Consider the following 90,075-nt stretch of genomic DNA (forward strand, 5'->3'; position numbering starts at 1 on the left):
ACTACAACACGTTTCGGTATTACGATCCGGAGATTGGGCGGTTTATTACGCAGGATCCGATTGGGTTGAGTGGTGGGGATAATCTCTATCTGTATGCGCCTAATCCTTATGGGTGGGTTGATCCTTGGGGTCTGTGCAAGAGTGCTGCAAGTGGTGAAAAAGGACGACTTAAAGCCAAGCGTGATCTTGAGCGCAATAATTACGAGGTTCTTGCAGAAGAACTGACAATGACGGTTAACGGTAGCAGAATACGTGCGGACTTCGTGGCCAAAGATAAAAATGGTGTAATTCACGTATTTGAAGTAAAACACAGATCAGGCGGGCTCACAAAAAACCAAAAAGCAGCAGGCATATACAATATGTCCACACCTGCCAATACCACTATTCACTTAGGCGGGGGGGTGATCAAGCAATCAAAAGGAATTGCAGGGACTTTTAAAGTTGACACTAAAGGGCAGCGCGGCATTGAACTGGGCGGCAAAGGAGCAACTCACAATGCGATCTTTAGCATATTAAAATATAGGTAACTTTATGAGCTTGGAAAATAGAAAAATATTTGAAAACGAACTATTAAAAGAGCTTAAAGCCATCAGCACCTCCAAGTCAATCAGCACAGACAAGATAAAAATCTTAGCATCTAAAAACAAACTAAAGTTTAAGTTTGAAAAAGCATATGTTGCCGAGCTTTATTTGGAACACCTTACCAACGCCAATGGCTACTATCTCGGCTGGCACGTTTTCGGCGGACCTATTTACGAATGCACCGCAAATTTTATCGCCCCCTATAAAAGCAACTTACTGAACAAAGCGTGCAGCTCTTATACCACATTAAAAATAGAAGATAAGAAACTCACACTGGTGAGCGGTGGCGTATTAAAAACACCGACTCCTGAAGATGCCGTCGCTATAAGCAAGCATATCAGACAAATTATCGAAGAAGATTACATACCAAAAATCGCAGGTTGCATAATTGCAAGCGAACGCACAATTCAAGACGTAAATGACGCCCCAAGTATTTATGCATACCCTGCTATTTTTATACATTGCGCCATTATGCAAAACCCAAAAATCCCCAAAAAAGATTTACTTAAGAAAATACTCTCTAACAAGAAAATAATTAAAGACAATAATTTTGATTTAGAGCTATTAGAAAGCTATCTTAATAGCCAGCTAACTGATTAACATTACACCGTAGGTTAATTGGGGCGGCTGGCTAAGAACATTGCGCCCAAGGCGCGCTGACCTACGACTACGATCCACTCAGCAACCTGACCACGCTGACCCTTCCCACCGGCCAGCACCTGAACCATTTGTATTACGGCAGCGGTCACCTGCATCAACTAAATCTCGATGGCCAACTGATCAGCGACATGGAGCGCGACGACCTGCACCGCGAGATCTATCGCACGCAGGGCAAACTCACCAGTTGCTTCGGCTATGACGCTCTGGGGCGCAAGACCTGGCAGTACGCAACCACCCTGCCCGCGGAAAAACTGTCGCAGATCCAGAACCCGCTCATAAAGCCAGAGCGTTACGTCGAGCACGCCTACAACCCGCTCCATCGCCGCTACGAATACGACCCGGCCGGCGAACTGAGCCGCACCCTCGACAAACTGCGTGGCGAAGTCACATACGAATACGAAGCCAACGGCCGCCTGCTTGAACACAACCCCGAAAAACGTTTCGACGGCGAAGAATTCCGCTACGACGCTGCCGGCAACCGCCTCAACTTCAACACCAGCCGCTTCGACCGCGTCAAAGACAACCGCCTCAAAAAATGGAGCAACCACGAATACAAGTACGACGCGTGGGGCAACCTGATCGAGAAAATCGTCGGCATCGTGCGCTGGCAAACCTTCACCTACGACTGCGAAAACCGCCTGGTCAAAACCGAGACCATGGCTAATAGTCAGGTGGAAAGCACCAGCAGCTATCAATACGACAGCCTGGGGAGACGCGTTGGCAAACAGTGGGAGATCAAGGGTAAGACAGACCAGAAGCGCTTTCTGTGGCAGGGATTGCGGATGTTGCGTGAAGAAAGTCTTGGGCAGAGCAGCCTGTATCTGTACGAGCCCGGCAGTTATGCGCCGCTGGCCCGTGTTGATGAGAAAGAGGGCGAGGTAGAGAACAAGGTCTACTACTTCCACACCGACCAGATTGGTACGCCGCTGGAGATGACCGACGCCGAAGGGCAGATCGTCTGGCAAGCCAAATATCGACCTTGGGGCGCGGTTGAGAAGCTGGTGGTGAACGAGGTCGAGCAGAACCTGAGGTTTCAGGGACAGTATTTCGATGTCGAGACGGGGCTTCACTACAACACGTTTCGGTATTACGATCCGGAGATTGGGCGGTTTATTACGCAGGATCCGATTGGGTTGAGTGGGGGGGATAATCTCTATCTGTATGCGCCTAATCCAATTCGATGGACTGATGCTCTGGGTTGGGCTTGCGAACTGTTCCGGGGAGTGAGTGCCAACCATCCTGAGATCGGAAATGCAAGAAATGGTATAGCTAAGCCAGGTAATGCCAATAGCGATATAACGCCTGAGTTACACAATCGGGGAGGTGCCTCTAAGGATAGCCCGTATACATCTTGGACAAGAGATCCTAAGATAGCTAAATGGTGGGCGGAGAAGGAAGGCCCCGGCGGGGTTGTATTAGGCACCCCGACAGGAGCGCCCAAGCCTGGAGATAGCTGGTCGTGGGAGTTGTCTCCAGATAGGTATGGCGAGATGGAGATACTACTGAAAGGAAATCGCTCAGGACTTGAGGTATTCAATCCAAATGAATTCTAAAGACATCATAAAAAAAGTCGACTTCAAATCGTTTTTCAATTCGAACTCTTGTGACCCCATCACAAGTGAATTAATAAAAAAATCAAGGATATCTGATACTGTTTTTCCAATACCTCCGGAGATATCTGCCTATGATGATCAAAATAAAAACACTCTAAAATCCATCATAGAGTTCAGGGCCAAAAACCTAGCATCGCAAGGGCGCCTACTTAATGGCGCAGACTTATGTGCAGCCTCGCTGGAAGCCTCAAAAGATAAGGCATTGCGAAGCTGGGTACCATTAGAAATAGAAAATTTTCTCGTGATATTTATAATAAACTCTGAAAGCTTTGAAATTGATGGCTGCATGTCATTAAAAATAAAAGATTGACTGCTTATATAGCTAGCGCAATTAAACTACTTCCACACCGACCAGATCGGTACACCGCTGGAGATGACCGACGCCGAAGGGCAGATCGTCTGGCAAGCCAAATATCGGCCGTGGGGGGCGATTGAGAAGCTGGTGGTGAACGAGGTCGAGCAGAACCTGAGATTTCAGGGGCAGTACTTCGATGTGGAAACAGGGCTTCACTACAACACGTTTCGGTATTACGATCCGGAGATTGGACGGTTTATTACGCAGGATCCGATTGGGTTGTCGGGTGGGGATAATCTCTATCAATATGCGCCGAGCGCGATTGGTTGGATTGATCCATTAGGATGGTCATGTTCGACCGCCCTAAATGTCAATAAACCGAAGATTTTGAACAATCCAAGTCTATCTGTCGCTGAGCCAAGCGTTCTTGAGCGTCAATTTGCGAAAAAGCAAAATGCATTAACTAGGGCAGCTGCCAGAGGAGACCTTGTATGGTCGCCTGGCACTCATGATGTTAGAATATCCTCGCTCCAGGGATCATACAGAAAAGCGGTGACTGCACGCTTTGAGAGAATGTACGGGCAGCCTCCAAACTTATCAAAAATTAATGCTGATCACCCTATAAATTTGATAGTAGGCGGCTCCTCAACACAACGGTTGCAGATGCTTGATGAATCAATCAATAAAAATGTTGGTAGCTCTTTGAAAAACGCAGGCCGAAAAGCAGGATTAAAGCCTGATGATAAAATCATTTCAATCATTTCAATCATTTTTAATTGAGGTATACCTATATGTCAAAAGAGTTTTCTGTTTTTACAGACACTGCAACTATTTCAATATTTGACATTGATGCAATTAAGCATAGAGTCTCTGATTCTCCTGACTGGTGGAGCATTGTGGAGGATGAGATTCTTGAGACAAACAAAGGTAACATTGCCTTTCTTGGTTTAGGAGATGACGGCGACTACACTATTAAATTGTTGGATAACATCGAAAATGAAACAGGTGCATTAAATCTACATTTCCCGTCGGGCCAAGTTTTTATTGGAGCCGGAGAGGATACGTCAGGGGGAGATCTTGAGCCAGATGGATCTGATGTTATACAAGGAAAAACTTTAAAATTCGCTCCTGGCGACTACAGCATGAAGTTCGCTAGAGCAGGCAATACAATAGAGCTCTGCTTTACCCCAACACTAGAAAAATACAACTCTATAAAAGAGCCTATACGAATATAAAACTGTCAAAACACGGAGCCTAAAATATAAATAAATTCAGACTTCAGGAATAGGGAGAGAGTGAAAGCATCAAATCAAAAAGCAGCCATGGCAAAGAGATTTATTGGGGTTTTAGGCACGCGGGCTTTTACCAACCTTTTGCCCTGATAAATACCACATCAACTTAGAAAAGCAGAAACCATGATTAGCCCAAGAGAAATTTTAGGACATCTTATTTGATGCACTCTTTGACGATAGTCTTTATATCTCCCAGCGCAACGATATAGCTCCTATTATCTGCGGAATATGATCTTTAAAAATCCAATTTAGATCGAGGCAATGTTAATATTGCCCTGGCTTATTGCACAACGACAATGTTTTTTTACCCTAATAGAAAGTTCTGTCTACCTCATCGACAACCTATGCACTGCAACGTAAACCCAACGGAGAAGTGCTGCGCAAGGCCAGATCATCCCGCTGTACCGCAACGCCCGTGGCCTGCCGATCAGACGCCAGGACCCCAAGGGTTTGATCGTGGGCTACCAGTACGACAAAGCCCTGCGCCTTGCCGCGCTAATCAATGAAAACGACGCCACCTACACGTTCGCCTACGACGACTCCGACCGGTTGATCGAAGAAAAGCGCATCGACCAACTGACCCGCCGTTTCAGCTACAACCTCGGCGGTCAACTGACTCAGGTTGAGGAAATCGGCTACAGCGAAAAAGGTGAGCGACCACAACGCAGCACGCATTTCGAGCGCGACCCGATTGGCCGCTTGCTGGCCAGACTCAACGACGACGCCCGTCAGGATTTCACCTACGACGACAGCGACCGCCTGCTGTCCATTCAGCGCACACCCACCGACGGTGGCAGAAAACTCGGTGTCACGGCTGAAAAACTGGAATTTGCCTACGACATTCTGGGCCGCCTGACACAGGAATCGTCGCCTCAGGGCGCGCTGGCCTACGAGTACGATCCGCTCAGCAACCTGACCACGCTGACCCTTCCCACCGGCCAGCACCTGAACCACCTGTATTACGGTAGCGGTCACCTGCATCAACTGAACCTGGATGGCCAACTGATCAGCGACATGGAGCGCGACGACCTGCACCGCGAGATCTATCGCACCCAGGGCAAGCTCACCAGTTGCTTCGGCTATGACGCTCTGGGGCGCAAGACCTGGCAGTACGCAACCACCCTACCCGCGGAAAAACTGTCGCAGATCCAGAACCCGCTCATAAAGCCAGAGCGCTACGTCGAGCACGCCTACAACCCGCTCCATCGCCGCTACGAATACGACCCGGCCGGCGAACTGAGCCGCACCCTCGACAAACTGCGTGGCGAGGTCACCTACGAGTACGAAGCCAACGGCCGCCTGCTTGAACACAACCCCGAAAAACGTTTCGACGGTGAAGAATTCCGCTACGACGCCGCTGGCAACCGCCTGAACTTCAACACCAGCCGCTTCGACCGCGTCAAAGACAACCGCCTCAAAAAATGGAGCAACCACGAATACAAGTACGACGCGTGGGGCAACCTGGTCGAGAAAATCGTCGGCATCGTGCGTTGGCAAACCTTCACCTACGACAGCGAAAACCGCCTGGTCAAAACTGAGACCATGGCTAACAGTCAGGTGGAAAGCACCAGCAGCTACCAGTACGACAGCCTGGGCAGGCGCGTCGCCAAACAGTCCGACATTAAGGGCCAGACCGACCATCGACTATTTCTCTGGCAAGGCCTTCGCTTGCTGCGTGAAGAAAGCCCGGGGCAGAGCAGCTTGTATCTGTACGAGCCCGGCAGTTATGCGCCGCTGGCCCGTGTTGATGAGAAAGAGGGCGAGGTAGAGAACAAGGTCTACTACTTCCACACCGATCAGATCGGTACGCCGCTGGAGATGACCGACGCCGAAGGGCAGATCGTCTGGCAGGCCAAATATCGGCCTTGGGGGGCGATTGAGAAGCTGGTGGTGAACGAGGTCGAGCAGAACCTCAGGTTTCAGGGTCAGTATTTCGACGTGGAGACGGGGCTTCACTACAACACGTTTCGGTATTACGATCCGGAGATTGGGCGGTTTATTACGCAGGATCCGATTGGGTTGAGTGGTGGGGATAATCTCTATCAATATGCGCCTAATCCTAATGGGTGGGTTGATCCGTTCGGTCTATGCAAAAGCTCTTCGGGTGGTGCAAAAGGAACTGGGGCTGTTGTAGATGACACGATCAAGGCATTACCAGCCCCAAGACAAATAGATGCATCGTGGAGCGCGAGCACTTATAAAAAAGGCGGTTTGATGACAGGTATTGAGCATGTATTCTATCGCCACGGACCTGACTCAGGATTTTCGAATGTTAGTAAGTTCTCGCAAGGAACATCTGTTAAAGATGTCTCTAGTTATGTTGATAACGCACTGAGGTATGGGAAGGTAACTCCTAATGGCCCAGGTGGGCATGTTATTGAGTACAACGCAGGTAAGGTGATTGAAAGAAGCGTCTCAGGCGCTCCAACATCGACAATCAAAATAAATGTTCGGAATGGTGTGATTCAGACAGCGTTCCCGTACTAGTTAGGAATGGTTATGAGCAGTGACTGCACACTAATAGAACGATTTGTCGCCCAAGAGCTGGACGACAGCGTTCGCTCTATTTTGAAAGATGCTTTTGATGAGCGGATGTGCTCAAAAAGCGTTCTGCTCAGGGAGTTCGAGTTTAATTGCTTTGACGTTTCTTTGGACTTTGAAAAAGACATCGTCACATTGCAAGATGCTCTTTCCGCTGGAGAGAGTAGCTTTCTTGATATACCGATACGTGATTTTATCTCTGCTTGCGGTTTGAATGTCTCTTGTTAATTGTAGAAGCCTAGATGTGATCTGACACCGGCCTAGCGCCGGTGTTTTTGCACTCGGGGTGTCACAAGCGCTGAAAAAACCTTCTAAATGATCGTGTGTAACCCCCGTTGCTTCGGCGATTACACCTATGCCCTTGGCGTGTGCCGCCAACATAACCTGCATCACCCGCCTGAAGCGCATCCGTGAGAAAAATGGCCACCGGCCTGCGGGTCGATCATGGCGTGCGCTGGATCGTATGGAGTGAGTAGCTCGGGCATGGGAAATGACTCGTGTGACAGAAATTTAAAATAGCGTATGTGGGCCGTAGCGACAGTGCCTGAAACCGCGTCTGGGCGATTTTATGCAGCGACAGCACATCACCGGAACCGACCTGCGCGCAGGCCGCGCCCCGTCTGACGTCGAGCGTGTAGACAACGAAAATCGCGTCGGGTGATACTGTTGGTGCAAAAGCGAAAGGCGAAGTCGGCCCGAGTACTGTAAAGGTGTAGATGTTGTTGCTAGCCAAGGACCTAAAGAACTTCAGTTATTACATGATTTTTCAAATGGGCGAAAAGCATTTGAGCATTATGTCAAACATTCTCAAGGGGTCATATTGGGCGGAAAGGGTAAAGCAACAGCGAAGCCAGATGGTGCGGATGTACCAGAACTTACTTCGTTAGACTCTTACGTTAGTGCCGCACGATCTTTTTGGTCTCCCGCTGCTCGGGGAGGAGTACTGCAACGAACTCGAACAGATGGTTCCATGCTTAGATTTGAACCGTCGACTGAATACTTTGGTGTTATGAGAGAAGGAAAAATAAATACCTTCTTTAGGCCAAGCGGTAACGCTGCCGCGCAGCTAAAATACTTCAAGGATCAGCTATGAAAAATGAAAGTATATTTGAACTGTGTGCGAGTATTTTAACGCGCTTTGGGTTCGGTGGTGAAAGTCTGGTATCTTTAATTCAGAAGTGGAGGTTTTTTATTGAGGAGTGCAAGGATGTATATCGTTGGGATTATTCTGAATACCTTAATGATATTAGATTTAGGTCTCTGCTACAGCGCTTGCTAGAAGAGCCAAAAATTGCTAACGCAGATGAATTTAAAGAGCTTTTTGATGAGTTGGCTTGCCTTGATGATATGTTTAAAAGTCTGCTGCAGCCCGATATCTTTATAGGCACGGGTGAGAAATGGTGGGAGAGAGGTGTATTGATTCGTGCAGGAGAAGAATATTGCTTTTATATGAAAGCGGCTCACGGAATTGTGGTTGAAAATATAGGTTGTTGAACACAAAGGAACGCGGGTGCAAAAGGAGCAGACGATTGGGCAAAACTGAGTGGAAAACTCACAGAGGCCACGAAAGGGAAAGGTAATTTTGGCATTGGCTCTGGTACAAGATAACAAGCAGATGTTATGGGGAAAGCTTGGGTTGGTGATGGGTATAAAGTAGCTAGTGATAGCAAAACGTTAGCTAGTCAGAATGGCCTGAGGCAGTATAGGCCGCCTACTTACAAACCACATCAGAAGGGAACTCAGGCAAATTTTTAGCAAAGATTTCCAGGTCAGGAGACAAAGAAATGGCAGTCAAATGCTCATTTGGACATCATGGACTAAATCATAAACGCACAATTAAAGCGGGTTCATAACCCCGACATCTACAATCTTGAAAGTTACCATCCAGAATGCTCGTACGATTTCAGCTTCCTCCTGCAAGCGATGATTGGCCCTGCAGATGAGGATGGTGAGGAATCATTTGATATTGAGGTTTGCACTCCAAAGTGGATTGAAAAAAACCTAGGGGCAGATGAGGTTCTTATAGGGATGCATTATCTTATTGTCCGCGAGTACAATTATCAGAAAATTGTTCGTGCTATTGAGAAATTCTTGTTGGATTGTTCAGGTGCGAACTGGAGTGAGGTTTCAAAAAAAGTATCAAGACTAGGTTTTTGGGAATTTGAGGCCTACGAAGATGGAGGCCCGTGAGTCACCTACGAATACGAAGCCAACGGCCGCCTGCTCGAACACAACCCCGAAAAACGTTTCGACGGCGAAGAATTCCGCTACGACGCCGCCGGCAACCGCCTGAACTTCAACACCAGCCGCTTCGACCGCGTCAAAGACAACCGCCTCAAGCAATGGAGCAACCACGAATACAAGTACGACGCGTGGGGCAACCTGGTCGAGAAAATCGTCGGCATCGTGCGCTGGCAAACCTTCACCTACGACAGCGAAAACCGCCTGGTCAAAACCGAGACCATGGCTAACAGTCAGGTGGAAAGCACCAGCAGCTACCAGTACGACAGCCTGGGCAGACGCGTTGCCAAACAGTGGGAGATCAAGGGTAAGACCGACCATCGACTATTGTGAGAACATTCACGCCTCATAAAAAAAGCGCCCCAAAGGACGCTTCACTTAATCATCCCCCTCAAAGCACACTCAACGGATACTCCACAATCACCCTCACCTCATCCAGATCCGATTCGAACGCCGTGGCCCGGGTCGTTGCCTGGCGTACGCGCAGCGACAGGTCTTTCAGTGATCCGGTCTGCACAATGTATTTCGCTTCGATATCACGCTCCCAGCGTTTTTGATCGGTCAGCGGGTTGCCTTGTGCGTCGCGGCGCATGTAGGTGCTGTTGGCGTTGGAGTAGTCGGCGTCGGTGCCTTTGCCGTAGCGGGTCATGAACGACAGGCCGGGCACGCCGAAGGTGGACATGTCGAGGTTGTAGGTGACCATCCACGAGCGCTCCTTGGGTGAGTTGAAGTCGCTGTACTGGATGGAGTTGGCCAGGTAGATGGAGTCGGACTGCCTGAGGTAGTCGAAGTCATCATCACCTTCGTTGCGCTGGTGCGAAAGCGACAGGGTGTGTGCGCCGTATTGCAGGGCGAGTTTTGCGCTCCAGATGTCGTTGTCGAATTCGCCGAGCAGCTTTTTGCCCTCGTCGGTGGCGTTGTAATAGTTCAGGCTGCCGGTCAGTGCGAGGTCATCGGAAAGTGGCAGCACATAAGACGCCGAGGCGTATTTCTGATCCCAGACATCTTTCAGGCGGCTGGTATAAAGGCCGAGGCTAAGCCTGTCGGTGGCCTGGTAATCACCGCCGAAGTAGGCAACCCAAGGAGAGTCGACCGCGCCGCCGTAGAAGGTCACGAAGCCGTCGCGCAGGTTGCTGGAGACCGGCTGGCTCATGGAATGCAGGCGACCGCCTTGCAGGGTCAGGCCGCTGATGCTGTTGTTGATCGCCGTGATGCCACGAAAGCTTTCCGGCAGCAGGCGTGAATCACCGAATGCCACCACCGGCGTCGACGGGAAGACATCGCCCACGTTGACGACGGTGTCGAAGGCCCTGGCCTTCAGCGAGCCGCCGACTTTGCTGTACTCGTCGCGGGCATTGCCCTGCCCATCGACGGGCAGCACATCGAATGCGCTGCGCCCGCCGTTGCGTCCATCGCCTGTGTCGAGCTTGATGCCGATCATGGCAAAGGCATCGACCCCGACGCCGAATGTGCCTTGAGTGAAACCTGACTGGAATCGCCCGATGATGCCCTGCGCCCATGCTTCGGAGTAACCATTGCCGGTCGGGCTTGACTCGCCGTTGCGGTGGTCGCGGTTCATGTAGAAGTTACGGTTGAGTACCGTCAGCGTGCTGCCTTCGATGAAGCCTTCTTTCTGTTCTTCGGCGAGTGCGGTAATCGGCGTTACACCTGCCAGTGTCGAGCACAGGGCAAGGGACAATGTTCTGAGTTGGGTCATAGGTGCTCCGATGGATCGGCAGATTGTTTTAAACGTGTCGACCTGGCTCTTTTTATAGGTGCGAGAGCTGCCAGCGGGGCACCATCTTGAAGTGGCGAAGATAACGTCGAGGTGACAGCGGGATTACAAATATGAAAGGAAGTGAAGTACCGCCTGCGTTAGTTCAATACGGTGAAACAGGCATTGAACGGATACGTCTGTTTTTATTCTCGCCGAAGGCCGTAGGAGCAGGCCGGGCGACGTTTCGCTGGTTAGCGAAGATGGTGCATTTGCAGCGAGCATACCGGCCTCTTCGCGAACAAGTTCGCTCCTACGCCCTTCGGGCAGATGCATGAAAAACGCTTATCGCCGACGTTTTGCCGGGAATAAAAAAAGCGCCCCGAAGGACGCTTAAAGATTCGCCCCGACCAAAGGAGCAGGGAGCTGCTACAAAGGGCGAACAGGGGTGCAGCGGGTCGGGCAGTAAAGGCATCAGCCTTCGGACTTGGTCGACCGCTCAGCCTCGGCTTTCTCGTCAGCATTGACGTACCGCTCGGCTTTGCTGCTGTTCTGTTCCTTGAAGCGCATCTCCTGCGCCAGGCGCATCTTGTCGGCAGCGGGGCTTGCGTACTCGTTACCGTCGTCGGCAAAGGCTGCAGTGGCGGACAAGGCAGCTACGGCGAAGACCATCGATTTGACCAGTTTCATCATCATTACCTTTCTCGGTTGAATGTCGGACCTGCGCAGCGCTCGGCGCTCGTCAGGGATGAAACAAGCTTACGGAGGGGGAGCTAACAGGAAGGTGAGCGAACAATGACAATACTGTTAGGAAGCTGACATCTGCGAGATGACCGATTTGTAATGTTTCAGCAACCTTCCGGTTAGTGCGCATTGGTTAGGGTTAAGCCACATTCAAACGGAGACAAAAGAAAATGCGCACAGCCAAATCGTTGTTACTTGCCCTGGTCATTCTTTCGCCCATCAGTGCTTTCGCCTACACCTCTGATGAAGTCAAAGCCACTACAGTGATCAAGGAACACCAGGCCAGCGTGCAGAAGTATGCCGCCCTCCATAACAAGCCGATGCCGGAGATCAAGGAGTACACCTACGGCATGAAGCTGGACGTTGCCAAGCTGGTCCGCAAGTCTCCAGATCTGCAAACCTGTAGCGTGATGCCGAAACTGATGACCTACGAAGACTCCAAGGGCAAGCTGAACACGGTTCAGTACCAGGTCCTCGGCGGGTGCAGAAACAGCCAATGATTCTGACCCTGCCAGGACGGCCACTCAGCGTTACATCCCCCGTCAGCCCGGACCGTCATTCGGGCTGACTTTTTTGCGTCTGCAATCCCCTCCTTTTCCCGTCTCAAATCCAGCTTCGTTTGGTAATTCCGGCCTTTTTTGCAACATCACCGCCTCTGCGTGGTCAACGCAAACCCCACTGTGGCGTGTCGAGATGTGTCTGGACGTAGTTCCGGTCCATCAAACACAGGCTCGGTTACGGTGATCGAGACACTGCAATTACGGATTTGGAATGACCGATGCTTGAACTCGCTGCTGGTTTTATCTGCCTCACTGCGCTGCTGACCTACGTGAACTACCGTTTCATCGGCCTGCCGCCCACCATCGGCGTGATGGTCACCGCGCTGATGTTCTCGTTGCTGCTGCAGGGTCTGAGCTTTCTGGGCTATCCCGGCCTGGAAGATCGCGTTCAACAATTGATCGGCCAGATCGACTTCGGCGACCTGCTGATGAACTGGATGCTGTCCTTTCTGCTGTTCGCCGGGGCGCTGCACGTCAACCTGGGCGACTTGAGAAGCTACCGTTGGCCCATTGGCCTGCTGGCAACTTTCGGGGTACTGATCGCCACCACCGTGATCGGCGCACTGGCCTACTGGATCTTTGCCCTGTTCGGCTGGCACGTCAGCCCGTTGTACTGCCTGCTGTTTGGTGCGCTGATCTCGCCTACCGATCCGATTGCGGTGCTTGGTGTGTTGCGTACCGCCAACGCCTCGAAACCGCTGAAGACCACGATCGTCGGCGAAAGCCTGTTCAACGACGGCACCGCGGTGGTGGTGTTCACGGTGCTGTTGGGTATCGCGCAGTTGGGCGAGACGCCGACGGTTGGCGAAACCGCTTTGCTGTTCGTTCACGAAGCGGTGGGCGGGGTGCTGTTCGGCGGCCTGATCGGTTACGCCGTGTACCTGATGATCAAGAGCATCGAGCAGTATCAGATCGAGGTCATGCTCACGCTGGCACTGGTGATCGGCGGCTCGGCGATGGCGTCTGAACTGCATGTGTCCGGTCCTATCGCGATGGTCGTGGCCGGCTTGATCATCGGCAACCTGGGACGCAATCTGGCGATGAACGACATGACCCGTCGCTACATGGACGGTTTCTGGGAGTTGCTGGATGACATGCTCAACGCGCTGCTGTTCGCGCTGATCGGTATGGAGCTGTTGCTGTTGCCGTTCTCATGGCAGCACCTGATTGCAGCCAGCCTGCTGGCGGCGGCGATTCTGCTGTCGCGCTTCGTCACCGTCGCTCCGGCCATCCTGCTCCTGCGTCGCTGGCGCAAGGTGCCGCACGGCACGATCCGCATCCTCACCTGGGGTGGCTTGCGCGGCGGTGTCTCGGTTGCGCTGGCCCTGGCGCTGCCGACCGGGCCGGAACGCGATCTGCTGCTGAGCATCACCTACATCGTGGTGCTGCTGTCGATCCTCTTGCAGGGCCTGACCATCGGCAAGCTGGTGAATGCCGTCACCCGCGCCCCGCAGGCGAAAGACCCGGCAGAGCATTGATCAGGCGGATGCAGCGGCGCGCCGGTATTCACTGGGCGTCTGCTGCATCTCCACGCGGAAGTGTCGGTTGAAGTTGGACAGGTTGGCATAGCCGACTTCAAAGCAGATGTCCGACACCGACATCTCGCTGTGCAGCAGCAACCGGCAGGCCCGCTGGACCCGCAGTTTGCGCATCAGGTCGATAAAACAATGGCCCGTGGTGCGCTTGAAGAAGCGTGAAAAACCCGGATCGCTCATGTCCAGTCGCTGCGCGATGACGGACAGGCGAATATCGCTGGTCAATTCGGTCAACAGATAGTCGAACGCCTTGTTGATCCGTTCGGAACTGCGCGCATCCAGAGTCGGTGCATACCAGGTGCTGGCCAGCAGGCGAACCTCCTGCGCAGGCGCTTTCATCAGCGTGTTGACCAGTTGCAGGAACAGAATCAGCCGCTCCAGCCCCTGAGCCGGGCCAATCTCTTCGAGCAGGCGCGCGGCCTGCACCGCTGTCGCACCGGTGAACTCCAGGCCGCGTCGCGCCTGCTCGAACAGACGCTGCAAGTCACCCATCTCCGGCAGCGTGCCACGCAAGGCGAGCAACGCTGCACCGTCGAACTGCAGCACCACGTCCCGCCCGGGCAGATGCTCACCGGGGGCCAGATCGCCGATCCAGTCATGCGGCAGATCCGGGCCGATCAGGGCCACATGCCCTGCCGCGAACTCACCGATGTAATCACCGGCCACCAGCTTGCCGCTGCCCTGGCGGATCAGATGGATTTCGAATTCCGGATGATGGTTCCAGCGCGCCAGCGCGTAGGGATAGTCATGCTCGTACCAGCGAAAGCAGTGGTCGGGCTGCGGGAGAATAACCTCAAGCTCGGCAGGGCGCTGCTCGAGCAAGGCGGCTCGGCTGTCAGGCACGGGATGCCCCTTTTTATCGTTATGAATGCGCTGTGGACGCTTGAACATACGCCCTCGCGCCTGGCCAACGCTAGCTCGCGATCAAACCGACACTGATACTTTTTTGCTTTCGGACCGCCGGAGCGCGCTCGGTTAAAAAAGTATCAGTCGCTCATCCGCCCTGCGTTTGTTCAGCACCCTGAGGGCTGCTGTAATCGAGCCGTCCACCAGGGTGACTCAACCGTGGCCAACAACAAAAACAATGACTCCCGCCAGACAAGGCGCGGGGTGGAGAGCACTACGATGAACATTCGGAAAACGCTTTTCCTGTCCGCAGGCGTGTCCGCCGCCCTTTTCAACCTGACCGTCCAGGCTGCCGAAACCGTGACCATCGCCACGGTGAACAACGGCGACATGATCCGCATGCAGCGCCTGTCGAAAACCTTTGAACAGCAGCATCCCGACATCAAACTCAACTGGGTGGTGCTCGAAGAAAACGTCCTGCGCCAACGCCTGACCACCGATATCGCCACACAGGGTGGCCAGTTCGACGTATTGACCATCGGCACCTACGAGACCCCGTTATGGGGCGCCAAACAGTGGCTGGAGCCGATCACCGGCCTTGCGCCGGACTACGATCTGGAGGATATCTTTCCCTCGGTGCGCCAAGGCTTGTCAGTCAAGGACACGCTCTATGCCCTGCCCTTTTACGGCGAAAGCACCATTACTTATTACCGCACCGATTTGTTCAAGCAGGCTGGCTTGAGCATGCCCGAACACCCGACCTGGACGCAGCTGGGCGAATTCGCCGCGAAGCTGCATCAGCCCGACAAGGGCGTTTACGGCATGTGCCTGCGCGGCAAGGCCGGTTGGGGTGAGAACATCGCCTTGCTCAGCACCATGGCCAATGCATTCGGCGCGCGCTGGTTCGATGAGCAGTGGAAACCTGAATTGACCAGCCCGGAATGGAGCAAGGCGGCGAATTTCTACGTCAACACTCTGAAAAACTATGGCCCGCCGGGCGTATCGAGCAACGGTTTCAACGAAACACTCGCGCTGTTCAACAGCGGCAAATGCGCGTTGTGGGTGGATGCCAGCGTGGCCGGCTCGTTCACCACCGACAAGGAGCAGAGCAATGTTGTCGACAGCGTCGGCTTTGCACCTGCGCCGGTCGAAGTGACGGACAAGGGCTCGTCATGGCTCTACGCCTGGTCGCTGGCAATACCGACTACCTCGAAGCACAAGGATACAGCCAAGGCGTTCATCACCTGGGCGACGTCCAAGGCGTATATCCAGCTGGTCGCCGAGACAGACGGCATCAGCAACGTGCCACCTGGCACCCGCGCCTCCACCTACAGCGAGGCTTATCTGAAAGCTGCGCCGTTCGCCAAGGTCACACTGCAGATGATGCAACACGCCGACCCGGCGCACCCGTCGGCCAAGCCCGTGCCCTATGTCGGTATCCAGTACGTGACCATTCCCGAGTTTCAGGCCATCGGCACCTCGGTCGGCAAGCTGTTTTCTGCCGCTGTAACCGGGCAAACCACCACTGAACAGGCGCTCACAGCCGCGCAGGCGGTGACCGAACGCGAGATGAAACGTGCCGGCTACCCGAAGTAGAGCGCCAGCCCTCAACTGTATTGAACGGATGATGAACCCATGAAACGACTTGAAGGTAAAAGCGCGCTGATCACCGGATCGGCGCGAGGCATCGGGCGTGCGTTTGCGCAGGCGTACATTCACGAAGGTGCGCGCGTGGCGATTGCCGATATCGATCTGCAGCGCGCACAGGCGACAGCGACCGAACTGGGACCCAACGCTTACGCGGTGCGGATGGACGTCACGGATCAGTCGTCCATCGATCAGGCCATTGCCGCAGCGGTCGCGCAGGCCGGCAAGCTGGATATCCTGATCAACAACGCCGCGCTGTTCGACCTGGCACCGATCGTCGACATCACCCGCGGCAGCTACGAGCGGCTGTTCTCGATCAATGTCGCTGGCACGCTGTTCACCTTGCAGGCCGCAGCGAAGCAAATGATTGCCCAGGGGCACGGCGGCAAAATCATCAACATGGCCAGCCAGGCCGGGCGCCGGGGCGAGGCGCTGGTGGCGGTGTATTGCGCGACCAAGGCGGCGGTGATCAGCCTGACCCAATCGGCCGGGCTGGACCTCATCCGGCACGGCATCAATGTCAACGCCATCGCACCGGGTGTGGTCGATGGCGAACACTGGGACGGCGTCGATGCGTTGTTCGCCCGCCATGAAAACCGGCCATTGGGCGAGAAGAAAAAGCTGGTGGGCGAACAAGTGCCTTACGGGCGCATGGGCACGGCAGACGATTTGACCGGCATGGCCATTTTTCTGGCTTCAGCGGACAGCGAGTACGTGGTCGCCCAGACCTATAACGTCGACGGTGGCAACTGGATGAATTGAAGTGGGACAGAGGTAAAGATGAGCCGAACCGCGCAAAAAAGCCTGCGACCGCTTCCATTGCCGAAGCGATTGGCTAAGATGCGCGGACCGTCTGCTGCCTGAGCCGGCTCATTGATGTACAGGAGTACGAATGTCCACTGAAGAGGAGATCGCCATTTCCGGCGGTACACCTATGATCCCTGATCAGCGCCGGGAGCTGATGCTGCGTCAGTTACGCAAGCATCAGGTGCTCAGCGTGCATCAGTTGATGGAGATGTTCGATTGCTCGCACATGACCATCCGCCGCGACATCGCCCTGCTGGAGCAGGAAGGTCGCGCCTACTCGGTCACCGGCGGCGTGCGTATCGCCAGCCAGGTCCACAGCGAACCCAGCCACCAGTCCAAGGCGGTGGTGGAGTTGCCACACAAGCAGGGCATGGCGCGGCTCGCAGCGGGGCTCTTGCACCCGGACATGACGATCTATCTGGACGCAGGCACCAGCACACTCGAAATCGTCCCGCACATCATCGCGCTGTCGGGCATGACCGTGGTCACCAATGATTTCGGCGTGGTCAACGCGCTGGCCGATGCTGCGCATGTGGATGTGATTCATACCGGCGGGCTGCTCGATCATCCGAATCGTTCCAGCGTCGGCGGCCTGGCAGCGGCAACCTTGCGCCAGCTGGCGACCGATGTGGCCTTCATGTCCACCAGCTCGTGGGACCTGCAACGCGGCACCACCACACCATCGGCGCTGAAGGTCGAGGTCAAGCAGGCCGCCATGCAGTCCGCCTCGCAAACCGTGTTGATCGCCACCAGCTCCAAATACGGCACCTTCGGTATGTACAAGGTCGCCGGGCTCGAGCAGTTCGACACCATCATCACCGACGCAGCCCTGGCCGAAGCGGCTGCCGACGGGATTCGCAAGCAGCGTATCGAGTTGCTGCTGGCGCCAGTGGGCGGCCGTTCGAAGTAGCTTGCCGCCAGGCGAGCTGTGCCACAGGCCACGAATGGCAGGCATAAAAAAACCCGGTCTCGCGACCGGGTTTTTTGTGTCTAGCCGACTAACCGATTACTCAGTTGCCCGACTTCTTGGCAGCACGAGTACGCTCGCTTTCACCAAGGATTTTCTTACGCAGGCGGATCGACTTTGGCGTCACTTCGCAGAGTTCGTCTTCTTGTACGAATTCCAGCGCTTGTTCCAGAGTGAAACGGATAGGCGGAACCAGAGCGATGGTTTCGTCTTTACCGGAAGCACGCATGTTGTCGAGCTTCTTGCCTTTGGTTGGGTTGACACCCAGGTCGTTGTCGCGGCTGTTGATGCCGACGATCTGACCTTCGTACACGTCTTCGCCATGACCCAGGAACAGCTTGCCACGGGCTTGCAGTGTTTCCAGGGAGTAGGTCAGCGCCTTGCCGGTAGCAACCGAAACCAGAACGCCGTTCTGACGGCCGGACATGTCGCCAGACTTCATCACGTCGTAACGGTCGAAGATGCTGGTCAGGATGCCTGCGCCGGAAGTCAGGGTCAGGAACTCGTTACGGAAACCGATCAGGCCACGTGCCGGGATGTTGTACTCAAGGCGCACACGGCCCTTGCCATCCGGAACCATGTTGGTCAGGTCGCCTTTACGGTTACCCATTTGCTCCATGATCGCGCCCTGCGCTTCTTCAGGCAGGTCGATGGTGACGTTTTCGTACGGTTCGTGCTTGACGCCGTCAACCATGCGGATGATCACTTCAGGACGACCAACACCCATTTCGAAGCCTTCGCGACGCATGGTTTCGATCAGTACCGAGAGGTGCAGCTCACCACGGCCGGAGACCTTGAACTTGTCGGCGGTGTCGCCTTCTTCAACGCGCAGAGCAACGTTGTAGAGCAGTTCCTTGTCCAGACGTTCCTTGATGTTACGGCTGGTGACGAACTTGCCTTCCTTGCCGCAGAACGGCGAATCGTTAACCTGGAAGGTCATCGAAACGGTTGGCTCGTCAACGGTCAGCGGCTTCATCGCTTCGACGTTCAGTGGGTCGCACAGAGTGTCGGAGATGAACAGCTGGTCGAAGCCGCTGATGCAGACGATGTCGCCGGCAGCTGCTTCTTCAACGTCGATACGGTGCAGACCGTGGTGACCCATCAGCTTCAGGATACGACCGTTACGCTTCTTGCCGTTGACGTCGATGGCAACCACCGGAGTGTTCGGCTTGACGCGACCACGAGCGATACGGCCAACACCGATGACGCCCAGGAAGCTGTTGTAGTCCAGTGCGGAAATCTGCATCTGGAACGGACCGTCACGGTCAACCTTTGGCGCAGGGACGTGATCGACGATCGCCTGGTACAGCGGGGTCATGTCTTCAGCCATGGCGGTGTGTTCCAGACCGGCAATACCGTTCAGGGCCGAGGCGTAGACGACTTTGAAGTCCAGCTGTTCTTCAGTGGCACCCAGGTTGTCGAACAGGTCGAAGATCTGGTCCAGAACCCAGTCCGGACGTGCGCCTGGACGGTCAACCTTGTTGATGACCACGATCGGACGCAGGCCGGCTTCGAAGGCCTTCTTGGTCACGAAACGGGTTTGCGGCATAGGGCCGTCCTGGGCATCGACCAGCAGCAGTACGGAGTCGACCATCGACATCACGCGCTCTACTTCACCACCGAAGTCGGCGTGGCCCGGGGTGTCCACGATGTTGATGTGGTAGCCATTCCAGTTGATCGCGGTGTTCTTCGCGAGAATGGTAATACCGCGCTCTTTCTCCTGGTCGTTGGAGTCCATCACGCGTTCGTCGTTGAGCTCGCCGCGCTCCAGAGTGCCGGATTGACGCAGGAGTTTGTCTACCAGGGTGGTCTTACCATGGTCAACGTGAGCAATGATGGCGATGTTACGTAGATTTTCGATCACTTGTGTATCTCGATCAGAGGATTCGGTCTGCTGACTGGTTAAGGACAGCGATTACTATTTTGAGTCGGCAAAAGCCGTAACGGCATGACGACGGGTGTCGGGGGGCCGGTGACGCAAGCCACAGGCAAACAGCCCCGGGCACTTAGCTCGGTCGATATACGCGCACATTGGCATGTCCCTCACTGAGCAAATGGTGGGCATGCAGGCGACTCATGACGCCTTTGTCGCAATACAGCAGGTACTGGCGCGTGTCATCCAGTGCCTTGAAACGGCTGTTCAATGCGTAGAACGGCAACGTCTGTATCTCCACGCCGGGCACTTGCAGCGGTTGGTCTTCCTGGGCATCCGGGTGACGGATGTCGAGGATCACCTGACCGGCCAGCGCCTGGCTGACTTCTTCTATATCGACATTGCGGCTCAGATCGTCGATCACCCGATCGATCGAAACCAGCTTCGCGCGTTCGAGCGCCTGCTCGAGAATCGCCATGTCGAACTGTTTTTCTTCGTACTCAACGCGATTTCGCTTGGCGTTGGTCTTCGGGTTGACCGAAATCACCCCGCAATACTCTGGCATGTGCCGGGCAAAATCAGCGGTGCCGATTTCAGTCGCCAGGTCCACGATGTCCTGCTTATGGGTGGCAACCAGCGGCCGCAGGACCAGCTTGTCGGTTGCCGCGTCAATCAGCGACAGGTTGGGCAGCGTCTGGCTGGCAACCTGTGAAATCGCTTCGCCGGTGACCAGCACATCGATTTCAAGACGATCGGCCACGGCGGATGCAGCGCGTAACATCATACGCTTCAAAACTACACCCATATGACTGTTATCGACTTTCTGCAGAATTTCTCCGAGAACTTCCTCGAACGGTACGCTGACGAACAGCACCCGCTGTGAACTGCCGTACTTCTTCCAGATGAAGTGCGCGACTTCCATCACGCCCAGTTCATGGGCACGTCCGCCCAGATTGAAGAAGCAGAAGTGCGCCATCAGGCCGCGGCGCATGATCTGGTAGGCCGCAACGGTCGAATCGAAACCGCCGGACATCAATACCAGGGTCTGCTCCAGCGCGCCCAGCGGGTAACCGCCCATGCCCTGATGCTGGTCGTGAACGACAAACAACCGTTGGTCGCGAATTTCCATGCGCACGACCAGATCGGGCTTTTTCAGCTCGATTCCGGCAGCGCCGCACTGCATGCGCAGCTTGCTGCCGACGTATTTCTCGACGTCCATGGAGCTGAAGTCGTGGCGACCGGCGCGCTTGCACCGCACTGAAAACATCTTGCCGGGCAACAGGTCGGCGTAGTGCAGTTTGCACTTGGCGACGACGTCGTCGAGATCGCCCAGCGGGTACTCGGCGACCTGCAGAAAGTTGGCAATGCCGGGCATGCAGCTCAGCCGCTCCCTGATGCCCTGCAGCACTTTGGGGTCGGTCAGCCGGGTTTCGACCTCAAGGTTGTCCCATACGCCACCCACGACAATGTCCGCGTCCAATTCACGGAGCACGGTACGAATGTTCTTGCCCAGTTGCCGGATGAACTTCTTGCGCACCGGCGGGCTTTTGATGGTGATTTCTGGGAAAACTTTAACGATTAGTTTCATGGAAACGGAGCGTGAGGTGCCGACCAAAAAAGGGGGGCGCGGATTATAGCGGAAATTGCTCAAGGTTTAACCAGTTATCGTACACGCAATCAACGACGCACCAAAAAGAGTCGGCGCACCAAATTGCAGCGCCATAAAGGTGCGTGTTTTTCCCGCGTGGTGCGTTTTCGCCCCCTGAAAACCTGCGTTTGAGGCAAAAAACCCAACACGGGGCACTGGCATGCAAATTGCTCCCTTGTGAGGCAGGTTGCCTTGGCAGAGTATCTGCGCCGGCATCACCCAAATTCAAGGGACCATAACTCTATCAAGTCGGTCTCTAGCCACCCGGAGGACACCATGTCGAAGTCGGTTCAACTCATCAAAGATCATGACGTTAAGTGGATTGATCTGCGCTTCACAGACACCAAGGGCAAGCAGCAGCACGTCACCATGCCTGCGCGCGATGCACTGGAAGACGATTTCTTCGAAGTCGGCAAAATGTTCGACGGTTCCTCCATCGCTGGCTGGAAAGGCATCGAAGCGTCCGACATGATTCTTCTGCCGGATGACGAAACCGCCCTGCTCGACCCGTTCACCGAAGAGCCGACCCTGGTTCTGGTCTGCGACGTCATCGAACCTTCGACCATGCAAGGCTACGACCGCGACCCGCGCGCCATTGCCCACCGTGCCGAGGAATACCTGAAGTCGACCGGTATCGGCGACACCGTATTCGTAGGTCCGGAGCCAGAGTTCTTCATCTTCGACGAAGTGAAATTCAAGTCCGACATCTCCGGCTCCATGTTCAAGATCTTCTCCGAACAGGCTTCCTGGATGACCGACGGCGACGTCGATGGCGGCAACAAGGGCCACCGTCCGGGCGTCAAAGGTGGTTACTTCCCGCTGCCACCGGTCGACCACGACCACGAAATCCGTACCGCCATGTGCAACGCTCTGGAAGAAATGGGCCAGACCGTTGAAGTTCACCACCACGAAGTGGCGACTGCCGGCCAGAACGAAATCGGCGTGAAATTCAACACGCTGGTCAAGAAGGCTGACGAAGTTCAGACCCTCAAGTACTGCGTACACAACGTTGCCGACGCTTACGGCCGTACCGCTACTTTCATGCCCAAGCCACTGTACGGTGACAACGGCTCGGGTATGCACGTACACATGTCCATCTCCAAGGATGGCAAGAACACCTTCGCAGGCGAAGGCTATGCCGGTCTGTCCGATACCGCCCTGTACTTCATCGGCGGCATCATCAAGCACGGCAAGGCGCTGAACGGCTTCACCAACCCGTCGACCAACTCCTACAAGCGTCTGGTCCCGGGTTTCGAAGCACCGGTCATGCTGGCCTACTCGGCGCGTAACCGCTCCGCCTCGATCCGTATTCCTTACGTCAACAGCCCACGCGGCCGCCGTATCGAAGCACGCTTCCCGGATCCGGCAGCCAACCCGTACCTGGCCTTCGCGGCCCTGTTGATGGCTGGCCTGGACGGCATCCAGAACAAGATCCACCCGGGCGACGCAGCTGACAAAAACCTGTATGACCTGCCGCCTGAAGAGGCCAAAGAGATCCCACAAGTTTGCGGCAGCCTGAAAGAAGCCCTGGAAGAACTGGACAAGGGCCGCGCGTTCCTGACCAAGGGCGGCGTCTTCAGCGACGACTTCATCGATGCCTACATCGAGCTGAAAAGCGAAGAAGAAATCAAGGTTCGCACCTTCGTACACCCACTGGAATACGAGCTGTACTACAGCTGCTGATCCAGCCACGCCAGCGTTGATGGCGTAACAGGAGACCTCCTTCGGGAGGTCTTTTTTTGCCCGGATTTTACCGCGTGAACATTTGTTCACCCCGCAACACTGGCTCTGACCGGTCGCCTGGAGTTAAATCTGCATCTCCCAACCGAACCGAGATGGAACTGCCATGCGCCTTATTCTGGCCACTTCCCTGCTGACAATGACGTTCATGTCTACCTGTTTCGCCTTCACTGCCGAGCAAAAACCTTCTGCACTTGAACCTCTATTGCAAGCGATCAGCGAGCGCCTGACCATCGCCGATCAGGTTGCCCTGAGCAAATGGGACAGCGGCAAGGCCGTCGAGGACCCGCCGCGCGAGCTGCAAGTGATCAGCGCCGCTCAGGCCCGTGCTGCCGAGTTCAAACTCGACCCCGATGACGTTCAACGCCTGTTCCGCGCGCAGATCGAAGCCAATAAACAGGTGCAGAACGCCCTGCTCGCCCAATGGCACGCGGCAGGCAAGGCGCCCGACACGGTCAGGCTCAGTCTGGTCGATGACATTCGTCCGAAGCTGGATCGCCTGCAGACCCAGTTGCTTCAGGCCTACGCGGACTTCCAGCCACTGCGCAAGGCAGAAACCTGCCGGATGCAACTGGATGCGGCGCTGAAGCGTTATCAGACCGACCCGATTCACGATCAGGCACTGGTACTGGCCACAGCCGACCTTTGTCCTGCGAAACTCTGACACATCAGGCGGATAGCGCAGCATAGGGCGATGTGTTCTATGCTGACGGCCAATCTTGCCCTGCTGTCGAGAGTCTCATGCGTCAAAGTCTGATTTGCCTGCTGCTGTTGATCAGCCTGCCTGCGCTGGCGCAGATCTATAAGTACACCGATGCGAACGGCAACACCGCGTTCAGCAATCAGCCGCCCAACGGGGCCAAGACCGAAGTGGTCGAGTTACCGCCGCTAAACAGCATCGAAACGCAGACGCCTTCCAGGCCAGCCCTCAACCGCGAGCCGCAACCGGCCCCTGTGGCGCCACCCTCGCAGCCGCAAACGGCCTACGACGTGCTGGAACTGAAAGACCTGCCCACCGATGAAGCCTTACGCGCCAACAATGGCACGTTCATCATCGGTGTGAAGATCGAGCCACGCCTGCAACCGACTCACAGCCTGCAACTGCTGCTGGACGGCAACCTGTACGGGCAGCCTTCCAACCTGCCGCGCTTTCAGGTGGTCAACGCAGATCGCGGTGAACACAGTTTCGCGGTGGTCGTGAAAGACGGCGAGCGGATCATTCAGCAGAGCGAAACCATCACCCTGACCGTACAGCGCGTACACCTCGGCAAGCCATGAGCAGACACACGATGCGCCGCCTGCTGACCTGCCTGTTGTTGCTCTTGACGCTGCCCGCAGTGGCCGACGTCTACACCTATATCGACGCGCAGGGTAATCGGGTGTTTACCGACCAGCCGCGCAAGAACGCCACCCGCGTCGACATCGCCCCCAGCAACAACATGACCGGCACGCCGCCGACCCGCACCTTGAAGGCCCACCCCGCCAAACCGGCAGTACAACCGATGTTTCATTACCAGTTGCTGAGAATCCTGGTGCCCGAACCGGACGCTACCCTGGTCAATCCCAGTGGCGACCTGATCGTTACCGTCACCAGCGAACCGGTGTTACAGGCGGGCCACAGCTACCGGCTGCTGCTGGATAACGTTGCCGTCGGTCAGGCCGGCCGCAGCCCGGTGTTCCCGCTGAGCAATGTAGATCGCGGCACCCATCAACTGTCGGTAGAGATTTTCGACGAGCTTGGCCGTGTTCTGGAAAAAACCCCGAACCAGCCGTTTCACGTGCAGCGCATTTCCCTGGCGCAAAAGCGCGCGACCCACCCCTGCAAGGATGATGACTACGGCGTGCGTCCGGAGTGTCCGCTCAAGGACAAGCCCGAGCCAAAAAGCAGCATTCTGCCCTTCTTCTGATCTCGGCAAAGCACCAGCACCTTTTTGGTGCGCTCAATGCCTGCCTGCGCAACAATACAGCCCAATCTGGTTCAGGAACCCTGGCCGGGTAGCGCCGTATGCGGGCACTCTTTACAAAAACGGCCCGATTTTGCAGATAAAGCGCTTCTTTTCGGAGCCTTGGTTTGTTTTTTGCAACTTCACTGACAAAGCACCGTATTGGTGGCCTTGCTCCTGCTGGTGCAGACCAACCAGCACCCGCATTGCGCGACTGCAATGTGCCAAAAGAGGTCAACACGATTCATGACTATCAGCGATGCGCTGCACAGACTGTTACTGGATAACCTGACCACTGCCACCATTCTGCTCAACGCCGACCTGCGACTTGAGTACATGAACCCGGCGGCGGAAATGCTGCTGGCCATCAGCGGGCAGCGCAGCCATGGGCAATTCATCAGCGAGCTGTTCACCGAGTCGGCCGAAGCATTGAGTTCGCTGCGTCAGGCAGTCGAACAGGCTCATCCTTTTACCAAGCGCGAAGCGATGCTCACCGCACTGACCGGCCAGACCCTGACGGTCGACTATGCAGTGACGCCTATCCTCAGCAAGGGCGATACCCTGCTGCTGCTTGAAGTGCACCCGCGTGACCGGCTGTTGCGCATCACCAAGGAAGAGGCTCAGCTGTCCAAGCAGGAAACCACCAAGATGCTGGTGCGTGGCCTGGCTCACGAAATCAAGAATCCACTGGGCGGCATTCGCGGGGCAGCACAGTTGCTGGCCCGCGAGCTGCCTGAAGAAAGCCTCAAGGACTACACCAACGTCATTATCGAAGAGGCCGACCGCCTGCGTAATCTGGTCGACCGCATGCTCGGCTCCAACAAGCTGCCATCGCTGGCGATGACCAACGTGCACGAAGTGCTGGAGCGCGTGTGCAGCCTGGTCGAGGCCGAAAGCCAGGGTTGCATTACCTTGGTGCGCGACTACGACCCAAGCATCCCGGACGTGTTGATCGACCGCGAGCAAATGATCCAGGCCGTGCTCAATATCGTGCGCAACGCCATGCAGGCCATCAGCGGCCAGAACGAGTTGCGCCTTGGCCGGATCACCCTGCGTACCCGCGCCATGCGCCAGTTCACCATCGGCCACGTTCGCCATCGACTGGTGAGCAAGATCGAAATCATCGACAACGGCCCCGGTATTCCGGCCGAACTTCAGGAAACCATTTTCTATCCGATGGTCAGTGGCCGCCCGGATGGCACGGGACTAGGTCTTGCCATTACCCAGAACATCATCAGCCAGCACCAGGGTCTGATCGAGTGTGACAGCCATCCCGGCCACACCACATTCTCGATCTTCCTGCCGCTGGAACAAGGAGCAGCTTCGACATGAGCCGTAGTGAAACTGTCTGGATCGTAGACGACGATCGTTCTATCCGCTGGGTACTGGAAAAGGCCTTGCAACAGGAAGGCATGACCACGCAGAGCTTCGACAGCGCCGACGGGGTGATGAGCCGTCTGGCCCGTCAGCAACCGGACGTGATCATTTCCGACATCCGCATGCCGGGTGCCAGTGGCCTGGACCTGTTGGCGCGGATTCGCGAGCAGCATCCGCGTCTGCCGGTGATCATCATGACCGCCCACTCGGACCTGGACAGCGCCGTGGCGTCCTATCAAGGCGGTGCGTTCGAGTACCTGCCCAAGCCATTCGACGTCGATGAAGCCGTGTCGCTGGTCAAGCGCGCCAATCAGCACGCGCAGGAACAACAGGGCCTGGACGTCGCCCCGACGCTGACCCGCACTCCCGAGATCATTGGCGAAGCGCCAGCGATGCAGGAAGTGTTTCGCGCCATCGGCCGTCTGAGCCACTCCAACATCACGGTGTTGATCAATGGTGAGTCGGGTACTGGCAAGGAACTGGTCGCTCACGCATTGCATCGCCACAGCCCGCGTTCGGCCTCGCCATTCATTGCGCTGAACATGGCGGCGATCCCCAAGGACCTGATGGAGTCCGAGCTGTTCGGGCATGAAAAAGGCGCGTTCACCGGCGCGGCCAACCTGCGCCGCGGGCGCTTCGAACAGGCCGACGGCGGCACGCTGTTTCTCGATGAAATCGGAGACATGCCTGCCGACACCCAGACCCGTCTGTTGCGTGTCCTGGCGGACGGCGAGTTCTACCGGGTCGGCGGTCACACGCCGGTCAAGGTCGACGTGCGCATCATTGCCGCCACCCACCAGAATCTGGAAACCCTGGTGCAGGCCGGCAAGTTCCGCGAGGACTTGTTCCACCGCCTGAACGTGATCCGAATCCACATTCCGCGCATGTCGGACCGTCGCGAAGACATCCCGACCCTGGCCAAGCACTTCCTCAGCCGCGCGGCCCAGGAACTGGCGGTCGAACCCAAGCTGCTCAAGGCCGAGACCGAGGAATACCTCAAGCATCTGCCGTGGCCTGGCAACGTTCGTCAGCTGGAAAACACCTGCCGCTGGATCACGGTCATGGCTTCGGGTCGTGAAGTGCACGTCAGCGATCTGCCGCCGGAACTGCTGAGCCTGCCGCAGGACGCCGCGCCGGTCACCAACTGGGAACAGGCACTGCGCCAGTGGGCCGATCAGGCCTTGTCTCGCGGTCAGTCCAGCCTGCTGGACAGCGCCGTGCCGACCTTCGAGCGGATCATGATCGAAACCGCCCTCAAACACACCGCCGGCCGCCGCCGCGACGCCGCCGTATTGCTGGGCTGGGGCCGCAACACGCTGACCCGCAAGATCAAGGAACTGGGCATGAAGATCGATGGCGGGGACGACGACGAGGCCGATGAGGGCTGAGTGGTTATATGATGGTTGTTCATACCTACGCGGAGCGCTCAGCGTTATACAAGTCCGCTTTTGATTCTGGCCGTAGGGCGTAGGAGCGAACTTGTTCGCGAAAGGGCCGGTATGATCGCCGAAAATGCGTCGTCTGAGACACTGTCTTCGCGAACAATGCGGACGCCGCCCCGATCGCTCCTACGCCCTATGGGCAGAAGCCTGAAAGCCCTGTATTACGGACTTTCAAGGAGTTATGTATAACGATGAGCGCGGAGCGCGGGAATGACGGTCATAGGCCGCAGCGCATCACTCAGCCAGCGACGGCTTTTCCCACAGGTTGATCCCGCCTTCCACCGCAAAGCTGTCGATCTCGGTCAGCTCTTCGGGGCTGAACGCCAGGTTCTTCAGCGCGCCGACGTTTTCGATGATCTGCTCGGGACGGCTCGCACCGATCAACGCTGAAGTCACACGCGGATCGCGCAACGTCCAGGCCAGGGCCATTTGCGCCAGGCTCTGACCGCGACGCTGGGCGATTTCATTGAGCGCGCGCACGTGGGCGATGTTCTGCTCGGACAGGTGCGAAGCCTGCAGTGAACCACCACCCGGACGATTGACCCGCGCATCCTTGGGCACGCCGTTCAGGTACTTGTCCGACAGCAACCCCTGGGCCAAAGCAGTAAAGGCAATCACGCCGGCACCCAACTCTTCAGTAGCATCGAGCAAGTCTTTCTCGACCCAGCGGTTAAGCAGGTTGTAGGCCGGCTGGTGAATCAGCAGCGGCACTTTCCACTCTTTGAGCAACGCGGCGATTTCGCGGGTCTTGGCACCGGAATACGACGAGATACCGATGTACAACGCCTTGCCCTGCTGAACTGCGGTGGCCAGGGCGCTGGCGGTTTCTTCCAGCGGAGTGTCCGGGTCGAAACGGTGGGAATAGAAGATGTCGACGTAATCGAGGCCCATGCGTTGCAGGCTCTGGTCGAGGCTGGCGAGCACGTATTTACGTGAACCGCCGCCCTGCCCGTACGGCCCTGGCCACATGTCCCAGCCGGCCTTGCTGGAGATGATCAGCTCATCACGGTAGTGCTTGAAGTCTTCGCGCAGCAAACGGCCGAAGTTGATCTCGGCGCTGCCGTACGGCGGGCCATAGTTGTTGGCCAGGTCGAAATGGTTGATGCCCAGATCAAACGCCGTGCGCAGCATGGCGCGCTGGGTATCGATCGGCGTGCTGTCACCGAAGTTGTGCCACAAGCCCAAAGACAGTGCTGGAAGCACCAGCCCGCTGCGGCCGGTACGGCGATAAGGCATGTCTTCGTAACGATTTTCGGCAGCGATGTAGGTCATTGAATCCTCTCTTGTCTGGGGGATATTCGAGGCGTCTTGATTGCGTTTGCGAACAGGCGACGCCTGTTCGCAACGCCGGAATCATGGCTTTTTCCAGACCACCTGCTGAATGTCGACCCGCTTGGGTATCAAGTGGTTGTCGTAAAACAGATCAGCGGTCGCCTGCTGCGCGCGTACGATCTCCGGCGTGATCGGCAGGCTGGGTGATACAGGCCGATGGTCAAGATACTGAGTCATGACCGCTTCGGACAAGCCCATGCTGCGCGCCAGTATCTGAATACTCTCGGCACGCTGCGAGCGCGACAGCCCGTCGGCCACCGTCAGTTCGTCGAGTACCTGCTGCACGAGCGCCGCGTTTTCGTCGGCAAACGCCCGCCGTGCGGTATAGAACGGCCCGGACAATCCAAGCCCCTCGCCGTTGGCCAGCAGGCGGCTGTGGCCTTCGCTCATGGCGATGGAATAGTAAGGGTCCCAGATCGCCCAGGCATCGACACTGCCGTTTTCAAAGGCCGCGCGGGCATCGGCGGGGGTCAGGTAAATCGGCTGAATATCCTTGAAGGTCAGGCCGGCTTTGTTGAGCAAACGCAGCACCACATTGTGCGAGCTGGAGCCTTTCTGCAGCGCGACCTTGCGGCCTTTCAATTCCGCGACGCTGTGCACCGGGCTTTCGTTGCGCACCAACAGGGTTTCCGCCTGCGGCTTGGCCGGCTCGGTACCGATGTAGACCAGATCGGCACCTGCAACCTGGGCAAAGATCGGCGGGATGTCTCCGGTGGAGGCGATGTCCAGGCTGCCAATGTTCAGCGCCTCCAGCATCTGCGGCCCGGCCGGAAACTCGATCCATTTGATTTTTTTCTCGGGAAACCGCTTTTCCAGCAGGCCGTTTTCCTTGGCCAGCACCAGCGTGATCGAGCCCTTCTGATAGCCGATGCGAAGAGTGTCGGGCTCGTCGGCAGAAGCTGTACCGAACAGACCGCTGAAGGCCAGAATGGCGGCGATAAACGTGAGTGGTTTCATGGGTGATCCTTTCTCGGTCGACTCTCGTGCCAATGCTCCGCGTTGGCATGCATCCTGTGACGCTCCGCGTCACCTCTCTGCAGCCAGGCTTGGTATCTGGTACGGGAAATTATCAAAATCTGTAAGCAGGCCGTTGCAAGCCCAGGTTCTCGCGCAAGGTCGTGCCTTCATACTCGGTGCGAAACAGCCCGCGCCGCTGTAACTCCGGCACCAGCAACTGCGCGACATCTTCCAGGCCGCCCGGCAGGTGTGGCACCAGCACGTTGAAGCCATCCGCCGCACCTTGCTCGAACCAGCGTTGCAACTCATCAGCAATCTGCTCTGGCGTACCGATCAGGCTGTAGTGCCCTCGCCCACCGGCAATCCGCCGTCCCAGTTGCGCCAGGGTCAGGTTTTCATGATCAGCCAGTTCGGTGAGCAGTTTCTGCCGGCTGCGCTGGCCGCTGTCGGTCAATGGCAACTCTGGCAGCGGGCCGTCCAGCGGGTAGCCCGACAGGTCGAAATTGCCCAGCATGCGGCCCAGCAGAGCGACCCCGACCTGAGGCTCGACCAGTTCCTGAAACGACTCGAATTTGGCTTTGGCCAAGGCTTCGGTTTCGGCCACGACGATGAACACGCCGGGCATGATTTTCAGTGAGTCTGCGTCACGCCCAAAGGCGCGTAACCGGCCTTTGATATCCGCATAAAACGCTTGCGCACTGGCCAGCGAGGTCTGCGCGGTGAACACCACTTCCGCCGTCTGCGCCGCCAGATCACGTCCGACTTCCGAGGAGCCGGCCTGCACCACCACTGGCTGCCCCTGCGGCGAACGCGCCACGTTCAGCGGACCCTTGACGCGGAAATGCTCGCCCTGATGATCGAGCACATGCATTTTGGCCGGATCGTAATACTCGCCACTGGCCTTGTCGCGGGTGAAGGCATCGTCTGCCCAACTGTCCCACAGGCCGGTCACCACCTGATGAAACTCTCGTGCGCGGCTGTAGCGCTCGGCATGCCCCACATGCTCGGCGCGACCGAAGTTCTGCGCTTCGGCGGCAGCATCCGACGTCACCAGATTCCAGCCCGCTCGCCCACCGGAGAGATGATCCAGCGAGGCGAACTTGCGGGCTACGTGATACGGCTCGTTGTAGGTGGTGGTCGCTGTCGCGATCAGACCAATATGCTCGGTCACCGCGCTGAGTGCCGAGAGCAGGGTCAGCGGCTCGAAATGATCGGAGCGCGCCATGCGGCTGGCGATATCACCGGTCGCGGCAGCCACACTGTCAGCGACGAACAGCGCATCGAATTTTGCCGCCTCCGCGACCCTGGCCACATGCCGGTAATGCTTGAAATCCAGCCCTGCATCCGCAGGCACATCCGGGTGCCGCCAGGCGGCGACATGGTGCCCGGTGGCCATCAGGAAAGCGCCCAGCTTCATCTGTCGGGCAGTGGTGCTCATACCTCACTCCTTACGTGTTGCCTGGGGTCTCGGCTCAAAAATCCTTGCGCAACTGCACGCCGAAATAACGTTCATCATCACGCGGCACTGATCGATAAACGTAGTTGCCCCCGGTCGCCAGCATTGGCGAGTAGGACTTGTCCGCCAGGTTCTTGCCCAGCAATGCAACGCGCCAGCCACTGTTGTAATCGGCCAGTGCCACGCTGGCGTTCCAGATGCCGTAAGCACCCTGTCTGGTGTCCGGGTTCTGGCTGATGTCGTACTGCACTTCGCTCTGCCAGCTGTAATCGGTGCCCAGTTCGATATCCAGGCCGTTGTCCAGCGGGATGGTGTAATCGGCACGAACGTAGCTTTTCCAGTCCGGGATGTACGGCAGGGTCTTGCCGTCGACATTGCAGGACGCCGCCGCACCGGCCGGGCAGGCGAAGCTGTCGATGCGTGCTTTGGTGTAGGACAGCGCACCGGAGAATTTCAGGTTTCGGGTGGCTTGCAGGGCGTAATCCAGCTCGACGCCTTCGGTGCTGACGCTGCCGGCGTTGATCAGGCGCGTCACGACCTGCCCGGCAACACTGTCGAAGAAATTCGCCTGATAGTTGTCGTACTCGCTGTGGAACACCGCCAGGTTGGTGGTCAGGCGATTGTTCCAGGTGGTGGCCTTGAGGCCGACCTCCCAGGTGTTCGAGGTTTCCGGCTTGAGCGCCTCGGTGTCACGCGGCTGCATGTTGAAGAACACGTTGTAGGCCGGGCCTTTGTAGCCGCGCGAGTAGGTGATGTAGGTCATCACACTGTCGCTCAGGTCGTACTGCAAACCGAGGCGTCCGGACTTGCCGTCTTCGTCCACCGACCCGGAGCTGCTGGTTGCTGGCTGAATGCCGCTGACGGTGGTAGCCGATGTCGATACGCGGCGATGATCGTATTCCAGGTCGTCGTGGGTCCAGCGTGCCCCGGCAATCGCACGCAAGTCCGGGGTGAAGTTGAACGTGGTTTCACCGAACACCGAATAACTGTCAGTGGTGGTGCTGTAATCGGCGATGCCGCGATCCTGAGTCGTCGGTGTGATCAGCGTGCGCTGATAGGTCTCGTCGCTCTTGCCGTGCATGTAGAACAGACCGCCGACGTACTCGACAAACCGGCCTTTCGGCGACGCCAGACGCAACTCTTGGGAATACTGGTTGAACGCCAGATCGCCCTTGTCTTCGGTGCCGGGGAACGCCGCGGTGACAGTGCCAAGCCGGTCGCCGTCCTGATACTGGGTGTTGTCCCAACCACGCCAGGCGGTAATCGAGGTCAGGGTGTAGTCGCCCAGTTGCCAGTCGAGCTGGCCGGACAGGCCTTTGTTGACGTCCTCGACATGGCTGCGGTAATCGCTGACGACATTGCGGTTATCGCTGTCGGCACGTACCGGCGCCAGGGCACTGGCGAAGGACGGGGTCAGCGCCTTGGTTACGACACCGTTGGGTGCATCGTCATGGGACTGCATGTAGTCCGCTGCAAGGGTGAAGGTGATGTCGTCATTGGGTGTGAATTCCAGCTTGCCGCGGGCACCCTTGCGGTTGTAACCGTTGACTTCCTGACCATTGAGCTTGTTGTCGACATTGCCGTCATAGCTGCCGAACAACGTCGTGATCGAGCCTTTGAGGGTCTGCGGAATCAGGCTGCCGCCAATGCCGAAACGGGTGCGGCTTTCGTTGCCGCTGTAATAGGACTGATCGATGTAACCGTGAGTCGCTTCGGTCGGTGCCTTGGTGGTGACGTTGAGCACGCCCGCCGAAGCATTCTTGCCGAACAGCGTGCCTTGCGGGCCGCGCAGTACTTCGATGCGTTCCAGGTCGAGCAAGTCCAGCGTGGCCTGACCCGGCCGCGCATACACCACGCCATCGATCACCGTGGCCACGGTCGGTTCGACGCCTGGCGAGGTGGAAATGGTGCCGACACCGCGAACGAACAGCGAAGTGTCCTTGTTGGAAGCCCCGGTGCGGAAATTCAACGACGGCACCTGCTGCACGATGCTGGCCACGCCATTACGGTTATCGCGCTCCAGTTGTTCGCCCTCGATCACGGACACGGCGACCGGTACTTTTTGCAGCGACTCTTCGCGGCGTGTGGCGGTCACGGTCACCGATTCCAGCGCTACCGTTTCTGTGTTCTGCCCTGCCGCTGTCTCCGCCATGGCCGGAACACACGGCAATGCCGTCAGCCCCATCAGCAACCACCCACAACGACGCCCCCGCGCGGTATGAGCCTGATCGATCGCCTGCGCCAGAAGCGTGTGTCTGACGCCATCCCCACCTGTTGTGTGCATCTGCGTGCCTACCTGAAATATGCCCTAATCCGACAGTACGATGCGCACTGTCGCCTGTGCGTGCTGACTAAACCGGGTCCGGGCATTCGCGGTGGCGAGTAGCAGAAAAACCATCTTTGTTAGCGCTAACATCACCAGTATCGGAAAACGACTTATAGATCGTCCAATACTGAAAAATTAGTTTTATATTCCTTTTACTTTTATGCGAAGTGATCGAGCATGGCCGACGAAAAGCCTCTGACACGCAAACGCCGCGGCGCAGATGTGTGACGCGGAGCGTCACGAAAGGCATTCCCACGCTGGAGCGTGAGGAACGAGAGTCGTCAGGAAGATCGCGGAACGGCTAGCGCGCGAGGTGTCCGGGCAAACACCATCGTGCCCATGCTCCGCGTGGGTATGCCGTTCTGGACGCTCCGCGTCCTCTCCTGAACATGCGGCGAGGCGCAGATGTGTGACGCGGAGCGTCACGAAGGGCATTCCCACCGGAGCGTGAGGAACGATAGTCGTCAGGAAGATCGCGGAACGGCTAGCGCGCGAGGTGTCCGGGCAAACACCATCGTACCCATGCTCCGCGTGGGTATGCCGTTCTGGACGCTCCGCGTCCTCTCCTGAACATGCGGCGCGGCGCAGATGTGTGACGCGGAGCGTCACGAAGGGCATTCCCACGCCGGAGCGTGAGGAACGATAGTCGTCAGGGAGATCGCGGCAAGGGTAGCGCGCGAGGTGTCCGGGCAAACACCATCGTACCCATGCTCCGCGTGGGTATGCCGTTCTGGACGCTCCGCGTCCTCTCCTGAACATGCGCCGAGGCGCAGATGTGTGACGCGGAGCGTCACGAAGGGCATTCCCACGCTGGAGCGTGAGGAACGATAATCGTCAGGGAGATCGCGGCAAGGGTAGCGCGCGAGGTGTCCGGGCAAACACTATCGTGCCCATGCTCCGCGTGGGTATGCCGTTCTGGACGCTCCGCGTCCTGGCCTGAACACGAGGTGAGGCGCAGAGCGTGAGGAACGATAGTCGTAACCGCCCCCCACCCCTCGATCAACGCACCAGGTGCAGGAACTGCATATGCCGTTCGTACTGATCGAGCACGTCGTTGATGACTTGTTCCTTGGTGTAACCCACCAGGTCGTAGTCCTGACTGCCCTCGCTCAAGTGAACCTCGGCGCGGTAGTAGCGGCGGTTGTTCAATTGCTTGGAGCCCATGCCGCCACGGGCGAACGACGGGGTGAAGAAGCCTTTCATCTGCACCTGGTAGATGAACGGACGCTCTTCGCCGTGACCGATTTCCAGGGTCACCGAGTCGTTGGACGGATCGGGGACGTTGACCACGTTCAAGCCCTTCTCGACGAACACCGCTGTCACTTCTTCAATCGCCGGACGCACGGTCTGATCAAGGAAGCGGTACACCTCGTCTCGCGACGGGTAATGCACCGCCTGGCTCAGACGCTGGCGCCAACCGCCGCGTCGTGAACCGGATACCGGCGCCAGCGAGTACAACTGCGCGATCTTGCGCTGCGACTCCATGACGAACGCCTTGTGCAGGCCCCACATCATCAGCAACAGAATCAGCGAGAACGGCAACGACGTCAGCACTACAGCCGATTTCAGCGCATCGATGCTGCCCGAGAACAACAGGCCACTGGTGATCAGCGCCGTGGCCACACCCCAGAACACCCGCAGCCATTTCGGACCGTCTTCGTCAGGGTTGCCACCTTTGGCTGACAGCGTCGACAGCACCACCGTGCCCGAGTCGGCCGAGGTGACGAAGAACACGAAGCTGATGAACACCGTGACGGCAATCACCGTCTTGCTCCACGGATAGGTTTCCAGCAGCAGGTACAGGGTCATCGACGGATCGTCGATAGCCGACTGACCCAGCGCCGTCATGCCATGGTTGAGCACTTGATCGATCGCGCTGTTACCGAAGATCGACATCCACGCCAGGGTAAAGCCCAGCGGGATCAGCAAGACACCGAAGACAAACTCACGGATGGTCCGGCCACGGGAAATACGCGCAATGAACAGGCCCACAAACGGCGCCCAGGCAATCCACCAGGCCCAATAGAACACCGTCCAGCCGCCCAGCCAGTCACTCGGCTCGTTATAGGCATACACGTCGAAACTCTTGCTCGGCAGTGCGCCCAGGTAGTCACCGATATTCTGCACCAGCGTGTTGAGCAAGTGCTGAGTCGGGCCGGCAAACAGCACGAACAGCAGCAGCGCGCAGGCCAGCAACATATTGATGTCGGACATGACGCGCACGCCCTTGTCGACACCGGCGATCGCCACCAGAATCGCCGCGCCCATCATCAGGGTAATCAGACCGACCTGAATCCAGTGGGTGTGCGCCACGCCGAACAGGTAATCCAGACCGGAGTTGAGGTGCAGCACCCCGAAGCCCATGTCTGCGCCGAGACCGAAGATGGTCGCAATGATGCCGAAGCCATCGACGGCATAACCGATAGGACCATTGATGCGTTTACCAATCAGCGGATACAGCGCCGAACGCAGGGCCAGCGGCAGGTTGTGGCGATAAGCGAAATAGGCCAGCGCCATACCGACGAAGGCAAACACGCCCCAGCCATGCAGGCCCCAGTGCAGAAACAGCAACTGCATGCCCTGGCGCGCAGCTTCTGCGGTGCCACCCTCGCCCTGCGGCGGCTGCAGCAGGTGCGTCAGGGGTTCTGAAACGCAGAAAAAGAACAGCGTGATGCTGATGCCGGCGGCAAACAGCATCCCGGCCCATGACAGGTAACTGAACTCGGGTTCGTCGTGGTCGGCACCGAGCTTGATCTTGCCGAAGCCCGACAAGGCGGTGACCACCACGAAGACCAGGTACAGGGTCATGACCATCATGTAGTACCAGCCGACCGTGTTGGCCGCCCAGTTTTGCGCCGCCAGCAGCCATTCACCGCTGGCTTGCGGGAACGCGATCACGACGATGCCGAAAATCAGAATAAAACTCGCAGCGAAATAGAACACTGGAGCATTCATGCGAACCATGCCGCTTGAAGAGGAACTCGCAGAACTCATCGGTTGAGTGCCTCCGGACTGATAAAACCAACTGCAAAAAGCGGATACGGCAAGGGTAAGCCTCCTGTTGTGAGCGGGCAGCGAACCACCGGTTTAACTTGAACGAGCGTTCAATTTAAACATGAAAACCCCCGCGAGACCTAATCGCGGGCCGGTGAATGCAGGCTCAGGCGTGGGTATGACGCATGCTTGAGCGGGTTCGTTCCCACGCCAAAGAGACCATTTGCAGCCCGCCAAATGCGCGCTCTGTGAACGCTCATGGCGCTTCAATCCCGGCCCGAACGCTGCACACATCGTCACCGCACCAACCTGTTACCGACTGCCCCAAAACTGCGCAAAAAGTCATTCAGGTAACAGCACCGCGCTCTTCTCAGAAAAATGCTTTCGTGCTGACCAAAACCGCAAGACCCCGTAAATAAAGCCCTTCAGGCCAATTCGATGAGCAAAAAACAGTAAAGGCGCAAAGTTGGTCTTTTGATTGCATATGCTTGTATGTACAAGTAGAGACAGGCTAAACATTCCGCCTTCTACCCAACTGAATCGGCCTGCTTCGCCAGGCTTTGCTCGCCCTTCATCGGGCTGGTTCGAATTGATCGCCGAGGATTTTTTTTTGTGACCGAGAATAATCAAGACCTGAAGCAGGACTGGACCCGCCATCGCGAAGGCGTCGTGCGGGCTGCACGCGGTACTCAATTGACTGCCAAGAGCTGGCTGACCGAAGCGCCGCTACGCATGTTGATGAACAATCTCGACCCGGAAGTCGCCGAAAACCCCAATGAGCTGGTGGTTTACGGCGGCATCGGCCGCGCCGCGCGCAACTGGGAGTGCTACGACAAGATCGTCGAGAGCCTCACTCAGCTCAACGATGATGAAACCCTGCTGGTACAGTCCGGCAAGCCGGTCGGCGTGTTCAAGACCCACAGCAACGCCCCTCGCGTATTGATCGCCAACTCCAACCTGGTACCGCACTGGGCCAGTTGGGAGCACTTCAACGAACTGGATGCCAAGGGCCTGGCCATGTATGGCCAGATGACCGCCGGCAGCTGGATCTACATCGGCAGCCAGGGCATCGTGCAAGGCACTTACGAAACCTTCGTCGAAGCCGGTCGCCAGCACTATGACGGCAACCTCAAGGGCCGCTGGGTGCTCACCGCAGGTCTGGGCGGCATGGGTGGCGCGCAGCCGCTGGCCGCGACATTGGCCGGGGCCTGCTCGCTGAACATAGAATGCCAGCAGAGCCGCATCGATTTCCGCATCAAGACCCGCTACGTTGACGAACAGGCCGCAGATCTCGATGACGCACTGGCGCGTATCGCCAAATACACGGCCGAAGGCAAAGCCATCTCCATCGCGCTGTGTGGCAACGCGGCGGAAATCCTGCCGGAAATGGTCCGTCGCGGTGTGCGCCCGGACATGGTCACCGACCAGACCAGCGCCCACGACCCGCTCAATGGTTACCTGCCCAAAGGCTGGACCTGGGACGAGTACCGTGCCCGTTCGGTGAGCGAACCGGCCAGTGTGGTCAAGGCCGCCAAGCAGTCGATGGCCGAGCACGTCGAAGCCATGCTCGCCTTCCAGCAAGCCGGCATTCCGACCTTCGACTACGGCAACAATATCCGTCAGATGGCCAAGGAAGTCGGCGTCACCAATGCCTTCGATTTTCCAGGCTTCGTCCCCGCCTACATCCGTCCGCTGTTCTGCCGTGGCATCGGGCCGTTCCGCTGGGCCGCGCTGTCGGGCGACCCGCAGGACATCTACAAGACCGACGCCAAAGTCAAAGAGCTGATCCCGGACGACGCGCACCTGCACAACTGGCTGGACATGGCCCGCGAGCGCATCAGCTTCCAGGGCCTGCCGGCGCGTATCTGCTGGGTCGGCCTGGGTCAACGCGCCAGACTGGGTCTGGCGTTCAATGAGATGGTCCGCAGTGGCGAGTTGTCGGCACCGGTGGTGATCGGTCGCGACCACCTGGACTCCGGCTCGGTCGCCAGCCCCAACCGCGAAACCGAATCCATGCGTGACGGCTCCGACGCTGTTTCCGACTGGCCGCTGCTCAATGCTCTGCTCAACACCGCCAGCGGTGCGACCTGGGTCTCGCTGCACCACGGTGGCGGCGTCGGCATGGGCTTCTCGCAGCATTCCGGGATGGTAATCGTCTGCGACGGCACGGACGAAGCCGCCGAGCGTATTGCCCGCGTGCTGCATAACGACCCGGCCACCGGGGTGATGCGCCATGCCGATGCCGGTTACGACATCGCTATCGACTGTGCCAGAGAGCAGGGCTTGAACCTGCCAATGATCGGACGTTGACAACGTTGTCGGCCATCAGGCCGGCACACGTCGGGGACGGGCATGAGCATGCCCACGGGCCGGATGCCTACTTGAAGCTGCCGTCATCCATTTAAGGCTTAGGAGCATCGACAATGAATATGAAAAAGGCCCTGTTGACCACATTGGTATCCGCTGGCCTGCTCGCCAGCGCAGGCGCAAGTCAGGCTGCTGGCTGGTGCGAATCAGGCAAGCCGGTGAAATTCGCCGGTCTTAACTGGGAAAGCGCGATGCTGCTGACCGATGTACTGCAGGTCATTCTGGACAAGGGTTACGACTGCACCGTTGACGCCCTGCCCGGCAATTCCATCGCCATGGAAAATGCCCTGGGCACCAATGATATCCAGATCTTTGCCGAAGAATGGGTAGGTCGCAGCGAGGTCTGGAACAAGGCCGCCGCTGCCGGCAAGGTGGTCGGTGTCGGCGCACCGATCGTCGGCGCTGTGGAAGGCTGGTACGTGCCACGCTACGTGATCGAAGGCGATGCCAAACGCAAGCTGGAAGCCAAGGCACCCAACCTGAAATCCATCAGCGATCTGGCCCAGTATTCAGCCGTGTTCAAGGATCAGGAAGAGCCTGGCAAGGGCCGCTTCTACAACTGTCCGGCCGGCTGGACCTGTGAGCTGGAAAACAGCGAAATGCTCAAGAGCTACGGCCTGGAAAGCAAATACACCAACTTCCGCCCGGGCACCGGCCCCGCGCTGGATGCGGCGATTCTCTCCAGTTACAAACGTGGCGAGCCGATCCTGACCTACTATTGGTCACCCACGCCGCTCATGGGTCAGGTAGACCTGGTGCGTCTGGAGGAGAAAGCCGGGGTCAACAAGACGATCGATATCAAGGTCGGCGTGTCCAAAGTGTTCCACGATGAGGCCCCTGAACTGGTCGCCATCCTGGAAAAGGTCAACCTGCCGATCGACCTGCTCAACCAGAACCTGGGGCGCATGGCCAAGGAACGCATCGAATCGCCGAAGCTGGCGAAGATTTTCCTGAAAGAGCACCCCGAAGTCTGGCACAAATGGGTCAGCGAAGACGCCGCGAAGAAGGTGGACGCTTCGTTGTAAACGACCGGGCTGTCGGACTGTACGGTTCGACAGCCCCGTCGTTGACCCGACACACCTCATTTGAGAGCCGCTTATGTTTCCTGAAAGCTTCACTTTCTCGATCGCCAACTGGGTCAACGATGGCGTCGACTCACTGGTCACGCAGTACGGCGATGTGTTCCGGCACATCTCCGACACCCTGCTATGGGCCATCGTCAACCTCGAAGGCCTGCTGCGCATGGCGCCGTGGTGGCTGATGCTGATGATCGTCGGCGGCATTGCCTGGCACGCGACACGCAAGATCGTCACGACGCTGGTCATCGTCGGCCTGCTGTTTCTGGTCGGTGCGGTCGGGTTGTGGGACAAGCTGATGCAGACCCTGGCGCTGATGCTGGTCGCCACGATCATCGCGGTGCTGATCGGCATTCCGCTGGGCATTCTTTCGGCACGCAGCAATCGTCTGCGCTCGGTGCTGATGCCGCTGCTCGACATCATGCAGACCATGCCCAGCTTCGTTTACCTGATCCCGGTGCTGATGCTGTTCGGTCTGGGCAAGGTTCCGGCGATCTTCGCCACGGTGATTTACGCCGCGCCGCCGCTGATTCGTCTGACCGATCTGGGCATTCGTCAGGTGGACGGTGAAGTGATGGAAGCCATCAACGCGTTCGGCGCCAACCGCTGGCAGCAACTGTTCGGTGTGCAACTGCCGCTGGCGATGCCGAGCATCATGGCCGGGATCAACCAGACCACCATGATGGCGCTGTCGATGGTGGTGATTGCCTCGATGATCGGCGCACGCGGGCTTGGCGAAGACGTGCTGGTGGGCATTCAGACCCTCAACGTCGGGCGCGGGCTGGAAGCGGGCCTGGCCATTGTCATTCTGGCGGTCGTCATCGACCGTATCACGCAGGCCTATGGCCGCCCACGGCATGAGGCGCACAAATGAGCAGCGTGGAACCGAACAAAATCGTCGTCAAAAACGTGTTCAAGATCTTCGGCAACCGCTCCAAGGATGCGCTGGAGCTGATCAGGCAAAACCACAGCAAGGACCAGGTGCTGGCCCAGACCGGCTGCGTGGTCGGGGTCAACGACCTGTCGCTGTCGATCGGCAGCGGCGAAATCTTCGTCATCATGGGCCTGTCCGGCTCGGGAAAATCAACGCTGGTGCGCCACTTCAACCGGCTGATCGACCCTACCAGCGGCGAGATTCTGGTCGATGGCGAAGACATCCTGCGTTACGACATGGAGGCTTTGCGCCAATTCCGCCGGCACAAGATCAGCATGGTGTTCCAGAGCTTCGGCCTGCTGCCGCACAAGACCGTGCTGGCCAACGTGGCCTACGGCCTGACCGTGCGTGGCGAGAGCAAGGCGCTGTGTCAGGAACGCGCGCAGCACTGGATCACCACCGTAGGCCTCAAGGGCTACGAAAACAAATACCCGCACCAGCTTTCCGGCGGCATGCGTCAGCGTGTGGGTCTGGCCCGCGCACTGGCGGCCGACACCGACATCATTCTGATGGACGAAGCATTCAGCGCCCTCGACCCGCTGATCCGCGCCGAGATGCAGGACCAGTTGCTGGAGCTGCAAGCCAGTCTGCACAAGACCATCGTGTTCATTACCCACGACCTGGACGAGGCCGTGCGCATCGGCAATCGCATCGCGATCCTCAAGGACGGGCGATTGATTCAGGTCGGTACGCCGAAAGAAATCCTTCATTCGCCCGCCGACGATTACGTGGATCGTTTCGTTCAGCGCCGCGTAGCCACCCTTTAAGGACCGTTGCAGATGTCGCGAGCAGAACAGATCGTCATCGGTGAAGCACCTGCGGGCTGGCAGGACGTGGTCGCCGTGGCCCGACATGGCGCAAGACTGGTCCTGTCGGACGCCGCTTGGGCACGGATCGACAACGCTCAGGCCATCGTGCAGCGCATCGTCGTCAGCGGCGAGCGCGCCTATGGCGTGAACACCGGGCTCGGCGCGTTGTGCAATGTGTCACTGCAAGGCGAACAGCTCAGTCGCCTGTCGCGCAATACCCTGCTCAGCCATGCCTGCGGCGTCGGTACGCCACTGGCCGACGAGCAGACCCGCGCAATCATCTGCGCCGCGATTCTCAACTACAGCCAGGGCAAGTCCGGCATTCACCGGCAAGTGGTCGAAGCGCTACTGGCCCTGCTCAACCGCGGCATCACGCCGCAAGTACCGGCGCAGGGCTCGGTGGGTTATCTGACGCACATGGCGCACGTCGGTATCGCGTTACTGGGCATCGGTCAGGTCAGCTATCGCGGGCAGATCGTCCCGGCTGAGCAGGCCTTGAACGAAGAAGGTCTGGTTCCGGTCATCCTTGGTGCCAAGGACGGTTTGTGTCTGGTCAACGGCACACCGTGCATGACCGGCCTGAGCTGTCTGGCCATCGCTGATGCCGAGCGCCTGAGCCAATGGGCCGACGTGATCGGCGCGATGAGCTTCGAAGCCCTGCGCGGCCAGCTGGACGCATTCGATGCAAGCATTCTCGCCCTCAAGCCGCATCCGGGCATGCAGCAGGTGGGCAAGAACCTGCGCATGTTGTTGGCAGGCAGCGACGTGCTCGCCAGCAGTGAAGGCATTCGTACTCAGGATGCGCTGAGTATCCGTTCGATTCCCCAGGTGCATGGTGCCACCCGCGACCAGTTGGCTCACGCCACTCGCCAGGTCGAGATCGAGCTCAATTCAGTCACCGATAACCCGCTGCTGCTCGGCACGCCCGAGGCTTTCCGCGTGGTGTCTCAGGCCAATCCACACGGCCAGTCGGTGGCCATGGCGGCAGACCTGCTGTGCATGGCGATGGCAGAGCTGGGCTCGATCGCCGAACGACGCCTCGACCGCCTGATCAACCCGATGGTCAGCGGCCTGCCGGCGTTTCTGGTCACCCAGCCGGGCGTCAACTCGGGAATGATGATCGTCCAGTACGTCGCCGCTTCGCTGTGCGCGGAAAACCGCCAGATGGCGCAACCGGCCGTGGTCGACAACTACGTGACCTCCGGTCTGCAGGAGGATCACCTGAGCCTGGGCACCAGCGCCGCGCTCAAGCTGCACAAGGTGCTGGGCAATACCACGCAGATTCTGGCCATCGAGTATCTGCTCGCGGCCCAGGCGTTCGAATTTCTCAAGACACAGGGTTTTGGCGTGGGCACCGGTGCCGCGTGGCGACTGCTGCGCGAGCGCATTCCGGCCTACGACGAAGACCGCTGGCTGGCCCCGGACATCGCCAGCAGCGCGGCCCTGCTCAAAGACGAAACGTCGCTGGAAAGGGTTTTCCAGCACTGCCGTGACAACGCGGCAGGCCTATAAAAGCAGCGTACGGCCACACGCCGTCGCTGACACTTATCAAGGAGTAGCAGCATCGTGACCACCTTATCTGCCAAGACGCTGAACCTGATCCCCGGCCAACTGACCCTGGCGCAACTGCGCGGCATTTATCTGCAGCCGGTCAGCCTGACGCTGGACAGCAGCGCGAACCAGCAGATCGACGACAGCGTCGCCTGTGTCGAGCGCATTCTGGCCGAGAACCGCACCGCCTACGGCATCAACACCGGCTTCGGCCTGCTCGCTTCGACGCGGATTGCCAGCGAAGACCTGGAAAACCTGCAGCGTTCGCTGGTGCTGTCGCATGCGGCCGGTGTCGGTCAGCCGATCAGCGATGAGCTGGTGCGACTGATCATGGTGCTCAAGGTCAACAGCCTGAGCCGCGGCTTCTCGGGCATTCGGCGCGTGGTCATCGACGCCCTGATTGCGCTGATCAATGCCGAGGTCTACCCGCATATTCCGCTCAAGGGCTCGGTCGGTGCTTCCGGTGACCTGGCGCCGCTGGCGCACATGTCGCTGGTGCTGCTGGGCGAAGGTAAGGCGCGCTACAAGGGCGAATGGCTGAACGCTGTCGATGCACTTGCCGTTGCTGGCCTGAAACCGCTGACCCTCGCCGCCAAGGAAGGGCTGGCGCTGCTCAACGGCACGCAAGTGTCTAGCGCCTACGCATTGCGCGGCCTGTTCGAAGGCGAAGACCTGTTCGCTGCGGCTCTGACTTGCGGCTCTCTGACCGTTGAGGCGGTACTCGGTTCGCGCTCGCCCTTCGACGCGCGCATTCATGCCGCACGCGGGCAGCGCGGGCAGATCGACGCGGCGGCCTGCTACCGTGACCTGTTGGGCGAAAGCAGCGGCGTGTCCGAGTCGCACCGCAACTGCGACAAGGTTCAGGACCCCTACTCGTTGCGCTGCCAGCCACAGGTCATGGGCGCATGCCTGACCCAGCTGCGTCAGGCCGCCGAGGTGCTGGAAATCGAAGCCAACGCGGTGTCCGACAACCCGCTGGTGTTTGCCGCCGAGAACGACGTTATATCCGGTGGCAATTTTCACGCCGAGCCGGTCGCCATGGCGGCGGACAATCTCGCGCTGGCCATCGCCGAGATCGGCTCGCTCAGCGAACGACGCATTTCGCTGATGATGGACAAGCACATGTCGCAGTTGCCGCCCTTCCTGGTGGCCAACGGAGGCGTCAATTCCGGGTTCATGATCGCGCAGGTGACCGCCGCCGCACTGGCCAGTGAAAACAAGGCATTGGCCCATCCACACAGTGTCGACAGCCTGCCGACCTCGGCCAATCAGGAAGACCATGTGTCGATGGCCCCGGCCGCCGGCAAGCGTTTATGGGAAATGGCAGAAAACGTTCGCGGGATTCTTGCCGTAGAATGGTTGGCTGCCTGCCAGGGTCTGGACTTGCGTGAAGGTCTGAAAACCTCTCCGAAGCTGGAGCAAGCCCGCAGCCTGTTGCGCAGCAAGGTCCCGTTCTATGAAAAGGACCGCTTTTTTGCACCGGACATCGAAGCTGCCAGTCAGCTGCTGTCCTCCACTTGCCTGAACCCGCTGGTTCCTGCACGTCTGCTACCGAGTCTGTGATGCACCGCGAGCCTGGCAGGGCTCGCTTTGGTCATCGCTGCGGGAGGCCGGATGCAGGCGTTCTCGCGGCTTTTGCCATACCTGTAATGAAATGGACCTGAAATGACGTCACAAGATGGTTTGAAACGCGGGTTATCCGCCCGCCACATCCGCTTCATGGCCCTGGGCTCTGCCATCGGTACAGGGTTGTTCTACGGCTCGGCCTCGGCGATTCAACAGGCCGGGCCTGCCGTACTGCTGGCTTACCTGATCGGCGGCGCGGCGGTGTACATGGTGATGCGCGCGCTCGGCGAAATGGCGGTCCACGACCCGGTGTCCGGTTCGTTCAGCCATTACGCCACGCGCTACATGGGCCCGCTGGCCGGCTTCGTGCTCGGCTGGACCTACGCGTTCGAGATGATCATCGTCTGCCTCGCCGACGTGACCGCATTCGGCATCTACATGGGCTTCTGGTTTCCGGAAGTGCCGCGCTGGATCTGGGTGCTGGGCATCGTCTTTCTGATCGGCGCGCTCAACCTGTGCAACGTGAAAGTCTTCGGTGAAACCGAGTTCTGGCTGTCGATCCTCAAGGTCAGCGCCATCGTGGCGATGATCGTCGCAGGCTTCGGCATCATGATCTTCGGCATTGGCAGCTCGACCAGCGGCAGCGAAATCGGCATCAGCAACCTGTGGGCGCATGGCGGCTTCATGCCCAACGGTGTCACCGGCCTGATCGCCTCGTTCGCGGTGGTGATGTTTGCCTTCGGCGGCATCGAAATCATCGGCATTACCGCAGGCGAAGCGAAGGACCCGCGACGCAGCCTGCCGCAGGCGATCAATGCCGTGCCGCTGCGCATTCTGCTGTTCTACGTGCTGACACTGTTCGTGCTGATGTGCATCTACCCGTGGCCGCAGATCGGCACGCAGGGCAGCCCGTTCGTGCAGATTTTCGACAACCTGGGTATCGCCTCGGCGGCGACCATCCTCAACATCGTGGTGATCTCGGCGGCCGTCTCGGCGATCAACAGCGACATCTTCGGCGCAGGCCGCATGATGTATGGCCTGGCCCGTGAAGGTCAGGCGCCCGCCAGTTTTGCCCGTGTGTCGCGTCATGGCGTGCCGTGGATGACCGTGCTGGTCATGGGCATCGCGCTGCTGGGCGGCGTGCTGCTCAACTACCTGATCCCCAAGGACGTGTTCCTGCTGATCGCTTCGCTGGCCACCTTCGCCACCGTGTGGGTCTGGCTGATGATTCTGCTGACGCAGGTCGCCATGCGCCGCTCGATGAGCCGCGAGGAAGCGGCACAGCTGAAATTCGCCGTGCCGTTCTGGCCTTACGGGCCGGCGGCTGCCATCGCCTTCATGCTGTTCATCTTCGGCGTGCTGGGTTACTTCCCGGACAACCGTGCAGCCTTGATCGTCGGCGCAATCTGGATCGTGCTGCTGCTCATTGCCTACGCTGTGTGGGTCAAGCCCAAGGCGCTCAACAACACTCATTGATCAACGAGGCCTCGAATGAAAACGCTCTGGAAAAACTGTCACATCGCAAGCATGGCGCACGGTAAATACTCGATCATCGAGGATGCCGCCATCGTGACCTCCGGAGCGCTCATCGAGTGGATCGGGCCTCAGGCCGAGCTGGCCGAGCCGGAACATGACAACTGCATCGATCTGGACGGGGCATGGGTCACGCCCGGCCTGATCGATTGTCACACCCATACGGTGTTCGGCGGCAACCGCAGCGGCGAGTTCGAACAGCGTTTACAGGGTGTGAGCTACGCCGAGATCGCCGCAGCGGGCGGAGGTATTGCCAGCACGGTGCGTGCGACGCGCGCCGCCAGCGAGGATGAGCTGTACGCCAGTGCCGAGCGCCGTCTGCGGCATCTGCTGAAAGACGGCGTCACGACCGTCGAGATGAAGTCGGGCTACGGGCTGGACCTGGAAAACGAGCGCAAGATCCTGCGGGTGATCCGGCGTCTGGGCAACACCCAGCCCGTCACTGTGCGCGCCACCTGCCTGGCCGCCCATGCGCTGCCACCGGAATACGCCGACCGCGCCGACGATTACATCAACCACATCTGCAATGACATGCTCCCGGCGCTGGCAGCTGAAGGACTGGTCGATGCAGTGGATGCCTTCTGTGAATACCTGGCGTTTTCGCCCGCCCAGGTCGAGCAGGTGTTCATCACCGCAGGGCAGTTGGCACTGCCGGTCAAACTGCATGCCGAGCAGCTGTCGTCATTGGGCGGATCGAGCCTGGCCGCGCGCTACAAGGCGCTGTCGGCGGATCACCTGGAGTTCATGACCGAAGACGACGCCATCGCCATGGCCGCCGCCGGAACCGTCGCGGTGCTGCTGCCGGGGGCGTTTTACTTCCTGCGTGAAACACAACTGCCGCCGATGGACGCGCTGCGCAAGCACGGCGTGCCGATTGCGATTGCCACCGACCTCAACCCTGGCACCTCGCCGGGCCTGTCATTGCGCCTGATGCTGAACATGGCCTGCACGCTGTTTCGCATGACGCCCGAAGAAGCACTGGCGGGGGTGACGTTCAATGCCGCCAAAGCATTGGGCATGAGCGCGACCCACGGCTCGCTGGAGGTCGGCAAAGTCGCGGATTTCGTCGCCTGGGGCATCGAACGACCGGCTGATCTGGCCTACTGGCTGGGCGGCGATCTGGACAAACGCATCGTGCGCCACGGCGTCGAATCATCGATCTGAAGGAGAGCCCTGTGGATAACGTTCTGACATTCAAGCGTGGTCGCATTCCGCTGCTGATCAGCATGCCGCATGCCGGTCTGAAACTGACCCCGGTGGTCGAAGCCGCGCTGGTGGACGAAGCCTTGAGCCTGCCGGACACCGACTGGCACATTCCGCGTTTATATGACTTCGCCGCCGAATTGGGCGCCAGCACCCTGGCCGCCGAGTACTCGCGTTTTGTCATCGACCTGAACCGGCCCGCTGACGACAAGCCCATGTACGCAGGTGCGACCACCGGCCTGTTTCCGTCGATCCTGTTCGATGGTGTGCCACTGTTCAAGGACGGCCAGACGCCCAGCGCCGAGGAGCGGGCGCGCTATCTGCAGCAGATCTGGACACCGTATCACCAGACGCTGGAGCAGGAACTGCAGCGCATGCGTGACGAGTTCGGTTATGCGGCGCTGTTCGACGCCCACTCGATTCGCGGCCACATTCCGCACCTGTTCGACGGTCGCCTGCCGGACTTCAACCTGGGCACCTTCAATGGCGCGAGCTGCGACCCGGAGCTGGCCAGCCGGATGGAGCAGGTCTGCGCAGCGGACAAGGACTACAGCCATGTGCTGAACGGACGCTTCAAGGGCGGCCACATCACCCGCCACTACGGCAACCCGGCCAACAACATCCACGCCGTACAGCTGGAACTGGCACAAAGCACCTACATGGACGAATTCGTGCCCTTCCACTACCGCCCGGACCTGGCTGAACCGACCCGCGCCGTGCTCAAGTCACTGCTGGAAACCTTCATTGCCTGGGGGCAAGAGCGGTTCGGCTGACAACGTCGGACGCGGAGCGTGGGAGCGATGGCCAGTGTTCGGTGGCCACGATTATCGTTCCCGCGCTCCGCGTGGGAATGCCGTTCCGGACGCTCCGCGTCCGCCCTTCAAGGTTCCCGCCTGATCACTTCTTGAGCAAGCGCAAGCCGTTGAACACCACCAGCAAGCTCACGCCCATGTCGGCAAACACCGCCATCCACATGGTCGCCAGACCCGCGAAGGTGATGCCGATGAACAGCACCTTGGTCACAATGGCCAACACAATGTTCTGCTTGAGCACTGCCGAGGTTCGACGGGACAGCTTGATAAACGTCGGTATCTTGCGCAGATCATCGTCCATCAGGGCGACATCTGCCGTCTCGATAGCCGTATCGGTGCCTGCCGCAGCCATGGCGAAACCAATCTCCGCACGGGCCAGCGCAGGGGCATCATTGATGCCGTCACCGACCATGCCCACCCGATGGTTACCAGCGTATAGCGCCTCAATGGCACTGAGCTTGTCGGCAGGCAGCAGATTGCCCTGCGCTTCGTCGATGCCGACCTGATCGGCAATCGCCTTGGCCGTGTGCGGGTTATCACCGGTGAGCATGACCGTCTTGATGCCCAGCTCGTGCAACTGGGCGATGGCTTCACGGCTGGTCTCCTTCACCGTATCGGCGACAGCAAACAGCGCAATCGGGCCTGACGCATCGAGCAACAGCACCACGGTCTTGCCCTGCATTTCCAGCGCATCGAGCCTGGCTTCCAGCTCTGGCGAGCACAGGCCAAGTTCTTCCACCAGACGATGGTTGCCCAGGTGATACATCTGGCCGTTGATCTCGCCTTTCACACCGCGCCCACCCAACGCCTCGAACGCACTGACTTCATGCAGCGTCAGGCTGCCATCGGCGGCCTTGGCAATGGCCTGGGAAACCGGGTGATCTGAACGACCCGCAAGGCTCGCGGCGATGGCAGGCGCGCTGTCGGCGACTGCGGGGTTCAACGGCACATAGTCGGTCTGCACCGGCTTGCCGTGGGTCAGCGTGCCGGTCTTGTCGAGGGCCAGGTAATCAAGCTTCTCGCCCATTTCCAGATAAACGCCACCCTTGATCAAAATCCCCTTGCGCGCCGCCGCAGCCAGACCGCTGACGATGGTCACCGGCGTGGAAATCACTAGCGCACATGGGCAGGCCACTACCAGCAGCACCAGCGCCCGGTAGATCCAGTCATACCATTCGCCGCCAAAGAACAGCGGTGCGACCAACGCCAGCGCCAACGCGACGACGAATACCACCGGCGTGTAGATACGCGAGAAGCTGTCGACAAAGCGCTGAGTCGGCGCACGCGAACCCTGAGCCGCTTCCACCGCATGAATGATGCGCGCCAGCGTCGAGTTGTTTGCCGCCGCAGTAACACGGTATTCCAGTGAACCCGCCTGGTTGATGGTGCCCGCGAAAACCTTATCGCCGACGGTCTTCTCCACCGGCAGACTTTCACCGGTGATCGATGCCTGATCGATGGTAGAGCTACCAGACACCACTTCACCATCAAGGCCGACACGCTCGCCGGGCTTGATCCGGACGATAGCCTCCAGCTCGACGTTTTTGGCTTCGACTTCCTGCCAACTGCCATCCGCCTGCTTGACGGTGGCAAGCTCTGGCGTCAACTGCATCAGGCCACTTATCGCATTGCGCGCCCGATCCAGCGACTTGGCTTCGATCAACTCGGCAATGGTAAACAGGAACATTACCATCGCCGCTTCCGGCCACTGACCGATCAGAATCGCGCCGGTCACCGCGATGCTCATCAGCGCATTGATATTCAGGTTGAAGTTCTTGAGCGCGATCCAGCCCTTCTTGTAGGTGGTCAGGCCGCAACTGAAGATCGACACCAGTGCCAGCAGCGCCACAACCCAGGTCGGGCCGAGCGATGCAAAATGGACCACCTCTGCGCCAAGCGCCGCAACGCCGGACAACGCCAGCGGCCACCAGTGTTTCTTCACCACCGGCGCCGGTTCGGCAGACGCTGCACCTTCCTCGACCGGCTCGGCCTGCATGCCCAGCGAGCTGATGGCCTCACGAATCGGGTCGGTGGAAGGCAGATCGTGCCAGACGCCCAGCATGCGGTTAATCAGGTTGAATTCCAGCTTCTGCACACCGGCCAGCTTGCCCAGTTTGTTCTCGATCAACGTCTGCTCGGTGGGGCAATCCATCGCCTCGATACGGAAGCTGCTCAGACGACCGCCCGAAGCTGGTGCTTCACCAAAGGTCACTACGGCAGGCTGTGCCTCGCTGGAGCAGCACGAATGCGCATGCTCCACGGGTTTTTGCTCGTGCGCGTGCTCGCCGTGATCATGATCGTGGTCATGGTCATGGTCATGTCCGGGGGAATTCTTGATCGTCGTGCCCATTCGTTGTGGCTCCAGGATTCTGCTTGTTGCCAAGTGAACACCCTGTAGCCACTATAGGGTCAAGCACTCAAACGAGATGAGTCCAAATGAAAATCGGCGAACTGGCAAAACTGACCGACACCCAGGTCGAAACCATCCGTTATTACGAACGCGAAGGCCTGCTGCCCGCGCCCGCCCGCAGCGATGGCAACTACCGGCTGTACACCCAGGCACACACGGAGCGCCTGTCGTTCATCCGCAATTGCCGCAGCCTGGACATGACCCTTGGAGAAATCCGCAGCCTGCTCAACCTGCGCGACAGCCCGCAGGACCAGTGCGAAAACGTCAACGCCCTGATCGACGAACACATCGAACACGTCAACGCCCGCGTCGCAAGCCTGCAAGCACTCCAGGAACAACTGCTCGACCTGCGCCGCCGCTGCAGCGATGGCACGACAGAACATTGCGCGATACTGGAAAGGCTGGAAGTGACGGGCGCTGTGGCAGCGCCAGAGGGCGAGCCTTCACATGTGGGGAGGAGTCATGGGCATTGAGACGGGTTTGAGACCTCTGGTGCAAGCTGCGCAGCTTGCACCACCGCCACAAGCTCAGTGATCGCCTTGACGAGCTGATCCTTGGCAGCTTTCTCTTTCGCTGCCTCTTCACCCGCCCGCTCAGAATCTGCGCGCTTGAACGCTTCACGCACCTCATCGCTGAAGATGCTGATGGAGACAATATTTTCCTGCCGAAAACCAATAGGCCTGAGCGGTGTATCACTCGGATAATCGGTCGTGTACACGACTTTAAGGGTGTCTTTATCCCGATAGCCACTGACGGTGGGTATGAGCAGAATCTCCTGATTCACACCCGTCACTTCGGTGGGGGCTCCGACGTCCATGATGTAACCGACGTAGACCTTTCGATCCGCCATCGTGATCATCACTTCGTCCTTGTCGACAAATGCATCGAAAAGCGTCGAGCAGATAGGGCTGTGATCTACAGACTCGCCCAGCAGATAGGCCACAATTTCTTCTTTTTTTCTGGCACCCAGTTGCCACTTGAGAATCCTGACAGTAAGAAAAGCCCCTAGGTCTGGCATCACAAAGGTCAGTAAACCTGACAAGGCAAGGAATACGCCCACTTGGCTAAAATTCCTGCCAGTGATGTCGAAATCCTGCCCTACTTGACTTAAAGCGCCCATGAAATCGGTGTTCACGGCAAAACAGAGTGGGGAGGTCGCGCTCGCCGTTTGGAGCCATTCGGGACACAACACACCCCAGTCATGCGAGAGCAGTCCTGCAAGGACTGCGGTGGCAGACATGGCCGCTACAAAGCAGTAAATCCCATAACGGCCCACCTGCAGATAAAGCATCTGGCCCTCATAGCGATGCAACCTGCAGTAAATGGTGGGATCTTTCAGGCACACCAAAAAGCCGCTGACGAGTAGTGGCAGCAGAAGTAAAAAAGCCATTTATCAGGATTCGGCTTGCGGAGTGACCAGTTTTTTAGCCTTGTCGCGGGAGGAGCGAACCAAACCTTCGATTTCTTTGGCGTCCATGGACATGCGGCCGCCCCTCACCACAAGAGTGTCGATGTTCTTGATTGCCTGCATGAAGGCTTCATCTTCAGCCTTCTTCGTATCACTACGATGTCCAATCCGATTGAAAAACATAGTCGATTCCATTGAACAGGGTCAGGGGAGTTACGCCAAAACTATAGCACAACGCTCAATTCGCTCTTACGGACTCAAACAGCCATCGGCGCCGTCATTGCCGGGTGATGCTGATAGCCTTCCAGTGAGAAGTCCGAAGGCTCGATCAGCTCTAGCCATTCAGGCTGGTACACACCGGTCTTGGCGAATTCCGGCACGCGGTCGGAGATCACCAGTTTGGGCATCGGGTACGGCTCGCGGGTCATCTGTTCGTTGAGCATGTCCAGGTGGTTTTCGTACACGTGGGCATCGCCGATGAAGTAGGTGAACCAGCGCGGCGTGTAGCCGGTCAGACGGCCGATGAGGCTTAGCAGCGCGGCGCCTTCGGTCAGGTTGAACGGCGTACCGAGGCCCAGATCGTTGGAGCGGATGTACAGCGTCAGCGAGATTTCGCGGGTCTGCGGGTTCGGGTGCAGCTGGTACAGCAGGTGGCACGGCGGCAGGGCCATTTCATCGAGCTGTGCGCAGTTCCAGCCGTGGAACAGGATCCGCCGGCTGCCCGGGTCGTTGATGATGGTGTCGACGCACTGGCGAATCTGGTCGATGGCCTTGTACAGGACCACGAAAGACTGGCCGTCTTCTTCGGACTCGGCAATCTGACGATACCCCTGGCCCAGCGCCAGTTCGATGGCCGCGACATTGCCGGCATCGATACGCTTGTAGGCAGGCCACTTGCGCCATTGCACGCCGTAGATTTCGCCCAGATCGTCCTCGCCCTTGCGGAACGGGTTGTTCAGCCACTGAGCGTTTTCGTTGGCGTTCTGATCCCAGACCTTGCAGCCCAGTTCGCGGAATTCGGCGGCGTTGTTTACGCCACGCAGAAAGCCGACCATCTCGCCGATGGCCGATTTGAAGGCCATGCGCCGTGTGGTGATCGCCGGAAAACCTTCCTGCAAGTCATAACGCAGCATCGCCCCCGGAAAGCTGATGGTGTTCACGCCGGTACGGTTGGCTTGCAAGGTCCCGTGCTTGATCACATGAGCGACCAGTTCCAGATATTGCTTCATAAATCACCTGCATTGTTGAACGCGCCGGGCGTTGTCTCACCCGGCGTTTCGGTATTAGGCCGCTGCTTTGCTGGCGGACGGGTCGCGCTTGTAGGCCAGCCAGATCAGCAACAGGCCCGCGATGATCATCGGCAGGCTGAGGATCTGACCCATGGTCACCCAGCCCCACGCCAGGTAACCCAACTGGGCGTCAGGGACGCGGACAAACTCGACCACAAAGCGGAAGATCCCGTAGAACAGCGCAAACATGCCGGAAACGGCCATGGTCGGACGCGGCTTGCGGGCGTACAGATTGAGGATGATGAACAGCGCAACGCCTTCCAGCGCGAACTGATACAGCTGCGAGGGATGGCGCGCCAGTTGCGCAGGGTCGCTGAACGGCGGGAAGACCATGGCCCAGGGCACATCGGTCGGTTTGCCCCACAGCTCGGCGTTGATGAAGTTGCCGATACGCCCGGCACCCAGGCCGATCGGCACCAGCGGGGCAACGAAGTCCATCAGCTGGAAGAAGCTTTTGCCGTTGCGCTTGCCAAACCACCAGGCCGCGATCATCACGCCGACAAAGCCGCCGTGGAACGCCATGCCGCCCTTCCAGACCTCGAAGATCAGCAGCGGATTGGCGATGTAGGCCGACAGGTCATAGAACAGCACGTAGCCCAGCCGCCCACCGACAATCACGCCCATGGCCAGCCAGAAAATCAGATCGGAAAGTTTTTCCTTGGTCCAGGTCGGGTCGAACTTGTTCAGGCGACGCGACGCAAGCAGCCAGGCGCCGCCGATACCGACCAGGTACATCAAACCGTACCAGTGAATTTGCAGCGGGCCGATAGCGACGGCTACCGGGTCAATCTGCGGGTAAGGCAGCATTGCGACTCCTCAATTGGAACGCCCTTGCGAGCGACTGAATCAGGCGCGCATGTTACCGGAGCCCGGCAGGATGCTCTAGCGGCGACCGATGGAAGCCGCTTGAACGAAGTGAAAAAAGATGCGCCTGGTGTGCCTAGTCATATGGTTATCGCTTCCACGCGCAGCGTTATGTACAGGTCTTGGAGAGCACTGAATACGTGCCTTTCAGGCTTCTGCCCGCAGGACGTAGGAGCGCACCGGGCGACGCCTGGCTTATTCGCGAAGACGGTGTTTCAGACGGTACGTTTTCGGCGATCATGCCGGCCTCTTCGCGAACAAGTTCGCTCCTACAGGGGCAATGTGTACTCCCTGTGGGAATGAGAGGGCGTTGGAGCGCACCGGGCGACGCTTCGCTTGTTCGCGAAGACGGTGTCTTCAGACGATACGTTTTCGGCGATCATGCCGACCTCTTCGCGAACAAGTTCGCTCCTACAGGGGCGATGTGCACTCCCTGTGGGAGTGAGCTCACGAAAGCATTAGTAGCGCTTAGTGCCCTTTGACCGAGCTCGGGTTGATCATCCGCGACAGGCCGAGGTTTTTCAGTGCCAGTTGCAGGGAGCTGCTGATGACCTGCGGGTTGTCGTTGGTCATCAGTTGCGCCAGCAGTTCCTTGGCCTTGCTGAGGTTGATCTGGCGCAGCATCCATTTCACTTTCGGCAGGTTGGTGGCGTTCATCGACAGGCTGTCGAAACCCATCGCCATCAACAGTACCGCTGCTGCCGGGTCACCCGCCATTTCGCCGCAGATGCTCACCGGCTTGCCTTCGGCGTGGGCATCACGCACCACGCTTTGCAGCGCCTGAAGCACCGCCGGGTGCAGGTAGTCATAGAGATCGGCCACACGCGGGTTGTTGCGGTCGACCGCGAGCAGGTATTGGGTCAGGTCGTTCGAACCCACCGAGAGGAAGTCTACCTGCCGCGCCAGGTCGCGAGTCTGATAGACCGCAGCCGGCACTTCGATCATCACGCCCACCGGCGGCATCGGCACGTCGGTGCCTTCGTCGCGCACCTCGCCCCAGGCGCGGTGGATCAGGTGCAGCGCTTCTTCCACTTCGTGGGTGCTGGAAATCATCGGCAACAGAATGCGCAGGTTGTTCAGGCCCTCGCTGGCCTTGAGCATCGCGCGGGTCTGGACCAGGAAGATTTCCGGGTGGTCGAGGGTGACGCGAATACCGCGCCAGCCGAGAAACGGGTTGTCTTCCTTGATCGGGAAGTAGGACAGCGACTTGTCGCCACCGATGTCCAGGCTGCGCATGGTCACCGGCAGTGGATGGAAGGCGGCCAGTTGCTCGCGGTAGATCGCCAGCTGTTCCTTTTCACTCGGGAAGCGCTGGTTGATCATGAACGGCACTTCGGTGCGGTACAGGCCCACCCCTTCGGCGCCTCGCTGTTGCGCACGCGCCACGTCGGCCAGCAGACCGGTGTTGACCCACAGCGGCATGCGATGCCCGTCGAGGGTCACGCAAGGCAGTTCGCGCAGTGCGTCCAGGCCCTGGGAGAGCTGACGCTCCTCCTCCACCACCTTGCCGAACTGCTTGCGCATGATTTCGCTGGGGTTGGTGAAGACTTCGCCGTGATAGCCGTCGACCACCAGATCGATGCCATCGACCTTGGAGTAAGGGAAGTCCACCAGGCCCATGACCGTGGGAATGCCCATGGCCCGTGCCAGAATCGCGACGTGGGAGTTGCCGGAACCCTGAACCGACACCAGGCCGACCAGTTTGCCTTCTGGCACCTCGCCGAGCATCGCCGGGGTCAGCTCTTCACTCACCAGAATCGTGTTGTCGGGATAGACCAGCGCCTGTTGCCGCGCTTCCTGGAGATAGGCCAGCAGGCGGCGGCCCAGGTCCTTGACGTCCGACGCCCGCTCGCGCAGGTAGGCATCGTCCATCAGCTCGAAACGTTTGACGTGCTCACTGACCACCGAGCGCAAGGCACCCTGCGCCCATTGGCCGGTCTTGATCACGTCGGTCACTTCGCTGCCCAGCGAGGCGTCGTCGAGCATCATCAGGTAGACATCGAACAGCGCCCGCTCTTCGGGACGCAACTGAGTGGCCAGCTTGGCTGACAGGGTGCGCATGTCACCGCGTACGCCTTCCAGCGCGTTCTGGAACAACGCCAGTTCGGCGGCGATGTCAGTGACGGTCTTGTCGGGGACCACTTCCAGATCGGCTGGCGGCAGCATGACCACGGCGACACCGACCGCAGCACCCGGCGAACCGGCGACACCGACGAACTTGGCTTCCTGAATGCCCTTGCCCTGACGACCCAGACCGCGGATCGAGCCGGTCGCTTCGGCATGCGCGATAACGCCCGCCAGTTGCGCGCTCATGGTGACCAGGAAGGCTTCTTCGCCCTCGTCGAACTGCCGGCGCTCCTTTTGCTGGATGACCAATACGCCGACCACACGCCGGTGGTGAATGATCGGCGCGCCCAGGAACGAGGCGTAGCGTTCTTCACCGGTTTCGGCGAAATAGCGATAACGAGGGTGATCTGCGGCGTTTTCGAGATTCAGCGGTTCTTCGCGCGTACCGACCAGACCGACCAGGCCTTCATTCGGTGCCATGCTGACTTTGCCGATGGAGCGCTTGTTGAGGCCTTCGGAAGCCATCAGGACAAAGCGGTTGACCTCGGCATCGAGCAGGTAGACCGAGCAGACCTGGCTGCCCATGGCCTCCTTGACGCGCAACACAATAATGCCCAACGCCGCCTTGAGATCCTTGGCGGAGTTAACTTCCTGGACGATCTTGCGCAGCGTATTGAGCATGGCTCGGGGTCGAACTCCGTGTCAGTCGCGCGATAAGAGGCGCGGGGCAAGCTCTTTGAGTGCGCGTCGATACACCTCGCGCTTGAATGTCACCACCTGGCCTAACGGATACCAATAACTGACCCAGCGCCAGCCATCGAACTCCGGTTTACCGGTCAAATCCATCCGCACCCGCTGCTCGTTGGAGATCAGGCGCAGGAGAAACCATTTTTGCTTCTGGCCGATACACAGCGGCTGGCTGTGGGTACGGACCAGTCTTTGCGGCAGACGATAGCGCAACCAGCCCCGAGTGCAGGCAAGTATTTGCACATCATGTCGTTCCAGACCGACTTCTTCATTCAATTCACGATAAAGCGCGTCTTCCGGCGTCTCCTGCGGGTTGATACCCCCTTGAGGAAACTGCCAGGCATCCTGGTTAATACGCCGAGCCCATAGGACCTGACCAGCATCGTTTGTCAGAATAATCCCGACATTAGGACGGAAACCATCGGGGTCGATCACGGCAACAACCTCGCAAACGCATGTCGCCGCATTGTTCCACAAAGGCGATCAAACCAGCAACGAGGCTTATCACCTTATGTGAAGACTTGTGAAAACCTCGTATTCTGGGGCTCTTTTTTCAACTATTTCAGCGAGTAACCCTATGCGCCTGGCTTTATTCGACCTCGACAACACCCTTCTGGGCGGCGACAGCGATCACGCCTGGGGCGATTACCTGTGCCGGCGCGGGATCCTTGATGCCGCGACCTACAAAACCCGCAACGACGAGTTCTATCAGGATTACCTGGCCGGCACGCTGAACATGACCGACTACCTGAATTTTACCCTGGAGATTCTGGGCAACACTGACATGGCGCAGCTCGAGCAGTGGCATCGCGAGTTCATGCGCGACTGCATCGAACCGATGATGCTGCCCAAGGCGCTGGAATTGATCGCCAAACACCGCGAGGCCGGCGACAAGCTGGTGGTGATTACCGCCACCAACCGCTTTGTGACGGCACCTATCGTGGCGCGACTGGGGATCGATACCCTGCTGGCGACCGAATGCGAGATGGCTGACGGCCGCTATACCGGCCGCACCACAGGTGTGCCCTGCTTCCGTGAAGGCAAGGTGACACGCCTCAATCAGTGGCTGCAAGACAACGCGTTCAGCCTTGAGGACAGCTATTTCTACAGTGATTCGATGAACGACCTGCCTCTGCTGGAGCAGGTGGCCAACCCGGTTGCGGTCGATCCGGACGATAAATTGCGTGCCGAAGCCGAGCGACGCGGCTGGCCGGTAATTACCCTGCGTCACTGAGTGCTGGCAATACTCAGGCCGGTTTGAAGCCCGTCAGACCGGCCATCGCCACGAAGCACACGAGGCTGATCACCGTCAGCGCCAGGGTAAAGCCGCGCTTGCCGCCTTGGGCACCGAGACGCAACCGGTTGAGCCTGGCCACCAGCCAGACCCAACTGCACAGCCCCAGGGTGTAAAGCACGCTGCTGCCCAGCACCCAGGTCTGGCCCAGTGACAGGCCTTTCAAATGCACCAGCCACCAGCCACTGAACGGCAGCGTCGCCAGGCACACGGCCATCAACACCCAGAAAAACAGCAGTGGCCGCTTGAGCAGGCGATTCTGCACGGTCGTGTCGCCTTCAAGACGCACCTTGATCACCCCGCTGGCCAACACCAGCGCGCTGATCAGCAACAACGCGATGGCGACGATGTGCAAGGTATTAAGGGTGGTGATGGGTTCCATGACGCGGTGTTCCTCTGGAATCGGGCTTGGGTGAGTTTAGCAGTGTGGACACTAGAATCGCGCCTTAAGCGCCATCGCGCCCGTGCTCCGGTGGTTACACCGGTCTGGACGCTCCGCGTCCTCTTGCGACGCAGAGCGTCGTGAACTGCATTCCCACGCTGGAGCGTGAGGAACGATAGTCGTCAGTCAGATCACCATCGTGCCCATGCTCCGCGTGGGTATACCGGTCTGGACGCTCTGCGTCCTCTTGCGACGCAGAGCGTCGTGAACTGCATTCCCACGCTGGAGCGTGAGGAACGATAGTCGTCAGTCAGATCACCATCGTGCCCATGCTCCGCGTGGGTACACCGGTCTGGACGCTCCGCGTCCTCTTGCGACGCAGAGCGTCGTGAACTGCATTCCCACGCTGGAGCGTGAGGAACGATAGTCGTCAGTCAGATCACCATCGTGCCATGCTCTGCGTGGGTATGCCGGTCTGGAGGCTCCGCGTCCTCTTGCGACGCGGAGCGTCGTGAACTGCATTCCCACGCTGGAGCGTGAGGAACGATAGTCGTCAGTCAGATCACCATCGTGCCCATGCTCCGCGTGGGCATGCCGTTCTGGACGCTCTGCGTCCTCTTGTGACGGAGCGTGAGGAACGAGAAGTATCCTCGGCCTCAGCCCAGAAACAACCGGTACGCCGGGTTCTCGCTTTCATCCCAGTACCGGTAACCAATCTCGTCCAGCGCAGCACCGACCAGGTGCCGCTCTTCCTCCGGCACTACCAGCCCGGCAACCACTCGGCCATCGGCTGCGCCGTGGTTGCGGTAGTGGAACATCGAGATGGTCCAGCGCCCGCCCAGGCGGTTGAGGAAGTTGAACAGCGCGCCCGGTCGCTCCGGGAACTCGAAGCGCAGCACCACTTCATCGTCGACACGCTCGGCATGCCCGCCGACCATGTGGCGGATGTGCAGTTTGGCCAGTTCGTTGTCGGTCAGGTCCAGCACCGGGAAACCCTGTCCGGTCAGGCTGGCGATCAGGGCGCTGCGCGGATCGTTCTCGGGATGGGTCTGCACGCCGACGAAGATGTGCGCCTCGCGATCGGTGTGGTAGCGGTAGTTGAATTCGGTGATCTGCCGCTTGCCGATGGCCTCGCAGAACGCCTTGAAGCTGCCCGGTTGCTCGGGGATGGTCACGGCAATGATCGCCTCGCGGCCTTCGCCCAGTTCGGCGCGCTCGGCCACGTGCCGCAAGCGATCGAAGTTGACGTTGGCCCCTGAATCAATCGCCACCAGCGTCTGGCCGCTGACGCCGCGCTGCTCGACATACTTCTTGATCCCGGCCACGCCCAGCGCGCCGGAGGGCTCGGTGATCGAACGAGTGTCGTCATAGATGTCCTTGATCGCCGCACAGATCTCATCCGTGCTGACGGTGATCACTTCATCGACATAATGGCGGCACACTTCAAAGGTGTGATGGCCGATCTGCGCGACCGCCACGCCATCGGCAAACAGCCCGACCTGGCTCAACACCACGCGCTCCCCGGCAGCCATCGCCGCCTGCAGGCAGTTGGAATCGTCAGGCTCGACGCCGATCACCTTGATCTCCGGGCGCAGGTATTTCACGTAAGCCGCGATACCGGCAATCAGACCGCCACCCCCGACCGGAACAAAGATCGCATCCAGCTGACCCGGTTGCTGACGAAGGATCTCCATCGCCACAGTGCCTTGCCCGGCGATGGTGTCAGGGTCGTCATACGGATGGATGTAGACGAAACCTTGTTCGTCGACCAGCTTCAGCGAGTAGGCCAGCGCTTCCGGGAACGAATCGCCGTGCAGCACCACGGTGGCCCCCCGCGAGCGCACGCCTTCGACCTTGATCTCCGGCGTGGTGCGCGGCATGACGATGGTCGCCTTGATCCCCAGCTCACGCGCTGCCAGCGCCAGGCCCTGGGCATGATTGCCCGCCGAGGCCGTCACCACGCCACGTGCAGTCTGCTCTGCGGGCAATTGTGCGAGCTTGTTGTACGCACCGCGAATCTTGAACGAGAACACCGGCTGCAGATCTTCGCGCTTGAGCAGCACCTGATTGCCCAGCCGTTCGGACAGCTGGCGAGCGCTTTGCAGCGGCGTTTCGATGGCAACGTCGTAGACGCGCGAGGTGAGGATTTTCTTGACGTACTGTTCAAGCATCGGGGTGGCATCACTGACGAAGCGGGCAAGGTCGGGAAGTCTACTCTGCGTACCGAAAGACGACCATACGAATGACAGGGCTTTGCGGCGCAGTCGCCGCTATAATGCGGGCCTTTTTGCATTCCCCCTCTTCTACCTACATCAGGCACCGTGGAGCCCGCATGACCCAGGATCAACTCAAACAGGCAGTCGCCCAGGCAGCTGTCGACTTCATCCTTCCGAAGCTCGATGACAAAAGCATTGTGGGCGTCGGCACCGGCTCCACGGCCAATTGCTTCATCGACGCACTGGCAAAGCACAAGGCCGCCTTTGACGGCGCTGTCGCCAGCTCGCAAGCCACTGCGGCGCGCCTCAAGGCGCACGGCATTCCGGTCTATGAGCTGAACACGGTCAGCGACCTGGAGTTCTATGTCGACGGCGCCGACGAAAGCGACGAGCACCTGAACCTGATCAAGGGCGGCGGCGCGGCACTGACTCGCGAAAAAATCGTCGCGGCGGTGGCCAAGACCTTCATCTGCATCGCCGACGGCAGCAAGCTGGTGCCGGTGCTGGGCGCGTTCCCGCTGCCGGTCGAAGTCATTCCGATGGCCCGCAGCCACGTTGCGCGGCAACTGGTGAAACTGGGCGGCGACCCGGTTTATCGCGAAGGTGTTCTGACCGACAACGGCAACATCATCATTGATGTGCACAACATGAGCATTACCAACCCGGTGGAGCTGGAAGCGCAGATCAACGCCATCGTCGGCGTGGTCACCAATGGCCTGTTCGCCGCCCGTCCGGCCGACCTGTTGCTGCTGGGTACCGCTGAAGGCGTGAAAACCCTGACGCGCTGATAAAACCGGTCGTGCCCACGCAAGGTGGGCATGACCCTCACAGGCTCAAGGCTTGCGGAACACGTAAAAAAGGTTCGGCTCGCTCACCAGATACAACGCCCCTTCCGCGTCCATGGCCATCCCTTCCGCCTGCGGCACGTCCTTGCTCAGCCCCATCGCCCCTTTTGCCAGCGAGCCGCTGCCAATCGGATGACCACTGGTGTCGAGTTCGAGAATGCGCTTCGACTCATCGGACAACGCCAGCAAATGGCCGCTGGTCTCATCGAATTGCAGGCTGGAGAGGTCACGAACCGACAGTCGGCCATCGCGCTTGCTGTTGGAGATGACCTGCAGATTGCCGGGAGCCTCGGAGTTGGTCCTGGGAAAGCCGCGCACCTCAATGATCTGCACCGGATCACGCTCGCGGGCGACAAACAGGCGCTTGCCGACCGAATCATAGGCCAGCCCTTCATAGCCTTTGTTGCCGCTGGCGGTGATGCCCAGCGTCAGTTGCTCGGCCTGGGCGGCGTCCAGACTTTTGGTGTTGTCATCGACGTGAATCTGAATCAGCCGGAGCCTGCGCTCATCGCTGATCACGTAAGTGCCCGGACTGATGTATTCGACGGCCTCGGCATCACCGAATCCCACCAGTGGAATGCGCCGCAGCACACGACCGTCCAGGCTCAGTTCGACCAGTTCGGGGTTCTGGTTGGTCACCGTAAACAGGCTCTTGCGGTCCGGGTCGTAACTCAGGCCCGAGACATCATCCTGCAGCCCGTCGATCACCTGTGCTTCTGTGACGACGCGGTACTGATCCAGGCCAATGGAGTGAAGCGAGTCGGACTGCCAGAACACCTGCCAGTCGAACAGGGCGCTTTCAACATAGCGGTATCGCTGATTGGCGATCACGAATATAACGATCAGAGGTACAAGGGCCAGAAGCAGGACTAAAGAGCGAGTAGAGCGGCGCATTAAGGGTGACTCGGACGGATTGAGCGGACGGGATTGATACCATGCCATCCTGAAAGCAAGCTTAATGGCATGGTGCTATATGTTTGCCGAATGTGTATCGGCGACCTGTGTAGCTGCCGTCCTGGCTCAGTGCTTGCGCAGCGCCCTGTGAAACGAATAGAACAGGTTCGGTTCGCTGACCATGTACAGCGTACCGGCCTCATCGAGGGCCACGCCTTCTGCGCGCGGAATTGTATCCTTCAAACCGTTCATGCCGCCCAACAATGTCATGAAGCTCACCTGCTCGCCTTGATCGTCGACTTCCAGCAACATGTGCGAATCGGCAGACAGCGCGAGCATGTGGCCCGTGCGCGGATCAATGCTCAGCGAGGACAGATTGCGCATGTCCAGCGAGCGACTCGATAGCGGCTGCTTGTCGCCTGCCAGCACGTCGCTGCCATTACTTTTCCAGGTGTACAGCGCAGGAGGTCGCTCCTCGCCCAGTATCAGCTGCTGACGCTGCGGGTCCCAGGCGATGCCTTCGAAGCCCTTGTTCTGGTTGGCGGACTTGCCGAGTTCGTACTGGGGGAAATCCGCGATGTTCAGGGTGGTGGTGTCGGCGTTCACTTTAACGATGGTCAACTTGTGCTGGCGCTCATCGGTGATCGCAATCAGGCCATCGTTCATGACGGCAACGCCTTCCGGATTGCTCCAGCCCACCAGAGGGATCTTGCGCAGTACATCGCCCGTGAGCGTCAGCTCCACCAGAAACGCATTTTTGCCCATGACCGCAAACAGCGTTTTGGTCACCGGGTTATAGGACAGGTCCGACGCCTCGTCCTTTTCCATGCCGGGCAGCACCTTGGCGTCGATATCCACGTGGTAGTCCGGCAGCCAGATGCTGGCGTGACGGCCCGCCTTGCTCTCGAATCGCTCCTGGAACCAGAGCAGCGCGCGATCATCCCAATGCATGATGAACGCCAGCCCATAGCCCAGCAAGGCAACCACTAACAACCACGAATACCAGCGCATGTTGCGCAGGTAAGCGAAGCGTTTTTTGGTACGAGGCGGCGTTGCGGCAGTACTGGCCATTCATGTGTTCCTGAGCAAATGAGACTTCATGACGACGGGATGCCCTTGCAGGGACGGCCGGATTATCCGGAACAGGTGTGAAAAAAACGCAAAATCGACCGAACTATCAGTCACCCCACAAACAAAAGCCACCCGGGAGTGACCCCGCGTGGCTTTGGGCGCTGCCTGAACATGCTGTCGGCTTACCTGACGACGCTCTCGAACGGCGTCTGCCCGACCAGTTCCAGGGCGATCTGGTCGCCGGCTTCGAACGGCCCGACACCGGCAGGCGTGCCGGTCATGATCAGGTCGCCGGCCTGCAGCGAGAAGTTGGCTGCCATGTGCTGGATCATCGGCACGATCGGGTTGAGCATCATGTTGCTGTTGCCGTCCTGAACCACCTTGCCATTGAGGGTCAGGCGGATACCGATGTCCTCCAGATCAGGGAAGGTCTCGGCGGGCACGAACGGCGGGATCACCGCAGCGCCGTCGAAACACTTGGCCAGCTCCCACGGCAGGCCTTTCTCACGCAGACGCGACTGGACATCACGCAACGTCAGGTCCAGACCAGGCGCAAAGCCGCTGATCGCGTCGAGTACTTCTTCGCGCGAAGGGTTCTTGCTCAGGGGCTTGCCGATCAACACCACGATCTCGGCTTCGTAATGCACCGAACCGCGGTCTGCCGGGATGCAGAAGCCACCCTCCAGCGCAACCACCGCGCTGCCAGGCTTCATGAACAGCAGCGGCTCGGTAGGCACCGCGTTGCCCAGTTCCTTGGCGTGTTCGGCGTAGTTACGCCCGATGCAGACCACTTTACCCAGCGGGAAGTGAATGTTGGTGCCATCGACATATTTGTGCTGGTAGCTCATGACGTCTCCTGAGGCTGTAAGAGGTAGCCTGCTTATTGTTGCGACCTTGTTGTTGCGACGGATCAAATGGTTGTGGCAGCTCAAACGGCGAAGATTTTGCCGGGATTCATGATCCCGTTGGGATCGAACACCGCTTTCAACGCCTTCATGTATTCGACTTCGACCGGCGAGCGACTGTACGTCAAATAGTCACGCTTGGTCATCCCGACGCCATGCTCGGCCGAAATCGAGCCGTTGTATTTTTCGACGGTCTCGAACACCCACTTGTTGACCTTGGCACATTTGACGAAGAACTCGTCCTTGTCGAGGCTCTCGGGCTTGAGGATGTTCAGGTGCAGATTGCCGTCGCCAATGTGGCCGTACCACAGCACTTCGAAGTCCGGGTAGTGTTCGGCAACGATGGCATCGATTTCAGCCAGAAACTCCGGCACTTTCGAGACAGTGACCGAGATATCGTTTTTGTATGGCGTGAAGTGCGAGATGGTTTCCGAGATGTATTCGCGCAGCTTCCACAGGTTGCGTAATTGCTGTTCGCTCTGGCTCATCACGCCGTCCAGCACCCAACCCTGCTCGACGCAGTGCTCGAAGGTCGCCAGGGCCTGATCGGCGAGGTCTTCGGTGGTCGCTTCGAATTCCAGCAATACGTAGAACGGGCACGGCGTGTCGAAAGGCGACGGCACATCACCGCGCGCCATGACGCGGGCGAAGGATTTGTCCGAGAAGAATTCGAAGGCGGTCAGGTCGAGCTTGCCGTGAAAGGCATGCAGCACCGGCATGATCGAGTTGAAGTCCGAGGTGCCCAGCACCATCGCGGTGAGGTTCTTCGGCGCACGATCGAGGCGCATGGTCGCTTCGACGACAAAGCCCAGCGTACCCTCGGCACCGATGAACAATTGGCGCAAATCGTAGCCGGTGGCGTTCTTGATCAGGTCCTTGTTCAATTCCAGCAGATCGCCCCTGCCGGTGACGACCTTGAGGCCGGCGACCCAATTGCGCGTCATGCCGTAGCGAATGACCTTGATACCGCCGGCATTGGTGCCGATATTGCCGCCGATCTGGCTGGAGCCCGAAGAAGCGAAATCGACCGGGTAATAAAGGCCGTTGTCTTCAGCCAGCGCCTGCAACTGACGAGTGATGACGCCCGGCTGACAGACCGCCGTGCGGTCGGTGAGGTTCAGATCCAGCACCTGGTTCATGTAATCGAACGAGACGACCACTTCACCGTTGGCGGCCACCGCGGCCGCCGAAAGACCGGTTCGTCCACCCGAAGGCACCAGCGCCACCAGCCGCTCATTGGCCCAGAGTACGATGGCCTGCACCTGTTCGGTGGTCTTGGGGAATACGATGGCCAGCGGCGCAGGGGTGAACTGCTTGGTCCAGTCCTTGCCGTAAGTCTCCAGAGACCCGGCATCCGTGAGTACCTTGCCAGGGTCAACCAGGGTCTGCAGCTCATCAATCAAAACGCGATCGGTCATTGAATCAACTCTCGAACGATTCATGGGCATCCTGAGAACGGTTCACGTTCGGGATGAGGTTTCGCGGGGCTCATATGCTAGCATACGCCCCCCGCGAGTCGTGCCCAGAGCCGATCCGGCCACCCCCTGCCAATTTTCTTCGGGACACAGGTTTACGCAGATGAGCAAGACTTCCCTCGACAAGAGCAAGATCAAGTTCCTTCTTCTCGAAGGCGTCCACCAATCCGCTGTCGACGTCCTCAAGGCAGCCGGTTACACCAGCATCGAGTACCACACCAAGTCTCTGCCGGAAGCCGAACTGAAAGAAAAGATCGCCGACGCCCATTTCATCGGTATCCGCTCTCGTACTCAGTTGACCGAAGAGCTGTTCGATTGCGCCAAGAAACTGGTTGCGGTCGGCTGCTTCTGCATCGGCACCAACCAGGTTGACCTCAACGCGGCGCGCGAGCGCGGTATCGCAGTGTTCAATGCGCCCTACTCCAATACCCGCTCGGTCGCCGAACTGGTATTGGCCGAAGCCATCCTGCTGCTGCGCGGTATCCCCGAGAAGAACGCTTCCTGCCACCGTGGTGGCTGGATCAAGAGCGCGGCCAACTCCTTCGAGATCCGTGGCAAGAAGCTGGGCATCATCGGTTATGGTTCGATCGGTACGCAGCTGTCGGTGCTGGCCGAAGGTCTGGGCATGCAGGTGTACTTCTACGACACGCTGACCAAACTGCCGCTGGGCAACGCCACTCAGGTGTCGAGCCTGAACGAGCTGCTGGGCATGTCCGATATCGTCACCCTGCACGTTCCGGAAACCTCGGAAACCCAGTGGATGATCGGCGAGAAAGAAATCCGCGCGATGAAGAAGGGCAGCATCCTGATCAACGCCGCGCGTGGCACGGTGGTCGAGCTGGACGCACTGGCTGACGCCATCAAGGACAAGCACCTGATCGGCGCCGCCATCGACGTGTTCCCGGTCGAGCCGCGCTCGAACGACGACATCTTCGAAAGCCCGCTGCGCGGTCTGGACAACGTGATCCTGACGCCGCACATCGGTGGCTCCACAGCCGAAGCGCAGGCCAACATCGGTCTGGAAGTGGCGGAAAAACTGGTCAAGTACAGCGACAACGGTACGTCGGTGTCCTCGGTCAACTTCCCGGAAGTGGCGCTGCCTGCGCACCCTGGCAAGCACCGCCTGCTGCACATCCACGAAAACATCCCGGGCGTGCTCAGCGAGATCAACAAGGTCTTCGCCGAAAACGGTATCAACATCTCCGGTCAGTTCCTGCAGACCAACGAGAAAGTCGGCTACGTGGTCATCGACGTCGACGCCGAATACTCCGACCTCGCCCAGGCCAAGCTGCAACAGATCAAAGGCACCATCCGCAGCCGCGTGCTGTTCTGATCTGATCGCCGTGCCCACCCCGTGTGGGCACGAGCGATGTTCTTGCGGGCACCTATCGTTCCTCACGCTCCAGCGTGGGAATGCAGTTCACGACGCTCCGCGTCGCAAGAGGACGCAGAGCGTCCAGAAAGGCATGCGACGCAGAGCGTCGCACGATAGTTGCGATAATCGTTCCTCACGCTCCAGCGTGGGAATGCCGTTCACGACGCTCCGCGTCGCAAGAGGACGCAGAGCGTCCAGAAAGGCATGCGACGCAGAGCGTCGCACGATAGTTGCGATAATCGTTCCTCACGCTCCAGCGTGGGAATGCCGTTCGTGACGCTCTGCGTCACACCAGCACTGACAGCCCTACTTCACGTTGATGGTGATCTTCTTCGATTCGACCGAAGGGTTCAGCGGCATGTGGCCTTTGTCGCCCATCAGCAATTGCAGGGTGTGCTGGCCCGGCGGCAGGTTGATTTCGGTTTCGGTCTGGCCCTTGCCGAAGTGGCGGATGTTGTCGCTGACCGGCAGCGGTGCATTCATCGCCGGCTGGTCCTTCACGTCGATCAGCAGGTGATGGTGACCGGTCTCGGGAACATCGACACCCGCAGGCGCGACGCCCATGCCTTTGAGACCGAATTGCACCTTGAACGGTGAGGTGACCGTTTCACCGTCCTTGGGCGAGATGATGTACACCTCGGCGCCTTCAGGGGCTGCGGTGCGTGGTATATCGGCGGCGCTGGCCAGCATGGATGCGCTGAGCAACAGGCCGGCGACCATCGTTCCAGAAAATAAGGATTTCATGATTGCTCCGGCTGCAGTTGGCGTAAGTCGACCCTCACACGACGAATCCGTCGGTTCAGGAGTGCTCACGATAGACCGCAGCCAGGCTCAATGGCTCATTGCGTTGATGAAACTGTTTTCATGAACGCAGCCTGCAGGTCACTGGAACAGCTCGTTGCCCCGGCGTCTGAACCACCCCGTCAGTGACAGTCGATCACGACTGGCGGGCATGACTTCGTGGGGAATTTCGCCGGACAGAAAGACCACCAGGCAGCCGCCCGCAGGCTGAACGTCGTAAGCCACCTCGTCCTTGAGGTACATGCGCAACTGACCGCCGTGCTCGGGTAGCCATGCGCTGTTGAGGTAGAGCACCGCCGACACCATGCGCCTGTCGTCATCGCGGAATCGATCCACATGCCTGAGGTAGCGGGCACCCGGCGGATACAGCGCGAAATGGCTTTCGTAATCCTCCAGCCCGAGGAAAAGGCCGCGATTGAGCGCCTGACGCAAACTGTCCATCAGCTCAAGATAGCGATCGCAGCACTGCACCTGCCCCGGTTCAAGCCACTGAATGCGGTCACCGCGAATACCCTCGCGTATTTCCAGTGCCGGCCCCTTGCCAATCGCAGCAGGCTCGAGCTCACCTTCCGCTGCACGTTTGCGGCACTCTTGCTCAAGTTCCAGAGTCAGAGCTTCGGGCAGGAAAATATTCTGCTGCGACCAGCCGTTAGCGGCCAGATCGTCGACGATTCGCAACAGCAGTGGGTGGTCAGAGGGTATGCGCATGGCGTGCATAGTATCCATAAGCTCTGAAATCGGACAGAGGCTTATACAGGCGGTATCACGCGCGCGAGATTTCATTCACCGAAGGCACTCATAACTCGACAAATCCACGCCAACACCGGGAGAATAGCGGCCTGCCGACAGGAGTCCCCAATGCGTCGTTTGTTTGTTTTGCTGTTGATGTTCTGCACCTCACCTGCCTGGGCAGACAGCTACGATCAGTTGTACAAGTCTGCAGGCTGGCCGGAACAGCGCGCGCATTTCAACGATGCTCTCAAGGCTGCCCAACAGCGCTACAGCAACAACCTGCCGCCCGCGGTTTATCAAGCGCTGGTCAATAACAGCAATCAGCGTTTCGCCCCCCAGGCCATGGACCAGCGCGCGTCGAAGCGCCTGCGTGAAAGCCTCAAGGACCCTGCCCCGTCGCTGCAGTTTTTCCAGTCGCCGCTGGGCCGCAAGATCGTCAATGCCGAGCTGACCGCCACCCGCGCCGATCAACTGGCCAAACATGCCCAGGGGCTGCCGCATATCGAAGCGGACGCAACGCGTCAGTTGTTGATCGGCCATCTGGCCCAGGCGCTGCCGGCCAGAGAGGCCGGCGCGGAAGTCAGCCTTGCCATCGCCGGTGTTGCCGCAGACAGCCTCAGCCAGATGATTCCCGGCCTGTTCGGTGGAGGCCAGGCGCAGGGCATGCTCGAAGGCCAGCGCGAGCGACTGATGGCGCAGATGAGTGCCGATCTGAACAACACGCTGCTGTACGTCTATCGCGACCTGTCCGACCCTGAGCTCGAAGAATTCTCGACCTTCGCCGAGTCGCCGGAAGGTAAAGCCTATTACCAGGCCGCTCTGGCCGCGATTCGCGCCGGGCTGGCGGTCGGGCAGAGTGCGTCGAGCCTCAATCCCGGACAGTAAAAACCGTTCAGGCCTTCAAGCGCCTGAGGTCAAAGGAATGGACACCATCGCATGAAAGACTCATTGGCTTTGCTCGCCACCGGTATCGTAATGGCCTTTTTCGCCTGGCTGTTCTGGAGTTCTCTGGGACAGGACGCCTTTGCCGTGTTTGGGGCGTTGATGCTCGTCATCACGGCCGTTGACAACGCTCGCCTGCGCCGACAGGTAAAGGCGCTGCAGGCTGGCAAGGCTGAAAAAGTCTAACGCAGTCGCCCTTTCAGAAAATCAAAGTACCGAGCCCGCAGCTCGGGCGTTTCGTTGGCCAGATGATGCCGGGCGTGCCCGAGCATCAGAATCTGCGGCTGGCTGAACTTGTCTTTCAGGATCGCCAGATTGTGCGACCAGTCGACCGTCATGTCCGCCTCGCCCTGGATGATCAGCGGGCTGCGCAGGCTGCGCGGCGCACTTTCAACACGCACGATCCATTGCCCCAGCGCGCCGACCCAGGCCGTGGGCAGTCGCAGCGGCTGTAACGGATCGGCCATCAGAAACGGCAGGAACGCGGGCGCATTGGAGTTTTCGGTGAAACGGCGGGCAATGCCGTTCACGAACGGTCTGAGCAGGTGATAACTCAGACGCGACCAGCCCCAGGCGCGCGGCCTGACCAGCGGCGCCAGCAGGATCACCTCGCCCTGCGCGGGCGAGTCTGCGCCCTGATGAAGCAGGTGATCCGTCACGATGGCACCGCCCATGCTTTGTCCGCACAGGTGCCAGGGATGTGGTAGCCCGAGGCCTTCGGCTTCGAGCAGCAGGCGTTGCAACACCAGCTGGTACTCGGCGAAGTCATTGATGCAGGCGCGGCTGCCGCTCGACAGACCATGCCCCGGCAGGTCGCAGGCGATCACCGCAAAGCGCTGCTCCAGAGCCCATTCGATCACATGCCGGTACAGTCCCATGTGGTCATAGAAGCCGTGAAACAGAAACAGCGTGGCGACCGGGCTATCAGGCAGCCATACCTGCCCGACCACCTCGTAGCCCGCCACATCGAGGCGCCCCAGCCAGCTGCGTATGACGTTCTCGCCACACAGTCCGGCAAGACCGTAGAAGCGCTGATAGGCCAGTCCCTCCATGGAAAGCGGGTCAATAACGCTCAGCGGCAGCAGGCTGGCACGCAGGTTATCGGGGTCAAACGTGGCGGACATGTGGTTTCCAGATTTCAACAAATGGCTCGTAAAGTTGTGTAACGATATTCTTCTGTCTGCTTCGGCATGGCAAGCTAAGCGGCTGTAATCGCAGATATCTGTCATCGAACGTGCACATTGTTGTCTGCACACTGGGCGATGCGCGCGAATTCACTCGCCCGAATTCGCCCTGAAGCCGTTTCAAACAGACTCGTGTGTCGGGTTTCATCGAGTCAACTGCGTCACAACGATAGTCTCCATTCCTGCCTACGCCATTTACAGAGAAAACGGATGAAACGCAGCCTCTTCATTCTAGCCATCATCATCGCCCTGCTTGCGGGTGGCGCGGGCTGGTACGTAAATAGCAAACTGCCGGTACGTGATGGCGAGATCGCCATGAGCCGTCTTCAGGCCCCCGTCACCCTGCGCTACGACGAGCGTGGCGTGCCGCACATCCGCGCCGAGAACGAAGCCGACCTTTACCGTGCGCTGGGCTATGCCCAGGCTCAGGACCGACTGTTCCAGATGGAAATGCTGCGTCGCCTGGCACGTGGCGAGCTGGCAGAGGTACTGGGGCCGAATCTGCTCGAGACCGACAAGCTGTTTCGCAGCCTGCGCATTCGTGAGCACGCGGATGCGTATGTCGCACGTCAGGACAAGAACACCCCGACCTGGAAAGCGCTGGAAGCCTACATCGACGGCATCAACCAGTATCAGGACACCCACGCAAGGCCGATGGAGTTCGACGCGCTGGGCATTCCCAGACGGCGGTTCACCCCAGAGGACACGGTCAGCATCGCCGGCTATCTGGCTTACAGCTTTGCCGCGGCGTTCAGAACCGAGCCACTGCTGACCTACGTCCGTGATCAGCTGGGTCCGGAGTACTTGAAAGTCTTCGACCTGGACTGGCACCCGGACGGCATGCTCGACTCGAAACCGGCACTGGCCGACGCCGACTGGAAGGGCCTGAATCAGCTCGCGCAGTTGAGTCACAAGGCGCTTGAAGACGCTGGCCTGCCGCAGTTCGAAGGCAGCAACGCCTGGGTGATTTCCGGCAGCCGCACGCAAAGCGGCAAGCCGATCCTCGCCGGTGACCCGCACATCCGCTTCTCGGTGCCTTCGGTATGGTACGAAGCGCAGTTGTCGGCGCCGGGCTTTGAGCTGTACGGGCACTTTCCGGCGCTCAACCCGTTCGCGTTGCTGGGCCACAACATGGACTTCGGCTGGAGCCTGACCATGTTCCAGAATGACGACGTGGACCTGATTGCCGAGAAGACCAACCCGGATAACCCGAATCAGGTCTGGTACCACGGGCAGTGGGTGGACATGAAACGCACCGAGCAGCAGATCGCCGTCAAAGGCCAGGCGCCGGTCACACTGACGCTGCTCGAATCGCCGCACGGCCCTATCGTCAACAACGTGATGGGCAAGAACGCCGGCCAGGCGCCAATTGCGATGTGGTGGTCTTTTCTGGTGTCTGCCAACCCGGTGCTGGACGGTTTTTACGAGGCCAACCGCGCCGATACGCTGGACAAGATGCGTAGCGCGGCCGAGAAGATTCAGTCACCGGGCCTCAACATCGTCTGGGCCAACGCCAAAGGCGATATCGGCTGGTGGGCTGCGGCGCAATTGCCGATCCGCCCGCAAGGCGTCAACCCCACCTTCATTCTGGACGGCAGCACGGCGCAGGCCGATAAGCTCGGTTTTTACCCGTTCAGCGCCAACCCGCACGAAGAAAACCCGGCGCGTGGTTACATCGTCTCAGCCAATTTCCAGCCGCTGTCGCCGACCGGTATGCAGATTCCCGGCTACTACAACCCGGCCGAACGTGGCCAGGAGCTGAACCGGCAACTGAGTGACGCCAGCGTCAAGTGGGACCTTGCCGCCAGCAAGGCGCTGCAACTGGACACGCAGACCGACTATGCACCGAGCATTCTCAGGCCATTGATTCCGGTACTGCGCAGTGTTGTCAGCGACCCGGACGAACTGGCACTCGTGGAACGACTGGCCAGCTGGAAAGGCGATTACCCTGTCGATTCGGTGGGCGCCACGCTGTTCAATCAGTTCCTGTTCGACCTGACCGAAGAGACCTTTCACGACGAACTGGGCGACGCGATGTTTGAAACCCTGCTGTCGAGCCGCGTAATGGACGCTGCCCTGCCGCGCCTGGCCGCCGATGCCGATTCGCCGTGGTGGAACAATCGCAATTCACCCCACGAAGAAAGCCGCGCCAACACCGTCAAGGTGGCCTGGCGCGCCAGTGTTTCGCATTTGAGGTCGCTGTACGGCACCAACCCGGACGAATGGGTGTGGGGCAAGGCGCATACCCTGACCCAAGGCCACCCATTGGGTTCGCAGAAGCCGCTGGACATGATTTTCAACGTCGGCCCGTACGCAGCGCCGGGCACGCATGAAGTGCCGAACAACCTGTCGTCGAGCATCCGCCCTGCCCCGTGGCCAGTCGGCTACGGCCCCTCGACGCGCCGCCTGATCGACTTCGCCGACCCGGCGCATAGCCTGGGGATAAACCCGGTAGGACAAAGCGGCGTGCCATTCGACAAGCACTATTCGGATCAGGCCAAGGCCTTCGTGAACGGCGAGTACCTGCCACAGCGCTTCAGCGAGAAGGATGTGGCGGAGCATACGGAAGGGGTTTTACGGTTGGTGCCAGGAGCGTAGCGACACTCTCTGCGCCGGGCCCGGAAATGGGGCTTCTGCCCGGAGGGCGTGGGAGCGAGCTTGCTCGCGAACTGTCGGGAACCGACAGTGAAACCGTCACGTACGGTACATCAGGCACAATCGAGGTCGCTGGTTTGGCTGCCGGTCCCCGGCAGTTCGCGAACAAGCTCACTCCCACGCCCTGCGGGCAGAATCTGTGTATCGCCCCGATCAGGCTGCTTCCAGGCGTTTTGCGGCTGGTGCAGGGGGCGTAACGACACTCTCTGCGCGGAGCCCGGAAACGGGGCTTCTGCCCGGAGGGCGTGGGAGCGAACTTGCTCGCGAACTGTCGGGAACCGACAGTGAAACCGTCACGTGCGGTACATCAGGCACAACCGGGGTCGCTGGTTTGGCTGCCGGTCCCCGGCAGTTCGCGAACAAGTTCGCTCCTACGCCCTGCGGGCAGAATCAAGAGCGGACCTGCGACCAACGTCTTCGCGAACAAGTTCGCTCCTACGCCCTGCGGGCAGAATCTGTGTATCGCCCCGATCAGGCTGCTTCCAGGCGTTTTGCGGCTGGTGCAGGGGGCGTAGCGACACTCTCTGTACCGAGCCCAGAAATGGGGCTTCTGCCCGGAGGGCGTGGGAGCGAGCTTGCTCGCGAACTGTCGGGAACCGACAGTGAAACCGTCACGTACGGTACATCAGGCACAACCGAGGTCGCTGGTTTTGCTGCCGGTCCCCGGCAGTTCGCGAGCAAGTTCCTACGGCCTTCGGCCAGAATCAAGAGCGGACCTGCGACCAACGTCTTCGCGAGCAAGCTCACTCCCACGCCCTGCGGGCAGAATCAGGAGCGAACTTGCGTATCGCGCCCGATCAGGCTGCTTCCAGGCGTTTTGCGGCTGGTGCAGGGGGCGTAGCGACACTCTCTGCGCCGAGCCCGGAAATGGGGCTTCTGCCCGGAGGGCGTGGGGGCGAGCTTGCTCGCGAACTGTCGGGAACCGACAGTGAAACCGTCACGTGCGATACATCAGGCACAACCGGGGTCGCTGGTTTGGCTGCCGGTCCCCGGCAGTTCGCGAACAAGTTCGCTCCTACGCCCTGCGGGCAGAATCAAGAGCGGACTTGCGACCAACATCTTCGCGAACAAGTTGGCTCCCACGCCCGGAGGGCAGAATCAGGAGCGGACTTGTGTATCGCGCGCAATCAGGTCTTCACGCCGCCGGAGCACGCCTTGGATCAGGCTGTTTCCAGGCGTCTGCCGCGCTTTCCTCGATGGCTTGCTGGATCGCACGCTTGCGGTTGTTTTCCGCGCGGCGGGTGAAGAACCAGACCAGAAAGGTCGCCAGTGACACGGCCAGCAGGATCAGGCTCGCTACGGCGTTGATTTCAGGCTTCACACCCAGACGCACAGCTGAGAACACTTCCATTGGCAAGGTCGTCGAGCCGGGCCCGGAAACGAAGCTGGCGAGCACCAGGTCGTCCAGCGACAGCGCGAAGGACATCATGCCCCCGGCTGCCAGCGACGGTGCGATCATCGGGATAGTGATCAGCAAGAACACCTTCCACGGACGGGCGCCCAGGTCCATTGCGGCTTCTTCGATCGACAGGTCCAGCTCACGCAGCCGCGCCGACACCACCACCGCCACGTAGGCCGCACAGAACGTCGTGTGCGCGATCCAGATGGTCATGATGCCGCGTTCCTGCGGCCAGCCGATCATCTGCGCCATGGCCACGAACAGCAGCAACAGCGACAGACCGGTGATCACTTCCGGCATTACCAAGGGAGCTGTGACCAGCCCGCCAAAGAACGTGCGGCCCTTGAAGCGGCTGATGCGGGTCAGCACAAACGCCGCCATGGTCCCCAGCGCCACCGCAGCAACGGCGGTGTAGCAGGCGATTTCCAGCGAGCGCATCACCGAGCCCATCAGTTGCGAGTTGTCCAGCAGGCCGACGTACCACTTCACCGACCAGCCGCCCCAGACCGTCACCAGTTGCGAGGCGTTGAACGAGTAGATGACCAGAATCACCATCGGCGCATAGATGAACAGCAAACCCAGCACCAGCATCAGGTTCGAGAATCGAAAGCGGTTCATGCCTTGCCCTCCAGTTCTTTGGCCTGACTGCGGTTGAACAGGATGATGGGCACGATCAGCACCAGCAGCATGATGACCGCCAGCGCCGAAGCCACCGGCCAGTCACGGTTGTTGAAGAATTCCTGCCACAGCACGCGGCCGATCATCAGGGTTTCCGGGCCGCCGAGCAGCTCGGGAATCACGAACTCACCGACCACCGGAATGAATACCAGCATGCAGCCGGCGATCACGCCGTTCTTGGACAGCGGCACGGTGATTTTCCAGAAGCTGTTGAAGGTACTCGAACCCAGGTCGGACGCGGCTTCCAGCAGGCTGGTGTCGTGCTTCACAAGGTTGGCGTACAGCGGCAAGATCATGAACGGCAGGTAGGAATAGACCACGCCGATGTACACCGCCAGGTTGGTGTTGAGGATCTGCAACGGCGCGTCGATCAGGCCCAGCCACATCAGGAATGCATTGAGCAGCCCGTTGTTGCTGAGGATGCCCATCCAGGCGTAGACGCGGATCAGGATCGCCGTCCAGGTCGGCATCATGATCAGCAGCAACAGCACGGTTTGCAGGTCCTTGCGCGCGCTGGCGATGGCGTAGGCCATCGGATAGCCAATCAGCAGACACAGCAAGGTGCTGATGAAGGCCATCTTCAGCGAGCCCAGATAGGCCGAAACGTACAGATCATCGCCACTGAGCAAGGTGTAGTTGGCGAAGTTGAGGACCATCTGCAGCTTTTCGTCGGCGTAGCTGAAGATTTCGGTGTACGGCGGGATCGCGACGTCGGCCTCGGCGAAGCTGATCTTGAGCACGATCAGAAACGGCAGAGCAAAGAACAGGAACAGCCAGAGGAACGGCACGCCGATGACCATCTGCCGCCCGTTGGGCTTTATGCGCTCGAACGCGCGCTTGATCTTGCGGATTTTCATGAGCGCAGTACCACGCCGCTGTCGTCTTCCCACCAGACGTAGACTTCATCGCCCCAGGTAGGTCGCGCGCCCTGCCGCTCGGCGTTGGCGACAAACGACTGCACCAGCTTGCCGCCCGGCAGCTCGACGTAGAACACCGAATGACCGCCCAGATAGGCGATGTCGTGGACCTTGCCACGCGACCAGTTGTATTCGAAGCCTGGCTGCTCGGTGGTGATCAGCAGCTTCTCCGGACGCAGTGCGTAGGTAATGTGCTTGTCTTCCACCGACGTACTGACGCCGTGGCCGACATAGATATTGCGCTCCAGCTCGGGGCTGCGGATCAGCGCATGGGCTTCCATGTCCTCGATCACGTCACCTTCGAAGAGGTTGACGCTGCCGATGAATTCGCAGACCAGACGGCTGGTCGGGGTCTCGTAGATGTCGATCGGGCTGCCGATCTGCGCGATCCAGCCCAGGTGCATGATCGCGATGCGCTCGGCCATGGTCATGGCCTCTTCCTGATCGTGAGTCACCATCACGCAGGTCACGCCGACGCGCTCGATGATCTCCACCAGCTCCAGTTGCATCTGCGAACGCAGTTTCTTGTCCAGCGCACCCATCGGCTCGTCGAGCAGCAACAGCTTGGGCTTTTTCGCCAGCGAACGAGCCAGGGCCACGCGCTGACGCTGACCACCCGAGAGCTGATGCGGCTTGCGCTTGGCGTACTGGGTCATCTGCACCAGCTTGAGCATTTCCGCCACGCGGGCTTCGATTTCCGGCTTGCCCAGCTTGTCCTGCTTCAGGCCGAAGGCGATGTTGTCCGCCACGGTCATGTGCGGGAACAGCGCGTAGGACTGGAACATCATGTTGATCGGGCGTTCGTACGGCGGCATGTCGGTGATGTCGACGCCGTCGAGGTAGATGCGGCCTTCGGTCGGCCGTTCGAACCCGGCCAGCATGCGCAGCAGTGTCGATTTGCCGGAGCCAGAGCCGCCAAGCAGGGCGAAGATCTCGCCCTTGTTGATCTGCAGGGACACATCGTCCACCGCGATCGTCTCGTCGAACTTTTTCGTGACCCGATCAATCCTGACCAGCACCTCTTTGGGTTGCTGACCGCCTTCGAGGGCTTTCTTGTAGGCGCCGGAGGCAACTGCCATGGGTGAAACTCCCAACAGATAGGCAACCCGGCCCATATGGCCGGGTGCTGGATTTTTATTTGCCCGACTTGACCTTGGTCCAGCTGCGGGTCATCAGACGTTGCACCTTGGGTGGCAACTCGCTGTTCACGAACAGCCGGTCCAACACTTCCTGAGGCGGGTAGACCGCTGCGTCAGTACGGATTTTCTGGTCCATGAACTCGCCGGAGGCGGGATTGGGGTTGGCATAGCCGACTTCATCGCTGACCTTGGCGATCACCCTGGGGTCGAGCATGTAGTTGATGAAGGCGCTGGCTTCCTTGATGTTTTTCGAATCAGCCGGAATGGCCAGCATGTCGAACCACAGGTTGCCGCCCTCTTTCGGGATGCTGTAGGCGAGCTTCACGCCCTTGCCCGCTTCTTCTGCACGAGCCTTGGCCTGGAACACATCGCCCGAGAAACCTGCGGCAACGCAGATGTCGCCATTGGCCAGATCGGTGATGTATTTGGACGAGTGGAAATAGGTCACGTAAGGACGAATCGCCATGAGTTTGGCTTCGGCCTTCTTGTAATCGGCTTCCTTGGTGCTGTTGGGGTCCAGCCCAAGGTAGTTGAGCACCGCTGGCAACATTTCATCGGCAGAATCAAGAAACGCTACGCCACAGCTGGAGAGCTTCTTGATGTTCTCCGGCTCGAACAGCACGGCCCAGGAGTCGATCTTGTCGACGCCCAACACGGCCTTGACCTTCTCGACGTTGTAACCGATGCCGTTGGTGCCCCACAGGTACGGCACGGCGTACTGGTTACCCGGATCGTTCTTCTCCAGACGCTTGAGCAGCGCAGGGTCGAGATTCTTGTAGTTGGGCAGCAGCGACTTGTCGAGCTTCTGGAACGCACCCGCCTTGATCTGCTTGCCGAGGAAGTGATTGGACGGCACGACCACGTCGTAACCGGTGCGCCCGGCCAGCAGCTTGGCTTCCAGGGTTTCGTTGGAGTCGAACACGTCGTACATCGGCTTGATGCCGGTGGTGGCTTCGAAGTCCGCCAGGGTGGTCTTGCCGATGTAGTCGGACCAGTTATAAATATGCACGGTGGACTCAGCCTGGGCACTGAGGGTCAGTGTCAGGCCGGCAGCCGCCAGCAAGGCTTTGGAAAGAATAGAAATAGACAAAGAATGAGTCCTTTTAACAGAGGGGCCTGAGCGCCGGAGGGCGTCCGGAAAACCAAACCGGCGCGCAACTTACCGTCTATGCGTCCAACCAGCAAAGGTTTAGGCAATATTCCTGTCTGCTGGAGGCTGCGCAGCCGAGGCTACGCAGCATCCACAGGTTTGATGACAGGCTTATTTACCTGACTTTATCTTGGTCCAGCTGCGGGTCATGATTCGCTGCGTAGCTGCAGGCAGGTCAGCGATTGCATACAGTTTGGCCTGTACGTCGGCAGGTGGATAAACGCCAGGGTCACTGGTGATTTCCTTGTCGACCAGCGCCGTAGCCGCCGCGTTACCGTTCGGGAAGCGCACGGCGTTGGTGATTTCGGCCATGACTTCCGGCCTCATCAGGAAGTTCATGAACTTGTAGGCACCTTCAACGTTTTCGGCATCCTTGGGAATGGCGACCATGTCATAGAAGCTGCCGGCGCCTTCTTTCGGAATGTTGTAGGCAACCTTCACCTTGCCACCGGCTTCGGCAGCACGGGATTTGGCCTGGTAGATATCACCCGAGTAACCGACCGCTACGCAGATGTTGCCGTTGGCCAGGTCCGAGATGTACTTGGACGAGTGGAAATAGCCAATCGACGGACGAATCTTCATGAACAGCGCTTCAGCTTCGGCGAGCTGCTTCTTGTCCTGCGAGTCGGTCGGGTAGCCCAGATAATGCAGGGCAATCGGCAGCATTTCGGTCGGCGAGTCGAGGAAGCTGATGCCGCACGATTTCAGCTTGGCAGCGTTCTCGGGCTTGAACAGCAGGTCCCAGGAATTGACTGGCGCGTCAGCACCCAGAGCGGCCTTGACCTTGTCCGGGTTGATGCCGATCCCGATCGACCCCCACATGTACGGGAATGCGTGCTTGTTATCCGGGTCGCTGACCGACACGGCCTTGAGCAGTGATTCGTTGAGGTTCTTCCAGTTCGGCAGTTTGGACTTGTCCAGCTCCTGATAAACGCCCGCCTTGATCTGCTTGGCCAGGAAGTTGTTGGATGGCACGACCACGTCATAGCCGGATTTGCCAGCGAGCAATTTGGCTTCCAGCGTCTCGTTGCTGTCGAAAACGTCGTAGACCACCTTGATGCCCGATTCTTTCTCGAACTTGGCAACGGTGTCCGGCGCGATGTAATCGGACCAGTTATAGACGTGCAGCACTTTGTCATCGGCCTGCGCAGCAGTGGCCACAACGCCCATCAGGGACAGCGCGAGAAGGGTCTTGCCAAATTTTTTCATGCGTAGCTCCAATGTATTTTTATCACTGACCGTCAGTTAGCGGCGTGTAGCCATTAGTCTGGCAACTTCCTGGGCAGGCTTTCAAGCCGAAGCCCCCTCAAACAATGCACATTGCGCTTGAATCGACGCTTTTTTTGGCATTTTCAGCCCTGCAACACCGCCAGCGTCAGATCCAGGCATTTGCGCGCCTTCTCTACCAACTCATCGATTTCCGCGAAACTGATCACCAGCGGTGGCGCAATGATCATGGTATCGCCCACAGCCCGCATGATCAGGCCATTGTCGAAGCAGAAGGTTCGACAGATCATTCCCGCGCCTTTGTCGGTATAGCGCTCGCGGGTGGTCTTGTCCTTCACCAGTTCAATGGCCCCGAGCAGCCCGACACCGCGGACTTCACCCACCAGTGGATGATCGCTCAACTCACGCAAACGCTTTTGCAAATACGGTGCCGTTTCCGACCTGACCCGTTCGACGATCTTTTCTTCGCGCAGGATACGGATGTTCTCCAGCGCAACCGCGGCCGCCACCGGGTGCCCGGAGTAGGTAAAGCCATGATTGAAATCGCCACCCTCATTGAGCACCGCAACGATTTCATCGCGCACGATCAGGCCGCCCATCGGTACGTAACCGGAGGTCAGGCCTTTGGCGATGGTCATCATGTCCGGCTTGAGGCCGTAGAAATCGCTACCGAACCACTCACTGGTACGCCCGAAGCCACAAATCACCTCATCGGCGGCGAACAGGATGTCGTAGCGGGACAGGATTTCCTTGATCTTCGGCCAGTAGGAATCTGGCGGGACGATCACACCGCCTGCGCCCTGGATCGGCTCGGCAATGAACGCACCGACGTTCTCGACGCCCAGCTCGAGAATTTTCTTTTCCAGTTGCTCGGCCGCCCAGATGCCGAACTCGTCCGGCGTCATGTCGCCGCCTTCGCCGAACCAGTACGGCTGTGGAATGTGCACCACCCCCGGGATCGGCAGGTCGCCCTGTTCGTGCATGTAGGTCATGCCACCCAGGCTGGCACCGGCGACGGTGGAGCCGTGGTAGCCATTGACGCGGCTGATGATGGTTTTCTTGTTCGGCTGGCCTTTCAGCGCCCAGTAATGACGAACCATGCGCAGCATCGTGTCATTGCCTTCAGAGCCTGAACCGGTGAAGAACACATGGTTCATGCCCTCGGGAGCGATGTCGGAGATGGCCTTGGCCAGTTCCAGCACCGGCGGGTGGGCGGTCTGGAAGAACAGGTTGTAGTACGGCAGCTCGCGCATCTGTTTGCTGGCTGCGTCGGCCAGTTCTTCGCGGCCATAACCGATGGCCACGCACCACAGGCCGGACATGCCATCAAGGATCTTGTTGCCCTCGCTGTCCCACAGATAAACGCCCTCGGCACGGGTGATGATGCGCGGGCCTTTCTCTTTCAGTTGTTTGTAGTCGCTGAACGGTGCCAGGTGATGCTCGCTGCTCAGGGCCTGCCATTCGAGGGTTTGCGGGTTGTTGGCACTCATGCAGCACTTCCTTTGATCAGGTCAGTTGGCAGAGCGCCGCGCCTCGACCGCGGCGGCGCTCTGCGTGATCAGACGGCGAAAAGCAGGAATTCCCGCTCCCACGAACTGATCACGCGCTTGAAGTTTTCATGCTCGGCGCGCTTGACCGCGACGTAACCGATGATGAATTTCTTGCCCAGGTATTTTTCGATGGTCTTGCTGTTTTCCATGCGCTCCAACGCGTCTTCGATGGTCAACGGCAGACGCAGATTGCGCCGCTCGTAACCCCGTCCGACCACCGGTGCGCTCGGGTTGATGCCTTCGACCATGCCGATGAAGCCGCACAGCAGACTGGCGGCGATGGCCAGATAAGGATTGGCATCGGCACCCGGCAGACGGTTTTCCACGCGACGGTTCTGCGGCACGGCATCCGGCACACGCAGGCCGACGGTGCGATTCTCTTCGCCCCACTCGACGTTCACCGGCGCCGAGGTGTCGGGCAGAAAGCGCCGGAACGAATTGACGTTGGGCGCGAACAGCGGCAACAGCTCGGGGATGAACTTCTGCAGACCACCGACGTGGTTCAGAAACAGCTCACTCATGGTCCCGTCTTCGTTGGAGAAGATATTCTTGCCGGTCTCGATGTCGATGATGCTCTGGTGCAAGTGCATGGCACTGCCTGGCTCGCCGGTCATCGGCTTGGCCATGAAGGTCGCCGCGACATCGTGCTTGAGGGCGGCTTCGCGCATGGTGCGCTTGAACACCAGAATCTGGTCAGCCAGCGACAGGGCATCACCGTGACGGAAGTTGATTTCCATCTGCGCCGTGCCGTCTTCGTGGATCAGCGTATCCAGGTCCAGGTTCTGCAGTTCGCACCAGTCATAGACGTCTTCGAACAGCGGATCGAACTCGTTGGCCGCTTCGATCGAGAACGACTGACGGCCGGTTTCCGGACGCCCGGAGCGGCCGATCGGCGGCTGTAGCGGATAGTCAGGGTCGTCGCTACGCTTGGTCAGGTAAAACTCCATCTCCGGCGCCACGATGGGCTGCCAGCCCTGATCGGCGTAGAGCTTGAGGACCTTCTTCAGCACGTTGCGCGGCGACAGCTCGATGGGGTTGCCTTGCTTGTCGTAGGTGTCATGAATCACCTGCGCAGTGGGCTCGACCGCCCAGGGCACCAGATACACCGCGTTCTGGTCGGGACGGCAGATCATGTCGATGTCTGCCGGGTCCAGCAGCTCGTAGTAGATATCGTCCTCTACGTAGTCACCGGTCACCGTCTGCAACAGCACGCTTTCAGGCAGGCGCATGCCTTTTTCTGCGATGAACTTGTTGGTCGGCGAGATCTTGCCGCGCGTGATCCCGGTGAGGTCGGACATCATGCATTCGACTTCGGTAATCTTGTGTTCTTTCAACCAATCGGTGAGCTGGTCGAGGTTGGTACTCATAAATACCTCAGGGTTTTATTGTCCTGATCGTGATCAGGCGTTCCAGACGCATCGGCGTCATGATGTACAACTCGTTTCGGCAGACGCCGAATAGGGGTAAGGTGACAGCTGCGGGGCCGGATTTCCAGACGACCGCGGTCACACTCACGACGCCGCTATACTGGTAGTGTCCAGCGTTGAGAGCAGGGCAGACTGGCTTCGATGGCCGTTCAGGGATGTCGCAATGCGCGGCAACCCACCACGAGCAGCGATATCACAGGCATGATGAGCGCTGTACGGACTTGATAGTCGCGTGTCGACCAGGGAAAGGTGAAGCATTGGACCCCCGCTGTTGTTGCTCTACTGGGTTGCGATCGAGCTTAGCCTCGTTCATTTTTTTATACAACAGCCCGTTAAAAACAGTAGACAGGCCGCTTTTGCTCTTATTTAACATCGGTAAAAAACGGAATAAAACGCCCTAAATAGCAGCAAAAAAGGCCATATGGCGCAGTTTTAGGGCAAAAAAAGGCTCTATTGACTTCATCATGGCTTTCGGATTGACTGAGATCCGCAATCATTGATGATTGATATTTTTAACAACAAAGGTGTTGCATCATGTCGGTACCCCCGCGTGCCGTTCAGCTTAACGAAGCGAACGCGTTCCTTAAGGAACATCCTGAGGTTCTGTACGTTGACCTTCTGATTGCAGATATGAATGGTGTGGTGCGTGGCAAACGCATCGAACGCACCAGCCTCCATAAGGTTTACGAGAAGGGCATCAACCTGCCTGCCTCTTTATTTGCTCTGGATATCAATGGCTCCACGGTGGAAAGCACCGGCCTGGGCCTGGACATCGGTGATGCTGACCGAATCTGTTATCCCATCCCCGACACCCTGTGCAACGAGCCATGGCAAAAGCGCCCTACCGCGCAATTGCTGATGACCATGCACGAACTCGAAGGCGATCCGTTTTTCGCCGACCCGCGTGAAGTATTGCGCCAGGTCGTCGCCAAATTCGACGAAATGGGCCTGACCATCTGCGCCGCGTTCGAGCTGGAGTTCTACCTGATCGATCAAGAGAACGTGAACGGTCGCCCACAACCGCCCCGCTCGCCGATCTCCGGCAAACGACCGCATTCGACACAGGTCTACCTGATCGACGACCTCGACGAATACGTCGACTGCCTTCAGGACATCCTCGAAGGTGCGAAGGAACAAGGCATTCCTGCCGACGCCATCGTCAAGGAAAGTGCCCCGGCCCAGTTCGAAGTCAACCTGCATCACGTCGCCGACGCGATCAAGGCGTGCGATTACGCGGTATTGCTCAAGCGCCTGATCAAGAACATCGCCTACGATCACGAGATGGACACGACCTTCATGGCCAAGCCCTATCCGGGTCAGGCGGGCAATGGTCTGCACGTTCACATCTCGATTCTGGATCGCGATGGCAAGAACATCTTCACCAGCGAGGATCCCGAGCAGAACGCCGCATTGCGTCACGCAATCGGCGGTGTGCTCGAGACCCTGCCGGCACAAATGGCCTTCCTGTGCCCGAACGTCAACTCGTACCGCCGGTTCGGTGCGCAGTTCTATGTGCCCAACTCACCGACCTGGGGCCTGGATAACCGTACGGTCGCCGTTCGCGTACCGACCGGCACTGCCGATGCGGTACGTATCGAACACCGCGTTGCCGGCGCCGATGCCAACCCGTATCTGGTGATGGCTTCGGTCCTGGCGGGCGTGCACCACGGCCTGGTCAACAAGGTCGAGCCTGGCGCTCCGGTCGAAGGCAACTCCTACGAGCAGCACGAACAAAGCCTGCCGAACAACCTGCGCGATGCACTGCGCGAGCTGGACGACAACCCGGTGATGGCCAAGTACATCGACCCGAAATACATCGACATTTTTGTCGCCTGTAAAGAGAGCGAGCTGGAAGAGTTCGAACACTCCATCTCCGACCTCGAGTACAACTGGTACCTGCATACGGTCTGATTGAGGCCGAGTAACACAAAACGCCGCAGGCTTTGAGCCTTGCGGCGTTTTGGTTTGGCGTGCATGCCCTCCCCCGGACACCAGTCGTTCCTCACGCTCCAGCGTGGGAGCGATAATCATATGGCCGCACGATTATCGTTCCGCACGCTCCAGCGTGGGAATGCAGTTCGTGACGCTCCGCGTCACACAGTGGAGCGTTGACGCCTACTTCAGGCTGTACGAGTTGCGGCACTCTTAAAGCCCGAGTTTCATTTACGCACGCTATCTCGCCAGACTGAAGATTTGTGACGCAGAGCGTCACGAACTGCATGCCAACGCGGAGCATTGGCACGATAAACAGTTAGATTTGTGTATACCGACGAGCGCGGGGCGTGGGAGCGATAATCGTTTGGCGACGGCAGCGATTCATCCCGTCAGAATCCCTTACAATGCCTGCAGCCCAACCAAGAGCCACGCCCATGACACGCGCCGCCACTCCTCGCAAACCTCAAGCACGCAGCCAGGCCAGAATCGATTCGATTCTCGACGCCGCCCGCACGCTGCTTGCCGAACAAGGAGTGGCCAGCCTGTCGATTTACAGCGTTGCCGAGCGCGCCGGCATTCCGCCCTCGTCGGTGTACCACTTCTTCGCCAGCGTCCCCGCGCTGCTTGAAGCACTGACCGCCGACATCCACGCCGCCTTTCGCGCCTCGCTGCAGGCACCCATCGATCACGACCAGCTCACCACCTGGCGCGACCTGTCACGCATCGTCGAGCTGCGCATGCTGGCCATCTACAACGCCGACGCCGCCGCCCGCCAATTGATCCTCGCCCAGCACGGCCTGACCGAAATCAACCAGGCCGACCGACAGCACGACATTGAACTGGGGCACTTGATGCTCGAGGTGTTTGATCGACACTTCCAACTGCCTGCGCTGCCAGATGACGTGGACGTGTTTGCACTGGCGATGGAACTGGGGGATCGGGTGTATGCGCGGTCGGTGCAGTTGCATGACGAGATCACACCGCGCATGGCTGAGGAAGGGATGCGGGTGTTTGATGCGTATTTGGGGTTGTATTTGCCGGTGTTTTTGGTGAAGAGAAAAATATCACCACTGCAGTGACCGTTTGTAGAGACTGAGTGTAATACTGTTATTAACGCTGTTTACGTATAGCCTTACGGTGTTTTCTAGACATACCAGCTGCATATACTTTAAAAGCATTAATATCTCTCAACAGGATAGCTTTATAAAACTGCGACGGGCCAGCCTCTATAAAATTCCCGGTATCTACAGCCCGATTGGATTTATAAAAAAGTATGGTATTTTCTACGTCCAGCAGTCTTTTAAGGTGCCGCTCCAAATAGATTTTGGCCACTTCAAAGTCCGTAGGCACCGCCGTGCTCACTGGATGATGAAACTCCTCAGCCTTCTTCACCCTATACTCCCAGGTCATGGCTGGAGTGGTCATCGCCGGCCTACCTTTATCAGGAGCTTGCAGAGTTGAGGTCGTCGAGGGTGGAGGAGATGAGGCAGCGCTCGTTGATGCCAGGGGTGATATAGGTAAAGGCTTGCCTTCCCGTGAAGGAGGCGCTTCTGAGCGTTTGCCAAGCACCCTCAACAAACGGGTAGATATTCGATCTTTCCGGCTAGGTGATTTCAAGCGTGCGTTTTCTAGTGCCCGTCTGAGTAGCCTGTTATACGGCGCATGCCCTGACGGATCCACAAACCCAATCGGATCACCCCCACAATACCCATACGCATTCAACCCGCCCTCATCAAACGGACTCAAACTGTCCGGGCTGTTGAACCGCATCAACACCGGGTTATAAGCCCGATACCCATTCCCCAGCAGGTAATGCCCAGTCACCGGATCGCGTCGTTCGCCGTTAAACCCTAGCAAACTGGTCAAGCCACTTTCAGCCGGATGGTGACCGTAGGGGCTGTAAGCCACAGGCTCAATCCCGGCCTCATCCACAAGCCGCAGGACAGAACGTTGCTGATCCGTCGCAAGCAGCGTCGTGTCCACCACACCATCAACATGCCGCTGCTGAGCCAATAACAGGTCTTCATGCTGAAAGACCGTGCGTCGTGATGCACCCTCTATTTCGGTCGCCAGGCGGTTCTTTTGATAGAAGCGCTGCACATCCGCCCGCCCAACCGGCGAGCTGGAGGCCAGACGGTCCAGCGGGTCGTAGCGATACGTGCACAGCATTATCGGGTCGAGAGAGGCCATGGCAGTTGTTCACATAGAACCAGCCGTCAGCATCCGGCAAAACCGATACGCCGCCTACCTCGCATAAATGCTAGGTAAACGCTCGGCTTCGAGCCTGAAAGCATCATGCTTGAGGTTTTTGATCTCCACATCCAGCGCTCTGTACTGCCGGATGATGTAGGCGTATTTGCGCTGGCGATGGGATTGTATTTGCCATTTTTTTAGTGAAGCGGACCTGAGACAGCGATATTATTTATCTTTAGGCGGATCCCGAACGTACTCACCGAATTTTTCGATATATTTTTTACGGTATGCATTAAAATTAGTTTCTGCGTTAACAAGCTTCGCTCCAAAAAGCTCTCGCGACTGGGACGGATTAATTATACTATGCTTAACTCTCTCAGGGTTTTTCGTGTAATGTTCTATTAGATACTCAGCGTCTCTTACGCGCCCCTCAAACCTTTCATACCGTCTCTTTGCGGAACTCTCATCAATAGGCAATCTAGTCGAAAGTCCATTAATTAAATTTTTCCTTTTTAGTTCCAACGTCCTACGCTGCTCAGTCCGCCTGCGACTCGAAACAGATTTAGCCGACGAAGTAGACGTAGAGGCGGACGCGGACGCGGACGCGGACGCGGACGGTAGCTTACTTGCCTTTTTAGATACCAAGGATGGTACAGCCGCAGGAGTATGTTTGCCCCCTAAAACACGCGCAGCAGGGCTGACGCCTTGCAGAGCGCGCTGTGCAATAAGAGTAGCTGCTTGCGGACCGAACTTTTCAATCATGTCTGCCGCCTGTATGAGAATTGAAAATGGCATATGCCCCGACGGATCCACAACTCCCACCGGATCCCCTCCACAATACCCATACGCATTCAACCCGCCCTCATCAAACGGACTCAAACTGTCCGGGCTGTTGAACCGCATCAACACCGGGTTGTAAGCCCGGTACCCATTCCCCAACAGATAATGCCCGGTCACAGGATCTCGCCGCTCGCCATTGAACCCCAGCAGGCTGGTCAGTCCGCTTTCCGCCGGGTGATGACCATAGGCGCTGTACGCCACTGGCTCAACCCCGGACTTATCCACAAGCCGCAGGACAGAACGTTGCTGATCCGTCGCCAACAACGTGGTTTCGATCGCACCCTCAACACGCCGCTGCTGAGCCAATAACAGGTCTTCATGCTGAAAGACCGTGCGTCGTGATGCACCCTCTATTTCGGTCGCCAAACGGTTCTTTTGATAGAAGCGCTGCACATCCGCCTGCCCAACCGGCGAGCTGGAAGCCAGGCGGTCAAGCGGGTCGTAGCGATACTTGCACAGCACTGTCTGGTTGGGGGAAGTCATGGCAGCTTCTTCAAATAGAACCAGCCGTCAGCATCCGGCAAAACCGATACGCCGCCTACCTCGCATAACTGCTAGGTAAGCGTTCGACTTCGATTCTGAAAGCATCATGCTTGAGGTCTATGATCGCCGCCTCAAGCTGCCTGCATTGCAGAATGATGTAGGCGGCGATGGGCTGGGGGGATCGGGTGTATGCGCGGTCAGTGCAGTTACATGACGAGATCACACCGCGCATGACTGAGGAAGGGATGCGGGGGGTTGATGCTTATTTGGGGTTGTATTTGCCGGTGCTTTTGGTGAAGAGAGCCGTTTGAGAATTACGAACGAATGGATGTTTGTTCTTCTCTCGGGCTTTTTAGATACTCAACATAGTTTCTTTTTTCCCGCTTCAATGTCGACAGGTGATCCGCATGGGTGCGTTTACTGTAATTGGCAGTGCCTTGATTTCTAGACATATAAGCTATTTTAGTCTCAAGATACCTAATGCTCGTAGTGAAAACTTCAGCTTCTCGCTTGCCATCAATATAAATACGAGTACCCGGCGTATGCTTTTTAATGCCGGCAGTTTCAAGTGCAGCGCGATATTTTTCGCGTGCATCCC

At 58.6% G+C, this 90,075-nt stretch carries 73 protein-coding genes and 5 pseudogenes; 42 read left to right on the top strand and 36 right to left on the bottom strand.

Translation table 11 applies throughout. The features are described 5' to 3' along the window. From KBY08_RS23375 to KBY08_RS26590, 11 genes and pseudogenes are all read left to right on the top strand, one after another. The coding region (locus KBY08_RS23375) for an RHS repeat-associated core domain-containing protein (RefSeq protein ID WP_225651275.1) at window positions 1–527 on the top strand (527 nt) is incomplete at its 5' end. Window positions 528–531: 4 nt separating this feature from the next. Continuing rightward, complete coding sequence (locus KBY08_RS23380) at window positions 532–1,182, top strand: hypothetical protein (protein ID WP_024660390.1); 651 nt, start codon at window positions 532–534, stop codon at window positions 1,180–1,182. Between the two features lie 188 nt (window positions 1,183–1,370). Beyond that, on the top strand, window positions 1,371–2,795 hold the full coding sequence (locus tag KBY08_RS23385; protein ID WP_173924665.1) for an RHS repeat domain-containing protein: 1,425 nt from the start codon (window positions 1,371–1,373) through the stop codon (window positions 2,793–2,795). Next, a complete protein-coding gene (locus KBY08_RS23390; protein WP_024642571.1) occupies window positions 2,785–3,165 on the top strand; it encodes a hypothetical protein in 381 nt (126 codons plus the stop codon). The genes KBY08_RS23385 and KBY08_RS23390 overlap by 11 nt, the downstream gene beginning before the upstream one ends. A gap of 27 nt (window positions 3,166–3,192) precedes the next feature. Further along, window positions 3,193–3,930, top strand: a pseudogene (locus tag KBY08_RS26585) (RHS repeat domain-containing protein); the annotation flags it as partial. Window positions 3,931–3,941: 11 nt separating this feature from the next. Next, window positions 3,942–4,385 carry a DUF6386 family protein gene (locus tag KBY08_RS23400; RefSeq protein ID WP_003396849.1) on the top strand — a complete coding sequence of 148 codons (444 nt, stop codon included), beginning with the start codon at window positions 3,942–3,944 and terminating at the stop codon, window positions 4,383–4,385. Window positions 4,386–4,829: 444 nt separating this feature from the next. Then, window positions 4,830–6,929, top strand: a pseudogene (locus KBY08_RS23405) (RHS repeat-associated core domain-containing protein); the annotation flags it as partial. 12 nt (window positions 6,930–6,941) lie between these two features. Then, on the top strand, window positions 6,942–7,211 hold the full coding sequence (locus KBY08_RS23410; protein WP_158226689.1) for a hypothetical protein: 270 nt from the start codon (window positions 6,942–6,944) through the stop codon (window positions 7,209–7,211). Window positions 7,212–8,072: 861 nt separating this feature from the next. Then, on the top strand, window positions 8,073–8,477 hold the full coding sequence (locus KBY08_RS23415) for a hypothetical protein (RefSeq protein ID WP_024660065.1): 405 nt from the start codon (window positions 8,073–8,075) through the stop codon (window positions 8,475–8,477). 366 nt (window positions 8,478–8,843) lie between these two features. After that, on the top strand, window positions 8,844–9,173 hold the full coding sequence (locus KBY08_RS23420; protein ID WP_231992748.1) for an immunity 8 family protein: 330 nt from the start codon (window positions 8,844–8,846) through the stop codon (window positions 9,171–9,173). Continuing rightward, window positions 9,174–9,548: pseudogene (locus KBY08_RS26590) on the top strand (RHS repeat domain-containing protein); the annotation flags it as partial. A gap of 67 nt (window positions 9,549–9,615) precedes the next feature. Here the strand turns inward: KBY08_RS26590 and KBY08_RS23435 are convergent. After that, window positions 9,616–10,941 carry an OprD family porin gene (locus tag KBY08_RS23435; RefSeq protein WP_024660067.1) on the bottom strand — a complete coding sequence of 442 codons (1,326 nt, stop codon included), beginning with the start codon at window positions 10,939–10,941 and terminating at the stop codon, window positions 9,616–9,618. A gap of 471 nt (window positions 10,942–11,412) precedes the next feature. Further along, window positions 11,413–11,634, bottom strand: a complete 222-nt coding sequence (locus KBY08_RS23440; RefSeq protein ID WP_003343801.1) for a hypothetical protein — start codon at window positions 11,632–11,634, stop codon at window positions 11,413–11,415. A 218-nt stretch (window positions 11,635–11,852) separates the two neighbouring features. Here KBY08_RS23440 and KBY08_RS23445 point away from each other — a divergent pair, with 218 nt between their 5' ends. Both KBY08_RS23445 and KBY08_RS23450 read left to right on the top strand, forming a co-directional pair. After that, entirely contained in the window at window positions 11,853–12,182 is a 330-nt protein-coding gene (locus tag KBY08_RS23445) for a DUF2790 domain-containing protein (RefSeq protein WP_003426956.1), read from the top strand. A gap of 278 nt (window positions 12,183–12,460) precedes the next feature. Beyond that, a complete protein-coding gene (locus KBY08_RS23450; protein WP_003405216.1) occupies window positions 12,461–13,720 on the top strand; it encodes a cation:proton antiporter in 1,260 nt (419 codons plus the stop codon). Here KBY08_RS23450 and KBY08_RS23455 read toward each other — a convergent pair whose 3' ends face one another. Continuing rightward, window positions 13,721–14,620: an AraC family transcriptional regulator gene (locus KBY08_RS23455; protein WP_024652175.1), complete on the bottom strand. Its 900-nt coding sequence runs from the start codon at window positions 14,618–14,620 to the stop codon at window positions 13,721–13,723. Window positions 14,621–14,902: 282 nt separating this feature from the next. Here KBY08_RS23455 and KBY08_RS23460 point away from each other — a divergent pair, with 282 nt between their 5' ends. The 3 genes from KBY08_RS23460 to KBY08_RS23470 all read left to right on the top strand — a co-directional run bounded on the left by KBY08_RS23460 (window position 14,903) and on the right by KBY08_RS23470 (window position 17,987). Continuing rightward, complete coding sequence (locus KBY08_RS23460; protein WP_060409229.1) at window positions 14,903–16,219, top strand: ABC transporter substrate-binding protein; 1,317 nt, start codon at window positions 14,903–14,905, stop codon at window positions 16,217–16,219. Window positions 16,220–16,258: 39 nt separating this feature from the next. Next, window positions 16,259–17,032 (top strand): L-iditol 2-dehydrogenase, encoded by a 774-nt coding sequence (locus tag KBY08_RS23465; protein WP_024641627.1) that lies wholly within the window; start codon window positions 16,259–16,261, stop codon window positions 17,030–17,032. 130 nt (window positions 17,033–17,162) lie between these two features. Beyond that, window positions 17,163–17,987, top strand: coding sequence for a DeoR/GlpR family DNA-binding transcription regulator (locus KBY08_RS23470; protein WP_003316379.1), 825 nt, complete (start codon window positions 17,163–17,165; stop codon window positions 17,985–17,987). A gap of 100 nt (window positions 17,988–18,087) precedes the next feature. Here KBY08_RS23470 and typA read toward each other — a convergent pair whose 3' ends face one another. Together typA and thiI are read right to left on the bottom strand one after the other, a co-directional pair. Further along, window positions 18,088–19,908, bottom strand: coding sequence for a translational GTPase TypA (gene typA / locus KBY08_RS23475; RefSeq protein ID WP_003405222.1), 1,821 nt, complete (start codon window positions 19,906–19,908; stop codon window positions 18,088–18,090). A 142-nt stretch (window positions 19,909–20,050) separates the two neighbouring features. Next, on the bottom strand, window positions 20,051–21,505 hold the full coding sequence (gene thiI / locus KBY08_RS23480) for a tRNA uracil 4-sulfurtransferase ThiI (protein ID WP_003426934.1): 1,455 nt from the start codon (window positions 21,503–21,505) through the stop codon (window positions 20,051–20,053). A 336-nt stretch (window positions 21,506–21,841) separates the two neighbouring features. On the opposite strand from thiI, the gene glnA reads away from it, so the two are divergent. The 6 genes from glnA to ntrC all read left to right on the top strand — a co-directional run bounded on the left by glnA (window position 21,842) and on the right by ntrC (window position 28,013). Continuing rightward, the gene (gene glnA, locus KBY08_RS23485; protein WP_003343817.1) at window positions 21,842–23,248 is read left to right on the top strand and encodes a glutamate--ammonia ligase; all 1,407 of its coding nucleotides are present in this window, start codon (window positions 21,842–21,844) and stop codon (window positions 23,246–23,248) included. 163 nt (window positions 23,249–23,411) lie between these two features. After that, window positions 23,412–23,969 carry a chorismate mutase gene (locus tag KBY08_RS23490; protein WP_003405228.1) on the top strand — a complete coding sequence of 186 codons (558 nt, stop codon included), beginning with the start codon at window positions 23,412–23,414 and terminating at the stop codon, window positions 23,967–23,969. Window positions 23,970–24,046: 77 nt separating this feature from the next. Next, window positions 24,047–24,583 carry a DUF4124 domain-containing protein gene (locus KBY08_RS23495; RefSeq protein ID WP_096104455.1) on the top strand — a complete coding sequence of 179 codons (537 nt, stop codon included), beginning with the start codon at window positions 24,047–24,049 and terminating at the stop codon, window positions 24,581–24,583. A gap of 11 nt (window positions 24,584–24,594) precedes the next feature. Then, window positions 24,595–25,212 (top strand): DUF4124 domain-containing protein, encoded by a 618-nt coding sequence (locus KBY08_RS23500; protein WP_003405232.1) that lies wholly within the window; start codon window positions 24,595–24,597, stop codon window positions 25,210–25,212. A gap of 282 nt (window positions 25,213–25,494) precedes the next feature. Then, window positions 25,495–26,580, top strand: coding sequence for a nitrogen regulation protein NR(II) (gene glnL, locus KBY08_RS23505; protein ID WP_002555720.1), 1,086 nt, complete (start codon window positions 25,495–25,497; stop codon window positions 26,578–26,580). Then, window positions 26,577–28,013 (top strand): nitrogen regulation protein NR(I), encoded by a 1,437-nt coding sequence (ntrC, locus tag KBY08_RS23510; RefSeq protein ID WP_003405235.1) that lies wholly within the window; start codon window positions 26,577–26,579, stop codon window positions 28,011–28,013. The genes glnL and ntrC overlap by 4 nt, the downstream gene beginning before the upstream one ends. Window positions 28,014–28,301: 288 nt before the next feature. Here ntrC and mgrA read toward each other — a convergent pair whose 3' ends face one another. The 5 genes from mgrA to betT form a co-directional block, all read right to left on the bottom strand. Next, window positions 28,302–29,339 (bottom strand): L-glyceraldehyde 3-phosphate reductase, encoded by a 1,038-nt coding sequence (gene mgrA / locus KBY08_RS23515; protein ID WP_003426913.1) that lies wholly within the window; start codon window positions 29,337–29,339, stop codon window positions 28,302–28,304. A gap of 81 nt (window positions 29,340–29,420) precedes the next feature. Then, the gene (locus KBY08_RS23520; protein ID WP_104684633.1) at window positions 29,421–30,356 is read right to left on the bottom strand and encodes a sulfonate ABC transporter substrate-binding protein; all 936 of its coding nucleotides are present in this window, start codon (window positions 30,354–30,356) and stop codon (window positions 29,421–29,423) included. Between the two features lie 112 nt (window positions 30,357–30,468). Next, window positions 30,469–31,794 carry an LLM class flavin-dependent oxidoreductase gene (locus KBY08_RS23525; RefSeq protein WP_104684634.1) on the bottom strand — a complete coding sequence of 442 codons (1,326 nt, stop codon included), beginning with the start codon at window positions 31,792–31,794 and terminating at the stop codon, window positions 30,469–30,471. A gap of 34 nt (window positions 31,795–31,828) precedes the next feature. Further along, window positions 31,829–34,096 (bottom strand): TonB-dependent receptor, encoded by a 2,268-nt coding sequence (locus tag KBY08_RS23530; RefSeq protein WP_104684635.1) that lies wholly within the window; start codon window positions 34,094–34,096, stop codon window positions 31,829–31,831. A 1,041-nt stretch (window positions 34,097–35,137) separates the two neighbouring features. Then, on the bottom strand, window positions 35,138–37,093 hold the full coding sequence (gene betT / locus KBY08_RS23535) for a choline BCCT transporter BetT (protein ID WP_205902143.1): 1,956 nt from the start codon (window positions 37,091–37,093) through the stop codon (window positions 35,138–35,140). Window positions 37,094–37,744: 651 nt separating this feature from the next. On the opposite strand from betT, the gene hutU reads away from it, so the two are divergent. The 9 genes from hutU to hutG all read left to right on the top strand — a co-directional run bounded on the left by hutU (window position 37,745) and on the right by hutG (window position 48,944). Continuing rightward, window positions 37,745–39,442, top strand: a complete 1,698-nt coding sequence (gene hutU, locus KBY08_RS23540) for a urocanate hydratase (protein ID WP_225651276.1) — start codon at window positions 37,745–37,747, stop codon at window positions 39,440–39,442. A gap of 113 nt (window positions 39,443–39,555) precedes the next feature. Beyond that, entirely contained in the window at window positions 39,556–40,524 is a 969-nt protein-coding gene (locus KBY08_RS23545; RefSeq protein ID WP_225651277.1) for an ABC transporter substrate-binding protein, read from the top strand. Window positions 40,525–40,597: 73 nt separating this feature from the next. Next, window positions 40,598–41,449 carry an ABC transporter permease gene (locus KBY08_RS23550; RefSeq protein WP_003343849.1) on the top strand — a complete coding sequence of 284 codons (852 nt, stop codon included), beginning with the start codon at window positions 40,598–40,600 and terminating at the stop codon, window positions 41,447–41,449. After that, entirely contained in the window at window positions 41,446–42,276 is an 831-nt protein-coding gene (locus KBY08_RS23555; protein WP_024640069.1) for a quaternary amine ABC transporter ATP-binding protein, read from the top strand. The genes KBY08_RS23550 and KBY08_RS23555 overlap by 4 nt, the downstream gene beginning before the upstream one ends. 12 nt (window positions 42,277–42,288) lie before the next feature. After that, window positions 42,289–43,830, top strand: a complete 1,542-nt coding sequence (locus KBY08_RS23560) for an HAL/PAL/TAL family ammonia-lyase (protein ID WP_003405248.1) — start codon at window positions 42,289–42,291, stop codon at window positions 43,828–43,830. Window positions 43,831–43,884: 54 nt separating this feature from the next. Continuing rightward, on the top strand, window positions 43,885–45,432 hold the full coding sequence (gene hutH / locus KBY08_RS23565; protein ID WP_003405250.1) for a histidine ammonia-lyase: 1,548 nt from the start codon (window positions 43,885–43,887) through the stop codon (window positions 45,430–45,432). A gap of 102 nt (window positions 45,433–45,534) precedes the next feature. Further along, window positions 45,535–46,911, top strand: coding sequence for an amino acid permease (locus KBY08_RS23570; protein ID WP_060409226.1), 1,377 nt, complete (start codon window positions 45,535–45,537; stop codon window positions 46,909–46,911). Window positions 46,912–46,926: 15 nt separating this feature from the next. Continuing rightward, a complete protein-coding gene (hutI, locus tag KBY08_RS23575; RefSeq protein ID WP_003405256.1) occupies window positions 46,927–48,132 on the top strand; it encodes an imidazolonepropionase in 1,206 nt (401 codons plus the stop codon). An 11-nt stretch (window positions 48,133–48,143) separates the two neighbouring features. Further along, window positions 48,144–48,944 (top strand): N-formylglutamate deformylase, encoded by an 801-nt coding sequence (gene hutG, locus KBY08_RS23580; RefSeq protein ID WP_225651278.1) that lies wholly within the window; start codon window positions 48,144–48,146, stop codon window positions 48,942–48,944. A 124-nt stretch (window positions 48,945–49,068) separates the two neighbouring features. On the opposite strand, the gene KBY08_RS23585 is transcribed toward hutG, so the two are convergent. Continuing rightward, on the bottom strand, window positions 49,069–51,333 hold the full coding sequence (locus KBY08_RS23585; RefSeq protein WP_024641955.1) for a heavy metal translocating P-type ATPase: 2,265 nt from the start codon (window positions 51,331–51,333) through the stop codon (window positions 49,069–49,071). A gap of 86 nt (window positions 51,334–51,419) precedes the next feature. Here KBY08_RS23585 and cadR point away from each other — a divergent pair, with 86 nt between their 5' ends. Beyond that, window positions 51,420–51,866 (top strand): Cd(II)/Pb(II)-responsive transcriptional regulator, encoded by a 447-nt coding sequence (gene cadR, locus KBY08_RS23590; RefSeq protein WP_003405262.1) that lies wholly within the window; start codon window positions 51,420–51,422, stop codon window positions 51,864–51,866. On the opposite strand, the gene KBY08_RS23595 is transcribed toward cadR, so the two are convergent. From KBY08_RS23595 to KBY08_RS23620, 6 genes are all read right to left on the bottom strand, one after another. Continuing rightward, complete coding sequence (locus KBY08_RS23595) at window positions 51,854–52,783, bottom strand: hypothetical protein (protein WP_111522660.1); 930 nt, start codon at window positions 52,781–52,783, stop codon at window positions 51,854–51,856. The two genes, cadR and KBY08_RS23595, sit on opposite strands and share 13 nt — an antisense overlap. A 3-nt stretch (window positions 52,784–52,786) precedes the next feature. Beyond that, on the bottom strand, window positions 52,787–52,984 hold the full coding sequence (locus KBY08_RS23600; RefSeq protein WP_010434507.1) for a hypothetical protein: 198 nt from the start codon (window positions 52,982–52,984) through the stop codon (window positions 52,787–52,789). A gap of 74 nt (window positions 52,985–53,058) precedes the next feature. Then, on the bottom strand, window positions 53,059–54,030 hold the full coding sequence (locus tag KBY08_RS23605; RefSeq protein WP_003405274.1) for a thymidylate synthase: 972 nt from the start codon (window positions 54,028–54,030) through the stop codon (window positions 53,059–53,061). A gap of 54 nt (window positions 54,031–54,084) precedes the next feature. Next, entirely contained in the window at window positions 54,085–54,897 is an 813-nt protein-coding gene (gene lgt / locus KBY08_RS23610) for a prolipoprotein diacylglyceryl transferase (RefSeq protein ID WP_003405275.1), read from the bottom strand. Window positions 54,898–55,422: 525 nt separating this feature from the next. Further along, on the bottom strand, window positions 55,423–57,702 hold the full coding sequence (gene ptsP, locus KBY08_RS23615) for a phosphoenolpyruvate--protein phosphotransferase (protein ID WP_003420161.1): 2,280 nt from the start codon (window positions 57,700–57,702) through the stop codon (window positions 55,423–55,425). Window positions 57,703–57,723: 21 nt separating this feature from the next. Continuing rightward, window positions 57,724–58,203 (bottom strand): RNA pyrophosphohydrolase, encoded by a 480-nt coding sequence (locus KBY08_RS23620; protein ID WP_002555745.1) that lies wholly within the window; start codon window positions 58,201–58,203, stop codon window positions 57,724–57,726. Between the two features lie 142 nt (window positions 58,204–58,345). Here KBY08_RS23620 and KBY08_RS23625 point away from each other — a divergent pair, with 142 nt between their 5' ends. Next, window positions 58,346–59,002, top strand: a complete 657-nt coding sequence (locus KBY08_RS23625) for an HAD family hydrolase (RefSeq protein ID WP_011269258.1) — start codon at window positions 58,346–58,348, stop codon at window positions 59,000–59,002. A gap of 13 nt (window positions 59,003–59,015) precedes the next feature. On the opposite strand, the gene KBY08_RS23630 is transcribed toward KBY08_RS23625, so the two are convergent. Next, window positions 59,016–59,444, bottom strand: a complete 429-nt coding sequence (locus KBY08_RS23630; RefSeq protein ID WP_011269259.1) for a DUF2269 family protein — start codon at window positions 59,442–59,444, stop codon at window positions 59,016–59,018. A gap of 656 nt (window positions 59,445–60,100) precedes the next feature. Next, complete coding sequence (ilvA, locus tag KBY08_RS23635) at window positions 60,101–61,615, bottom strand: threonine ammonia-lyase, biosynthetic (RefSeq protein ID WP_263870114.1); 1,515 nt, start codon at window positions 61,613–61,615, stop codon at window positions 60,101–60,103. 161 nt (window positions 61,616–61,776) lie between these two features. Between ilvA and rpiA the strand changes: the two genes are divergently transcribed. After that, window positions 61,777–62,448 (top strand): ribose-5-phosphate isomerase RpiA, encoded by a 672-nt coding sequence (gene rpiA, locus KBY08_RS23640; RefSeq protein ID WP_003397175.1) that lies wholly within the window; start codon window positions 61,777–61,779, stop codon window positions 62,446–62,448. Between the two features lie 45 nt (window positions 62,449–62,493). Here rpiA and KBY08_RS23645 read toward each other — a convergent pair whose 3' ends face one another. The 4 genes from KBY08_RS23645 to KBY08_RS23660 form a co-directional block, all read right to left on the bottom strand. Next, on the bottom strand, window positions 62,494–63,399 hold the full coding sequence (locus KBY08_RS23645) for an SdiA-regulated domain-containing protein (RefSeq protein WP_032655850.1): 906 nt from the start codon (window positions 63,397–63,399) through the stop codon (window positions 62,494–62,496). A 126-nt stretch (window positions 63,400–63,525) separates the two neighbouring features. Beyond that, the gene (locus KBY08_RS23650; protein ID WP_003397170.1) at window positions 63,526–64,470 is read right to left on the bottom strand and encodes an SdiA-regulated domain-containing protein; all 945 of its coding nucleotides are present in this window, start codon (window positions 64,468–64,470) and stop codon (window positions 63,526–63,528) included. Window positions 64,471–64,652: 182 nt separating this feature from the next. Beyond that, on the bottom strand, window positions 64,653–65,318 hold the full coding sequence (locus KBY08_RS23655) for a fumarylacetoacetate hydrolase family protein (RefSeq protein ID WP_032655851.1): 666 nt from the start codon (window positions 65,316–65,318) through the stop codon (window positions 64,653–64,655). A gap of 80 nt (window positions 65,319–65,398) precedes the next feature. Beyond that, window positions 65,399–66,793 carry an FAD-binding oxidoreductase gene (locus tag KBY08_RS23660; RefSeq protein WP_060400686.1) on the bottom strand — a complete coding sequence of 465 codons (1,395 nt, stop codon included), beginning with the start codon at window positions 66,791–66,793 and terminating at the stop codon, window positions 65,399–65,401. Between the two features lie 160 nt (window positions 66,794–66,953). Here KBY08_RS23660 and serA point away from each other — a divergent pair, with 160 nt between their 5' ends. Then, window positions 66,954–68,183 (top strand): phosphoglycerate dehydrogenase, encoded by a 1,230-nt coding sequence (serA, locus tag KBY08_RS23665; RefSeq protein WP_002555754.1) that lies wholly within the window; start codon window positions 66,954–66,956, stop codon window positions 68,181–68,183. 348 nt (window positions 68,184–68,531) lie between these two features. Here serA and KBY08_RS23670 read toward each other — a convergent pair whose 3' ends face one another. Continuing rightward, the gene (locus tag KBY08_RS23670; RefSeq protein WP_011269266.1) at window positions 68,532–68,969 is read right to left on the bottom strand and encodes a DUF4399 domain-containing protein; all 438 of its coding nucleotides are present in this window, start codon (window positions 68,967–68,969) and stop codon (window positions 68,532–68,534) included. Between the two features lie 138 nt (window positions 68,970–69,107). Continuing rightward, window positions 69,108–69,743, bottom strand: a complete 636-nt coding sequence (locus KBY08_RS23675; protein WP_024660159.1) for a 2OG-Fe(II) oxygenase — start codon at window positions 69,741–69,743, stop codon at window positions 69,108–69,110. A gap of 141 nt (window positions 69,744–69,884) precedes the next feature. Between KBY08_RS23675 and KBY08_RS23680 the strand changes: the two genes are divergently transcribed. Both KBY08_RS23680 and KBY08_RS23685 read left to right on the top strand, forming a co-directional pair. Then, on the top strand, window positions 69,885–70,643 hold the full coding sequence (locus KBY08_RS23680; protein WP_003420191.1) for a DUF2059 domain-containing protein: 759 nt from the start codon (window positions 69,885–69,887) through the stop codon (window positions 70,641–70,643). A 51-nt stretch (window positions 70,644–70,694) separates the two neighbouring features. Beyond that, window positions 70,695–70,886 carry a hypothetical protein gene (locus KBY08_RS23685; RefSeq protein WP_004407361.1) on the top strand — a complete coding sequence of 64 codons (192 nt, stop codon included), beginning with the start codon at window positions 70,695–70,697 and terminating at the stop codon, window positions 70,884–70,886. Here KBY08_RS23685 and KBY08_RS23690 read toward each other — a convergent pair. After that, window positions 70,883–71,824 (bottom strand): alpha/beta hydrolase, encoded by a 942-nt coding sequence (locus KBY08_RS23690; RefSeq protein ID WP_024660157.1) that lies wholly within the window; start codon window positions 71,822–71,824, stop codon window positions 70,883–70,885. The genes KBY08_RS23685 and KBY08_RS23690 overlap by 4 nt on opposite strands. Window positions 71,825–72,094: 270 nt before the next feature. Here KBY08_RS23690 and KBY08_RS23695 point away from each other — a divergent pair, with 270 nt between their 5' ends. Continuing rightward, on the top strand, window positions 72,095–74,482 hold the full coding sequence (locus tag KBY08_RS23695; protein WP_024660156.1) for a penicillin acylase family protein: 2,388 nt from the start codon (window positions 72,095–72,097) through the stop codon (window positions 74,480–74,482). A 1,192-nt stretch (window positions 74,483–75,674) separates the two neighbouring features. On the opposite strand, the gene KBY08_RS23700 is transcribed toward KBY08_RS23695, so the two are convergent. From KBY08_RS23700 to KBY08_RS23730, 7 genes are all read right to left on the bottom strand, one after another. Then, window positions 75,675–76,556: an ABC transporter permease subunit gene (locus KBY08_RS23700; protein ID WP_004407356.1), complete on the bottom strand. Its 882-nt coding sequence runs from the start codon at window positions 76,554–76,556 to the stop codon at window positions 75,675–75,677. After that, complete coding sequence (locus tag KBY08_RS23705; RefSeq protein ID WP_003372160.1) at window positions 76,553–77,473, bottom strand: ABC transporter permease subunit; 921 nt, start codon at window positions 77,471–77,473, stop codon at window positions 76,553–76,555. The genes KBY08_RS23700 and KBY08_RS23705 overlap by 4 nt, the downstream gene beginning before the upstream one ends. Then, window positions 77,470–78,612 (bottom strand): polyamine ABC transporter ATP-binding protein, encoded by a 1,143-nt coding sequence (gene potA, locus KBY08_RS23710; RefSeq protein ID WP_011269271.1) that lies wholly within the window; start codon window positions 78,610–78,612, stop codon window positions 77,470–77,472. Before potA ends, KBY08_RS23705 begins: the two co-directional genes overlap by 4 nt. A 55-nt stretch (window positions 78,613–78,667) precedes the next feature. Further along, window positions 78,668–79,762: a polyamine ABC transporter substrate-binding protein gene (locus KBY08_RS23715; protein WP_004407351.1), complete on the bottom strand. Its 1,095-nt coding sequence runs from the start codon at window positions 79,760–79,762 to the stop codon at window positions 78,668–78,670. 171 nt (window positions 79,763–79,933) lie between these two features. After that, complete coding sequence (locus tag KBY08_RS23720; RefSeq protein WP_024659814.1) at window positions 79,934–81,031, bottom strand: polyamine ABC transporter substrate-binding protein; 1,098 nt, start codon at window positions 81,029–81,031, stop codon at window positions 79,934–79,936. Window positions 81,032–81,174: 143 nt separating this feature from the next. Further along, the gene (locus tag KBY08_RS23725; RefSeq protein WP_024659815.1) at window positions 81,175–82,539 is read right to left on the bottom strand and encodes an aspartate aminotransferase family protein; all 1,365 of its coding nucleotides are present in this window, start codon (window positions 82,537–82,539) and stop codon (window positions 81,175–81,177) included. Window positions 82,540–82,607: 68 nt separating this feature from the next. Further along, window positions 82,608–83,966, bottom strand: coding sequence for a glutamine synthetase family protein (locus tag KBY08_RS23730; protein WP_002555767.1), 1,359 nt, complete (start codon window positions 83,964–83,966; stop codon window positions 82,608–82,610). Window positions 83,967–84,560: 594 nt separating this feature from the next. On the opposite strand from KBY08_RS23730, the gene KBY08_RS23735 reads away from it, so the two are divergent. After that, complete coding sequence (locus tag KBY08_RS23735; protein WP_003413528.1) at window positions 84,561–85,937, top strand: glutamine synthetase family protein; 1,377 nt, start codon at window positions 84,561–84,563, stop codon at window positions 85,935–85,937. A 458-nt stretch (window positions 85,938–86,395) separates the two neighbouring features. After that, window positions 86,396–87,040 carry a TetR/AcrR family transcriptional regulator gene (locus KBY08_RS23740; RefSeq protein ID WP_024642508.1) on the top strand — a complete coding sequence of 215 codons (645 nt, stop codon included), beginning with the start codon at window positions 86,396–86,398 and terminating at the stop codon, window positions 87,038–87,040. A 31-nt stretch (window positions 87,041–87,071) separates the two neighbouring features. Here the strand turns inward: KBY08_RS23740 and KBY08_RS23745 are convergent, their stop codons facing one another. Continuing rightward, window positions 87,072–88,151 (bottom strand): RHS repeat-associated core domain-containing protein, encoded by a 1,080-nt coding sequence (locus KBY08_RS23745; protein WP_080278018.1) that lies wholly within the window; start codon window positions 88,149–88,151, stop codon window positions 87,072–87,074. Window positions 88,152–88,253: 102 nt separating this feature from the next. On the opposite strand from KBY08_RS23745, the pseudogene KBY08_RS23750 reads away from it, so the two are divergent. After that, a pseudogene (locus tag KBY08_RS23750) lies at window positions 88,254–88,337 on the top strand (TetR/AcrR family transcriptional regulator); the annotation flags it as partial. A gap of 42 nt (window positions 88,338–88,379) precedes the next feature. Here KBY08_RS23750 and KBY08_RS23755 read toward each other — a convergent pair. Then, window positions 88,380–89,477 carry an RHS repeat-associated core domain-containing protein gene (locus tag KBY08_RS23755; RefSeq protein WP_225651279.1) on the bottom strand — a complete coding sequence of 366 codons (1,098 nt, stop codon included), beginning with the start codon at window positions 89,475–89,477 and terminating at the stop codon, window positions 88,380–88,382. 103 nt (window positions 89,478–89,580) lie between these two features. Here KBY08_RS23755 and KBY08_RS23760 point away from each other — a divergent pair. Further along, window positions 89,581–89,788 (top strand): annotated as a pseudogene (locus KBY08_RS23760) (TetR/AcrR family transcriptional regulator); the annotation flags it as partial. A 3-nt stretch (window positions 89,789–89,791) separates the two neighbouring features. Here the strand turns inward: KBY08_RS23760 and KBY08_RS23765 are convergent. Then, a partial coding sequence (locus tag KBY08_RS23765; protein WP_225651280.1) for a hypothetical protein occupies window positions 89,792–90,075 on the bottom strand: 284 nt, incomplete at its 5' end.

Origin of the sequence: Pseudomonas sp. P135 (assembly GCF_020312125.1) — a bacterium.
Taxonomy (GTDB): domain Bacteria; phylum Pseudomonadota; class Gammaproteobacteria; order Pseudomonadales; family Pseudomonadaceae; genus Aquipseudomonas; species Aquipseudomonas fragariae.

Excerpts from the sequence above, each read along its gene's own strand:
- KBY08_RS23400 (WP_003396849.1), top strand. The coding sequence starts at position 3,942 with ATGTCAAAAGAGTTTTCTGTTTTTACAGACACTGCAACTATTTCAATA.
- rpiA (WP_003397175.1), top strand. The coding sequence starts at position 61,777 with ATGACCCAGGATCAACTCAAACAGGCAGTCGCCCAGGCAGCTGTCGAC.
- KBY08_RS23500 (WP_003405232.1), top strand. The coding sequence starts at position 24,595 with ATGCGCCGCCTGCTGACCTGCCTGTTGTTGCTCTTGACGCTGCCCGCA.
- glnL (WP_002555720.1), top strand. The coding sequence starts at position 25,495 with ATGACTATCAGCGATGCGCTGCACAGACTGTTACTGGATAACCTGACC.
- KBY08_RS23380 (WP_024660390.1), top strand. The coding sequence starts at position 532 with ATGAGCTTGGAAAATAGAAAAATATTTGAAAACGAACTATTAAAAGAG.
- KBY08_RS23755 (WP_225651279.1), bottom strand. The coding sequence starts at position 89,477 with ATGACTTCCCCCAACCAGACAGTGCTGTGCAAGTATCGCTACGACCCG.
- KBY08_RS23585 (WP_024641955.1), bottom strand. The coding sequence starts at position 51,333 with ATGGGCACGACGATCAAGAATTCCCCCGGACATGACCATGACCATGAC.
- KBY08_RS23490 (WP_003405228.1), top strand. The coding sequence starts at position 23,412 with ATGCGCCTTATTCTGGCCACTTCCCTGCTGACAATGACGTTCATGTCT.
- KBY08_RS23465 (WP_024641627.1), top strand. The coding sequence starts at position 16,259 with ATGAAACGACTTGAAGGTAAAAGCGCGCTGATCACCGGATCGGCGCGA.
- KBY08_RS23520 (WP_104684633.1), bottom strand. The coding sequence starts at position 30,356 with ATGAAACCACTCACGTTTATCGCCGCCATTCTGGCCTTCAGCGGTCTG.
- KBY08_RS23410 (WP_158226689.1), top strand. The coding sequence starts at position 6,942 with ATGAGCAGTGACTGCACACTAATAGAACGATTTGTCGCCCAAGAGCTG.
- KBY08_RS23670 (WP_011269266.1), bottom strand. The coding sequence starts at position 68,969 with ATGAAATCCTTATTTTCTGGAACGATGGTCGCCGGCCTGTTGCTCAGC.
- KBY08_RS23745 (WP_080278018.1), bottom strand. The coding sequence starts at position 88,151 with ATGGCCTCTCTCGACCCGATAATGCTGTGCACGTATCGCTACGACCCG.
- KBY08_RS23685 (WP_004407361.1), top strand. The coding sequence starts at position 70,695 with ATGAAAGACTCATTGGCTTTGCTCGCCACCGGTATCGTAATGGCCTTT.
- KBY08_RS23695 (WP_024660156.1), top strand. The coding sequence starts at position 72,095 with ATGAAACGCAGCCTCTTCATTCTAGCCATCATCATCGCCCTGCTTGCG.
- KBY08_RS23555 (WP_024640069.1), top strand. The coding sequence starts at position 41,446 with ATGAGCAGCGTGGAACCGAACAAAATCGTCGTCAAAAACGTGTTCAAG.
- KBY08_RS23560 (WP_003405248.1), top strand. The coding sequence starts at position 42,289 with ATGTCGCGAGCAGAACAGATCGTCATCGGTGAAGCACCTGCGGGCTGG.
- KBY08_RS23660 (WP_060400686.1), bottom strand. The coding sequence starts at position 66,793 with ATGACCGATCGCGTTTTGATTGATGAGCTGCAGACCCTGGTTGACCCT.
- ilvA (WP_263870114.1), bottom strand. The coding sequence starts at position 61,615 with ATGCTTGAACAGTACGTCAAGAAAATCCTCACCTCGCGCGTCTACGAC.
- hutI (WP_003405256.1), top strand. The coding sequence starts at position 46,927 with ATGAAAACGCTCTGGAAAAACTGTCACATCGCAAGCATGGCGCACGGT.
- KBY08_RS23630 (WP_011269259.1), bottom strand. The coding sequence starts at position 59,444 with ATGGAACCCATCACCACCCTTAATACCTTGCACATCGTCGCCATCGCG.
- mgrA (WP_003426913.1), bottom strand. The coding sequence starts at position 29,339 with ATGACCTACATCGCTGCCGAAAATCGTTACGAAGACATGCCTTATCGC.
- KBY08_RS23735 (WP_003413528.1), top strand. The coding sequence starts at position 84,561 with ATGTCGGTACCCCCGCGTGCCGTTCAGCTTAACGAAGCGAACGCGTTC.
- KBY08_RS23450 (WP_003405216.1), top strand. The coding sequence starts at position 12,461 with ATGCTTGAACTCGCTGCTGGTTTTATCTGCCTCACTGCGCTGCTGACC.
- KBY08_RS23655 (WP_032655851.1), bottom strand. The coding sequence starts at position 65,318 with ATGAGCTACCAGCACAAATATGTCGATGGCACCAACATTCACTTCCCG.
- KBY08_RS23440 (WP_003343801.1), bottom strand. The coding sequence starts at position 11,634 with ATGATGATGAAACTGGTCAAATCGATGGTCTTCGCCGTAGCTGCCTTG.
- KBY08_RS23570 (WP_060409226.1), top strand. The coding sequence starts at position 45,535 with ATGACGTCACAAGATGGTTTGAAACGCGGGTTATCCGCCCGCCACATC.
- KBY08_RS23680 (WP_003420191.1), top strand. The coding sequence starts at position 69,885 with ATGCGTCGTTTGTTTGTTTTGCTGTTGATGTTCTGCACCTCACCTGCC.
- KBY08_RS23690 (WP_024660157.1), bottom strand. The coding sequence starts at position 71,824 with ATGTCCGCCACGTTTGACCCCGATAACCTGCGTGCCAGCCTGCTGCCG.
- KBY08_RS23545 (WP_225651277.1), top strand. The coding sequence starts at position 39,556 with ATGAATATGAAAAAGGCCCTGTTGACCACATTGGTATCCGCTGGCCTG.
- KBY08_RS23605 (WP_003405274.1), bottom strand. The coding sequence starts at position 54,030 with ATGAAGCAATATCTGGAACTGGTCGCTCATGTGATCAAGCACGGGACC.
- serA (WP_002555754.1), top strand. The coding sequence starts at position 66,954 with ATGAGCAAGACTTCCCTCGACAAGAGCAAGATCAAGTTCCTTCTTCTC.
- ntrC (WP_003405235.1), top strand. The coding sequence starts at position 26,577 with ATGAGCCGTAGTGAAACTGTCTGGATCGTAGACGACGATCGTTCTATC.
- KBY08_RS23525 (WP_104684634.1), bottom strand. The coding sequence starts at position 31,794 with ATGAGCACCACTGCCCGACAGATGAAGCTGGGCGCTTTCCTGATGGCC.
- KBY08_RS23415 (WP_024660065.1), top strand. The coding sequence starts at position 8,073 with ATGAAAAATGAAAGTATATTTGAACTGTGTGCGAGTATTTTAACGCGC.
- KBY08_RS23445 (WP_003426956.1), top strand. The coding sequence starts at position 11,853 with ATGCGCACAGCCAAATCGTTGTTACTTGCCCTGGTCATTCTTTCGCCC.
- thiI (WP_003426934.1), bottom strand. The coding sequence starts at position 21,505 with ATGAAACTAATCGTTAAAGTTTTCCCAGAAATCACCATCAAAAGCCCG.
- KBY08_RS23700 (WP_004407356.1), bottom strand. The coding sequence starts at position 76,556 with ATGAACCGCTTTCGATTCTCGAACCTGATGCTGGTGCTGGGTTTGCTG.
- KBY08_RS23470 (WP_003316379.1), top strand. The coding sequence starts at position 17,163 with ATGTCCACTGAAGAGGAGATCGCCATTTCCGGCGGTACACCTATGATC.
- KBY08_RS23730 (WP_002555767.1), bottom strand. The coding sequence starts at position 83,966 with ATGAGTACCAACCTCGACCAGCTCACCGATTGGTTGAAAGAACACAAG.
- KBY08_RS23725 (WP_024659815.1), bottom strand. The coding sequence starts at position 82,539 with ATGAGTGCCAACAACCCGCAAACCCTCGAATGGCAGGCCCTGAGCAGC.
- KBY08_RS23390 (WP_024642571.1), top strand. The coding sequence starts at position 2,785 with ATGAATTCTAAAGACATCATAAAAAAAGTCGACTTCAAATCGTTTTTC.
- KBY08_RS23705 (WP_003372160.1), bottom strand. The coding sequence starts at position 77,473 with ATGAAAATCCGCAAGATCAAGCGCGCGTTCGAGCGCATAAAGCCCAAC.
- KBY08_RS23675 (WP_024660159.1), bottom strand. The coding sequence starts at position 69,743 with ATGCACGCCATGCGCATACCCTCTGACCACCCACTGCTGTTGCGAATC.
- lgt (WP_003405275.1), bottom strand. The coding sequence starts at position 54,897 with ATGCTGCCTTACCCGCAGATTGACCCGGTAGCCGTCGCTATCGGCCCG.
- KBY08_RS23650 (WP_003397170.1), bottom strand. The coding sequence starts at position 64,470 with ATGGCCAGTACTGCCGCAACGCCGCCTCGTACCAAAAAACGCTTCGCT.
- KBY08_RS23530 (WP_104684635.1), bottom strand. The coding sequence starts at position 34,096 with ATGCACACAACAGGTGGGGATGGCGTCAGACACACGCTTCTGGCGCAG.
- potA (WP_011269271.1), bottom strand. The coding sequence starts at position 78,612 with ATGGCAGTTGCCTCCGGCGCCTACAAGAAAGCCCTCGAAGGCGGTCAG.
- KBY08_RS23740 (WP_024642508.1), top strand. The coding sequence starts at position 86,396 with ATGACACGCGCCGCCACTCCTCGCAAACCTCAAGCACGCAGCCAGGCC.
- KBY08_RS23495 (WP_096104455.1), top strand. The coding sequence starts at position 24,047 with ATGCGTCAAAGTCTGATTTGCCTGCTGCTGTTGATCAGCCTGCCTGCG.
- KBY08_RS23625 (WP_011269258.1), top strand. The coding sequence starts at position 58,346 with ATGCGCCTGGCTTTATTCGACCTCGACAACACCCTTCTGGGCGGCGAC.
- KBY08_RS23550 (WP_003343849.1), top strand. The coding sequence starts at position 40,598 with ATGTTTCCTGAAAGCTTCACTTTCTCGATCGCCAACTGGGTCAACGAT.
- glnA (WP_003343817.1), top strand. The coding sequence starts at position 21,842 with ATGTCGAAGTCGGTTCAACTCATCAAAGATCATGACGTTAAGTGGATT.
- KBY08_RS23435 (WP_024660067.1), bottom strand. The coding sequence starts at position 10,941 with ATGACCCAACTCAGAACATTGTCCCTTGCCCTGTGCTCGACACTGGCA.
- KBY08_RS23600 (WP_010434507.1), bottom strand. The coding sequence starts at position 52,984 with ATGTTTTTCAATCGGATTGGACATCGTAGTGATACGAAGAAGGCTGAA.
- KBY08_RS23595 (WP_111522660.1), bottom strand. The coding sequence starts at position 52,783 with ATGGCTTTTTTACTTCTGCTGCCACTACTCGTCAGCGGCTTTTTGGTG.
- KBY08_RS23720 (WP_024659814.1), bottom strand. The coding sequence starts at position 81,031 with ATGAAAAAATTTGGCAAGACCCTTCTCGCGCTGTCCCTGATGGGCGTT.
- betT (WP_205902143.1), bottom strand. The coding sequence starts at position 37,093 with ATGAATGCTCCAGTGTTCTATTTCGCTGCGAGTTTTATTCTGATTTTC.
- ptsP (WP_003420161.1), bottom strand. The coding sequence starts at position 57,702 with ATGCTCAATACGCTGCGCAAGATCGTCCAGGAAGTTAACTCCGCCAAG.
- KBY08_RS23645 (WP_032655850.1), bottom strand. The coding sequence starts at position 63,399 with ATGCGCCGCTCTACTCGCTCTTTAGTCCTGCTTCTGGCCCTTGTACCT.
- KBY08_RS23460 (WP_060409229.1), top strand. The coding sequence starts at position 14,903 with ATGAACATTCGGAAAACGCTTTTCCTGTCCGCAGGCGTGTCCGCCGCC.
- KBY08_RS23385 (WP_173924665.1), top strand. The coding sequence starts at position 1,371 with ATGGAGCGCGACGACCTGCACCGCGAGATCTATCGCACGCAGGGCAAA.
- cadR (WP_003405262.1), top strand. The coding sequence starts at position 51,420 with ATGAAAATCGGCGAACTGGCAAAACTGACCGACACCCAGGTCGAAACC.